Here is a 95794-nt window from a genome sequence, read left to right on the forward strand (position 1 = left end):
ACAGCGGATTGGCATGAGCGAGAGGCCTTCGATTTGATGGGTATATTTTTTAGAAATCATCCGGATTTGCGACGAATTTTGTTACCGGATGATTGGGATGGCTATCCGCTGCGCAAAGATTATGTAGATGCAGAATCTTATCATGGTATCACGACAAAGTAGATGAACTGATGGATTACACCCAAGGATTAGAAAAATATAAAGAAAAAATAGCGGCAATCAGTTCCCAGGAAATGGTCATCAATATGGGGCCTCAGCATCCCTCTACACATGGGGTACTGCGTTTAGAACTGATCACAGATGGTGAAATTGTAAAAGAGATTATTCCCCATTTAGGGTATTTGCATCGCTGCTTTGACAAGCATGCGGAGTCGATGAATTACGGGAAATCCATACCTTTTACGGATCGACTGGATTATTTGGCATCTATGAACAACAGCCATGCTTTTGTAATGGGTGTTGAGCGTATGTTAGGTCTTCATGAGCAAATCCCCAAACGTGTAGAATACATTCGTGTACTGGTTTGTGAGCTTAACAGAATTGCATCACATCTTATCGCCATTGGTACGTACGGTATCGATATTGGTGCCTTTACGCCCTTTATGTGGTGTTTTCGTGACCGTGAGCATATCATGAATATGCTCGAGTGGGCATCAGGCTCGCGTATGCTGTATAATTACATTTGGATCGGTGGCTTATTCTATGATCTTCCCGTTGGTTTTGAAGACCGCTGTACAGACTTCGTGGAATATTTTAAGCCGAAATTGGTAGAACTCGATGAGCTTCTGTCCGGCAACCAGATTTTTATTTCCCGAACGGCAAATATAGGCGCTCTTCCTGCCGATGTGGCCATTAACTACGGCTGTAGCGGGCCTATGTTGCGCGCGTCGGGTGTAAAGTGGGATCTCCGCCGTATCGATGGCTATTCTGTCTACCCGGAGCTGGAATTCGAGATTCCAGTCGGGCGCGGAGAAATGGGAACGCTTGGAGATTGCTGGGATCGCTATAAAGTGCGCGTAGATGAAGTAAAGGAATCGATACGTATTATTGAGCAGTGCTTGCACCGCCTACACGGAGATTTCAAGCGCACGCCGGAGTTCGATCCTCGCGCAATGGTGCCAAAGAAAGTAAACTTGAAATCACAAGAATATTACATTCGTGCAGAAAACCCAAAAGGCGAACTCGGTTTTCACTTTGTCACACAAGAAAAAAGCGATATCCCCCGGCGTGTAAAAGCAAGAGGTCCAAGCTTTAATAATTTATCTGTGTTACCTGAATTAGGGAAAGGGCAGCTTATTGCTGATTTGATCGCTATATTAGGGTCAATAGATATTGTATTGGGAGAGGTTGACCGGTAGCTAAAAATAGCTATCACACCTTGCAAATTTGCTGGGGAAAGGTTAATTTTGCAATCTCATAATTTAAGTTTATAATTGGTTAATAGGAAAGCTTGCAATCGCCTGATTGCAGGCTTTTTCTTTTTGTTAACCTCACTTTTCTCGCTGCCGATTCGTAAATTCGTCGCCAAGAGTGTCGTTTGATCAGGTTCGTACAGCACTTTTTTTTTATTTTTACCGGTACAAACATCTTTATACATACCATGTCTTCTATTCTTATAAAGTCCGCACAAATAGTTAACGAGGGGAAAATTACGCTTGCCGATGTATTTACCAATCACGGTCGTATTGAAATGATTGCTGAAACCATCGATCATCCGGCAGATGAAGTGATCGATGCGAAAGGTCTACATTTGCTTCCAGGTTTGATCGATGACCAAGTTCATTTTCGTGAGCCCGGCTTGACCTACAAGGCTGATATATGGCACGAAAGCCGCGCAGCGGTGGCTGGAGGTACAACATCCTTTATGGAAATGCCCAATACGGTGCCCAATACGCTCACGCAAAAATTGTTGCAGGACAAATACGATATCGCAGCCGAGAAATCACTGGCCAATTATTCCTTTTTTATGGGCGCCGGTAACGATAATTTATCAGAAGTATTAAAAACAAATCCTCGCGATGTATGTGGCATCAAGATTTTTATGGGTTCCTCTACAGGCAATATGTTGGTGGATAATGAGGAAACCTTGGAAAATATTTTTAAAGAAGCACCTACATTAATTGCTGTACATTGTGAAGATGAAGCGACGATAAGGCAAAACTTAGCGGATTTCAAACAGCGTTATGGTGATGATGGTCTAACGGCGAGCATGCACCCGCTAATCCGCTCGGCAGAGGCTTGCTACCTTTCTTCATCGAAAGCGGTCGCTTTAGCGAAAAAACATCATACGCGTCTGCATATCCTGCATATATCAACGGAACGGGAAACCCATTTGTTCGATAATACGGTTCCGTTAGCAGATAAAAGAATCACTGCCGAAGCTTGTATACACCACCTTTGGTTTTCTGATGCAGATTATGGAAGTAAAGGCAACTTCATCAAATGGAATCCGGCAGTAAAAACAGCCGCTGATCGCGATGGCATTTTAGCCGCTGTCTTGGATGGGCATATTGACGTTATTGCCACGGATCACGCTCCTCATACCTTGGAAGAAAAAAATCAGCCCTATTCTCAAGCGCCATCTGGTGGACCCCTGGTGCAACATGCCTTGCAAGCACTACTGGATTTGGTTAAGCAGGGCAAGCTTAGCTTAGAACAGTTGGTACAGAAATCTGCACATAATACCGCAACGCTTTTTCAAGTCGAAAACCGCGGCTTCATACGGGAAGGTTATTGGGCTGATTTGGTATTGGTTGATCTTAATAAACCATACACCGTTCGTAAAGAAAATATTCTCTCGAAATGCGGATGGTCTCCATTTGAAGGGCATACGTTCACTTCGAGCATTACGCATACATTGGTTTCTGGGAATATAGCATTTCGGGATGGGAAGATCGTCGAAGCAGGCTCTGGACACCGCTTGCTATTTAACCGCTAAGATTATGGTTTGGAGTTTGTAGGATTTTATCAATTTCACTTTGCTAAGCACGCGTGCTGGTTTTGAAACAATTAGCTCATGAACGCTGTTATTTTATTATGATGAAAAGAACCTTCTTTATCGTGGGCATGGTAGCTATGCTTCAGGCTTGTACAACGGTGTCGCCAGAGGCCAAATCAGACTATTCAAATGCTATGAAACTGGATTCAACGCAATTTAATTCATTACACGATACCTATAAGGAAAAGGCGATCAAGCACCGTCGTTTTAAACATGATGAGATAGACTCCTTGGTGAAGAAGCATCAGTCTCACGCTGTGTTCTCGGTTCAAGAAATTGGAAAATCTTTCGAAAAGAGAGCAATTTATAAATTGCGGTACGGTAAAGGAGGGAAGAAGGTGATGTTGTGGTCGCAGATGCACGGCGACGAACCGACGGCAACAATGGCGCTGTTTGATATCTTCAATTTTTTGGAGGGCAAGGAAGATGGTTATGATTCGGTACGGCAGTTATTGAATGATAATTTAGATATCCATTTTATCCCGATGCTTAACCCCGATGGGGCTGAACGCTACACCCGCCGTAACGCGCAATACATCGATCTAAACCGTGATGCCCGCGTGGGGCAAACGGTAGAAGGCGCTTTGCTTCGGAAGATAGCGAAAGAGGTGAAACCGCGTTATGGCTTTAACCTACATGATCAAAGCATTTATTATAACGTGCCGAATACTAAAAATCCGGTCACGATATCCATGCTGGCTCCTGCTTACAATGAAGCTCGGGAAGTAAATGATGTGCGAAAGGGCGCGATGCAGCTCATCGTTGGGATGAATAACTTGTTGCAGCAATATGTCCCGGATGCGGTGGCCAAATATGACGATACATACAGCCCGCGTGGCTTTGGTGATAATTTCCAGAGCTGGGGTGCAAGTACCGTGTTGATCGAGTCTGGTGGAAAAAAAGGCGATCCCGAAAAGCAGGAAATCAGGCGACTGAATTTTGCGATTATCCTCAATGCGTTGATGGAGATAGCACAAGGATCTTATGCGCAATATGATGCAGATGATTACGATAAGATCCCGTTTAATGCGTCGCAGTTGCATGATGTCGTGCTTCGAGGCGTAGATCTCAGTAGCGATAGCGTATCGTTAAAAACAGATATTGCGCTGCGTAGAACCGAGATTACCGTTGGTCGAGACTATTTTGTACGTGGCCATGTGGAAGATATTGGCGATCTGGATATTGCTTACGGATACGACGAACTGGAAGAGCAAGGACTAACATTTGTCCAAGGCAAGACCTATCCCCAGGCTTTTGAGAGCGTGGATGATATTTCTATAGATCGCGCTTGGAGCCTGCTGAAAGATGGCTTTGTAGCTGTTAAGGTAAATAGCAGGGGTGCGGATAGATTACACAACTTGCCGCTTGTTGTATTTACACAGCCTTCGTTTACACCTACAGGGCAGATCAGCCTTTTGGGAACAAGTAACTTTTTGTTAGGGAGTGGTGGTCAGCTTAAATATGCCGTGATCAACGGCTACTTAATAGATCTTTCACAAAAGCCAAGCAAGGGCAAGGTCTTTAAGAATAGAGTGATTTAAGATAGCGTAGTGCGTAGTGCGAATAGATGGTAGTAGGTAGTACTGAGTATCTAGACATGCGTGCTGGGTAATGCGTAGTGAGGTGTCAAATGTGATAGAAGTTCGCGTTCTTGCGATGAAGAGGAACGATGGCGCGGCAATCTGTTAGTATTGAGTAGTGGGTAATGCGTAGTGCGAAAGACTGGGCGTCATTGCGAGCCAGAGGAACGATGGCGCGGCAATTTGTTAGTATTGAGTAGTGGGTAGTGCGTAGTGCGAATAGATGGTAGTAGGTAGTACTGAGTATCTAGACATGCGTGGTAGGTAATGCGTAGTGAGGTGTCAAATGTGATAGAAGTGGACGTCCCTGCGATGAAGAGGAACGACGACGCGGCAATCTGTTAGTATTGAGTAGTGGGTAATGCGTAGTGCGAATAGATGGTAGTAGGTAGTACTGATTATCTAGACATGCGTGGTAGGTAATGCGTAGTGAGGTGTCAAATGTGATAGACGTTCGCGTTCTTGCGATGAAGAGGAACGACGACGCGGCAATCTGTTAGTATTGAGTATTGAGTAGTGGGTAATGCGTAGTGCGAAAGTCTGCGCGTCATCGAGCGGAGGAGCTACGACGACGCGGCAATCTTTAGCGTTTCAAATGCAGAGCTACCCTTAATAGCGTAAATTTTAGCACTTTTAACTTTTTAATTATCACTTTTAACTTTTTAATTTTGAATTTTCATTTTTTAATTTTTAATTTTGAATTATCACTTTTTTACTTTTGAATTTTTACTTTTGAATTTACTTGCTAACCGCTGTAACCGTATAGCCCTTACCCTTTAACAATTGAATAACGCCATGGTTACCGATCAGGTGCGCTGCACCTACGGCGAATACATATGATTTTTCGTTCATCATGCTTGGCATTTTCAGAATCCAAGCTCGGTTACGGGTATCTAAAAGTTTCTCTTGCTTTGGTCCTGATAAAAAGGCCGTATTCATCGTGATCTTTTCAATCTCATCCAAATTCTCACTAAAATATGCCTTTACCAAATTTTTAGTAACCGTCTTTGTATCCATCGCTGATGTAAGGTAGCTATACAGATCTTCCGCAGAGAATAAGCTATCAAGCAAATCTATTTGAAAGGTAGCACTTTCCAATTCGGCAATAGGCTTATTTTTTGCCTCTGGAAGGTTTTTTAATTCATGCTCCATCATTTTGATGTCTTGCATGCTTGGACAATCAAAACCTTTTATGGCAAGTAGGGAAATGGCTACCGTTGGCGACACTTGATCGAAAATTGCCGGAGGAATCTCATTAGCAATCAGTGCGCTGTCTATTGCTTTCTTTTTTTCGGCAGATAGGTTGTCGAAAAATGTTGGTTTTGGTGCAATCTTGCTTTGCAGCAATGCCGCATTTTTCGGATCAGTGACATCCACTTCCACAGCAAGCGCATCAGTAGTGCCCAAGGCAGTCTTAACCTTTTCTGGAATGCGGAAGTCTTCGCCGCAGGCCATGTGCAACGTGCCAAACAGATAGGAGTCTTTCTTCAATCCATTCCCGGAAATTTTCCATAGTAAAGAGTTTTCTTGCGCGTTCGCAAACACATAAAAGAAGAGTACGGCAAAAGTAAATACGATTTTTTTCATCTTGATAATAGGTGTTAAGTTGTTTCTTGGTTAGTCGCTAGCTTTGGATTTTTGTTACATTTTTTTGCATTTTTATTCAACTTGCTAATAATTAAACTGCATCGATGTCTGGATCACCCATTTTTTTTGTAGCTCCGCTACGGCCATAGTAAGCCAATAGAAAAGTAACACGCATACGCCTTTTTCCCTCCATTTTTTGGTTGCTTTTCACGTTCGGCCAGACATCAGCAAAACGAAATAAAGGCTTCGCTGGTATCTTCTTTTAAAAGATTTTCGGCCAAGTGATAGGACGCTGATAGGGTCTGCTCATTTTGACCCAATTATGAGATCAAATTCCATAATGCGCTCTGAGTAAGCATCAAAAATCCAAGAATAAAGCGTATCTTTGCCGCATGATTAATGTTTCAAATCTAAGCCTTCGTTTCGGCAAGCGTGTGCTGTTCGAAGATGTCAATTTAAAATTTACCCCTGGAAACTGTTACGGAATTATTGGTGCTAACGGCGCCGGGAAATCCACCTTCCTCAAAATTATATCGGGCGAAGTCGATCAAACGACGGGTTCCGTATCTTTTACGCCGGGCGAGCGTATGTCCGTGCTAAACCAAAATCACTATCAGTTTGATGAATTTACCGTTTTGGAAACGGTGATGATGGGTAACCAAGAGCTGTATAAGGTTATGAAAGAAAAAGACGCTATCTATATGAAAGAGGATTTTTCTGACGCTGACGGTGAGCGCGCTGGCGAATTGGAAAGCCTATTTGCAGAGATGGACGGCTGGAATGCGGAAAGTAATGCCGCCACACTGCTAAGTAACCTCGGAATTAAAGAGGAATTGCATTACAAATTGGTCAAAGAGCTCGATGGTAATGAGAAGGTGCGTGTGCTTTTAGCGCAAGCCTTGTTTGGTAATCCAGACGTGTTGATTTTGGATGAGCCTACCAACGATTTGGATATCAATACAATTGCTTGGTTGGAAGATTTCTTGGCAGGTTATGAGGCGACAGTATTGGTGGTTTCCCACGACCGTCACTTTCTAGACCATGTCTGTACACACATTGTCGATATTGACTTTGGTAAAATGACCATATACAGCGGTAACTACTCGTTTTGGTATGAATCGTCACAATTGGCATTGAAACAACGTTCTGACCAGAACAAGAAAATGGAAGATAAGGTAAAGGAACTACAGGAATTTATCCGTCGTTTCTCGGCCAACGCTTCTAAGTCAAAACAAGCTACGTCGCGTAAAAAAGCGCTCGATAAATTGAATATTGAGGATATTAAACCGTCTAATAGGAAATATCCAGCGATTATGTTCAACCAAATGGATCGTGAGCCAGGCGACCAGATTCTAAGCGTCGAAGGGTTAAGTAAAACGGTAAATGGTGAGACCTACTTCAAGGATATCACCTTTATGATGAACAAAGGAGATAAAATTGCAGTTTTGTCTGAGAACTCTTTAGTGACCTCGGCATTTTACGAAATTTTGGCCGGACGTGATAGCGACTATTCGGGCGATTTTAAATGGGGCATTACCATTACGCCAACCGATATGCCTATCGAAAACGCTGAATATTTTGACGGGGTGAGCGACAACTTGGTAGACTGGTTGCGCAACTACACAACAAAGCCGGATGCAGATGAGCAATTTATACGTGGCTTTTTGGGCAAGATGTTGTTTTCCGGTGAGGAAGTAATGAAAAAGGTTTCCGTATTATCAGGGGGTGAGAAAATGCGTTGTATGTTCTCGAAAATGATGCTACAAGGCGCCAATTTTTTGATCTTTGATGAACCAACCAATCACTTGGACTTAGAGTCTATCACGGCCCTCAACAACGGAATGCAAGATTTCAGAGGTTCCATGCTCTTTACATCCCGTGACCACGAATTGACAGAGACAGTAGCCAATCGTATTATCGAGCTTACGCCAAACGGTATTATCGATAAATTGATGACTTACGATGAATACATCAATTCAGATGTGGTAAAGGCGCAACGCGAAGAACTTTACGCAAAGAAAAAGTAAAACGTTGATAAAAGTAACGAAGGACGCTAGCAAAACTAGCGTCTTTTTTTGTCTCCGATCTTTATAGCAGGCGCTCGCTTTTGCTTTTTCCGGCTTGCGGCTACGCAATCCCTGACCGATAATATTGACATGCTATTGAATGCAGATAGAGCAATCGTTTGCGTCGTTGCAGAATTTGCACGGCCTAGCTATTTTGCTTAGTTTGCTACAGCTAAGTATTTATGATATACACCTATGCGTACATTTTCTTTTAAAAACAGTTCTCTTTTGCTTTTTGCATTGCTTTGTTGGACACAGCTTTCAGCGCAGCATGTCAGCGTGCTGGCAAATGATTTTCGGGAACTGCCAGATCCGACGTCGGATACCCTTGCAGATTGGTCGGCGGTTTCGACAGGCTTGCATAGCTCCTTTGTCACGATTGACAAGCGATTTCCGAAATCGGTAGCCCCGGTCATCGCTGAAACCAAGGAGCAAACTATTCGCGGTTGGCGTGGGGAACGCTTGTCTGCACAAATCTTGCTATGGACTACTGAGGAGGAGAGTGACGTGCGCATCACACTGGCGGATTTCAAAAGCCAGGCTGGCGACATCCTTCCGGCATCGGCTATGCAAGCCCGATTTGTGCGTTATGTGATGACGGACGAATTCGCGGAAGGCTGTGGTCATCGAAAGCCGCAAGACTTTGCCTCTTCGCTAGTGCCCGATATGTTGGACCACCTTGCTTCCTATACTATGGAAGGTAAAACCGCAAGACCTGTGTGGATAAGCGTCGATATCCCTGCAGATGCAGCACCAGGGAGTTATAAGGGGACGATAAGCGTACAAAGCATGTCAGCCGCCAAACAAGAGCTGCAACTCCATATTGAAGTTATTGATCAGCTTTTACCGCCGCCGACGAGCTGGACATACCATCTGGATCAGTGGCAGCACCCTGCTGCCGTAGCTCGGGTATCTGGCACGGCAATGTGGTCTGATGCACACTTTGAAGCATTAAAGCCGGTAATGCAACTGTTGGCAAATGCTGGGCAGAAAGTGATCACCACCACACTTAATAAAGACCCTTGGAATGTGCAGACCTATGATCCATATGCGGACATGATAAAGTGGGTGAAAAATGCAGATTCTGGTTGGAGCTACGATTATACCGTGTTTGACCGCTGGGTGCAGTTGATGATGGATTTGGGTATCGATAAAATGATCAACTGCTATTCTATTGTCCCCTGGAATAACGAAATCCATTACTATGATCAAAAAAGCGACAAAACTGTCAACGTAGCTGCAAAACCGGGTACCGCTATCTTCGAGGAACTATGGACACCGTTTTTGAAAGATTTCGTCAAACATTTACAAACAAAAGGTTGGTTGGAGATTGCAAATATAGCGACGGATGAGCGTTCGCGAGAAGAAATGGATGCTGCTTTTACTTTTTTAAATAAGGTGTGCCCCGAGTTGGGCGTATCTTACGCTGACAACCAAAAGACCTATCAACGCTATCCAGATAGTGATGATATCAGTATTTCTATCGGTCATCCGTTCTCTGCTGAAGATCTCGAGAACCGCAAATCACGTGGGCTCAATACCACGTTCTATATCTGTTGCAGTGATGCATTCCCCAATCAGTTCACCTTCTCTGATCCGGCTGAATCCACCTACCTAGCGTGGTATGCTGAGGCCGCCGGTTTTGATGGTATGTTGCGTTGGGCTTTCAATTCATGGGTGCAAAATCCACTGCAAGATTCCCGCTTCCGAACCTGGCCTGCTGGCGATACCTATATTGTGTATCCAGGTGGTAGAAGCTCAATCCGCTACGAGCGTATGCTGGAGGGCATTCAGGATTATGAGAAAGTGCAAATCGTGAAAAATCAATTGCAAAACGCCGGCGAAACGGAAAAGCTAAAGCAATTGAAGGGAGCAATAGCGAAAATGAATACCGGAGAACGCGGTGGGAACTGGAATGCGGATCTCAATCAGGCGAAGGCGTTGCTGCATGATTTATCGGTCAAACTCAGCAATTAAGAGCACAACGAGGTTCGCTTTTGGTACATGATTTGATTGATAAGCTACTTAAACAAACGAATATGAAAACAATAGCCTATATTTTCGCCGGGGCAGTTTTATGCACAGCGTGCGGACCGTCGTCAACTAAAACAACAACCGAGGAAATGACAACTGCCGACAGCAGCGCTTCTGCTAAAGAAAATGATATAGCGGGCTCCTATACTTACCAACAAGATGGCGACACCGTCGCTTTGCATCTTACCATTCAAGGTACTAAGGCGATGGGGCACCTAACTTATGCTTGGAAAGAGAAAGACCATAACAGCGGAAGCTTTGAGGGCGAGGTGAAAGATGGCCTACTGATAGCCGATTACACATTTGAATCAGAAGGGATGTCATCCGTCAGGGAGGTGGCGTTTAAGCTGAATGGGAAGACAGCGAAGGAAGGCTATGGTGATGTAGAGGAGAAGGAAGGCAAGTTTGTCTTTAAAGATTTCAACAGTCTTAATTTCGATTCTGGCCTGGTATTGACAAAAGAACAATAAAATTGATCAGATTGGTTCGTTTAATTTAAAAGATCGAGCCAATCTTTTTTACTGAATTTAGCCGTAAAATCAGCGTCAGTCTTGACCAGATCAACCGCCAAATCTTTCTTTTTATCTTGCAACTTCATTATTTTATCCTCCACTGTATCCGGACAGATAAGCCGCACCGCAATAACAGGCTTATCTTGGCCTAGTCGGTGGCTGCGGTCTATCGCTTGCGTTTCTATAGCAGGATTCCACCAAGGATCGAGAAGAAAAACATAGTCAGCTGCCGTCAGGTTCAAGCCAACACCGCCTGCCTTCAAACTCATTAAAAAAATTCGCTTCTCTTCGTTATCCTGAAAATCCTTCACCACCTCGCCTCGCCGCTTTGTCTGGCCAGTCAAATATGAGTAAGGTATCTTTTGTTGCTCCAATTCCTCTCGCACGAGATCAAGCATTTCCACGAATTGTGAAAACACCAATACTTTGTGGTTGCCGGTAAGCTGTGAAAGCTGTTCTTTTAAGACCTCCATCTTGGCAGATATCGTGCTGGCGTATCCTTCCTTCAGTAGCGCTGGGGCATTACAGATCTGTCGGAGCCTCGTCAAGCCAGCAAGTACATGCATATTGATCTGGCTAACTTCATCATCACGAATGCCTTGTAGGTAGTCGCGCAGCTCTGCTTCGTAGTTGTTGTAAATCTCCCGCTGTGCATCGCCCATCTCACAATATATCGTGATTTCTGTTTTTTCCGGAAGTTCTTTTGCTACCTGTTTTTTTGTGCGCCTTAAAATAAACGGCGCTATGGTTTGTTGAAGGCTTTTTGCTCGCTTTCGATCTCCAAATCTATCAATAGGACCGGCAAAGGTATCTTTAAAGTATTGACTGCTTCCGAGCAAGCCGGGGCACGCAAAGGATAGTTGGCCGTAGATATCATAAGTGCTATTTTCCAACGGGGTTCCTGTCACGGCGAAGCGCGTCTGCGCCTGCAACATGCAGGCGGCCTTGTATCGCGCTGATGTCGGGTTTTTAATAGCTTGCGATTCATCCAGTATAGCAGCGTGAAATGAGCGTTTTTTTAGTTTGCCGATATCAGCCAAGAGCGTACCATAGCTAATCAACAAAACATCATATTCCTGCAGGTGCTCATAGTCAGGCTCCCGCTGGCCGCCGTGTAGGCAGAGCACGCGCAGGGCAGGCGCTAACTTCTTAAATTCCGCCAGCCAATTAAAAAGCAAGGAAGTAGGTGCTACCACTAAACTTTGCTTTGGCGGGCTGCCGCCGTGCTGTGATAATAGAAATGCGATGACTTGTATAGTCTTTCCCAATCCCATATCATCGGCTAGGCAACCGCCCAGATCCATGGCAGCCAGTTGCTTCATCCATTGTAATCCAGCTTGTTGGTAGGGGTGAAGGGAGGTCTGCAAAGTCTCCGGAATTTCAACCTGCCTCGGGGCGTTTGAAGCTGCTATGTTTTTTCGGTAACTGTCGATCTCTTGATGCAATGCTGCTCGAAAGTCGTGCTCAGCAAAAAGAGATTCCACTTCGGAGAGTGCTATCTGTGGTATTTTTAGCGTGCTATCATCAAAAACTACCAGCTGAAAAAGCCGGGATATCTTTTTGATCCATTCTTCAGGAAGGATGCCATAGGTGCCATCATCAAGCTGTACATACTTACTCTTGTGCCTTATGGCCCGGTGCACTTGTTTAATCGTGGCCTGCTGCTCGCCGAAGCTTACTTCCAATTTGCTGTTAAACCAATCCGTCCCGCTCAACACTTTGATGTCTATCTTCGCGCGGTTGGGATTCAGCCGCGTTAGCCCTAGCTCTTGGAAGCCCAACAACGTGATGCCTTCATTTTTCCAAACCTCGAAGGCCGTGAGAAACCAGTCATTATCCAAAAATTGCTGTTGGTGCAAATAGAAAAAATTACGCTCAGATTCCTGTTCGTAAAAGTCTTCATGTTGTAGGGAAACAATTTTTTTGAAGACAGATTCGGCTGTCAGGTTGCGCTCTACTTCATAGAGGTTGCCATTAGCATCCTGCGCCCTAATTTGCTTTTGTGATGCGATTGGGATTTCTATGTCTCCATAACGTGTTACTGGCGTGATATTTACGTAACTCCCATCTTGGCTGAAGTAGATAATCCGCTCCGTATCTTCGCGCTGGATCGCTGTTTCATCTGGAGAAGCTTTGCGAATATAGGCGTAGTTTATCTTTACCAGCTCTTCCAGCGGCTCGAGGGTTTGGCGCAAGAACTCATCATATTTTGACTGATGAACTAACATCAATGCAGGGCGCTTTTTAAAATATTGGATAAGGCTCAACACCGGAAAGCTTGGCAATAAGAAGAATACATCTTGCCGTTTGAGGAAGTAGCCATGCGTCAAGGTCATCTCTTTTAGCGGAATGCGTTCCTCCTCCCAGAGCAAATAAGCGCTTACTTCATAAAAAGGTTCCTTCTTAAAGACGAAGAGTTCTATGGTGGCATCAAGCCGATTGACAGTCAGAGGACAGAGGGATTTACTGTTAAGTTTTTCAGTTATTTCCCGATCGTGGTAATAAAGTGGGAATTTCAAAGGATTTGCGGCGATAATCTGCAGCGCCTCGAAGGTACTTTCATCCTCCGATTCATTGTAATCCTGCTCAAAGCTTGTTACGGCCGCATAAAATTTTGCTTCATGAGCCTCCTTGGCCTTCCACAGCAATTGCTTTGGGTCTATCCAATCGAAACCTGCCTTTGGCTTTCCAGCGCTGCTTAGTGCTACATCAAGCAATTCAAATCGAAGATGATCGTAAAAGCGGTGCCGGCTAAAAACAAGTATTCGTCTTTTACTACCGTCCACTCCGCCTTTTCGTTTTGGTTTGGTCGTAATAGTTTTTAGGACGTTGTCGTTCTCGAGTTGATCGACCATGAGGATTGCATCGTTTTTTGCTGACACATGTAGGCTTCCTTTGTCGTAGTGCAGCTGGAAATAATTATCAAGATCTGCCTCCTGCTCCAGCCCATAGCGATGGGCATAGTCTTCAAAAATCTTGCGCCTGCTTCCTATATCAAAAAAAGGTCGTAATGCTGGTAGCGTGATCAATGCCAGCAACGTAAACAACTCATGCTCACACAAAAAGTTTTCCTGCAGGCGGCAAGAACAGTGTACGACAAGTATGTCTTCAGCTAGGGACACACTTGTTTGCGCGTTAGAAGCGGTATACTCTTCTAACCGAAATACACCTTCACCTACGGTCAGCGCATCCACCCGCAGGCGGTTTAGGACGGCGCGAGACGGTATTGCCGTGCCTTGATAGTGCGTCAGCAAATCCACCTCTCTTAATGTGGTGAAAGATATATTGTCGAGAATGTATTCACCGGATGGCAGTCGCATAGCATGGGAGATATTTAGAGCAGCAACCTATACAAACGTTTAGGAAGCCAGTGCATACTTACTGTTCCAAATTGGAGATTGCATCTTTAAACCGAACTAACCGAATATAAGCAGGACATTTTTCGATGTCTTTTTTCCAAGCATCAACCATTATAAACTGCGTTCGCAAAAAGAGCTCCGGATCAAAAACTATTTGATCCGGGGATATCATCACTTCCTGCGGGAATGATTTACCTGACAGCTCCTGCTTCAATTCATCTATCGTCATGAAAGCAAAAATAGGAAATTAAGCTGCTCTATTTACATCGGCATGGCTAATAATCGGGAGATTTCCGCTAAATTGCTTTTAGGTACTTGTGTAGTAAACTGTATCCTCTAAAAACATAGAAGACTTAGTATGCAATATAAACAATTGAATGACGGCTTTACGATCCCGCTTTTGGGATTTGGCACGTATAAAGCGACAAATGAAGAAGGTATTGCAGCCGTTCTGCACGCCTTGGCGCTTGGATACCGTTTGTTTGACACGGCCGCAAAATATGGCAACGAAGAACAGGTAGGAACGGCTATTCGGCGGAGCAATATCCCGCGGGAAGAGATTATCATCACAACGAAACTTTGGCGCGAAAATTTAGGCTATCAAGAAACACGTCAGGCTTTCCAGTTATCACTCGAAAAGTTGGGTATGGACTATATCGACATTTACCTTATCCATTGGCCTGCCAATGCTAAAAATTACCCAAATTGGCAGCAGGCGAATGCAGACGCTTGGCGAGCTATGGAGGAGCTGCAGTCGGAGGGTAAGATAAAGTCGATTGGAGTTAGTAATTTTTGGCCCGAACATCTGGAGGCACTTTTGGAAACTGCGCGCGTTGTGCCTGCCTTGAATCAAATAGAGTTTCATCCGGGCTATTGGCAACAGGAAGTAGTGTCGTACTGCCAGCGGAAAGGCATTTCGGTAGAATCGTGGTCGCCATTGGCGCGAGGGAAAGTTTTTGGAAACCCGCTTCTGGAGTCACTTGCGGAGCGGTATGGTAAATCTGTATCGCAAATCTGTCTACGCTGGGTGATACAACATGATGTAGTCGTGATACCTAAATCTACTTCAGCGGATCGTATCGCCGAAAATCTAGCTATCTTTGATTTCGAATTGTCTGCGGACGAAATGCGTGAGATTGACAATTTACCTGAAATGGGTTTCAGTGGAGAGCTACCAAACAATTGGCCCGACAGGGTTTAATAAGTTATCAGGATACTATAACGAGGAGAACGATGAATAAGGAAAAAATAGGTTTTATAGGCCTGGGGAATATGGGCCATCCGATGGCAAAAAATTTAGAGTCGGCAGGCTTTCCGCTAACGATCTACAATAGGACGTCTGCACGCACGGCGGGCTTTAAGCCATCAACGCGCGTAGCGGAAAATATTACCGATGTTTTAGCGCATAGCGATATTGTATTTACTATGCTAACAGACGATGCAGCGGCGAAGGCAGTGTATGAGCAGGTGTTAATACATACGGTTGCTGGTAAATTATTTGTGGATATGAGTACGATATCGCAAGACTGCTCTATACACATTGGTCAAGCGCTACAAGTGAAGCAGGCTTCTTTTTTAGATGCTCCCGTGGCAGGGAGTACGACACCTGCTAAAGAAGGCACATTGCTCTTTATGGTGGGCGGTAATGCGCAGGATGTAGATCGGGCCCGCGTCTGTTTTGAAGTGATGGGCAAAACCATAAAGCATCTTGGTGAAAATGGAAAGGGACTGGCCGCGAAAATTGCGCTAAACTATTTTCTATCTATCCTGTACCAAGGCTTGGCGGAGATGACGCTATTTGCCGACACTTTGGGACTATCCCGTACGGATATGCTGGATATTGTAAACTCCAGCGCGAGCGGAAGTGGAGCTACAAAAGTAAAAACACCGCTTCTGATTGATAACGACTTCTCTCCAGCATTCGCCCTGGATCTGATGTTGAAAGATGCTTCGTTAGCTGCAGATCTTGGTGCGGATTTCCCAGCTGGAGCCGCCGTCATACAAACATTGAAGGCAGCTAGTAGGGCTGGACACGGGGAAGAAGATGTTATTGCGTTGCTGAAGTATCTGAAGCTAAAGTAACGCTGAAGGGCGGCTTAGCGTTGAGCTGCAATCTATTCGCCGCATTTTTGCGGCGATTATGTTTGCTATTCTCCGCATAGAAACCGGCAATAGTTCGGGCGTCGCCAAACAAGGATGCTAACATTGCAGCATTACATAAAGTAAAGTAGGGGGGAGAATTCCCCCCTGACTTTACCTGCTGGTTAATATCGGTATGAAATCCTTCTAAGGCTCATCATCCCTCATATGTAACCTTATTTTCTGCTAGGAAATGATTAATATCATTCCTTACCTCTTCAGCGACATGATGTGAACCTACCCGCGCATTGAAGTTGCCATCGTCAAACAGCGTTACTTCAGCCAAAACTGTTACACCGTCTTGATCATTTACTTCCAATGTTAGATCATTACCCTTTCTTTCTATAAGCTGTATATCATGCATATCCATCTTTTAAATAGGAACAACGTATGCCGCAAAAGGGTTTAATGATTTTAATAGTGAGTTTTCCAATTATATTGAAAATGTATAGGTAGCGTATAGATATTGTTGTATTTTTGATAATCAACTTATACTTCTGCCGTAACAAATGAATTTAAGATTTACAATTTGGAGTTTCACTGCGCTCTTGCTACTGTTCACATCCTGCAGTGACCGGGTGAAGGATAATTTAGGTGATGCTACCAACTTTTTAAAGGTTACTGTAGATGATAAGGTGGAAATTTACAATAACGTATCGGCCCGATGGATAGCCGGTGGGAATAGTTTGGAAATCAGGGGAACACGAGATGGCTCGTCTTGGATGACGATCAGTATTTTGGCAAAAGACAACAGCGTTTCTGTAGGCAGATACACGCTGGACGATAGTTCACCCTACGATATGCTGGCCACGTATTCGCGCTTAGAAAATAATCAACAGTTTAACTTCACTGCCACACGAGGAACGATCGCCTTGTCAGATGACTTCACTTTGGAAATTGAAGACATGAATGAACACACTGTTGAGGGATCATTTTCAGGTACTTTAATTGCCGTACAAGGCTTAAATGTTATTGATTCCGTCGTGCTGAAAGATGGATCCTTTACCACTTCGATAAATGCAGAGTAAAAAAATAATTCCCTATCTCACGACCGGGAATTTTCTACTAGATATACTCCACAAGTCTGTGGATAGTTTTGACGCACCTAAATGTAGAACTATTTTTTTAAATTCACAATTATTTGAATATAATATTTTTTTGTTTTTGAAACTACATTTATTTAGGCTGCAATGCTTTGCCCTCAAATGTTATCCCATCCCAACCATGTTCGCGAAATTGGCGAATGTTTTGATGGTCTGTTCCCTCCGGGTTTCCCAACACAGCGTCGTAATGTTCTGCAAATAATGATAATGTTTGTTCTTTGGAAAGGTTATTTAAGCCTGCAAAGGCAAACACTTTGGCGCTGCCTTGATTTTGATCGGCTGTATTTGTAGTCTGGCCATTTTTGAAAGCAGTAGCGGTGTGAAGGTAGCTTTCTTCAATAAAAGCAATAACATCCGCGAATTGGATTTTTTTTGCCTGTAAATTCTCCAGTAGTATGTTGATTTTTTCCGACATATTGATAATGAATGATTCTTTACTTTACCTGTTGCAAAAATATTATTTTTTTGGAGAATAAGCGCGTGTACTTGCTGCAGTATGTATCTTTGAAAAATGGGTACATTGAGCATTATACAAACCATTATCCACTACGGCTTGCATTTCGTCGCGCCGGGCGCCATTGCCTATCTTTTTTATCGAGAGCGTTGGAGGTTTGCGTGGCTGATTTTGCTTAGCACCATGCTGGTTGATCTAGATCATCTTTTAGCCGATCCTATATTTGATCCCAATCGCTGCAGCGTCGGTTTTCATTTATTGCACTCTTACCCGGCTATCATCATATACGCGGTCGCGTTTCTTTTCTCCCAAAGGAGCTCCCTTTTGCAGCTCATTACGCTCGGTCTGTTGTTTCATATGCTAACTGATGTTATCGACTGCCAATTGGGCGAGTGGCTCTAGCTTTTGTCCTTTTTTATTTCTCAGCTCGGTGGAGTTGTTATGGGTTTTGCCCACCTATGGATTAGGTAAATGGCGTCCTAGTTGCTCTTGATGTATACTATGGCCGTTAGGCAAGAAAAATTCTCATCTACTTGTCTATCTATCTCAACTACGCCGTGTTAGCGCAATTAATCAGGAATCTTCGTACATTGCATATGATAATATTTTGCCCAATAAAAACCGAAACTCAATATGAAAGATATACGTTATTTTAGCTCGCCTATTATTGCGACTTTGCTTTTTTTCTGTGCATGTGGCACGAATAAAAATGATCTTATCACAAAATCGGGACTAGAAGTCCGCAATTTCGAACGTGCATTGAATGGCGATTCGACACGTCTTTTTGTACTGCGAAATATGCAGGGGGCAGAGATTTGTATAACCAATTATGGCGGGCGGATTGTATCGCTTTGGGTTCCTGACAGATCTGGGAAATTTAGCGATGTAGTCTTGGGATTTGATAATATCAATGAGTATACCGCAAAGCCGTCCTCATTCGGCGCAACGATCGGTCGGGTAGCCAATCGTATAGACCATGGAAAGTTTGTTTTGGATGGCGACACGGTGCGCTTGGATATCAATAGCGGCGAGCATAGTATACACGGTGGCGCTGCGGGCTGGCAAAATCAGGTTTTTAAAGGCTCAAAGCTCACGGATAGTACCTTATCACTACGTTATACATCGGCAGATGGCGAAGGTGGTTTTCCTGGAAAAGTTGATGTGGAGGTTGCTTACACATTGAGGGCAGATAACAGTCTCTCCATTCGATATACATGCACGACGGATAAGCAAACACCGATTAACCTGACGAATCATAGCTTCTTCAACTTGTCGGGCGATCCCACGAACAGCATATTGGGAGATAGTCTGTATGTCAATGCGGATAGCTTTACGCCATTACGTCCTGATTTGATCACCACCGGCAACTATCAATCGGTTACGAATACAGCATTTGATTTCAGGAAGAGTACTGCAATTGCTGATGCATTAGGCAGCCAGGGAAACGGTTCCGACCAATTGGCCATTGTAGGCGGTATAGATCACAATTTTATATTAAATACCGACGGCGATTCCAGCAAACTTGCGGCAAGCCTATATTCCTCTCGAAGTGGTATCTTGATGGACGTCTACACAGATCAACCCGGTTTGCAGGTATACACGGGCAATATGCTCGACGGATCACGCACCGGAAAAAAAGATATTGTATACAATAAACAAGCTGGTATTTGTTTGGAATCCCAATACTTCCCAGATTCCCCGAATAAGCCTGATTGGCCATCGATTATGCTGCAACCGGGCAATACCTATAAGCATGTTTGCGTCTACCGTTTTTCAACGAGATAATTGCATTGGTTTTTGCCTGCCAATCAATATCTTCCGGGCTATGATCGTGGAATTGGATAACAACGAAATCTAGTTTTTCATTTCGTATTTCATCCACACTACGGACGCTATACTTTGTGTTATTGTTTAATACCAAGTCTATCATTATCTTCCACTTTAAGCGACAAAAGTACACGTAGCTAATCTTTTTCCGAACATTTTCAAAAATCCGAAGAAGGGCTCTTGGTTATTCGATTTTTTTAAGAAAATATGCAGGCCGCCATGTGGTAAGAGGACATTTTAAACAAACATCGGCCTCTGCGACTTATTACCGCAGAGGGCCGATGAGCAATTTAGCATACTTTTAATCTAAAGTAGGATTAAAACTCCCGCCCCAATTGCTGTTTTGTTCCACTTTAGGGCTTCTGTCCATCACAGATTGTTGGATAGGAAAAAAGTAGAACGTTTCGGGAACGCGATTAACCTTTTCGCCCACATTAGGAACCTGTAAAATACTGTAACGAAATTGACTTTCTACAAGCTGATAATTATCCGCCAACTGCTTAGCCATGGTCAGCCCCATGTCTGTTCCGTTCGGATTCACAGCTATCGCTTCAACACCATGCTTTATCATACCATCAAGGAGATCCAATTTGCGTAGCCTGCGGAGATCCCAGAAGCGATGACCTTCAAAGCAAAATTCGATATTTCTTTCTGCTAACAATTCCTCTCGGAGTTGCTCCCTCGTGCTGGCGCTGATGCCATACATGCCATCGTCACCCGGCTCAATGCCAGCACGTTGGCGGATCTGCTGTAGCAATGCCATGGCCGTTGCAAAGTCACCCATTTCGTTTGCCGTCTCCGCATAATTCAATAAGACTTCAGAGAATCGCATCAGGACAAAATCGATGTCGTATTGCGTCTGTACCTCTGTTTGAAGCAAAGAAAGACGGCTATTTTTAAGAATAAAGAATCCGCTATACCGGCTAAGGTTGGTCGAGCTTACACCGGCATTTGGATTAATGCCGAAATCATCCAAAGCGTCTGCTAAGCCAAGTGATGTGTACTGGCGCTTGCCTACTTTTCGCGATACTTCATACAGTTTACCGTTCCAGACGATGGACTTCTCAAACCGAGGGTCGCGATTTTCCCAATAGCGCTGCAGAAACTCGTCATCTGTACGGTAATATTTCCCGGTTGGATCGTTGTACATTTTACCATCAGCCATGGGAAATGCCTGTACAAACTCCCAGCTGGGAACGGCATTGGCCGGTCCTCTGCTTTCTGATCCTGGTCGAACGCCATTATCCCAGCTTGCCGTTTTGTTCGGATACGCATTGATGACTGCAAAAACAACTTCCGGACCTTTTTCCTGCAGCGTTATATTCGCATAGTCAGCCGTCAGGCTATAGCCTTCTGTGAGCAACTGCTCATAAGCCGCCTTGTTGGCTGTATGGGCGGCCGCCCAATATGCATTGCTATAGGGATTTGTTGGATTAAATTGCGGGGAGGCCATATAAAGTAAAACCTTAGCTTTAAACGCCGTAGCGAAATTCCCGTCGATACGACCGTAATCTGCAGAACCTTTCTGTATGGTTTTAGGCAGATAGGCTATTGCCTCATCTAAATCTTTAACCATAAGGTCGAAGCACTCTTTCGTACTGTTTCGGGGCACTTGCAAATCGTCCGTGGATAGGTCTTGCGCCACTGTTACGTAGGGCACGCCGCCATGATGCTTGACCATATCAAAATAGACATAAGCACGCATGAATAAGGCTTGGCCGATCACATTTCTCTTTAGGTCATCGCTCAAACCTGTACTTGCCGCCACTCTTTCAATGGCGGTGTTGATCTTACGGATTTCTTCGTAATCCCAAGACTTAAATGTTGCGTTTTGAATGGTCACGAGGTTAGTTGTGAAGCTCACGTTCACAAGTTGGTCGCTGTATATATCAGCCTGTGTATTCCAATTGCCAAATAACGTGTATAGATTCGATAGGTAGGCATTGACCAAATTAGGGTCATTCCATACCTTTTCTTCATCCAAAGATTGTAGATCTTCAATAGAAAGGGTGTTGCTGCAGGATGCGAACAATAAGGAAGCTAGTAGTATTTGAAATATTTTTTTCATGATTTGTCCTTTAAAATTTAACATCTAATCCCAGTGTAAAAGTCTTCATGACGGGATAAGAATCATAGTTTAATTGCTCAGGATCTTGAAACTCTGTCATAGGGGATAATACGAACAGGTTTGATCCATTAAAGAAAATACTGACGCTTTTTAGCTTGATCGCGTTTGCCCAATCGGAAGGCATGGCGTATGCGATATTTAGGTCGCGCAGCCTCATATAAGCACCATTTCGGATCCAGAATGTTGACGCCATGCTTCCCGATTCAGCCCAATTGCTGCCTACCGGTCTTGGATATTTTGCATCTGTGTTATCCGCTGTCCAAACATCATCCGCCCAAAGGGGGTAGTAAGGTCTAAAGGTTCCTCCATGTTGGCGTACGCCACCCCCTTCCTGGTTGCTAATCATCCTGTCGTATTTGAGTACGCCCTGAAACAACGCGGATATGGAAATGTTTTTCCAAGCAGCGTTAAGCCCGACTCCATAATTGTAGCGAGGGGAATTATTTGTGGAAAGTAGGTCTTCATCATTTTCATCAATCTTACCATCGCCACCGTTACTGTAGTTTGCTCCGCGTATATCGTCGAACAAGATCATACCTAGATAAGGTGCTCTACCATAGGTGGTGAAGCCCGATGCAAGCAATTCATCAAGTTGTGCTTGTGTCCGCACCAGGTCGACGGCTCGTAAACCAGTGATGCGATTGTGAGGTCTTCCAACCCGTGAAAGAAAATGCATATTTCCGTTGGGACCATAAGCCGGTTCTTCGTCATAAATATCCCAGCGGTCAATAGCATAGCCAATATTCGCCGAAATACCGTATGACACCTCCCCGAGGTTATCGTTCCAATTCATCGTAATTTCCCCACCGCGATAACTCCGAGCTGCGTAATTTTCCTTAGCCAGCGTTCTTCCGTATGTGTCGGGCAGGCGGATTGTCCTGCTTGCCAGGATGTCGGTTTCTTTTCTTACGAAGGCATCCACGCTACCACTTAATTTATGCTTTAGAAAGGCAAAGTCGATACCCGCGTTGAAGCTCTGCGATCGTGTCCAAGTGACAAATGGATTCGGCGTATTACCGTACGCTAGTCCGTTATAATACCGATCACCAAAGATGGATCCTGTCGTGGTGTTGTATTTTTCCGCGTATGTAAACTGACTGATGGGATTTGCATTTTCGTCGAGATAGTTGCCCGTCGTACCATAGGAAGCCCGGAGCTTAAGATCGTTTACTGCGTTTTTGATTCCGGAAAAAAAGTTCTCTTCGGATAGACGCCAAGCGGCTGACATGGATGGGAAAAATCCCCATCGTTTTTCTTCGGGGAATAGCACTGCACCATCATACCGAAAGGAGAATTCTGCAATGTATCGATCCGCGAAATTATAATTAACCCGACCAATGGCTGCTTGACGGGCGTTTATGTTTTCAAAAGCGTTGGTATAACGAAACGTACGGTCTGTTGGATAGACAAACATCTGATCTAACGCTGTAATTGGATTTTCGGCAAGTGAGTTAATATTTGTCAATCCGAACTCCCATTGCTCAAGCGAGAGCATAGCGTCGATGTTATGCCTGCCGAAAGTGCGAGTGTAGTTTACAAACCAGTTCAGTTGATATTCCCACTTCCGCTGTGAAACGTAATCTACAAAAGGCTGCGGTTGGCTAAACGTAAATATGTTGATTCTATTTTCATCGGGTGGAGCAGGTATAAACCTATTTCCCGAAGGGTCTAGCGATTGAAAGGTGTAGTTTTTTTGAAAACTCATGTAGCGCTTGCGCAGATAGTCTTCCGCCAGATAGCTTCCTACCACTCTGGTCGATAAGCCGGGTAATAATTTATCTAGTTTTAGATTAAGCGAAAGGATAGGGTTTACCTGTCGTACTTTCCGATCGATATACCGATCGCCTAACACTTGATCAATAACATTCCAGGCTTGCCAGCTTCCCATAGGCGTTTGCACTGGGAAGGGTGTCGCAGAGGAAGACGGCGTGCCATCTTCATTTAAATAAAACGGATACATCTTGGGCCAGTTAAAGGTCACGCGATAGAAATCGGACACATCGAAATCATCATCGTTTGACGATGTGCTGAAAGGCCAAAAGAAGCGGTTGGAGTTCGTTTGGTTAGCTGAGATATTAAGATCTATACTAAACGCATCGGAAATTTTTGCAGAAACGTTACTTCGTAGGTTAAACTTCTCATGATCCAATGATTGATACGACCCATTTTCTCCCCGATAGTTGACCAGTGCAAAATAGGTGATCCGATCACCGCCCCCGTTTACGCTCACAGACTGCCGGTGGCTGAAAGGGTTTCGCCAGATCAAATCATTGGCATTGTAACTTCTGTTGGCAAAGTAGGCAAATTCTTCCTCCCCATTAGGTATAGGAAGTCCTTGAAATTCTGCTACTCTATTTTGATAGGTAAGTTCGTCTGTGGCAGTGGTCAGATCAGCTAACAATGTTTGGGTAGGGGTATTAAAAGTATAATTGCTCTGTACATTGAATACCGGCGTTTGACTTACACCTTTTTTTGTAGTCACGACGACAACACCGTTTCCAGCCCGCGTTCCGTACACGGCTGCGGTGGCGGCGTCTTTTAAAAAGCTCATTTGATCCACTTCATTGGCTTCCAAAACATCGAAAGCCGCTTTATCCCGCACTATTCCGTCAATTACGTAAAGTGGCTCCGCAAAGCTGCCGCGGATCCGAAGCCGTGATGAGGCACCAGCCATACCAGAGGTGTTAGTGACGTTCACGCCTGGAGCACGGCCCGCCAGTGTATTCGAAAGGTTTGAGGGTGATACACGAACAAGGTCATCTGCTTTAATATTGCTGATGGCACCGGTGATGTTCGCCTTTTTTTGGGTGCCATAGCCTACAACGACAACCTCTTCCAACGAACTTTGATCGGGCTGTAACGTAATGGAAAGGCTGGATTGGTTATCGATTGTTAGTTCTTGTGTGGTGTAGCCGATGTATTTTATAACAAGTACATCGCCGCGCTGTGCAGCGATGCTGAATTTTCCGTCTAAGTCTGATGATACGGCGTTCGTGCTGTTCTTTACCGAAATGGTGGCTCCGGTGATCGGTTGACCGGTTTCATCCAACACGGTTCCGATAAGTGATTGTTGCGTTACCGAAATAAGCAAATTATATTCCGGCAATAGGGTCGCTTTCGCCTCTTGCCTCATCAGGAAAAGGGAAAAGAGCAGCAGACAGGAGGCGTTCGAGCGTTCGAATAATGTCTTTTTTCTCATAAAAGTAGTTTTATTAGTGAAGTTCTTCCCGAGGGGGAGAAGAGCCTTCAGGCATGTTGTTAGTTAGTAATCGTCCCTAAAAAGAGCGAATTCAAAAAGTGGTTTAAGGAAGAGCGTGTTGCACAACTTTTGCTTACATTATCTTGCTGGTGGAGATCGGTCTCGTAGATTCATTATACAATGTTAGATTTATCTTTTTCCTCAACTAGTCTTTTTCAATCTTATTGGAAAGGGAATAGTTGTTAGAACAAGTTTGTTTAGGTAGATGTTAGTGTTATCCTAGCCGAATTAAAACCAGCATATAATTCTAATTTTGGTCACTTATATAACATCTTAAAGCTAGTTAAAATTTGCGATAAACGGGATCACTTTTGTAAAATTTTTAAAAAACTAATGTTAAACGATGTAATATTTGATATTTCCAATAATAGATTATTATAGCTAACTTGAGCAAATAAGCCAATCTACTAATCGTATAAAATGGGAACCATAGGCAAGCTGCAGCTAACCGCGGAAACAGTTTCTGCGAAAATCCGCAAAGTAAACAATTTGAAATTAACGATCTTAAAAACCATTTTTGAGCATAGAGCATTATCAGTAAGTGAAATAGCAAGCCTTGTTAACCTCAGCCTACCCACCTTAAATAATATCCTAGCGGAACTAGTAAATGATGGTTTGATAGAGCAGAAGGAGAAGGGCGAATCTTTAGGCGGAAGGAAACCTAACCTGTATCAGCTATGTGATGGAGTATTCCATATTTTGTGTTTAGAAGTGGAACGCTTCGCGGTTCGTTTAGTCGTCTTAGATAATAATAATATCGTTATTCATGAAGGACGATCCTATTCCTTATCATTGAGTAAAGATGCTTCGGAAGTCAGTCAATTAACTGCTGTCATACAGCAATTTGTAGATGAGCTAAACGTAGACTGGAACAACATAAACGGGATCGGCATATTGATGCCTGGCCTAGTCAATTCCGCGCAAGGGGAGAACCAAACATTTTTTATAGCTCCGGGTTTTAACTTGCAGGCTCATCTCGAAGACGTGTTTAAGAAAAAGGTCTTTCTGTTAAATGATGTCAAGGCGGCTGCTTTAAGCGAACTAAATTTTGGTGCTGCACGGGGCTTGAAGGACGTATTGATCATTCAGATGGATTGGGGTATTGGATTGGGAATCCTGATTAATGGTGAAGTGTATATGGGACATGAGGGCTTTTCAGGAGAGGTAGGGCATATGGTGTTTGTAGAAGATGGACAGCTCTGTTATTGCGGGAAGCGCGGGTGTTTAGAAACAGTGGCTTCGGGCGTTGCCCTGGTAAATAGAGCCCGTGAAGATATCAATCAACAAATGCCTACATTATTAAGCGAGCGCTACGATGTAGAAACCCTACTTCCGCAAGATATTATTGAAGCTGCACACGCGGGAGATCAATATGCGATCGGTCTTATTTATAATTTGGGTAAAAATTTAGGAAAAGCTATTTCCTATTTAATACAATTATTCAATCCGGAGCTTATTGTTATGAGCGGCAAATTCGCCGCTGCCGGTACATTAATCACCTTACCTATTCAGCAGGGTATCCAAACCTATGCCATGAACGCCCTGGAAAATAGCTGTCGGCTTGAAGTTTCAACGCTTGGAAAAAATGGTTCGATAAAAGGTATTGTGTTATTTTCCATTAACCAATATCTAGACATGCTTATCAGTAATAACGAACGTTCGTATTGAGCATATCCCACTAAAAAAGCCCCGTATCTCTCGACAGGGGACTTTTATTTGCTTTAAATATAGAAGCTATCCAAACTAAATCATCCTACGAACAACGTTACTATTGAAATAGTTCAAACAAATTTTAGCAAGTACATATTTTCTAAAATATTTTTGTGCTGTAGTTTGAGCCTGATACTTCCGGTTCGCTCAGTCATAACTTTGTGGACTTGAGCATTTGGAAATGCCGGAGGTATTTTTAGGTAAATTACAAAAGGATACCGCGAATAAGTGATGTATTAAGTTTTCAAGGGATATAAAGAAGGGTGCCTCCTAAACTTTATCGTTGCGGGAGGCCACCCTCTAACCACCATGAATAATACATTATGAATTACTAAAATGTAGTCACTTATTTTAATATAAAGTTATGCGCAAAATATTAAAACCTAATAAAAACTAGATTAGAATTAAATTAGAACATTCGGATCAAAAACGGCGATATTCGTTTTCTTCCACTAGGAGGTGATTTACATAATTATGTAGGTTTTAGGAGATGAGTGACCGGAATCCGTTCCGTTAAAAAATAAGGCGATGAGCTATAGAGATCCGTTCGGAAAAAATATGCTAAAGTAATAAGGCTGCTACTTATTAGATTTAAACAGCAACTAGACGTTAGTTTAGGGTTGTGATTAATTAGAATGTTGATAAGCCTAGTACAAAAACTGTTCTTTTCATAATCTGACATTGTTTATCTATAGTTATTACTCTTTCGAGATTATATCAAGGAATTTGTAGGTTTTAGGATTTCCATCTATAGGCGGATTCGCCAAAATAGTGATTTGAACCTCTATATTGTAACGGTACCCTTCCTCAAAGATAAAACCATCAATCTCATGTAATCCCAAATAATATTCCTGATCATTATTTTCCCTTACACGCAATGCCGGTATATCTTTCGGCAAGTCTGGGCGAGCGGGAGGGTGGGGTGCGATGTACTCGATAGTTGGTTCTATTTGAAGCTGTGTAACATAGGTGCGATCGGAATCCTCCTTACTGCAGGAGGCTGATAAAATTAAAACGAAAAGAGCAAAATTTATAATAGGTCTTGTTTTCATAAGATAAAAATTAGTTACTTCAAGTGTAGATGCTTCGAGACAATATTGGTGAATAAGGTGAGTTATGTTAGCTATTTATGCTTTAAACATTATTTTATATAAAAATATAAAAATATTTCTTTATTGTATTTTAAAAATGGTAAAATTTATGTTACGTTTTCTTTTTTAAAAAATAAAAGAATTATTGCCTGTTTTGGTGAGTTTAAGGAGATATAAAATTATATCATTAACTACACTGGCTAGAATATTCCTATACATTTTATACTAGGGGATACTTGATCCACATTCCAGCATTGACGACATTATCTAGCTAGCTTGACAATATAATTGTTTGTCTCGTGGTTCACGTGTTTTCATTATAAATTGACTGATTTTATTCGATCAATATACTTGGTTTGTGGATAAACCAGAAACTGACTGCAGCAATGCACGCTGCTTCGCGGTATGCATAATTAAATCAGAATTTTCGAAGGGTATGCTGGGAGGTGCGTCCGTATTTTTAGCAATAAGTGTTTTGTATAAATTTGCAGTCGAAATATCTAGAAGACGATCAGCCCATTACGCTGAATTTTTATGGTTTGCAGCTTCGGTTGCGCGTTGTTTGGCTTGCTTTGCTTCGCGAAGTACTTGCATAATGTGTTTCGCTACGCTGATTTGAGAGATATTGGGGTTCTTGTCTTTCTCCACAGTAGCGACGGCTGCCGATAAATCTGTCGGGGAAGCCGACGGGAGATATATTGTTCGTAATTCGGTGGGATACGCATCTTTACGAGCCGGTACGACATTCAGTGGAATCCCATGTTTGCTCGATGAGCTGATTGGCCGTATATTACCTACATCTTTACCGTCACGATGCACGCTATCGTTTGAACTATTATGTTGTGCAACGTAAGCACTCACTATCTTGCCAACTACAGACACGGACCATACGAAGAAGGTTTCGTTTTGTAGGAGAAATTGATTGATATTTTCCCATATCGCACACAGTGCCTCGCGAAAAAGCTCTTTCGCAATCGGCTCAGAGCCCACACAGTTATGTATTAGGTTATAAATTCCTGATCCATACTGGTCATAGAGCAGCTCAAAACCTTTACGATCTTTCGCTTTCAGTAATGCGCAAAACTCGCTGCTAAGTGTTTGGTTGAGTATCCCCATCTTGTTCTATAGTCTTCCACCGCGCTGTCTTTCCAAACGAAGTAGTTTACTACTGAACCATTATATTTTTAAAAGGTTTGTAACAAAGTGTAATACATGCAACATATGTACGAATGCTATTCATGCATATCGTAGAAATAGCAGTGGCCGTCTCTGATGAAATTCTAGAACGGCCACTGTTTTGCTGAAATAAAGGCAACGTTATACGCCTTTAGCTGTGTTATCCGTTTTTTGTTTCCGTTCTGATAGTTTTTGCTCTACGTCATCTAGCAATAGGCTGGCATAGTCGCAATTATTAAGTTTTCCGGCATGCCCTAAGGCGCCGGGACTAAACACATTAATTTCCATAATTTTATCACCGACGATGTCAAGGCCGACAAAGTACATCCCGTCGTCATGAAGTTTTTTGGACACCTTATCTACCGTTTGGAGAATTTTATCGTCAATTACTGCCACTTGTGCGGTTCCGCCTTGGTGTATATTGCTTCTGATGTCTCCTTTTTGCTGAACACGGTTCACGCTGGCGTACTTCCCATCGATAGCAAGCGGCTTTCCATCGACAAGGAAAAAGCGTATATCGCCCTTGGTTGCAGCCGGCAGATATTCCTGTGCAAGCAAATAGCCATCGCGAGCGATGACTTCTACAGTCTGCTTAAGGTTATGACGCTCATCCTTTTTAAGTAAGAATACATTTTTCCCGCCCGAGCCTTTTAAAGGCTTTAAGATAAGCTGATCTTCCTGCTGATCTAAGAATTGAATGACATCATCGTAACTGCGTGTGATTACGGTTTTCGGTCGTATCTCTTTCGGAAAATGTTCCAAATACAGTTTGTCCGATGCTTCCACCAATTTATCGGGGTCATTAATCACCCAGGTGCCTTGCCGTTTGATTAACTGGGCAAACTGGAGTGCCGTGGCAGCCGCCCAAGGTCTACTGATCATGTCTAGCACGGGATCAAATCGAATCCATAGCAGATCCATCTGTTTGGAATCTACATAAACTTTTTCCGTCTCTCTTAAATGCTCAAGCAACGCTTCCTCATCCGCAATTTGATCTGAAGGTTCCACTATTCGACAGTGTGCACCTACACTTTGATCTCCTTGATAAGAAAAATCGGCTAATCCGATATACAGGATTCTATGGCCACGCTTATGTGCTTTAAAAGCCAGTAAGGTGGTTGTAAAGATGACTTCTTCTTTGTGGGTTTGGTTGATTAAAAATGCTATATTCATATATACTTATTCGTAGTTTATCATTTTAAAAATGCTTGCGAAATGGTGCACATCCTTTATTTTATTGACGTAAGGATCCTGCAGGTAACGTGGCTTCAGTAGCGGTTGTTTCAAAATGCCACGCTGCATCAAATCTGCTATAATGGGTAGGTAATCTTCCCGTATCTTTCCTATGGTCAGGATATCAATATCCTTTCCTTCCTGTATGTAATGAATGAGCTCAGTAAAACCTTGTAGGTAGAGCGCGTCCTTCGTGAGTCCGCCTGATCTATAGACGCGCATCGTCATGGTAAACGCTGTTTCCTGGTCAAATCGATACTCTTCATGCAGCATATCAAAGGTTTCGACAAAGCTGTGTCCCATCAGCATATGTTGCACCGCCAATACGCGCCCCGCGAGAATACGGAGTCGGTCGTTCGTCAATCCATCCACCAGGTATTCGGCCAAAACAGCAAGACCCTCTTGCAATTGTTCATAGCCAGGCACACCTTGACTAAACAGACTAAAGGTTTGCTCTTTTCCGTTGAAGTACGTGATAATATGGGTGCCTACCTCATGTTGGATAAGGGCGGTAGCTCTTCGCCGACTTATTTTGTATTGCTTGCTGATGTTTAATACACCCCGATTCACCATCACGCCTGATATATCTTCACGAACCCGAACACTCGTGCTAAACGTGGGCGCCTGCTGCTGCAGGAAAGAGATTTCTTCTTTTGCAAGCTGGGCAAACTGGTTTGCGTCGAGGTAATCCTCGTCGTGCAGTTCCGGCTGCGGAATGCTATCAATAGCTATCAACAACGCTTTCGCCAGCTCATAAAGATTATCACTCACATTTCCGAATACCATTAAACTGCCATATTTGAAATCCGGCGTACCTCTAGAGCCTAGCATCGTCATCATGTCATCCAGCTCACGCCGTTTATCACGAAATAAATAGGCTATCGTCGGGTCGTAAATATCTTCAATGCGAAGATTGTAGAGATTTCGCTTCACTACGTCCGGATCAATGGGCATTGGACGGTAGTGAAATACAGGCGCCTGCCGAAATTTATCTTTCTTAAATTGCAGCCAGGCATCATGTGCATTGATCGGTGTTGTTAAGAGCAGAAAATCAAATTTTTGACTTTCCTTTGCTAGCACGGCGTCAATTTCGTAAATCTCTTCATTCAAGCGTTCGTGCACTTTCATTTTGAAATCTGCAGCACGCACATTAGTGTGCACCCGTACAAACTCGAAGAAGAGCCGTGAAAGGCTTTTTGCCAAGCTCTCTCGCATGTTCCGTAAGATCAACGGCAAATGTTTGCCCTCGCGATCCTCATAGCGCTTGCGGATGGAGAGGCCTAAAGAAAATACAAGGTTATCCTTGGCATCTTGTGCATCGGCTAAAGCTGGACTATTGGGTGGGCTGGGCAGCTTGGTACCCTTCTTTAACTCAACGACGAGGTCTGGAGATTCTGTACGGACATTTTTCGTTAGGTATTCTGCCAAACCCAGTGCATTTTTTTGCGACAAATGTATGGCCACGTCCGATGCTTGTTCTTCATCCTCGGCATTCCAAACCTCCACCAGTAGACATGTGCCAAATTCCTCTGCCAGTGCCTTAGCCATCTTGGTTATCCACCGGTCAATCTCACCATTTGATTTTTCCGGAACATAAATAACACTGGCTAATTCTGACTTTGCCAATTCTGCAAGCAACCTGTCTTTTCCGTCCACAGGTATCCTGTAGATGAAAATGTAGGGCACTATTTTGTTAAAGACAATTTTTCCAGTGTTGGGTATTTGTTTGTGAATAGGATTCTTGTCTCTAATAGCTCGTAATACCTGTGGTAATACTTTATCCAGCGCTTCCATAACCGGGCATATTTTGTAAGCTCTTTAGCACATGTAACAAAAGTTGTTTATAAGATTGAACCATCGGCATAAACGGAATTCCGGTCCATTCATCCATAAAATCTTTCCTGAATTCAATAGAGAGAACACAACCTTTGTCGCCAAATTTTTGCAGAATATGTTGCGCTAAATTGCCGCCTTTAAATTTTACATTTTCTCGAATGTCAATAGCTTGATCAATAATTTGCTGATTTTTGACACTTTCCATCACACGGTCTATCACAGGGCGCCAGCGTTCCTGGTTGTAATGTGTACCTAAATTGATCTGCGGATTTGCCTCGGTGTCGACAAGCTCTTCAGGGTTCAATCGCTTCGCATTATAGCTATGCAGGTCAAAAATAATGAAGTAGCCATGTCTTGCTATAGTCTCTTCTATCCAAGAATCAACTTGCTTGTACATGTTGCTGTGATCTTCCTGTAGGGTGGCCACTAGGGTTGCGGGCGGCTGTTCTCGCCAAACTTCTAAGCCCCAAGCCAAAGCCGGCGTCAAGTAGATCGCCTCTTCGATCTTCCTGTTAATGTCGAGTTGAAATCGCGATGTTCGCACGATAAACTGGTTGACGGGCAGTTCTGCCATGCTACCTGTATAGGGATCTTCTTCACGGAGCTGTTCTGTATCTTCCAGCTGATAATAGGGAAGTAGGGCAGGATCTATATGGTGACCGTCATGGATAGCAAAAGCCCAAAACGGACTGTCTGTTTTTTTTATGTTATACTGAAAAAGTGTTGGCATAAAGTATGAGATTGCTTTCAGTATGTATAACGTGGGAGTAGATAAATAGTTTGCCAGCTTTGCGGAAGGAACAGGCCTCGCGGCCTTCTGCAACAAAGGTTCAGGTTGCCAATACGTGTCATTTAAAAAGGCTTATCGCGCATAGCGGTAAGCCTTTTTAAATGTTTTATATAAACCTCAGCGGTAGGCTTAAAACTTGTTGACAAAGGCCGTATAGGCCGTCAACACGTCGCTTAAAAATTTAGCGCTGTCCTCCTTTATTAGTTTGCCATCCTCGTCAAAAAGGTTTTGCACATTAGCAATGTAAACCTCTGGTTGCTGCAGTGTTGGCATGTTTAAGAAGACAAGAGATTGGCGAAGGTGATGATTGGCACCAAAGCCACTTACGTTGCTAATAGACGACGAAACGACGAGGGCGGGCTTGCCATCCCAGCTGCTTTGACCGTAAGGCCGTGAGGCAACATCAAGTGCGTTCTTGAGCACACCGGGAACAGAGCGGTTGTACTCCGGAGTAATGAAAATAACGCCGTCAAAAGATTTGATTTTTTCCCGAAAAGGCTGGTAGCTTGCTGGGCTTCCATCTTCATCAAAGTCTTGATTGTAATGTTCGAGCTGACCAATTTCGACTAGCTCCAAGCTGTAGCCCTCTGGAGCATTTTCAATGAAGTGATGCGCTATCTTTTTGCTAAAAGATCCGCGTCTTAGCGATCCGACGAGGATACCTATTTTTTTGTCTGCCATAATATTTTCGTTTTTTGGATATTAGAAAAACAACGGTAGGCAAATTAAGTTTTTTGACGGGTGGCAATAAAAATGAGGAACGGCTTTTGGCTATTCCTCATTTTTAGATTGCTGTTATCTTACTTCGATAACCTTTCGTTCCGAATTGCCTTCGCTATCGGATGGCGGTGGCGTATCGTCTTTCTTTTTCTCTACTGTGATTTTACATTCTGTCAATAGTGCGGCGAGGGCACCTACGGCAGCAAATATCGGGGCGAAAACCACGCCGACGACACCTAAAGTGACGGGAAAGCTCATTATTTCTTTTCCAGATTTATCTGAAATACTAATTTTGGTAACATTCCCTTCGGCAATAATCTCCTTAATCTTCTTCAGAAGGTTCTCACCATTTACGAAAAAAGTTTCTTTGATTGACATAGTATTTTGTTTTTAAGGGTTTTAATAATACAACAATTTGATAGGATCCTTGTTTAGGGTAAGCGCAGTTTTTCGAGCATTTGCATACGAATGTTTGTCTGATGCTGGAGAAGTTTATCATAGTCTGATTCCTTATCCGTAAGCTTCATAACCAGAACAAAGAGCTCGATAGCCAAGAAAAACAGCATAAACAGTAAATATACGAATATTCCTATTTTTGAGGAAGTTACCACATCATGCAAAAGCGTTAGCTCATCTAAAAAGCCGGTCGATGCTTTCAATTCCTTCTCTTTCCTTTCCTTGATTGTGGTAATGGATGCTGCAAGCTCAAATTTCTTGGTTTGCAGGGTTTCTATCTGCTTATGCAGCTGTTCCATCTCCAACTTTTTTGGATTTTCCATGACCGATCTATTGGTGGACCGCGTGCTATTAAGCTCTTTCCCTGTATTATCTTTGGTTACACTGTTGTTGGTGTATGTCGTGACAATGACGGGGTTCTTTTTAAGATCCAAACTGACAGCATCATATTTTTTGGTTGCAGCCGCTATCATGGTATCCAAGTCCGCAATTTGCTTTTGCAAGTCGTCTTCAGATTGCTTGACGGCCAGTTTAACGCGCTGATCCATGACTTGCGCTTTGCGTAGCTCGATGTCGTCCTTAAACGTGATCTGATCCATGATAAAGGCGCCCAGAATAGACATCACCACAGCGAGCAAGATGCGGAAGCCACTAGACCAAGCACTGACCTTTGTCGAAAGAATGATGATCCGTTCGATCTGGATAATGACAAAAGCCATTAGTAATCCGCCGATTATTCCACCAATGAGCGACAAGTGTAAGTAGCGGGTAGCAAAACTAAAACCAATAAAAATCCACACCAGTACAATTAGTAACATGGCAGAAGTATATTTTTTGACATTCTTCGCGGATTGTTCGCTGGAGTTTCTAACTAAGTTATAGTTAAAACCGGTCAGGAAGCATCCGAATTTAAGCCACCAATCTTTCATTTTCTAGAATTTTTTTGATAGTAAATAGGTTTGTGTAATCGAAGCCATGCCTTTCATAAAACCGCGTTTGTACGCCAAAATAGCGCGTTCGCAAAATCCTGAATCGCTTTGTAATGAATGCTCAAATTCCTGCACCTTGTCCATATGGGCTTTTAAATCTGTTTGCTTAATTTTCAGTTCGTCCACCAAGTCTATCAGTCCTGCCCGCCCACGTGAATGTATATGAAATTCAATGTCTTTCATCAGCGACTCGTGGTATGTTTTTATTTGATGCACCAAGATTTCCAAGTCATATTTTATAAGCCGGATGTTATCGTTTTTATAACCCTCATCCGGACTGACCAACGCATCGTCGAATCCCCGCTTTTCAAAATCCTGTTGTAGGTAGGCGTAGATCAGAAATATTCCTTGCTGATCGTGTATGGAGGCCCCGTTCAGCTGGCTATTGTCAACGCTTATCTGCTTTGAGCTTTCAGGTAGTGCTACCGTCTTCGCATCTACCTGCGTGGTAGGCTCATTTTTCTTAAATCGTGTAAACCAACCCATTTTCCCTATTTTTTTCAAATGTACCAGCCTACCGCGCGACGCGCTAGTGCTTTTAGGCGAGCATTGCCAAATAGTAGGCGAAAGCCCGAAGATCGTCGGTAAAAAAAATACATCACCTGTAACAAAACGAAGCAAATGTCTACTTATAAAAAAAAACTACAGACCATGAGTTTACAGATAACCGGATTAACGAAGACATACAAGAATGGCGTTAAGGCGCTGGATAACATTAACCTCGAGATAGGCAAGGGAATGTTCGGACTATTGGGACCCAATGGCGCTGGAAAATCGTCCTTGATGCGTACCATCGCGACCTTACAACAGCCAGATAGCGGCAGTATTATATTTCGGGATATTGACATCTTAAAAGATAAGATGAGCTTGCGCAAGGTGCTTGGGTACTTACCACAGGAGTTCGGCGTGTATCCCAATATATCGGCGCAGGAACTGCTCGATTACTTTGCCCAGCTCAAAGGAATTACAAGTAAGCTAGACCGGAAAAAAATTATTCAGGAAGTGCTTGAAATCACCAATCTATTTGATGTACGGGATAAAAGTGTGAGCGGTTATTCCGGCGGAATGAAGCAACGTTTTGGTATTGCGCAATTATTGCTCAATCGGCCACAGTTGATTATTGTCGACGAACCAACAGCTGGATTGGATCCGGCGGAGCGACAACGTTTCCTCAACGTATTGCGTGAGACTGGTACGGACAATACAGTGCTTTTCTCCACCCACATTGTGGATGATGTACGTGAGCTGTGCCATGAGCTGGCCATATTAAATGGGGGCAAAGTGTTGTATCGTGGTACCGCGCAGCATGGCGAAGATAGCCTTGCTGGCAAAATCTGGACAAAAACCATAGCACGTGGAGACTTCGAAGTGGAAAGCAAGCTGTACAATATCATTTCATCCAATTATAACCCTGATAATTCTTTAAATATCCGGATGTATAGCGAGCAGCGTCCAGATGAATCCGTGCGCGAAGTGAAGCCAATATTAGAAGATGTATATTTTGTAAACCTGAAGAAAGAAGCGCAGCATGTTTAGTTCGATTTTTTTGTTTGAGCTGAAGCGGTGGATTAAGAATCCAGCGTTTTACATCTACGGTGCGCTATTTTTCGCTTTCGCGCTATTTAGCATGAGTGCTAGCCTGGGTGTGTTTGATCAGGCTACAGCTACCACCTCCAATCCGGTCTACGCAAACTCGCCACAAAGTGTGAGCGGTATGCTTAATGCTTTGTCTATTTTCGTATACTTTGTGCTTCCCACGATCGTCGGCGGCTCGATCTACCGGGATTTTAGATACAATGTACATCATGTCCTTTTTTCGTATTCACTGGATAAGGCGTCTTACCTTTCTGCGAAATTCCTGAGCTCACTCTGCGTCACGATTCTTATTGTCTGCACGACGACCTTCGGTTTTCTGGGTGCGCAGTTTCTGCCCAATGTCAACCCCGATCTATTGGGGCCTAACCACCTTTGGTCTTATCTGCAGGCTTATTTTTATTTTGTTATTCCCAATTTGATCCTATTCGGAGCCATTGTTTTTGCGCTCGTTACATATACGCGCAATATCTACATCGGCTTTATTTTTATCATTTTCCTATTCGTACTTGATGCTTTTCTGGGCCAGCTGCGAAGCAATATGGACAATGAGTTTTTAGCATCATTAATCGATCCATTTGGTTTTGAAGCTATGCGTTTCGAAACGAAATATTGGACGGTGGACGAGCAAAACTTTCGAAATATTCCTTTTAAGGGAGCCGTTTTATACAATCGTCTTATTTGGTTAGGGTTGGGGCTGTTCGTCCTTGCGATGGTTTACCTGAATTTTAACTTCTCGCAGTCGGGTGTACAAATAGGGAAAACAAAGCCAGGTAAACGCGTGACCAAAAATAATTTCGGTAGCATTATGCGCGTCGACTTACCTAAGGTGAATCTCGATTTCTCCTTCTTATCCTACCTTAAGACTGCCTGGCGTCTATCGCATTACGATTTTCGGTATATTGTGCGGAACTGGATATTCATTATCATGATGATCTTCGCGATATTGCTCGTTGCTTTTATGGCATCTTCGGCGGGGCAGCTCTACGGAACGGAGACCTATCCCGTCACCTGGAAGATGCTTAAAGACACCAGCAGCATTTACAGTTTCTTCCTGACCTTGATCATCTACCTCTTTTCCGGGCTATTGGTGCAGCGTGCTAGCCTGGCGAATATGCACCTGGTCGTGGATGCAACGGCGGTGCCTAACTGGACGTTGTTCCTCTCCAAATTTATTGCCATGATCAAGATTGCGTGCTTGGTGCAGCTAATTAGTATGTTGACCGGGATTGGCTATCAGCTAGCACAAGGTTATTTCAATTTGGAACTAGGGCATTATATCTATGAGCTTTTCGTGCTCGACTTCCTGAATTACATCATCCTTATTCTATTTGCGCTCTTTATTCATTCGTTCTTCAAAAATTACTACGTTGGTTTTTTTGTAGCCTTAGTTCTCGTGATCGCCGTTCCCCTTTTGAGCAAAGTGGGCATCGAGCAAGATGTTTTTAAATTTAATCAGGGGCCTAGTTATAGTTTTTCGGATATGAACGGCTACGGTGATGTACGGCATTACATCTGGTACAAGGTTTATTGGCTACTCTTTGTGCTGTTCCTTAGTGGTATTACGTTGCTGTTTTGGCGGCGAGGCATTATCTCCGATGTGAAAGACCGTCTGCGTACAGCTAAAACGCGGTTGACGACCGCTATTTATATCCCGAGTGCTGTGGCTTTAATTGCTTTCGCTGTATTGGGTTTTGCCATCTACAGGCAAAATAACGTTGTTGAACGCTATGTATCCGCCAAAGAAAAAGAGCAGGAACAGGTAGACTACGAGAAGAAATATAAGATCTACGATGGGCGTCCGCAGCCACGTATTGTGGGGGTAAAGGTAAACTTGGATATTTATGCGGCAGACCGTAATTTCTTGGCGCAGGTCAATTATGTATTGAAGAACAAAACGGATGTACAGATCGATTCTATCTTTATCAACTATAATGATATGGTGGATTCTGTGCACATCGGCGGGGCAAAACGCGTGCTGAAAGACAGCCTAGCTGGTTTCGATATTTATGCTTTACATGCACCTTTGTTGCCCGGAGATAGCATTGCGATGTTTGCTCAAGTGAAAAACATGCCGAATAACTTTTTATATGATCGGTCACCAATTTTAAGTAACGGCACGTTTATCAATAATGGCTATTTTCCGAACATCGGTTATCAAGATCGCGTTGAGCTGGTCGACAATGATGTGCGGAAGAAATATGGCCTTCCTAATCGCGACAGGATGGCCGAGCCGACTGATAGTAGGGCGCGGCAGAATACCTATATCGCAAATGATTCCGATTGGATTCGATTTGAAGCCACCTTGAGTACAGACGCTGACCAAACTGCGATTGCGCCGGGTATATTGCAAAGAGAATGGGAAGACAAGGGGCGTCGCTACTTTCATTACAAGATGGATCAGAAAATGCTAAATTTCTATTCGTTTATTTCTGCGCGGTATGCGGTCAAGAAAGAGCGTTGGCAAAATATCAATCTAGAGATTTATTACCACGATGGGCATACCTATAATCTTGATCGCATGATGGCTTCCATGAAGAAATCGCTGGATTACTATGGCCGTTCGTTTAGTCCCTACCAGTTTACCCAAATGCGTGTTATTGAGTTCCCGGTTACGCACGGCACGTTCGCGCAGGCTTTTGCAAATACAGTGCCTTTTTCAGAAGGCATTGGCTTCATTGCCAAAGTGGATGACGAGAACCCAGATGCGGTGGACTATCCATACAACGTGATCTCGCATGAGCTCGCGCACCAGTGGTGGGCGCATCAAGTGATCGGTGCAAATGTGAAAGGCTCTACCATGCTTTCTGAATCGATGGCGGAATACAGCTCCCTTAAAGTGTTAGAAAAAACCTATGGCCACACCCAGATGCGCAAGTTTCTCAAAGAGTCGTTGGATAGCTATTTAAAGGGCCGGGGCGGCGAGCAGTTTAAGGAAAATCCGCTGATACGAAATGAAAATCAGCAATATATACATTACAACAAAGGGGCTGTGGTTATGTACGCCATGAGCGACTTTATGGGTGAGACGGCGTTCAATAACTTTCTAAAAGAATATGTTGGCCGTGTTGCTTTTCAAGAAGCACCATACACCAACTCCTTAGAATTTGTATCCCTGCTTAAACAGCATACGCCAGATTCGTTGCAATACCTAATTAAAGATATGTACGAGACAATTACACTCTATGATAATGATGTGCAGGAGGCCTCTTACAAGAAATTGGCCGACGGCAAGTATCAGGTGGATATCAGGTTCAAAGTGCAAAAATATAGAACCAATGAAAAGGGTAAGCGCACCTATGCAAACGAGCAAGGACAATTGCTTAAGGAAAAAGTAGCGGGTAAAGAAATATCCTCGCTGCCGCTTCAGGATTATGTGGAGATTGGCGTATTCGGGAAGCGCAAAAAGCAAGGAGCACACGAGGTCGATCATGAGCTCTATCTTGCCAAACATAAAGTGTCTAATGTCGATAATAAAGTTTCCATCATCGTGTCCGAGATACCTACTGAGGTAGGTGTGGATCCGTATAATAAGTTGATTGATACAAATTCTGACGATAATAGGAAGAGTCTATAACAAAGAAAGCGGAGCTTAAGCTCCGCTTTCTTTGTTAACGTTTTGTCCATTGATACCTAAGCCCTAACGTATACCACCTTCCGGGCATGGGGACGGCACCGCTTTCGAGGTACGTCACATCAAATATATTCTGCGCATCTGCATAAACCGAAACAAAAGGAAAATTATAAGCTAGGCGTAAGTCAGAAAGAAAATAAGAGTCGTCCGAGACGCGCTGGTTAAAGCGATTTGCTACGGATGCATTCCATTTCTGGTGCGAGGCTGCTACAACAAGTTTTGCTTGATGTTTAAGGTTCTCGAGGCGGTAGCGGGAGATTGCGTTATTCTGCGAGCGAAACGTTGGATCTAGGTAATTGTAACCTACATTCACTCTGAATTTTAACGTGGAACTAGACGGTATTTGATAGTCCACATTTGTGTTTAATCCACGTACCGTGTTTTCACCGAGATTTTCTGCTTGATAGGCCCCCCCTTCTGGATTGTAACGTACCCAATCTACGAAGTTGTTGATCTTGCGGTAAAAATATCCAGCGTGCGCGATAATTTGGTCGTTCGCAAATTTTACAGCACCCTCAGCCTGCCAGGCGTCTTCCGGACGTAGCGCACTATTTCCAGTGCTTGTCGGTTGTTTTATATAGAGGTCGGTAAACGTGGGGATTCGTTGGCTCGACCCCGCATTTAAAACTACTTTCCAGTGGGCGTCGAGCTTGTAACCAAAATCAAAACCGGGGTACACCTGCCATCCATATTGCGTATTGTAATTTACATAAGCCCCTACATTGAGGATAATGTTTTTCAAGTTTTCCGTTCTGAACTCCGCGTAGGCGCCATGGTTGTTTCTGTCATGATTACCCATATTATTGCTGTTGATGCGCTCCATGCGGGATTCCAGTCCGAAGCCAAAGTCGCCGACTAGCGTGCTGTAGCGGCTATTAAGTTCTGCTGAAAAGCTGTTGTTGTAATGCTTACTTACCGCGCTAGGCGTATAGGCATAAAAATCTTCATTGTAGCGGTTGCTTATGCGCGGGCTTAGGTAAAACCGATCGCTTAGCTGATGCTTTGAGCTCACGCTTGCAAAGACGGTTTCCACGGTTTCATGTGCGTCGCGATCGCCGGGCGCTGCATAGTAAGCATTTGCGCCGAAGTCATTATAGATATAGCTCCCCAACCATTCCACTTGGTTCACGGCATCGATTTTTGCCTTTCCTTGATAAAATACCTTTTGATTGTCTGATGCGGTGTTATACCGTTGCCCGTTGGATTTGTCTTTGCTGTAAAAGAGTTGATGCTGATGCCTTTCTTTAAAAAGGCTAGCGCCAAGCTGTGTTCCGGCCACATAGTATATGCCAGGTTTCTGTTCCTCATCCCTGTTTTTAAACGAGCTCCCCGTGTATACATTTGCCTGTATAGCGGTATTTTCTATTGCTTTGGTGATGATGTTTACCGCACCCGTAAGTGCATTAACGCCATAAATGCGCGCTGCAGCGCCACGCAGCACTTCGATGCGTTCGATGGCATCTAGTGGGATCGGTAGGTTTAAACTATGGTGACCCGTTTGCGGATCAGACACCTTTGCGCCATTAAGCAGCACCAAGGTTTGGTCGAAACTGCCACCGTCAATACTGATGTCTGCCTGTGTGCCGAAGGGTCCACGCTGACGGAGGTCTACACCGTTTAAAAGGCCAAGCACTTCGTTCAAGCTTCGTGCCGGCAGCTGACGGATTTGCTCCGCCGTTAGTATTTCTACATTCCTATTGTCTTTGTTAAATGGAATCTGCAACCTGTTTTGGTTGATAATGACTTCCCGGATATTGGTGGTATCCTGTCCAGTGGCCAATAGCGGAGCAAAAGCCAATAAAGGTATCGCGTATTTTAACATGCGTTATCTAGTAAAGCGGCAAAAGTAATCATTTAATACAATAAAAACATTTAGTGCCATTCCTCCCGACCTATTATTTTGCCGTTTGCTTTTGGCTCCTCATTATCGGGCTTCGCCTCCTGTTTTAGATTTAATTCGGGTTGCCCGGCGTCTACCCAGGCAGAGAGCCAGTAGCAACCTACACGCCATATGGATTTGCGCATGCGGCTTTCTACCATACCGTTCATGCGGTCATGGTATGCTTTTGTGTAGGCATCAGAATAGCTCCATATCAGGGTATTGTTACGTGTAATATAGCTTCGTTGCCGGTGTTTGGGAAATTCCTTGGACAACTCTTTTTCGATCTTTAGCACATCCTTTACCAAGGCGTGGCTTTCCCTGATAATCGCCCATGCGGTGTCGAGGGAACTGTCGATGTATACCGCTTTACCAACGAGAAGATTATAGTCTCGCGCAAACATTTCGGGAATGCGACTTTCCCAAAAGGCATGGATACCAATCTGCCCAGAATACTGCCCGTTATAGTTATTGGTTGTGTGCAAGGGCACATGAGCATCTCCAATATAGTGGCCTATATCGGCGGAATACCGAATAATAGCCTGCACATCCTTTTTTGTGAAAGCTGTAACAAGCTTCTGATAGGTGAAATGGATTTGCCAGGGGATAATGCCCTGCGCCAGGAGCGTTCTTTCCTGATATTTTTCTTTGGCTGCTGACCAATGGATTGGAATAGAGTCTATAACACCGGCATCGTAGTCGTCAATATCAATGAAATGTCGGGGTGATTCCGCGGAATCAATGTAGCAGCGTTTGTCGGGGTCTACCGCCTTTTCGGTGATCAGATCGATATGTTTTTTGTAAAAAGGCGCTAGCTTAGCAGGCAACGTAAAAACAGCGCGCTGGTTTATGTGTTTGTGCGCAAAGAATCCCCAAGAGCAACAAAGCAACGCCAATGGGACACCTATACAGATGAGCATCTTCTTTTTCATAATTGGTGAGCATAAATTCATATAAAGTTAACAAAAAATCAACCTCTTTAAATATATTAATACAGTAGTTTTTTCGATAAAATTTGTACTTTGGGTTCGGAAAAAATGCAGATATGAAAATACTATATGCTGTCCAAGGTACAGGAAATGGGCATTTATGCCGAGCGCTCGATATTATCCCTATTTTGCAAGATCTGGGAGAAGTAGATGTGCTGGTAAGTGGAATCCAAGCTGATATTCAGTTGCCGTTTCCTGTGAAATATCGTTTACATGGGTTAAGCTTTATATTCGGTAAATCTGGTGGCGTGGATCTTTGGCGCACTTTTCTAAGTTCGACCGTACGGAAATTTGTTCAGGAAATAAATACGTTGCCGGTGGAGCAGTATGATTTGGTGATCAATGATTTCGAGCCTATCTCTGCATGGGCATGTCAAACGCGGGATGTTCCCTGTATCGGTTTGAGCCACCAAATTGGCGCGCTTGATGCAGCAAGTCCGAAGCCTGATGAAAAAGATATGCTCGGTAAATTTATTCTTAAAAATTATGCGCCCGCAAGTATATCGTATGGCTTTCATTTTAAGGCCTACAGCAAAAATATTTTCACGCCCGTTATCCGGCAGTCGATCCGCGAGTTAGAACCAAAAGATTTGGGGCACTATACAGTTTATCTACCGGCTTATGATGATGCACATTTGCTGAAAAACCTTTCGAAGTTTTCTGATGTGCAGTGGGATGTTTATTCCAAGCACAATAAGAAGAAATTTTCGCTTAAGAACGTAACGATAAACCCTATACAGAGCGATAGTTTTATCCAAAGTATGGCAAATTCGTCTGGCGTATTGTGTGGTGCGGGGTTTGAAACGCCTGCCGAGGCGCTTTATCTCAACAAGAAGTTGCTGGTCGTGCCGATGAAAAACCAATACGAGCAACATCTTAATGCAGCAGCGCTCGAGCAAATGGGAGTTCCGGTGATCAACAGTTTGAAGCGGAAGTACGACTTTGCCATCGAGGCTTGGTTAAATGGCAAGAATAAAGTAAAGGTAGATTATCCCGATGTTACACGGGAAATCGTGACCAATATCATAGAAAAACACAAGTAAAAATAAAGAATGAAGAAGATTGGATATTGTCTAATGGCGCTGGCCATTACGCAGGTGGTTGAAGGTAAAGCGCAGACACTGAAATCGACCAGTGATTCGGTGTCCTATGCATTAGGTATTGATGTAGGCTCGTCGCTAGCAAATAACGGTGTGGTGATACAGTCAGCGAGCTTTTTGAAAGGCCTAAATGACGGCATACAGGGAGCAAATAGATTGATTGGTCAGGAAGAAGGAATACGCATCATCAAAGCGGCATTTGCTAAGGCGGCAGATGAGAAAGCGGCTTTGATGAAAAAAGAGGAAACTGCTTTTTTCGCTGGGCTAAAAGGCAAGGCCGGTATTAAAAGCGTGGACAGCACGCTCTATTACGAAGTGATACAGGAAGGAACTGGTGCGAAACCTACCGCTGAAGACGAGGTTACCGTACATTATAAAGGCTCCTTGGCTAATGGAAAAGTTTTCGATAGCTCTTATGATCGTGGCGCACCGATAGACTTGGGTTTAGACCGGGTGATAAAAGGCTGGCAAGTTGGGATTCCTTTGATGACGGTGGGCTCAAAATACAAGTTCTATATTCCTTCCGATTTAGGCTACGGAGAGCGTGGCGCGGGAGCGGATATTCCGCCCTATAGTGCATTGGTGTTTGAGATTGAATTAATAGGGATAAAAGAAAATAATGCAGTTAATTAAATTAGGAAAATCTTCTTTATCGGTATCGCCCATAGGCATTGGTTGCATGTCGATGAAAGGCGGTTCTACAAAACTAAATACGGGTATTATCCAAGAAGCAGTTGCTTCAGGAATTAACTATTTCGATACCGCAGATCTATATGAGCGGGGAATGAACGAGGAGCTTGTTGGTCAGGCATTACGCAGTGTCCGTGACCAAGTCATCATAGCAACGAAAGTAGGTAACCAATGGCGTTCGGATGGGACCACTTGGGACTGGAAAGCATCAAAGCCCTATATCATTAAAGCCGTTGAAGCCTCCTTATCTCGTTTGAACAGCAGTTATATTGATCTTTATCAGCTTCATGGCGGCACGATAGAAGATCCTATCGATGAAATTATCGAAGCCTTTGAATTGCTCGTGCAGCAAGGCAAGATTCGCTATTATGGCATATCGTCCATTCGCCCAAACGTAATCAGGGCATATGCGGAGAAATCTAACATCGTAAGCGTTATGATGCAATACAATTTGTTAGATAGGCGCCCAGAAGACGTTTTCCCTTTGTTGCGCTCTAAAGAAATTGCTGTTATCAGCCGCGGCGCATTAACGCAAGGTCTTCTGGTTGATAAAGCAATGGATAAGTACTTGCAACTGACGTCTGGCGAAGTGGGGCATGCAAAACGCAATGTGGAAAAAGTAGCGGAGGAGTTGAAAGTCACCAAGTCGCAGGTACTGCTGGCTTATGCACTCTCGCAAGACGTGGTGGATATAGCGGCGATAGGCGTACGGACCTTGGCGCAATTGCGGGACCTGAAAGAAACGATAGCAAAGTTCCAATTGTTGTCGTCGGAAACAAGATCGGAATTAGAGCGGGGCGTGCGGAAGATTTCCTATACCGATCATTTATAAGCGCATTTCTTACCCTACATCAATGTTGACGCACGGCGTTTATTGGATCTTTGTGTAAGAAATAAAAACGAAAGGTTTTACTTATGGCAAATTATCAATTTCACGCGGCAGATTCTAGAGGAGATGCTAATCATGGTTGGCTTCGCTCTCGGCACACATTTAGTTTTTCAAATTACTACGAACCTGACCGGATGAATTTTGGAACGTTACGTGTTTTGAATGACGATCATGTGGCGGCGGGTATGGGCTTCGGAACGCACGCGCACGATAATATGGAGATTATATCCATTCCTTTATCTGGCGATCTTGAACATCGCGACAGCATGGGTAATGTTGAGATTATTCGTAATGGCGATATTCAGGTGATGAGCGCCGGCACGGGTATCAAGCATAGCGAGTATAACAAGAGTAAAGAGGAACCTGTCAAATTTTTGCAGATCTGGGTGGTGCCTAACCAGCGGGATGTAGAACCTCGGTATGATCAATTGACACTGAATCCGCAGGATCGGTTGAATACGTTTCAACAAGTCCTTTCTCCCTTTCCGGATGATGAGGGTGTTTGGCTACACCAAGATGCTTGGTTCAGTCTTTCCAAATTTGAATTAGGGGTGGAAAAAACCTATCGTTTGAAAGGCGAAGGGACAGGCCTCTATGTTTTTAATTTAAGTGGCGCTATCGAGGTGGATGGGCAGCGCCTGAGTGCTAGGGACGGTTTAGCCATAACAGATGTGAAAGACGTTGCGGTGAAAGCTGTCAGCGAAGCTGAATTTTTATTGATGGAAGTCGCTATGCGATAATGGATGAAAGGGGCTGATGAATTCGGCCCTCTTCATTTTATTTAGCTGCATACTACGCAAAGCTTCAGCTTTTGATCTTTATACGATCACTCCCGTTTTAGACCGGGCCTCTCGAGGTCTGCACCGATAGTGTTGAAAAAATAGCTGGCTAAAATGGTGCGGATATTTAAATCCGCATATGTAGGATACCTCTTTGATATCCATATCGGTATCCACCAGCAGATGCAATGCATGCTTTAATCTCGCTTTGCGGATGTAACCGAATACGGTATCCCCATAACATTCCTTAAAGGCCTTTTTAAGTTTAAATTCGTTGATACCAAATGTTCTACAGATGGTTTTAAACTGCAGATCCTTCGCGAAATTTTGATCCAAATAGGATCTTATTTGCTGTAATATATGCAAATCTTGACTTTTCCAACTGATTCGTGATACGGTATCCACTTTTTCGGAAAACACAGATAACATGATTTCCATGGCTTTGCAGCGGATGTAGTCTTTTGCAAAAGCCCCCTCAAAGGAGTGTGCCAGCAGTTCGCGAATCAGCGTCTGCTGTTCGAAAGTGATAGGGATGGCCTCCCGAAAGAATGTCCAACTATTAACCAAAAAATGTTCCTTTAGCTGCGTGCGCGAAAAACCCTGTTCGCGTAGGAACGCTAATAGGAAATCAAATTCGATGTGAATGTCTAATACCTTACGTGATAGGGGGTAGTACAAACTACCTTTTGTCGTCGGCAGATAAATAAATTGTTGGTGACCACTAGGGATAGGAATCTGCTTCCCCTCTTCGTCGGTAAACAGTGAGGATCCTTCCAGTTCAAACTGAAATTTGACCATGTGCTCCGGATGCTCTACCAGAAGGCTAAAAGGCTTTTTGATGCTCCATTCCTGATAGCATACAACAAATTGATCGCAGTGGCAGTGCTGCATTATCCCATCTACCACAGCATTGGAAATTGATTTATGCTGAAACCCTTTCTGCGATTCCTGATCGGGAAGGCTAAAGAATAATGCTTTTAAAAGCATTGTATCATAAAACTGCTTTAAAGTCAACCTTTCCATTTTATCCTTTTTTTGATCTTCTTAATCCGCTATTTGTTATCCGCAATGTAACAAAGCTACTACTTTTGCTTCATTATTTATACTTATTCTAAATAAAACACAATGTTATATAAACTATTAACCTCAAGTCGCTTCTTCATAGCGAATGTGCTTCTTTTTATTATCCCTATCGTAGGGTTGGCCCAAAACCGTGGCAAAATAGTCGGCGAAGTCTATACCGTCGATGGGAAACCGCTGGCATATGCCAGCATCAAACTAAAGGGGACGAATTACGGGGCACGTGTGGATGAAAATGGGCATTTCGATATGCAAGCGCCCGATGGGCAATATGTGTTGATTGTGAGCTTTGCGAATTATACAATTGCCGAACAATCGGTGCAGGTAAAAGCGACAGAAGTCTTGAAGGTACCCCGTATAATCGTGCAGTCTGCATCAAACCAACTGCGCGAGGTTGTCGTGTCTGATATACAGAAAAACAAGTTTGCACGTAGAGAAACAGATGATATTGCCCGGATGCCGCTGTCCAACATGGAGAATCCACAGGCTTATTCCGTCGTCACAAAAGACTTTATGCAAGAGATTGCTGCAACGGATTATATCAGTGCGCTATCGCAAGTGCCGGGAGCCATTGTTACGAATGGCGTCAACGACAATGGTAATGGTATTAGCCTTCGGGAATTTTCAAATTCTGGAACTGGTAATTCCAATATGGTGCGTAATGGATTGCCAATTGATTCTAGAGCGGTCTCTGAAATCTTTAATCTGGAGAAGGTAGAAGTTATCAAAGGGCCGTCTGCAACGCTGTTTGGAGCGCAAGTTGCATCCTATGGTGGGGTTATCAACAATGTAACAAAAAGGCCGTTCGAATCTTTTAGGGGCGAGGTGAATTACACAACAGGTAGCTTTGGAATGAATAGGTTAACGGCCGATATCAATGCGCCATTAAACGAAGATCGGACTGCATTGGGCCGGTTTAATATCTTAGGAATGACCAATGATGGGTTTCAAAATGAAGGTAAAGTCACCGCTATGGGCTTTGCTACAAGTTTGGCTTTTAAAGCCGGTGAGAAGACTACCGTACGGTTTGATGCTGATGTGTATAACACCTCAAAACCATTGGTAGCCCTTCTTCGGAATACATACAACCTAAGCTTTAAAGATTTTAAAGAATACGGTATGCCGCACGATCGTTCGTTGACGTCTAACGACGTCGCAACCAATAGAACTACGATTAATATTGGTGCGGAGATCGAACATCGCCTGTCTGAAAATTGGACATCCCGTACTTCATATCTTTATAATAATAGTGGCGATCAAGGATCTGTTTTTATGGTGCCCATGGTGGTAGACGATGAGCGTATCGAAAGACGCTATCGCATATTTGATGATTACAATCTAAACTTTTCGGTAATCCAGCAAAACTTTAATGGTACGTATACAGTGGGTGGCCTTGAAAATAAGGTGTTGCTGGGACTGGATGCGACGATGTATACGGATAAAAACCTGTATATGGTGCCCTATTTCGCGATTTACGATACGGTGAGTGTAAAAGATCCATTTTGGAAACCATTGACACGGTCTGAAATTGAGAATTCTAGAGGTGAACGAAGCTTCGGTGACGGGGTTGACAATAGCAAGTACAGCGTTGTGAGTGCGTATTTCTCAAATGTTACGAATATATCAGATCGCTTATTTGTTATGTTGAGCGGACGTCTTAATCGTTTCCAACAAGGGAACCGTACGTCCTACTCTCCCGGGCAGCCCATTGTCTTAAACGAACAAGGTGATATTGAGCAGAACGCGCAAGAACCTTCCTATAGTGAGCTAGAGGGTTCTAGTCAGGTTAATTTTTCGCCTAAGATTGGGTTGGTGTTCCAACCGATAAAAGATCAGGTTGCTGTATTCGCCAACTACATGAACGCATTTACAAATGTAGCCGCTTCGCAAGGACTTAGCGATCCCGGAAATTTGGATTCGGATGTCATTACTAAGCGCTGGAAGCCCGAGCAAGCCAATCAATTTGAGGTAGGCGCCAAATTTGATCTTTTCAACGGATTGTTAAGTTCTACGCTATCCTTTTATGACATCCGCGTCAAGGATCGGCTTCGGGAGGTCATCGATTTCGTATACACACAGGATGGAGCCTTTAGCTCTAAAGGTCTAGAAGTGGATATTATAGCTAATCCAGCTCGCGGCTGGAATCTAATGGTTGGTTACGGGTACAACGACAACAAATTCGTTAAGAGTGAAGCATACTCCCAAGGCCTACGTGAAGCCTGGTCGCCTAAGCACGTTGCCAATTTTTGGACATCTTATAAATTCCTGGACAATGTCGTCAAAGGGTTGGGCTTCGGCGCGGGGATGAATTATACGAGCAGTGCACTAATGGACTTTGAAGACGATTTTACGATCCCTTCGTATACGGTATTCCATGCTACTGCCTTCTATGACCAGCCTAAATACAGGGTTGGTTTGAAACTCAACAATATTGGCAACCTGCAGTATTGGGATGTATTCGGTAGGCCACAGAAACCCTTTGAATGTTTAGCAAATCTTTCTTTTAAGTTTTAGTTGTGCTTACTCATATGCCCTATTGATAATTGCGCTATACCTAGGAGGTTGTAGACAATAGATATAGGGCTTTTGCAAAGAATTACATTATTTATGGCTTATCAACCTAAGAATATTCCTAAAGCAGCTTCTCCACAGGGTAGCCCTATAAAGAAGCGCGAAAAGAGTTGTTTTTCCCGATTTAATGCTTGGCTTCATCTTTGGCCAAGTATTATCTCGGGAGTTATTATAGTGTTCGTCTGTTTTACTGGGACGCTGATCGTTTATTGTGACGAAATTCTGGAGTGGAGTGCTGGTGATGCCCGCTATGTAGCGGAGAATGGAAAAATGCTGCCTGCGGATGAATTAATTGCTGCTATAAAAAAAGTGGATTCTCATTTGCAGCTTTCCGAATTCGTCTATTTTAACGATCCGCATCGTAGTCTAAGAGTTCGGGCCTTTCACGATCAGACGGACCAGCTCACCTTTGTCTATGTAAACCCTTACACCGCAGACGTATTAAAGATCGATCCTTCGGCGCATTTTTTCTATGTTTCTGCACACCTGCATGCCGCTTTGCTGGGTGGGCCTGCGGGCGGTTGGATTGTACTTATCTCTACACTTATTTTTTTTGTGAGTTGCGTTACAGGATTAGTTCTTTGGTGGCCTAAACGTTGGACCAAAAAAACAATTCAAGATAGTTTCACCGTCAAATGGAAAGCTCGATTCAAACGTGTGAACTATGATTTGCACAATGTATATGGTTTCTATTCCTTACTGCTGTGCTTCATCTTGAGTCTCACGGGTATTGTACTATTCTTCCATTCGTTGGGCGATATGATTAATACCGCATTTGGTGGTGGGCATGAACATATCGAAGAGGTTGTTGGAAAAGTGAAATCGGATGCCGTTTCTGTAGACATAAGCCAGCTGGCACAGCAGGCTTTAAGAGAACATCCTGAACAAGAGAGTGCGTCAATCTGGCTTTACAATTTGGAGGAGACTGGCGTTTACGTATTTCGTTTGGGTGTTAACGGACTGAAAAGTACGGAGCACCTGCAGTTGGTTGTATATGATCGGTATACTAGGCAGTCTCAAATAGTACCACAAGCGCAAGTGATCCATGAACAAGTGGAAAACACGATTTGGCAACTCCATATGGGGCAGTGGTGGGGGCAATTTGGTAAACTTTCGACTTTCCTCGCCGGGCTGGTTGCCACATCACTGCCCATTACCGGTTTTTTGATCTGGTGGGGGCGCCGTAAAAAGAGCAAAAAAAAGAAAACAAAACTTACGATAGTAAAAACTTAATATTTATGCTAATTGAAAGACCCGGGCTTTGCTCGATATGCATTACTTTTTTGATACTAATTTTTTCCACAGCTGCTGGCCATGCACAAACAAAAATACGAGGTTCGGTAGTCAATGCTGCCGACCATCAAGGCATTCCTCAAGCCAACGTTACCCTAACCTCGTCATCGGGCCACTATACTACTTACACGAATGATGAGGGTGTCTTTCAGCAGGTGCTTCCAGCAGGAAGCTACCAGCTGGAGGTGCATCATGTGGGATATCAGCTATATGCTGGAAACCTTGATGTCAAGGCTGGAGAGGGCATGCTCGTGGATACGATCATGCTGCAGGGGGTACCGCAGCAACTGGATGAAGTTACCGTGGAGGGCAAGCGCCGCCTCATCGAGCAAAAGAGCGACCGTATGGTTATTCACGTGGAAAATAGCATATTGGCCAGTGGCATGACGGCATTGGAATTGTTACAGCGGGCACCATCAGTAAAAGTGGATGAGGATGGGAATATTAACATGCGCGGGAAATCGGATATTGGTGTTCTGCTCAACGGTAAGCTCTCGTATTTGTCACCCAAAGAGTTAGCCAATGTTTTGAAAGGCACTTCATCTGAATCCATAAAAAGTATTGAGCTTATCACGAACCCGTCAGCAAAGTTTGATGCACGTGGCGTAGGTGGGTTAATCAATATTGTTATGAAAGATCCGGCATCTACTCCATTTTCTGGAAGTGCACAGATTTTTGGCGGTGGCGGGAGGAAAGCCCGTTATGGCGCCGGTGCAAATTTCCAAGGTCAGGTCGGTCAGTGGCGCTGGCAGGGGAGTTTCGAACATGCTTCCCGAGACGAAGAAGAATACCGCAACTTTGATCGATTTTATATGGATGAAAATAACAGTTATGCTGGAAAATCCCTTCAATATTCCAAGACCGATGAGCCACTTACAACCCAGCAGGGTAGCGTAGGACTTGAATACGCGCCCAGCGCTTCTATGAATTTAGGACTGCTGTATACCGGAAACTTTGGGAATTATCGAAGCTTCAGCAATGGTTACAATGATTTGTACCGGACCGAAAACGAAAGGTTGACACATACTTTAACAGAAAACAGCAACGATAGTCGGTGGCAAGCACACAATGTGGGGTTTAGCTACATGCAGAAGATCGATGAAAAGAAGCAATTGACGGCTGATTGGGATATCCTGTATTCTCGGTTTGACGCTGATCAGGTACTTCGATCTACCATACAGCAGATTGGTCAATCAGCTGCTTATCTTTCTGCCCGACAAATTGCAACGCCTTCCACGACTCGCTTGCAAGTCGCTAAAATAGACTATCAGCAGCAGGTAAGCGATGCGCTGACCGCCGAACTTGGCTGGAAAAGCAGTTGGATGCAGTCTGACAACAGCAGCTTATCGGATACCTTACGCAGTGAGGTATGGATTTATGATCCGCAAAATAGCAATCATTTTATGTATAAGGAGCAAATTCACGCGGCTTATATGAATGTTAACTTTAATCTTGATAAATGGGGACTTATTGCAGGTTTGCGAGCAGAACGCACGCAGTCTAGTGGAGAGCTGATAAATGAAAGTACTGCATTCGACAGGCAGTATACCCAGCTTTTTCCGAGTGTTTCCGTGCGGTACCAACCCAGCAACAATCACCAATTGCAGCTTTCTTACAGCCGTAGGATTAATCGGCCTGATTACGAAGATCTCAATCCTTTCCGGTATTATATTGATGCATACGTTTTTTGGGAGGGGAATCCTTATTTACAACCGGAGTTAGCCAATGCATACGAATTGAATTACACGTTTTATAAAAACTTACATCTTTCGTTCTACTATACTGCGGTAAGTAACGTGATGACATCCGTCTTGATCCAATCTCCTGATCAAAACAGAACGATTCGTAGTATACACAATATCGCAGGCTTTCAAAACTATGGCCTTAATGCAAACTATTCCTTTTCGCCATTTACATTTTGGTCATCACAATGGAATGTCAATACGTTTGAGAACCGGTTCTTTGGCAGTTTCCGCGACGAACGCATCTACAATAAGCTTTGGTCTTATAGCCTACAAACCACAAACACCTATCGGCTGCCAAAAAAATGGTCGGCGGAATGGACAGCCGCCTATCAAAGTCCGCAAAGCGATGGCGTTTTCCGACAAAAAGCGACTGGCTATGTCTCTCTGGGATTGATGAAAAAAATGTTTGAAGAGAAATTAAACTTTAAGCTTGCTGTGGATGATCTTTTTAAAACTAATCGGTATTATACGACATCTAACGCAGGTAATGTATTTATGGACCAACGAATTAATTTAGACAGTCGGATTTGGCGAGTCAGCCTAGGCTACAGCTTCGGGAAATCCGCCGAAGCGAATAGTAAAAAGCAATCCAACCAAGAGCAGGAGCGCGTGAGAGGTTTGTAGTGTGGCTGCTGTTGGTGGCCATGGGCCGCTATTTGAGGAATTTGCCCGACACACATCCCTTCCGCCGCATGCCGCGGCAAGGCACTACTTTTGAAGACCAAAAGTAGCAAAAGTCCGTCGCTTATTTTTGTTGCATCCCTGTTGGATAGTGCGAAGACAAAAGTGTACAGTCGCAACAAAACCGAGGCGACATTTCGTTTAATTAAGGGGTCGTGCGAATCATTTGTTTATTCTATTATCTCCATACGCAAAATTGCCGCGTCGTCGTTCCTCCTGCTTCTCGGAATGGTGGGTATACTTACTATCTCATTACGCACTACGCAAATCTCAATACGCAAGATTGACCCTTGCCGCTACTAGCGGTAAGGGTCAATCTTGCTTCTAGAAAGCTTTTTTAATTACATCATGCCAGTACAAACTGAACATCCGCGTGAAATTTTACCTCCTCACTCACCATCACGCCACCAGTTTCTAGTGCCGCATTCCAGGTAAGTCCGAAATCCTGGCGATTAATTTTGCCTGAAACCGTGTATCCCGCTTTTTGATTACCCCAAGGGTCTTTCGCTAATCCACCAAATTCAGCGGTGAAAACCGCTGGTTTCGTAACGCCTTTTATAGTCAAATCTCCCAGTAGGGTAAACTCATCCTGATCGATTTTTGTAATTTCCGTAGAGATGAACGTAATCTCCGGATAGGTTGAAGAATTAAAGAATTCGTCACTTTTTAAATGCTGATCACGCGGCTCGTTTTTCGTTGTTATCGAACTTGTTTTTATCTCGACAGTCACCTGCGCCTGCGTCAAATCTGCTGAATCAGCCTCCACCGTAACATTAAAGTCTTGAAACTGACCCTTCACATTGGAAATCATCAAATGTTTTACTTTAAATTCGAGTTCGCTATGTTCCTTGTCTAAATTCCACGTTGCCATATGTTGTAATCTTTTTTGCTTATTTAAATGATTAAAAAATGAATTGATACGATGATGTATAATAGTATAACAATCATATCATGCACCTTTGTTTTAGCTAATATAATATTCTGCTTAGTAAATAAACGTTATACCTTGTATTTTTTACGAGACATGACTTGTAGAAGACTGTCCATCAAGCAATGACGCTGATTGTTGATCTCGTTTTATTTTTTTTTTCGAAAAGTGGATACATTACGCGATTTACAGGCTAGGTTTGTTGGCTATTTGGAGTTTTGCATTCATCAAGTCAAATGCATTGAGCGCTTGGTCAAGCTGTTCGATACTGTGTGTCGCCATCATAGACATGCGGATGCGGGCATCTTTCTTTGCTACCGCCGGATACATGATGCAGTTGGTATAGATTCCCTTGTCGAATAAGATTCGGGTAGCTTTTGCGGTCAATGTAGGGTCTCCGATTTTTACCGGTATAACACCAGATTCGGTGTTTCCAATATTGAACCCCATACTTTTTAAACCCTGCTTATAATACGCTATATTTTTCCATAATTGGGCTTGCCACTGGGGTTCTTCATCGAGCAATGCCATTGCCTGAACGGCCGCCATAGCTTGCGAGGGCGGCATGCTGACAGAAAATAGGTGTTGGCGCGACTGAAATTTTAATAGCCTAATCAACTTCGGTTCCGCGACCACATATCCCCCCAGACTTCCGAATGTTTTGCTGAATACACCCGTAATGATGATGTCATCGTCTTTTAGTAACCCTTCTTTTTCCAATATTCCGCGACCGGTATCACCATGCACGCCCACACCGTGCGCGTCATCAATCAATAGGTAAGCACCATAACGTTTAACGAGTTGTAGGATGTCTTTAATCTTGGCTATGTCTCCATCTTGAGAATAAACGCCATCTATAATTACTAATTTCGTGCGGTATTGATCTTGACAATGCTTAAGTATTTGCTCTAAATGCTCCATGTTGTTGTGCAGAAATGTTTTCACATTTGTCGTTAAGCAACCCTCGTAAATGCTTGCGTGCACAGCCATGTCTAATATAGCAATATCCTCTTTTTTTAACAGCGCTTGTATGGTGGCGCTATTGGCGGTATAGCCTGTCGTGTATAGGATGGCATCTGTCTTCCCGAAGAATTGTGCGATTTTATTTTCCAAGAGCTGATGGTAACTGTAGTGTCCGCCAATAGCAGGAGAAGCGCCGGCGCCGGTTCCATACATAGACACTGCGTCTATAGCAGCTTGTTTCACTCGCGGATGTTGCGTAAAGCCGAGGTAATCATTAGAAACGAAATTTACATAGTTGCCGTCACTAACGCTGTTATTACCGTGTATAGTGAGCTCGTTTGCACATCCCGTTTGGTTTACCAAGCGGTAATTCAATCGTCCATTGTCGTCGAGATAATTTAAGAAATCATCAAAGGCTGTCGCCCGTTCGTGTATCGCTACATTCGGAATGTTTTCAAAGTCCTTGAAAGTCAATTTTGGATAGGTGTTTTTGTCAATCATGATTTATTGTTTTTAAAGGCGATGCGGTAAAATTGTACAACAATTTAGAGTTATTTTTTTGATTTGCCAATCTGTCTCGGCAATATTACATGCCTGAAGATGTTGGACGAAGATGGCAAATGGAGCCAAACGAAGGCTGGTTTTTACTTCCGCACATTTTTTACGATTGCATAGCTTCTTGTCTTGGGCCAAAAAGCTTAAGTACACCGTTAAAGCTAACCATAAAAGATGATGATATGGAAATATATTCCTGTCAAATATTTTGTGTGTATTCTAAAATATCCTATCATTGTATAGCTAAACCACGCTGCTTTATGAAACTTCAAATTCTTTTAACCACAATCTTTGTGCTATTGGTGCTCACTTGGAATGCAAACACAAACAGTGTACCTATACTTGGCACAGCTACCGCCTTATTAGGCGTCTCGTTGCTTTACGTTGTTCGTATCTTACGCAAGATGCAGACGCAAGCTAAGAACCAATCTTTCAAATAACAGACCGACTATTAAAAATATCTCTTTTACGTTGCAATGCACGCAGGAGGTCGCCTATCAGTACTCAGCCTTCGCACCTGATGCAAAATAACACCCATCTCTAAAAAACTGTATACGAACAGATAGCCAGGGGCGCATATTAGTTAAAAAAAGTAAATTTATAATAAGAACGATTTAGCAAGTTACTCTATGAAGATAGCTTGCTTTTTTATTGTTTAAACAACTGAAAATCAGTGCTTATGGTATAATAAGTTGATAATATAATACAATGTTGTTTGAAATGTGTTTGATATTTTTGGCTATAGGCCTAAAAAATAGATTCCCCCAGGGGGACGCTAACGAGTAAAATAGTCTCATCACTGCAGGATGAAGCTAGCATGCTTTTAATAACAATTATAAACGAAACTTAAATGAGAACTTTTTTAAAACGGAGAGGGTATATCCCTTTCGTCCTTATGCTGCTGTGGTTTACAGCCTGCAATAAAACAACTGATCCCATTAGCGATCTCTCTGGTCCCGTGGAGAATTTACGGCACGTCGTCCAGGGCGAGCATGTCAAAATAGCCTGGGACTTGTCCGGTCAATCCTTTACCCACTATGAAGTACAACTTTCGAGACTTCCTGACTTCGCTTTGCTTAACCAAAGTGTAACGTTAAATAGCGATGTTAGCGAGCACGTTTTTTGGAAGCTGGGGCGCGGCGAGGATTACTATTGCCGCATCAGAAAAGTTGCTGAAAGCAATGAGACCGAATGGTCTTCCGTAGAATTTAATACCAGTGAGAGCAATATACTGCTTCCATTGGGCGAGAATGATCTCGCTGGACGCAGTGTCACGCTGCGTTGGGATCCTATTTCAACAGATATCAAGCTATCCAAGATCACGTTCGAGCCGGCTTTCGGGCCCGTGAAAGAACATATGTTAACGGCAACGCATATAACTGACAAAAGTCTGTCTGTGGCAGATCTTGCGGTTGATATGGCGTATGAAGCCCGTCTGTACGACGGCGACTTTATGGTCGGTCGTTTGTCGTTCACCACATTGGCAGTTCCGGTAAATGGTGTTTGGACGCTTTCGCCGCACAGTAATCTGTTAATGGCTATCCAAGCCGCAGCGCATCAGGACCGGATAGTTTTGCGTCCAGGCGTCTACGATTTGAGTACGGCAGTGCCTCGACTTGAAGACAAGTCTATCCGTATCGAAGGGGCAGAGGAAGCAAACCGTTCCAAACTTTACGTACGCAATTTCTTTTTGATCGGACCCCAATCTGGTATCGCTTTCAAAAATCTGGATATCTCCGGATCACGTATTGATGAATACAACCGCGAGCTTTCCAATACGCAGGATCACTTGTGGAACGATTGGCTGATTTCCGTTGATGTGGCCTCGCCGGGGCTAGATGCGGTGGATATTGATAATTGTATTGTACGAAATTACTGGGCCGGTATTTTTCAAATGAATGATACCAACAGGCCGCCACACAAAGTAGGCAATAGCATTCGTATACATAACACGATCGTCCATCATGTAGGTGGTAATAACGAAGCGCCAACCTTAGCGATTAACGCCGCCCAAGTGAAGGTGATATCGGTTTCTAACTCAACTATTTACCAAAGTAATCGGCTTTTTGTCAAGATTGACGCAGAGCGCAATGCGGCGAATGTAGTAGACTTTACATTTAAAAATAACACGGTAGACGCCAGTTGGGCGGGCGGATCCTTTGACTTTTTGGCGGTCAAGGCACCATCGAGATTTTCTTCGGAAAATAACAACTTCACAAACATGACTTCCGCCGGAAACTTCTTTCCGAATTTCGCCTACACACAAAATACGTTTCACAAACGGCTGATCAACACAAATTTCTTTAAGGTGCTTTCAAAATCTACGATTTACGGCAGTAACTCTTCCAATATGCCTGTGCATACCTGGGAGATTAGGCATCCCAATACACGTTGGAATGAAGTGCTGCCAGCATTTATCATGAACGATGCACAGCATCAAAATCCAAACTCCATTCAAGCTTATACTGTTTCGCATGATCCAGGATATCTCGATGCGGCGAATGGCGATTTCACGGTATCGGCTTCGAGTCCGCTGCGGAGCGTGGGGCAGGGTAGTCCAATCGGTGATCCACGCTGGTGGTAAGCTTTGCGGATTTTTATAACATTATTAAAGAAAGAAATATGAAAACATACATCATTTATATTATCGCTATGGTGTTCACAGGCACCGCGATGTTATCATCGTGCAAGAAGGATCCGGTATTTGTGGAAGCATTGAAAGAGACGCCTTCTAATGTGCAGTATATGGTCCAAAGTTCCAATGTAAAAGTGAGCTGGAAAAAGCCTGCAGAATCTTTCGACGATTATATCATTGAGGTTTCCAGGCTGGAAGATTTTTCGATTATCGATCGGACGGAAGTTGTGGATGCTGAGGATGAATTTGTGATCTTGAGAGGCTTAGACCTAGCGGAGAATCATTATCTCCGCATCCGCACACAACGAGAAAGCCCGAAGTCGCAATCCGAATGGGCGCAATTGCGGATCACGACCAACCCCTCGGATATCCTATTGCCCATTCTACGCGAGCATGTATCGGGCAACAAGGTTACGGTGTCTTGGGATTTTCCGCATACTGACGAGTCTACCTCAGCGCGTGTAAGTCACTTATTGTTGGTGCCCGAGCTTGGTACGGCGCGAGAGATCCCGATTAACGAATCGGATATTGCGGGCAAAACAGCAACTATAGATGGGCTGGAAAAGGATATGGCCTACGAGGTACGGATTTACAACAATGCTTTTTTGCGTGGTCGCCAAGCCTTTATTACGGGCGCTGAGTCGGTGAATGGTATTTGGACATTGAGCCCACATAGCGATTTAAAAGACGCGATCGAACGTAGCGTAGAGGGTGACCAAATTGTGCTGAGAGCAGGTGTGTATGATTTTTGGAACGAAGAGATTATCGTCGATGACAAGCGCATCAGCATTAAATCCACGGCTGATGTTATTAATGCGAAAGTTTATGTGAAAAGCTTTGTGCTCAAAGGATCTGGCAAGGCTGGCATTAGCTTCTCTGGCCTAGACTTGTCTGGTACGCGGGTGGATAGCTATAAAAAAGAGATCCCCAATACTGCGGATACGCGTTGGAACAGTTGGTTGATTACCGTTGATGCGCAGGCTACGGGATTTGATGCGGTAGCCTTTGATAACTGTAAAATCCGTAGCTACTACACCGGCCTGCTCACGATGAATGAAAAGCAGGTGGGTAATTCGGTACGCATTCATAACGCGGTGGTGGGTATGATGGGAGAGGATGGGCAACACGCTTTCATTAATGTAGGTGCAGCGCGCATTAAGGAAGGGGCATTTAGCAACTCCACTTTTTATAAGAATAACAAGATGTTTATCAATGTAGACCGCGAGAAAAATCTACAGAATGATATCAATTTCCTCTTCAAGAACAATACGGTAGACAATAGTTGGAGTGCCATGGCATTTGATTTTAAAGCATCGAAACTGCCTACGGTGGTAAGGCTGGAAAACAATTTGTTTTCTAACATCACGACGGCAGCCAATTTCTTCAACAACTTCGCCCATGTGGCCAATGATTTTGATAAGCGCTTGATCAATTGTAATTTTTGGAATGTGCGCTCTAAATCTACGGTCTATGGCAGTAACTCATCCAATATGCCGGTGCATAGCTGGGAACTGCGCCACCCGAATAACCGGTGGAATGAAGTAGTGCCCGCTTTTGTGATGAATGATGCCAGCCATGCCAATCCAAATTCCATCAAAGAATATCCGATGGCTCTTGACCCGCAGTATGAAAATGCGGAAGCGGGCAATTTCAAAATTGGCGCAGGCAGTCCGCTTCGTAACGCAACTCCGGGCGTTATCATCGGAGATCCCCGCTGGTGGTAGTACGCGGGCTTAAAACGATATTACTAGGCTATCTCTATGCGGAGGTAGCCTTTTTTGGCTACCTTATCAGCATCCTGCACTTTAGGATGGTGATTACTTGTCTTACGGACGCATAGATCGCCTTATTTTTCCAAAGGTCACGCGACTTACATCAATAGGCTAGCAGGCTGCTACTTTAGCCCTCCCGTCTACTCTCAATGGTGTATACAAAGCTATCGGCGCGGTAATAGCCCAAGTTGTATTCCACAGGACGATCGGCTTGATCAAAAACAAAACGCTTTCTTAACAATATGGGGCTGCCTACTTCCAAGTCCAATTTGTCGGCAACAAACTTATCGGCCATACGGGCGCTGATTTCCTCTTTGGATAGATTGACACGCACGGAATGTTCTTGTTCCAAGATCTCGTATAGCGGGCGCTTAAAATCCTCTTCGCCGGTCATGCCCACGCGCGGATGGAAGTAAGAGATAAAGTAGACGAAAGGACCCTCCGTGCGGCCACGGAGACGTTCTAGTTTCAATACTTTTTTTTGCTGATCAATATCAAAAAAGTGAGCTAGCTTCTCATCAGGAAGTTCCCAGCTTATATGCAGTTCGAAATTTTTAATAGGAATGTTGCGCGCCTCCATCTCTTGCGAGAAACTAAGCCAATTATTGGATTTTGAGCTCACCGAAGCTTCCGCAACCCGCGTGCCCACACCTTTTTTACGGATAAGCAAGCCTTCATACACCAATTTGTTAAGCGCCTGCCGCAACGTAGTACGTGAGATAGCGAGTTGCTTAGCCATCTCTACTTCATTGGGTAAGAATTTCGTGGCATATGCAGGATCTTTGATCATCTCGCGGATAAGTTGCTCAGCCTGTATATGCAGAGGTATCGGGCTCTTGTGGTCTATAGAAAGTTTCATTTTCGACGTAATCTGTTTCCTTATTTCAGCGTAGCTACAAATGTATGTAAAAAGGTCAAGATTGTTCGAAAGTCTATACATTAACCATTCATGCATGCACATTATATAATTATCATCGCTGAACTATGCGGTGGCAAACTTCGAAGGTATAAATCGAACAATGTGTTGTTTATATGTTCATATGTATGTACATTTGTTTTTGATAATCATTTATAGACAATGGAACTAAAAACGAAAGTTGGCTCAACACAGCATAAAACCACATGGCGAAAAAGTGGAGAACGATTGCTACCAAATAATTTGCAACAGGTTAATCGTCAAAAAACAAGTTATGATATTTATCCTTTTCATAGTTTAGGTGCGAACAAAATTGCAAATCATCAAGGACTTGTGGATTGGATCATTGAAAAAGGCACGGTGCTGTTGGATGGCTATGTGGGTGTGTTCTGGAATGAGGTCGAGACTTTACTGCAACAAGAGTTTGATCAACGCGGGATTGCCGTTGAATGGATGCGTACCGAAGATTTTATAAAAGGTAAGGATGAGGTCGAGGATATGGTAAGCCCATTTTTGGGTACAGCAGATAGTGTGTGGGGAAAAAAAACGACATTAAAGCTGAGCGATTTTTTTGAAGAGTCTTATTTCGATCAAGTACCCGAGCGTAGCGGTACGGTTAACATCGTAATTGGGATCGGAGCAGCTCTTCTTTCTTGGGACGCGCCAGTAATTTATCTGGATATCCCCAAAAATGAAATACAATACCGCATGCGTGCAGGTACAACAAGCAATATTGGTAATCCCGATATTTTGTCGTCTACCGCCATGTACAAACGGTTCTATTTCGTTGATTGGGTTGTTTTAAATGCATACAAAGCGCAAATAAGTAGTAAAATAGCCGTTGTTGCGGATGCGCAACGAGCTGATAGTTTGCATTGGCTTTATGCAGCAGACCTGAAAGATGCTATGCAAATGATGGGGCGTTCCTTTTTTCGAGTTCGCCCTTGGTTTGAAGCAGGTGCCTGGGGCGGCCACTGGATGCAAGAACATATTGAAGGCCTAAATAAGGATGAAGTAAACTACGCTTGGTCATTTGAGATGATTGTTCCGGAGAATGGTTTGCTGTTTGAAAGTAGCGGTAAGCTCCTAGAGGTAGCCTTCGATTGGCTTATGCTGTTTGAGCAGGAGGCGGTATTGGGAAAGCACGCCCGCATTTTTAAAACAGAATTTCCCATACGTTTTGATTTTCTAGATACTTTTGATGGCGGAAATCTTTCCATTCAATGCCATCCCAGTTTACGCTACATACGGGAACATTTCGGTGAGTTTATTACCCAGGACGAGACCTACTATATACTTGACTGCAAACCGGACGCACAAGTTTATCTAGGGTTCCAAGATGATATCGATCCAGCCGCATTTCGTAAGGCATTGCAGCATAGTCAGGATCAAAATGAGCCAATGGTTATCGAAAAATATGTGCAAGTGCTCCCGGCAAATAAACATGATTTGTTTTTAATACCCAACGGAACGGTACATAGCGCGGGCACTAATAACATGGTATTGGAGATTAGCGCAACACCCTACATTTTTACGTTTAAGATGTATGATTGGATGCGTTTGGGATTGGATGGGCAGCCGCGCCCGATCAATATCACCCATGCTTTTCAAAACTTAAATTTCGATAGAAAAGGAAAGAAGGTCGAAGAAGAGCTATTGTCCAAGCCCTATGCGCTTGAACAAGGAGCGGATTGGCAGCTTGTGCATTTGCCGACCCACGAGGGTCACTTTTATGATGTGGAGCGATTGGAATTTGATAGCGTGATCGGGTCGGAAACTAATGATCGCTGTCATGTGCTGATGTTGGTAGAGGGCAGCGCAATTATTCTGGAATCGCAAGATGGTCGTAAAACAACCTTTCATTACGCCGAAACTTTTGCTGTACCTGCGGCTGCTGGGCATTATCGTTTGCACAACGCTGGCGAAGGTCGCGCAAAAGTCATCAGGGCTTTTGTCAAAGATGATGTAGACTATTTGTTGGAGGATAAAGTAGAGGTTAAATCGTCTACGCTAAGTTCCAGCAATCAAAAAAAATGATTTAACCCATAATAATCGATCTTATGATAGCGCAGAAACCTGTTGGTTTACTTTTTATTACGCTTGTAGCATCCTTAGGAGGGCTTCTGTTTGGGTTTGATATGGCTGTTGTTTCGGGTGTGTTGCCGCTCGTAACGCAGCAATTCTCCCTGACCGCGGGTCAGGAGGGGTGGTTTGTATCCTCTGCATTGGTCGGCTGTATTATCGGCGTGCTATGTTCTGGGGAAATGAGTGACAGATGGGGGCGAAAAAAGCCACTTTTCCTTGCTGCGGGCTTTTTTATACTATCAGCACTCGGATGCGCACTGGCGCCCAATTTGTCCGGGGTTATTGCCTTCCGTATAGTGGGCGGCATTGGCATTGGCATTGCATCCAGTGTAGTGCCACTCTATATTTCCGAGATTGCGCCTGCTGATCGGCGTGGCCGAATGGTGACCTATTACCAATTTGCGGTAACACTTGGCATTTTGTTGGCCTACCTTAGCAATGCAGCCTTGCTAGGTGATAATAGCGTTATCCAAAGCTCGTTTTGGTTAGGAACCCTACTCACGAGCGAGCTTTGGCGGCTCATGTTAGGAATCGGTGTGCTTCCGGCGCTTCTTTTCTTTGTCGGATTGCTGTTCGTTCCCGAAAGTCCGCGCTGGCTCGCGCAACGTAGCACGAAGAAGCACGTGAAACCCATTATGCAGGAAGGCACGCCGGATTCATCCATGGCTATTGAGTTGGATCGACAAGCAGCGCCGCATTCCAGATCGAGTGCCCACTATAAAGAACTTTTTGCTCCTCCGATGCGCAGAGCACTGCTGATCGGTATTCTACTTCCCGTGTTTTCCCAATTTAGCGGGATCAATGCCATCATCTATTACGGTCCTACTATCTTGGGTAATGCCGGCATCTCTTTAAGCAATTCCTTACTCAGTCAGATCATCTTCGGTGCCGCAAATATGTTGTTCACGTTGTTCGCTATTTGGAAAGTTGATCAATGGGGCCGAAGGCCCTTATATTTATTGGGCACTGCAGGTGCCGCAATTTCGCTGTTGGCTACTGGCTTTTGTTTTTATGTAGGAGCAGGATCCAGCATGTGGCTTTTATTGCCCGTACTTCTTTTCTTGGCTTGCTTTGCCTGTTCTATCGGTCCTTTAAAGTTTGTCGTGGCCTCCGAGATTTTTCCAAGTGCGATTCGTGGACGAGCTTTGGCGCTTAGTGTTACCATCATGTGGATTGCGGATACAGCGGTTGGGCAAATTACGCCACTCTTGTTGCACCACTTGGGTAATGCCGGTACATTTTGGATTTTTGCCCTCTTTTGCATGGCTGCATTTGTGATGGTGTATCGTTTACTGCCCGAAACTAAAGGTAAATCCTTGGAAGAGATTGAGGCCGATTGGAATACGAAGGCCACGGAAACGTAAATGCATCTCATCCTGTCAAGGCAAGATGAAAAAACAAGAACAATAAACCTATAATCGATGAAATACCTAATGAAAAGAAAACAACTAAAAATAATACTCTTCGGCTGCTATACGTTCCTGCTGTCCACGCTACTTTACGGCCAAAACAACCATGATTTGCTAGCCTACGTCGACCCTCGTATCGGCACGGCGCATTGCCGTTGGTTTTATTTTACGCCCGGTGCCAGCCCCTTCGGGATGGCAAAGCCTGCACCATCCACAGATGCTTCTTACGGAAACAAATCAGGTTGGGAAGCGGTAGGCTATGACGCACGACATAGGTCTATAGAGGGGTTTGCAAACTTTCACGAATTTCAGGTGGGCGGCGTGGTATTTGCGCCGCTCGTAGGAACACTTCAAACAATACCGGGAACCTTGGAAAACCCAAAATCCGGTTACCGTATGGTTTTTGACAAGCGCGATGAAATCGCAGCTCCAGGCTATTATTCCGTTGATTTCCGCGACGAGCAGATTCGCGCCGAACTTACCTCGACGAAACGTGTGGCCTTTCACCGCTATACCTTTCCGAAAACAGAGGAAGCACACATCCTTTTCGATATCGGAAATCAGCAGGGCGAAAGCGGTCCAGTGGACGATGCCCAAGTATACCTCACAACAGATGGGCGCATTGAAGGCTATGTAGCCACTTTGCCCGCCTATGTGCAAAAATACCAGCCCGGCGCCGTCGTGAAGATGTTTTTCTCTGTAGAACTCAGTAAGCAACCGAAGGCCTATGGAGCATTCCATGGCGCGCACATAGCAAAGGGCGAAAAGTCCAGCCAAGGGAAAGGAGCGGGCCTGTATCTTACGTTTTCAACAAACGAGCAGGAAAGTATCACGCTTAAAGCCGGACTGTCTTACACATCCATCGCTAACGCGCGGCACAATCTGCAAACCGAAGCAAAAGAACTTTCTTTCGACCGAGCGCGGACACAGGCGGAAAATGATTGGGCAGAGCACTTGGATAGGATTCGCGTGCATTCGAACCGCAAAACAGATATGACCAAATTTTATACTGGCTTGTATCATGCCCTTTGTGGCCGCGGGCTAGCGAGTGATGTCAATGGTGCTTATCCCAAAAATGACGGTTCCGTCGGACAGATTCCGCTAGATGCTAACAAAAAACCGTTGCACCAGCACTATAATACGGATGCCATCTGGGGAGCTTTCTGGAACTTGACCCAACTGTGGACGTTAGCTTATCCAGAGTACTATTCCGACTGGGTGAAAAGCCAGTTATTGGTTTACAAAGATGCCGGGTGGCTTGGCGATGGTATTGCCAATAGCAGGTATGTTTCCGGTGTTGGGACGAATTTTGTTAGCCTTGCTTTGGCATCTGCCTATGCTTCTGGAATTCGGGATTTCGATATAGAGCAAGGTTATGCTGCTGCTTTGAAAAATGAGTTACAGCATGAAGGTCGACCGTTTGGTGCGGGAAAGTCAGATGTAGATAGATTTGTAAAATATGGTTATGTCAATCATTTGGACAGCGGTTCCGGACCGGATGAAGGCTGGCGATTTTCTGCATCACATACCTTGGAATACGCGTTTAGCAGTTACGCCGTTGGCCAGTGGGCGAAGTTGTTGGGTAAGAAAAATGACCAACATCAATTAGCCGGTCTGGCCGATGCTTGGGAGCATATTTTCGACAAACAATCACACTTCATGCGACCCAAAGATGCAAACGGCAAATTTATCCGCGATTTTAAGCCAGAGGAGGCATGGCGCGGCTTTCAAGAGGGCAATGCTTGGCAATACAGCTTTTACGTGCCGCATGCACCACATCAATTGGTAAAAGCTATAGGTCAAGATCGCTTCAACGCGCGTCTAGACAGCATTTTTTTGGTATCACAACAAAATAAATTTGGTGGCGGAACCACGCTCGATGCGTTTTCTGGACTTGAAGGCCTTTACAATCATGGAAACCAACCGAGCTTGCATATAGCTTGGCTATTTAATTACTCGGGTAAACCGTCGCTCACGCAAAAATGGGTGCGACAAATTACGGAAGAATTTTATGGCGCCGATGAGATTCATGGATATGGCTATGGGCAGGATGAAGATCAAGGCCAGTTAGGCGCTTGGTTCGTACTTGCGTCGATGGGTTTGTTTGATGTAAAAGGCTTTACTGACCCGCAAACGGAGCTGGGTATTGCCGCGCCTATCTTTGATTCCATTCGGATCAAAGGTAATCCAGCGTACTTCAGTGGACGGGATTTTGAAATTGAGGTTCGTGACAATACAACGGAGAAAAGGTATGCACACTCGTTCGAGCTAAACGGGAAAAGATTAAAAAAACCGTTTATAAAGCTTCGCGATATCCAGCAAGGGGGAAAATTGGTTATCCAGATGGGAAGCGAACCGAAAGACAAGTACAAGTAGGTAGGTGATCGTGTTTCCTTTGGCCAGCTGCTGCTGTGTCCAAAGGAAACACGATTTTTAATAGGGTTATTATTTGCTGCCTCGTGCAGCTTTTTTAGTTTCTAGTTCCTGTAAGGCAGACCATAGCACGCCAGCTTCACCGCGAAAGCTTGATGATCCCTTTGGTTCGTTGGCAGGTGTGTACCATTCGTAAAAACCATTGTTCTTGATCACCCGATCCAGCATGGGGTAAAGCGCCTCTTCGGCTTCCTTTATAAAACCATAGCGGATCAGTTGGCTAATCATTCTTCCGCCGAACCAGGTCCAGTCGCCACCATTTTGGTAAGAGTAAGGACCCATGCCTTTGTTTTGGAACGATCCTTCGGGATAGGTGGGGTAGAGTGTTAAACCGATGGTTGCTGCATTGGCCATTTTCACGTTTTCCTGCATCCGGTTGTAGGCGTGCAATACTTGATCTTTATCGAGCAAGCCGGCTTCTATAGCCACTGCGGTACCTCCGTGGTAATATACGGCAGATTCATCGAAATTCTCCGGGAAGGGCGAGCCATCTAAATAAATATGTGGAATGTATTTATTAGCTTTTTCATCCCAAAGGTGTTTTTGTGTATTCTTTTTAATACCGTCCAGTACGCTCTCCCAACGAGCTTTTTGTTTAGTATCTAGCGTAGCTATTTCTAGAAAGTCCTGTATGGCTATAATAAACATGGCGTTATCGTAAATATCGATGGCTAAATGCGAGTTTTCATCCAATACCACGCCCCATCCATGCTCGGGTTGTACATCTCCCCAATCTGCTGTGGTAGCCCCCCATAATAATCCATATTGTTCATTGAATCGTTCATTCAGCAAGAACTCTAGGGATTTTTCCAACAGTTTCTCTATCGTTTTTCCGGCTACTTTTTCTTGTAAAATTTCCTTGTCGCCTGTGGCGCGGATATATTTTGCGACGGCTTGAACAAGGGATGTTTCCTGATCGGTTTCTACTGTGTTTTTATGTCCCAAATAATCGGGTGCTAAAGCCGAACGGTAGAAGACGGATTCGCCACTGGCTTTCGAAGCGGGCAAATAGCCGTCGAGGATGCCGCCATCGGCTTGCTGAAATTGTAGAAAGCGAATCAAGTGATTTCGAATTTGTTCCTTATCGTTGACTTTACAGCTCAATGTGATAAAGGTATTAAGATCTCTGATCCACACTTCTCCGTAGCCATCGCCAGCTGTAAAACCTGATCTTACCAGGTCTTCGGCCATGCGCGTTACTTTGTCGCTCATGCTTGCAGAAATGCTGATCGCAGGTTTTGTCGGTTTAACTTCCTGCGCCATCAGGCAACAAGGGATAATGAATGCAGCAAGTAGGCTGCGCAATTTTGATTTGTACATGTAACTAAGGTTTATTGTTCATCCTGCTCTTCTGTTTAACAGAAGTGTAAAGCTTGGTGTTTTATATGTACAAACATACTAACAAAATAGATGGTTTCCCAAGGTTTTATTTTTTTTAGCGGATAACTTAGCTTCGATATCCGTTAAACGGTGCAGTGTACGTTTAACATGTTGCTTTTCCTGTATTTGTAATATTTTCGTTAATTCAGTAGTTATCGCGTGGCGGCACCATTAAGAACGTTCGAAATAGATATAATATTTGAAAGGCATACTTCACATACCAATTTTTGTTTATATGTTTGTACATATTGATGATGCACATTCTCGATTTAACCTTGGTCGTTACCTGTAATTGTGGTACCGCATAGCACGCGAGGCCCATTTTGCGACTGTCATTTACTAAGGCTTTAAAGTGGGATAAAATCGTCTTTTTTGGTCATACAAAGCTAAATCAATAAGAACATAGCCACGGCCAAAAGATAGAAAATAGCGGTTTTCATGGATAGTTTAACGCTATGGTTTTTAAGACATTTGTATAAAGATTAAATTAAATAGGAACGCATCCTTTTTGTGAAATCGATAATTATGCACCTAAACTAGTAACTATGCAACATCTAGAATCAACCTTTCACTATATAGCTTCCAAGAAAAAGCGAATCATCTGTAAGCTCCTGGAGGAGCAGATCGTCTTTCAGATTCGTAAAAATGGTTCCGATGATGAGCACAGATTTCGTTACACGGATATTCAGAAAATTCATCTGGGCCTATCGGATGTCTCTTGGCATACCATCGATATCTATTTCACCAATAAATTACATCTTCATTTGCAGAGCGTCACGCACTATATTGAAAGAGAAGATCAAAAATTTACTCGATCAAAGATAAATGAAGCTGACATCACGAAGGCCAAGGCCAATCAAAAGGCTTATTATGATTTTGTGATTGGCTTACATGAACGAATTATTTTACAAAACGCTGCAGAGGCTATAAAGTTTACTCATGGAAATCCATGGAAGAAAGCACTGATCTGGATATTCCTTGTAGTATTAATCATTTGGACGCATGCGATGTTAAAATCGGGTTACTACATGCTGAGCCTATTCTTTGGTGCCGGCTTTTTGTTGTTGTTTTTGTTTAGCATGAAAATAGATTTTCGAAAGAAATACCAGCCGAATTTGATACCCTCAAAATATCTGCCTTAGTACGTCAAGGAATTATGGCGAGCACGAAATGGTATCCAAATTATTCGACGCTTGTTCGTCGGTAAACCAAGTTGTTAAACAACATATTGATATAATGGGTAAGCGCTTTTTACAAACGGCGTCACCGCTAAACTATAAACCATGATAAAAATAAATTCTTTCCCCCTGTTTTTGTGCAGCCTCTATTGTTTCCTCTTGGAGTGCAATCTAGGGATCGCTCAGAAGCATGTTATATGGCAGATTGGTGATCAAGGAGGCAAAACAACCAATTTTGCTTTAGCTCCCGGCGGCTATCAAGACTTTCTTGCGCAGGATTTTGGTTGGGAAGATCGGTTCTACTTGGTAGGTAAGTCCAATCCAAAATCGGACTGGCCGTATGTGTTGCCGGGACCCGCAGATCATTGGGGGGGTACCGGCCCTACATCAGGTATTCGATCACATCAGCTTAACATTCTTTTCGAGCCGACATTTCCACTGCAAGATAACGCTTATACATTCGTAACGGATCTTTCTGCCTTTAATGGTAAAGATCCGGCATTGGTGAAGATTACGGTCAATGGGCAAGATTTTAAGTTTCGGCTCCCACACACGGGGAATGACCGCGGGCTTTCCGGTGAATTATCGGGCACGGTGGTGAAAACGCTGGAAGTTCCTATTCCTGCTGCAATGCTTCGTGACGGAGGTAATAGTATACAGTTGACTATTTTGGAAGGTAGTTGGATTGTTTTTAACAACCTACGATTGGAAGGGGCGGGTATGATCCATCCTTTGGCTTCTGATGAAGCCTTTCTACGCGCGGTGAGACCGGCTAATTACAATACGCGGCAGGGCAAGGCTCGTGTGCAGCCGCTACTTGTGGATGTGGAGCATCTTTCTGGAAGCCCTATGCTCAGCGTTAAGATTGCGGGTAAGACTGTAATCAATAAGCAATTGGACACGGGTCGATATATTCTGGAAGCACCGATGCCTGTAGGCAATAAGAGCAAACAACTCGACTGGCAAATATACCTATCTGGTAAACTATTGCGGGAAGGTGTGGCTACCACTTCCATGCAGCCCCTACATGAACAAGCGGAGTACGTAGACACCCGAATTGGAACGGCGCATTCGCGATGGATGATAGCGCCCGGACCGTGGATGCCTTTCAGCATGGTAAAACTTAGTCCCGATAATCAAAATGCAGGTTGGATGGCAGGTTACGATCCGACGATAGAAAGTATCGGAACATTTAGCCATATCCATGAATGGACCATGGCAGGCTTGGGGATGATGCCTGTCAGCGGCGAAATGAAGTATACCGTCGGCAGTCAGCATGATCCCAAGAGCGGCTACCGATCTGAAATCGATAAAAGCAGCGAGGAAGCACCGATTGGCTACTATAAGGTTTTGCTTAAGAAGTACAATATCCAAGCAGAATTAACATCCACAACGCGTTGTGGATTTCAGCGTTATACCTTTCCTGAAGGCAAACCGGGGCGCGTGATGATCGACTTACAGATACCGGCTGAATATGATTACACCGTCAAACAATTTCAGATCAAAAAAGTCGGTACTCGACGACTTGAAGGCTTTAGTGTGCAGCAAACCAAGGATGCCTGGGCAGGCGGTGTCGATCAGGATTATACCTTGCACTTTGTGATTGAGTTTGACCAAGATATTAAAGACTTTGCTGGTTGGATTGATGGAAAAGAACGCCCTGCAGATCAGCTAACGGGCAAGGATGTACAGAATGCCGGTGCTTATGCCGAGTTTGATACCGACAAACATCCTGTAGTGCAGGCGCGTTCTGGTATTTCTTTGGTTAGTATTGAGGGTGCATCAATGAATCTAAAAACAGAAATAGAAAAGCCCTTTGGTTGGGATTTCGATGCGGTACGCCATGCCCATGTTGCAAGCTGGAACAGCCTTATGGGGCGTTTAAAGGTCTCTTCGGCAGATAGTCGGGAAAAATCACGTTTCTACAATAATATGTACCGCGCATTGTGTAGTCGCAATACCTGGAGCGATAGTGATGGTTCTTGGGTTGATGCGACAGAGCAGGTACAACGCTTTGCAGATCCAAAAGATGTGGCGTTGGGTTGCGATGCTTTTTGGAATACCTTTTGGAACCTCAATCAATTCTGGAATTTGGTGACGCCGGAATGGTCTTCGAAATGGGTGAAGTCGCAGTTAGCGATGTATGATGCCAACGGTTTCCTGGCGAAAGGACCGGCTGGTATGGAATACATCCCGGTGATGGTTGCCGAGCATGAGATTCCGCTGTTGGTGGGAGCCTACCAAATGGGTATTCGTGATTATGATGTGAGTAAAGCGTTTGAAGCAGTGCACAAGATGCAGACGACACCGGCTACGCAAGTCGGGAAAGGACGAGCAGGTAATGAAGATCTAGAGCCGTACCTGCAATACGGCTATGTTCCTTATGATAAAGGTCGATTTAGCAATAGCTTGGAATATGCCTATGACGACTGGACGGTGAGCCAGTTCGCTAAAGCATTGGGCAAGGAAGATATATACAAGATATTCGAAAAGCGTGCGGCTTCCTGGAGGAATGTTATCGATACGGCATCTGGTTTCGCGCGAATGCGTAACTCGGCAGGCGAATGGCTGCCTGATTTTGATGCATTCAAATCAGGAGCCAACAAACATTATGTGGAAGGTAACAGCTGGCAACTGACCTATTTTGTGCCGCAGGATGTGCGCGGACTGGCCGATTTGATCGGTAAGCAACGCTTTATTGACCGTTTGGAATGGGGCTTTAAGGAAAGCTACAAATGGCGTTTTAATGCGCCGAATGATGCTTATTGGGATTATCCGGTGATACAGGGTAACCAACAATCGATGCATTTTGCCTTTCTCTTTAATTTCGTGGGCAAGCCTTGGTTGACGCAACAATGGAGCCGTGCCATCATAGATCGGTACTATGGTTTTGACCAAGCTAATGCATATCTAGGAGATGAAGACCAAGGGCAGATGAGCGCATGGTTTATGATGGCCTCGCTAGGCTTATTTCAAACAGATGGCGGCTGTAGTGTCGAACCACAGTATGAAATTGCAAGTCCGATTTTTGAAAAGGTAGTCATCGATCTTGGAGGGCGCTATGGACGAGGGAAGACTTTTGTCATTGAGGCTAAAAATGCATCAAGAAAAAACAAATTTGTGCAAAGCGCGTTGCTCAACGGTAAGCCGCTGAACAGTTTCCAGTTTCCGGCAGCGGCACTGCTACAGGGCGGAAGCCTGCAAATTGAAATGGGAAGCGAGCCGAATAGGCAATGGGGTATTGAAAGCAATCAGAAATAGCTTCCCGTTCCGTATCAAAACCCTGGCAAGATTCCTTTTTGCAAAGTTTTGGAAATTGCCAGGGTTTTGATTTTCTTAATCTTTGCGTTTGCTGCGGTGGAGGTAAACGTGTAGAAATCGGCGAAGTAAATTGTCTGCTTATCCAACTGCACTGTTCCTCGCGCTGAGCCTAACCTTCCATGCGACAGGATATCTTCTACCTCCCACGACACAACTTGGAGATTAGCATGCTCTTTAATAAAGGCTGCTATTGCCTCATGTCCGGTGATAATTTGATCGCCTAACATTTCCCATTGGATGTCGTCATGCACGTAACTTAGTACTTTCTGGATATCGCCCGCTGCAAATGCTAGGTTGAAGTCAGCAATCAGCTGCATTTTCGGTGAATTTCCGCAATAGGTTGGTACGGTAGGTTTCATAGTTTAAAAGTTTTCAGCAAGCTCAAGTAGTTTTTGATAGGTGTTTAAATTTCGTCCGGTAGCAATCACGTGCAGCTTTTTTTCAAAGTAGTTGTTGCTCATTTTTGCGCGAGCGGCACCGTTTGGGAGATAAAAGTAGAGGATATTCTCCACTATATCGAAAGTTTCATCAGCATGATCAATAGCTTTGACTTTCTCTAAAAGCGCTTTATCTGGTTCTTTGTTAAGTACGGTGATAAACAGATGGTTTGGCGCGAGTTTGCCTTTTATGGGAATTTTATCAAGCGCCTTTTGCAGGAAAGACCTGTCCAGTACAAACACCTCTAAGGTCAGACCAAATTTATCTTCGATGAGTACTTTGACTTTACCTGCGACGATATCGGCTGGCTCCAAGGACTTTAGCAGGATATTGCCACTTTGAATATAGGTTATTACGTTTGAAAACCCGGCTACCTGTAACTCCTGCCGTAGTTCAGCCATCTTAATCATGTTTTTGCCCGATACATTCACAGCCCGCAGCAAAACGATGTAAGTAGTTTGTTTTTGCTCTTTCACCTGCTTGTTATCGTTCCGATTGTTTCATATAGTCAAAAGCTCCTATGCGCAGATTGATACCATACTCTAAATAGGCCTTCAAACAGGCCAGGAAATTCGCCCAGCCACCTGTTTGTCTTTTCATTTGTTCGACGCCATCCGGAGTGTTCTCCATTTCGTGCTCCACGATCCGCACAACGGTGGAGTTGTTATCACCCTCGCTCAAGAAAATTTCTACCAGCTGATTTGCCTCGCCGCCACTCCAGTCAAAAGAAATGTATGTATCCGCAACAATTTCTTTACCCGTCACAGGAAAAGATTCTGGAAATTCAGGGAAAGACCATTGTACGGTTTTATCTGTTTCCAGTGTGCCGCTGGATTCGCCAATAAAATAGTTGCTCATTTTTGAGGGTTCGATGATCGCCTGAAACACGTCGTTCATCGATTTCTGAATTTGGATCTGTGCATTTGCTGTTAATTTCTGCATCATTATCTATTTAAATCATCAAATCTGCAATGGTTATTTTATTCATCCGCATTAATGTCTTATTTGCCGCAGGGTTGTTCCGCAGAAGTTCATCAATATTATGCGGAACGATTTGCCAGCTCACGCCATAGGGATCCTTACACCAGCCACATCGACTTTCCTCGCCATTTTTAGTCATAGCCGCCCAATAATAGTCAATTTCTGTTTGATCTTGACACGGAATGACTAAAGACAAAGCTTCATTGAATGAGAAAGGTTGGTCATGCACACTGTCTGCTGCCATTAGCGTCATGCCATTCACCATAAATTGCGCTTGCAAGATTTGTCCTTCTCGATCCCCATCTGGATAGGACATACTGCCCTGATCTGTAAACTCACGAAAGACCGATTTGTAAAAGGCGAGCGCTTCCTTGCACTTGCCCTGCTGCGGGCCGCAAAATAGGAGGGTGGGCATTATTGGCTGATAGTTTACGTCTTCAAGCGAGCCTAAAAATAATTGCCAGGATACTTTGTTTTTATCACTCATCCATCCATAGTACGGACTCCAGGCGTAACTGTCGAGCGGCATAATTACTTCCCCATCATCCATAAGCATCTCCCAGAGACGATCTATCTCTTCCTGTGTCTCACAAATCACCATGAAAGAGATAGCAGGATTGGGCTTGAAATACGGCCCGCCATTTATAGCTATAAAGGGTACTCCATTCAATTTAGCAGAAACTACGATGGCATTGCTCTCTATAATTTGGCTGTCGGGAAATATCTCTACGTAGTCTTTAAATGCTTCTTTGGCAGCCTCGCTAAACCAAATTGCAGGGTAAATAGTTCCTTTCATTATTGATTATTAGGTTAACAAAACTCGATAACGTCCGCGACTTGACCGCTCCAACGTTCTCATATTATTGTGTCTCTAATATAGTCTTTAAGTTTTGAAGTCCCACCTCAAAATCCTTATTCATATCATAAAAAACATTCATGATATTGAAAGGGTAGGGCATGGTGCCACTAATTTCCCATGTCACTTGACTTTGGTTTGGGCCGAGATCTTCTACAGCTATAAAAGATGGATTTGCAATGCCCGTTCCCTGAAAGTAAAGATTCATGTCGATTCGCTTACCCGGCTCGATATGCGTCACTACTTGTTTCCCGTCGCCTACTTTTTTGCTCTTCCACTCATACGTAAAACCTACAGTGCCATCAGTGCCCGAATACTTTTTTTCGATGTTCGGATCCTGTTTGGACCAGGCATCATAATTCCCTTGATTTTTTATTGCAGACACATAATCGAATACTTCTGCACTTGGACGATCAATAGTAATTTGACTACCTGCATGAAATTTTCTGGGTAAAATTAGCGCGATGATCAGCACGAGGACTACCAGCGCTACAACGGTTAAGAGGATATACTTTAAAATTTTCATAATGTCTAGTTGTTAGCTGTTTAAATATTGAAGATTAGCTGCAGCACCCCTAGATTGATCTCTGGCAGATCCTTTAGTGGGACGAATGACTGTATACCCGCTTTTCACATTTTTTGGCGTTACCAGTACGTCTACGGCTAATTGCATTTGCGAAAATGGCAATAGCAGAATATATGCAATTGATAACGAGGTTATTGTCTATCTTCTGCTATTTTGCCAATTTACCCCATTTTCTTGTTTCCTTCGTAATGGATCATCCAGCTGATTCCAAATTTATCTGTGAAAGAAGAGAAACGCTCTGCAAAAAATGTTTCTTCGAGATCCATCTCCATGTTTCGCGCATCTATGCTTAGCTTATCATGGAGCTGGCGTGCTTCTTCCGCAGTGTCTGTATCAAGCATAATATATGTTCCAGTACCGAACACCGCCTTTTGGCCAAAACTTTCGACACAATCCGACCCCATAAGCATAACATCCTCATTGATTTTTATTGCAGTGTGCATTATCTTATGCGCATCTTCTTCTGGAATGCTAAAGTTAGGGTCTGCTGGCATATCACCAAAACGGTGCGTGCCTAAAAGTGGTTTTTCGAATACGGTCTGGTAGAAATTAAAAGCTTCTTCGCAGTTGCCGTTGAAGTTAAGGTAAGCATGTAGTTTTGCCATGATTATTAAATTTTTATGTTTATTGTATGAAGCCTGTTATCTGATAGTAAATAAGCTACTTGTTGTTCGCTAACCAATCTCCTAGGTTGTTCTGTCCCATCTCAAAGCCTTCTCTAAAACCCATATCTACCAATTGTGATAGATCTTCCGCAGATTTTGCACGGAGGTGATTTTCAACGCGTGTCCCCATTTCGTTTTCGCTAAATTCGGTACGCCAGTGCATGGATGGCATGTCAGCATTCGGTTGTCCATGCTCGTCACAGAAGTTGTCTTTTCCTTCGAAATAAGAAAGTAGTTCTATCTCGCCATATGAGCAACGGCTCCAAGCTACCTCACCATCGGGTCCATTCATGCTGTAAAGCCATTCACCTCCCTCGCGGAAATCCATGTGCTTGGTATGGCATTTCCAAGGCTCTGGTGCCCACCATTGGTCTAAAATGGAAGCCTCTGTCCAAGCCTTCCAAACCTGCTCCAAGGGAGCTGCATATTGCCGTGAAATGTGGACAGACCTACCATCTGCCGCTATCTCGAATTGCATAGTGTTTGTTCTTTCCATGATGCTATTATTTTCAGTTTACTAATAGGTGCTTTAAGGTCTTGTCTACTTCTTGACTATAACAAAGTTAATAGGTTTGTACATAGCCGGGCTTGGCATAGGACAAGATTTCTGAACGGCTAATGGCATTGTTGATATCATGCTCGTTTCAAAATGCGCCTGTCTTAGTCGTTGGACTCCTTAGCCTTTCGTCTTCTTCTTGCTCCCTGCTTCAGCCTTTTCTTTCATTTTTTGCATATTGAAGTGTACAATCTTTTCAAGCAGCTGTTGTGGTAGCTCTTCGTTAAGCGGTAACTGAATAGCTCCTTTGGAAGTTTTGTATTTGGCTAATTCCGCCTGATAGTGGACGATAGCATCCGGGCCTGGATAAATGCCCAAATGATTTTTAAACCGTGCGAAATGGATCAAGTTACCATGATAACGGAACGTAGGCATTTGATAGCTGATTGCCTCCGTCGCTTCTGGAGCAGCCTTGCGTATGACCTCTCTGGTGGCTTGTAACAGCTGCTGCTGATCAGCCGGAAACTGTGCGATGTATTCGTCGATCGTGTTGCATGTGTTCTTCATAACCTTTATCTTTTTGATCTCATCGCCGATATCTTCTTTATGCTGTCATCAGCAAGCAGTTCCTGATAAGACGGCGAGGCGCTATCCACTAGTTTAACTTTCCCTTCATCGTTTGATAATATTCCCCAGCCGTAGGTCTTTGCTAAGGGCGAGGTGCGCAGGCATGGTTGTCCCTTAGAAAAAAAACGTTCGCGTGCTTCTGGAACTTCCGAATTATGTAGGTCATTTTTCTGCGCATAAATTAAGAACAGGACTTCGTCTGATGTGTAATGAAAGGGGGAATTGCCGATTAGATCAAACTGCAGTTGCGCAATGGTTTTATTTTCGGTTTTCTCCGGCGGCTTACTTCCCTGATCAGCTTTGCTATCTTCCGCCGTCGTTATTAAGCTATTGTAATAGTTTGTGGAATGCTTTTTCATAGAATTATTGCATGTAGGATTGGTGGTTAGCTATTATCCATCTTTTGGCTTTACACGCGTGTAAGTGTTGCTTAGAAATTTTATACTTTCTTGCATTAACGCTTCCAACGATGGTATATCGATATCTGCAAGTCGCTTTACGTATATACAAGCTTTACCTATCTTGAATTTACCAAGGTTGGCCAGCAAGTAGCGGTGTTGTTCGTTGCCGGTATACACATAGAGCGAGAATGCGCTTTTACGCGGAGAGAAAGCAACTAAGGGAGCTTCGCCGGAATGCCCACTGGCATATGTGTATGCATACCGCCCAAAACCAATAATGTTGGGGCCAAACATCTGAGCGCTTTCACCGGTAGCAGCTTCCATTAGTCTGATTAGCGCCTCACTATCTGCTTGTTTTTGGTCATCCAGTAAGGTTTGCAGGAATAGCGATACAGATTCCGTTGTGTAAGCTGTTTTGTTTGTTGCCATTTGTTATTTGTGCGTTTAGCGTCTTGTTAATATAAAGGTATTTTCACTAGCCTCCGGGTTCTCAGGACGTTGTGCCTCCGTAAACTCGCTCTACGTAGCTTTTGAAATTATCTAAAATAGCTTGCCAACCATCGCGTTGCATGTCGATGGGGTTTTCGCTTTCTGCATCGAAAGTAATTTCAACAGCCGTTCCATCACGATGTTCATCAAAGTTGATGTCCACCTGCCGTCCATCTGGCATAGCATATGCAATACGTTTAAAAGGTTCAATAGCTGTATATTGACCTTCGAAATCGAAACCAAAACTTCCATCCTTCGCTTCCATTCTGTTGCTGAATTTTCCGCCAACCCGTAAGTCGTTCTTTGCGTTTGTACACTGCCAATCTGCAGACGCTTGATTCCATTGCATGATATCTTCCGCCGAGTTGTATGCATTCCAAATCGTTGCCACATTGTTCGCTATACGCGATTTCACTGTTATCTTTTCCATATCATTATTCTACGTTTTCTTTCTGTTTTTTTAAGAGTAAGACGTTGCCCGATGGATCTTTGATCCAGTGCATGGACGGGCTTATTTCTTCGATTTCATCGCATGTGGTCACATCATTTGTCCGGAGGTAGGTGGTTGCGCGTTCCACATTATCGGTGTACAATTCAAGCCATACTTGCGGTTGTGTAGCATCCGCAACGCAATCTAACCACAATATGTTCGGACCAAAATGAAGCCTATGTGTCCGCAAGACCGTAGGATGCGTTATCGGGATTTCTTCGACATCAAACAAAAGTATGTCTCTGTAGAAAGCCACCGTCCGTTCGTAGTCAGCGGTCGAAATTTTCATTGCCATATTGAGCCCACCTTTGAAATTAATCTCCATAACGCCTCTTGTTTTATCGGTTTACTATCCAAAAATAAGGGCTGAAGTGTTTGCAAATCTTACCCTAAGACAACTTTTTCCTTCGAGGTGCTACTTTCCTACCAATTCTTTCCGTATACGGCTTAATGAGGTATCCGTGATGCCCAAGAACGTTGCGATATGCTTCAATGGCGCTTGTTGTAGTATCTGTGGCTTTTCTTCGAGTAACTGTTGGTAGCGATCAATCGCCGAAAGACTGATCATATCGAGCGCTCTTTTTTTTGTTAAAAAAAGCTGGTGTGATAGCCATGCTCGTCCCCATTCCGTAACAGCCGGAATTTTTGCGAAAAGATCTTGAAAAGCATCAAATTGAATGCGCCAAAGCGTACAATCTGTTAAGCATACTATATTTTCCTGTGTAGGAATGTGATGAAATATGGAGGCGACTTCGATAACGATCTCGTCTTCGCAGAAAAAGTTTGTACTGATATCATTTCCATCATAGTCATAAACGAAGGACCGAACGATTCCTTTTTCCAAAATATAATAGCAATCGCTTATCTGACCTTCACGCAGTAATAAATCACCTTTTTTGAACGTCATCTTTTCGTGCTTTTCTACAACTTGATCTAAATCAGTATAGGTCATGGATGGATATTGATAAATTAACCGAAGTTTATCTGGGTACATAAGCATTGGTTATAGAAATTGTTTCACTTTATTAAGATCATAAACACATCACAATTATTATTAAAATTATAAAAATATTTGGAATGTGATAGCGATATTATGATTTTATAAAAGGTCGCTCAAAAAGAATGACTTCTTTTGGCGTATTGTGTATTGCGTAGGGAGAATTGAATAAAAGTAGGCGCCATTGCGGAAGGAGGACGAGGACGAAGCAATCTTACGCTTGTAAAAATGCAGATTGCCGCGTCATACTTCCTCGCAAGGACGCATTTTTGGACTTAAACGCCATTGCGGAAGGAGGAACAGCGTGTTGTGTATTAAGTAGTGCGTAATGGGAATTGAGATGTCACGTGTGATAAAAGTGAGTGTTATCACGATGGGAGGTATGACGAGGTGCTATCTTTACAGAAAAAAGCTGCCTTTATCAAAAAGCAGCTTTTCTAAGTAAACCATAGCAGTTTTAGAAATCAAATTTCACCCGCACCCGAATGCCGTGCTTGGGTGCTTCCGGTTGATCAAGATAGTTTAACCGCCGAACATAATCCACCCGAATAAATTTAAAAATATTCGTTAGTCCTACGCTGGCCTCCACGTAGGGCTTGTTGCCAAAACCATATGTGATAGCTTCTCCATCATTGTTCTTTTGAAATTGAAAGACGTTGTTGGTGTAAGCTGGATTATTTTCGTTGCGCAATCCTCCATAAATCGCTTTCAGGCTAAACACTTCGCGCCACTTCAGCTTTTTGATTAGCGGTACTTTGTTTAATATGAAGCCATTCATATAATATTGTATGTTTGCCGAAACCGAATGGTCGCTCACAAATTCTAAGAAATTCATTAAGTTGTACGAACGCAATTGGTAGGCATATGTTTGGTTTGCCCGATGGATATTTAAGAAAGGGAATGGTATCTCGTTGCCTAAAATATAGTTTCCTTCCACATTGACATCCGCATAGCCCAATTGAGAAAAATAGAAGCGTTTGTCGGCACCCAAAGTAAAGTTGTGGTAGTTATATTCACCCTCCAACACATTCTTCAGCCCAGCAACGTAGTTGAGGTAGAAGATCGGATATTTGTTAAAAATCGGTGTGCGGTATAACTTTCCCTGGTAAAATTCCTCGTGCGGCGCATAGCGTAAGCTTAATGAAAGCTCTGTGGTATTCAAATCGTTAAACAATTTATTATCGCCGTTTTCATCCATCATCTGGTAGGTTAGAATACCGGCAGGCTGTTGCCTCCATTTGGAGAAGCCGAGCACGTACGAGAAATTGTTCTTAAATTCGCGTTTATATTCTAACCGGTAGATATCGTTGTATAGGTACCGCTCATTTTCGCCGCGTTTAAACGAGAGCAAAAAGTTATCTTCCTGTACAAACTCCAGATTTTGCCCTGGTATCTTCGTATCACGCATCACGGAGGCGCGCAAGTAGTGTTGCGGAAAGGTATACACCGATTTATTATTCAAGGCGTAGGTTGCGCTTAGGAAATACTTCCATTTTTCGTCTTTAAAGCCATACGCTGTATAGCCTTCGGCGTAAAAACGCTTACTAAGCCGGTCAGTAGTTCGGCCACCCAACCTTAGCCGAAATCCTTCCACCGGATTAAAGCTATAGAATGTATTCACCGGACCTACTTCCACTGGGCCCAATTGCTTGTAACCGGATAAAACCAACGAGCTGATGTCCAGAAAGCGCTGGAAGGATGGCATGAGTTGCAGGGTATCTATATTGTGGTAGATGTTTTCTTCGTTGCTTTCCAGTGGCACAGGTCTATGCGTCAACCAATAGTCGTCAGCAATAGGCTTTTTCTCTTGCTCAAATACTTTCACCACCGAAGCACCATCATAGATACTATCCGGCTGTGCAACGCCCGTTCTAAAATCTTCAAAGATGACGGTGCGATTCCCTTTGATGCCGGTTCCCTTATCTGTAAGGGAGAAATCTAATCCCAAAGAGCTCGTTTTTAGATAGTATCGATTGTTGGTATCGCGCTCGTAATCGAGCTTAGCATCCAAGTCGCGAACAAAGTTGAGGTTGATGTCGTTGGCTACGCTTAGCTCTGCATGTTTAACGGCATAACGGCCATCAAGTGTGATGTATAGCTTACCTTGAAAGAGTAGATCAGCCTTGTTTCGAGGGAAAAAACTTAGTTCTACCAAGTAGGGCGTTTCGGTCTTTATCGTATCGGTGATGTAAAACTTATAGAACGTAGGCGACGATCCTGCTATAGGACTTAAGAACTGATTAGTCACCAGCTCGATGTTACTATCGTAAATGTCAATATCCTGATACAGTTTATTGAAGTAAGCACTCATGCCGTTATTATCGATAAACTTCGGGTCAAATTGGGCACGCTGCTCGGCAAGAATCAGCTGTTTACTGCTGCTTGGTTTTTTACGCGTATAAAACTGTGAAAGGCGTTCTTCAATAAACGCGGGTAAGGTATAGCCCTTTGTTGCGCCGTTCTCAGCATCTTCTTGCTCGAATAAAAACTGGTAATTTTTAAATACTTTGCGGTTTTTAAACTTTTCGGATAAGTTGCTCAATCCTAGGGATATCTTTTCGTATTGTTGGTATTCAGCATATTCGTAGGCTTCTAGTCTGTTCTCATCCTTATGAGCAATAACTTGCCGGATGAGTTCCACGGCGGGGTTGTTTTTGTTGGAGTATTTCGAACGCCGCGGAGCCCTTATCTCGACAGCTTCAAGCGTATTCTCTTCTGGAACCAAGTAAATTGTGAGCTCCTGATAGCTATCGCCACTGATGCTTATGTCCTGCGATTCGTAACCAACGTAAGATATTCGCACCTTGCTAAAACCATGTTCAACCTTTAAAGCAAAACTTCCATTATCATCTGTTGATGTGGCGCTTGTAGAGCCAATTGCTGCCACCGTAGCGTAACCGATAGGTTGCTTATTCGTGACATCCATCACGCGTCCTTTGATGTGCAAATCTTGCGCAATCGATATTGTTGAAAAGATAAATAGCACCAATAGCGTTGTAGCTACCCTTTGGGCTACATGTATGAGAGTCGTAAACATAACAATACTTGTTGAAACTATCGAATTGACTTTTGAACTGCCAAGGTCAACTCTTTAGGAATTCCGACAAAAGTAATGATTGTTTAAATGATTTGAAAAGGGATTATTGCGTTCAAAAACGAATGTGACTTTCTTTTGATTATTGTGTAAATATCGGCCTACCTAAAATGGATCGGGGACTTCAAAAGTAACTATTTTACGCGTTGATGGATGCTGAAACTGGATAAGACCAGCATGCAGATGCAAACGTTTATCGCGCTTACCATATAGATCGTCTCCGACGATTGGTGTGTTTAGTCCGAGGCTGTGCGCCGCGTGAACGCGAAGTTGATGGGTGCGCCCAGTCAGCGGAAAAAAATGGACACGTGTCCTACCATTTTCGCTTCTTAATAGGGTAAATTTTGTTTGCGCTGGTTTACCGTATTCATAGCATACGACTTGGCGAGGCCGATCATCAAGATCAACGCGAAGGGGAAGATCGATTATGCCCGCAGCAATTGAAAGCTGCCCCTCGAGGAGAGCTGTGTAACGTTTCAAAACGGTGTGCTTTATAAACTGGTCTTGGATAAATTTATGCGCATCCTTGTTTTTCGCGAGTATGAGGATACCTGACGTGGACATGTCTAAGCGGTGAATAATGACGGGACCAGATATATCAGGGATCATCGCTAGTATGCGCGTATACACCGAATCTTGTATGTGTATGCCCGGTACGGAAAGAAATTCTGCAGGTTTGTTTACAACGACAATATCATCATCTTGAAAAATAATATCAAATTGTTGTCCAGCTGCTGGATTTTCTAACAGCGGATTATCGTCTACATGTAGACCGCGGAGCATATGGGCGAGGATAGGCTCACATTTGCTTTTACAGGCCGGGTAGTAATTTTTATGCTTACGCACCTCAGATGCCGGCGATATTCCCCACCAAAATTCAGCCATGCATACTGGTTTCAGCTTATGTTTAAAAGCATGTTGCAACAGTTTTGGCGCTGCACATTCACCTGCGCCGGCTGGCGGAGTGAGTTGTTTCCTTTCGGAGAATATGGAAAGTACGCTGCGCTCTTCGCCAGCAGCATTCAGGAATTGATATTGATCGAAAAGCCGGCGTTGTAGCGTAGCAGAGCGAATTTTGCGTTCGTCTTTCAGCTCGTTGATGGCATGCTGCCGCTGTTGATGATCCTGCTGTATCGTATCCACGGTACTTTTCCATTGTGCTTTCAGTACATCGTATTCATGTTGGTCGCGGTAACTTTGTTTGATAAGATCTTCTACCAATAGCTGATAAGCCTCATCCGACAGCGAGAGTCTGCTTTGCGTTCGTTTTTCTTTCCGACCCGCCTTTTCTTTCTTCATATGTTGACGGAAGGCGGCCAGTTCAGATTGTGCTTGCTGTTGTAGTTCGTCAAGTTTTCTTTGCAATTCGGCCAAAGTAACATCGCTTTCCAAGGTTTCTATCCGCCTGTTTATTGCGTTAATCTTTTCCTCTTCCATTAAAAAAAAACTGTCGTCGGTCAACATATCGAATACCGGCGGCACGAAGTGTTTATGCTGGTTGCTATTGCCAAGCTTGCCCGACACAGCCGCGAGGTAAGCCAAATTACCCTGCTCGGTTTCTACAACGAGCACCCCGAACATTTTACCGATAGCAGGGCCTTCCTTATCGTGCAAACCAAAATTGTGCTGAAAATCTTGCTGCTGTTCCAGATACGCTTGTAGTTCACTTGCTGCTAGTTCACTGAGCGGGTGTGGGTCATAGCTAAAAGGAAAAGTAAAGCGCGAAGGCTTCTCCAGATGTGAAACATCAACTTTAAAAGAATGAAGAAAAGGGGTGTTATTAACAAACATACAGGGGCATTATTGCCGCACAAAAGTAGAAATTTATTCGGATTTATGACAATAATATGGACGTGCCATTTCCTGCTAAAACAGTAAAAAGCGTACATTGTGTTGTTTAATTTGGATATTTACATATGGAAAAAAAGATCTTGAATAATACGGAATTGCATATCGCACCAATCATATTTGGTGGAAACGTTTTTGGATGGACGTTAGACGAAAAAAGCTCTTTTGAAATTTTAGATGCTTTTGTAGATCTTGGTTTTAACGCTATAGACACGGCGAACCAATATTCCTATTGGGTTCCGGGAAATACAGGCGGCGAGTCCGAAACGATATTGGGGAAATGGATGAAGGAGCGCGGCAATCGCGATCGCGTTGTAATGATGACAAAGGTTGGCGGTGCTTTCGCTGATAGTCCAAAACCTAATACGACAAGGCAGCATATTATTGAGCAAGTCGAGCTCTCCCTGAATCGCTTGCAAACGGATTATATTGATGTATATCAGACTCATTTCGATCAAGAAGAAACACCTGTTGAAGAGACGCTTCGTGCGTATGAAGAATTGATCAAAGCCGGCAAGGTGCGCTATATCGGGGCTTCCAACCTATCGCCTGATAGACTTCGTGAGTCACTGGAAACCAGTCTCAGCTTTGAGTTACCGAAGTACGTCACCTTACAGCCGGAATATAACCTCTACTCACGAGAAAAATTTGAAACGCAATATAAGGATATTGCATCGGTGTATGAGCTATCGGTGATTCCTTATTTTTCGTTAGCAAGTGGTTTTCTTACGGGCAAGTACCAAAGTGAAGACGATTTTGCAAAGTCTGCTCGGGGCAATGGTGTTAAGGAACAGTATTGGAATCCGCGCGGCGAAAAGATTGTGAAGGCTTTGCAATATGTTGCAGAACAGCACAGTACGACGCCTGCCGCCGTCGCACTTGCCTGGCTTTTACAGCAACCCACGGTAGCGGCACCTATTGCGAGTGCCACAAAAGCTTTACATCTCCAACCTTTTGTGGATGCAGTAGGGCTTACTTTTGCAAAAGAAGAATTAACGTTGTTGGACGAAGCAAGCGCTTATTAGTATGAAGAAGTTTTTTCTTACGGTGCCCAAAGGGACAGCAGCATCAAATTTCGCTTCACTGCTCCTTCGGGTCGGCTTTGGAGCGCTGATGATTCCTCAACATGGCTACGCTAAACTTGTGGAATTTGCAGAGCGCAAAGGGCAATTTATGAGTTTTATGGGATTAGGTAGTACATTTTCATTAAGCTTAGCCATCTTTGCAGAATTCTTTTGTTCTATATTTTTGATTTTTGGACTGTTTACAAGGTTGGCCACCATTCCTTTGCTTATCACGGTATTGGTTATCATGTCCGTGCATAATTGGCAATTTTTTGGTAAGCATGAGTTGGCCAGCGCTTTTTTCGTTGGCTATTTAGCTATTTTTCTGCTCGGGCCCGGTAAATTCAGTTTAGACTATTTGTTGTTTAAACGGGGTCGTTAAGAGATATGGTTATTTTTAGGGCAAAGATTTGACTTTTTGTTCAACGCTTTGTCCTACTCACCATCTATCCGCCGCATGCCGCGGCAAGGCATTACTTTTGTGGGGCAAAAGTAGCAAAAGCCTGTCGCTTATTTTTGTTGCATCCCTGTTGGGTTAGTGCTGAGGCAGATGACTACAGACGCAACAAAACTGATGCGACATTTCGTTTAATAATGTTAAGTGCAATTGCAGTAATTTTCGAAATTTCTCACTACGCAATTCTACATACTAAGTACTACATACTAAAATCTACCTTCGCAATACGCTGTACGCAATACCCTGTTCTAAAATATTGCAAAGCTTTCGATGCGACAGTTCGCATAAATGAAGGTAGGTGCAATTGCAGTAATTTTTCAAAATTCTTACTACCCACTGCGCAGTTCTACATACTAAGTACTACATGCTACAATCTATATCCGCACTACGCATTACACAATACTTAAAAAAAACTGTATGATTATTTTAAAAAGTATTTAAAAAATAAATTCGTACAGTTTTTTATTTAATAGCTCCATCGCAGGTTGTGCTATTATCGATAGAGTAGCACGCCCGAAACATTCCAAAAGCTAAAACTGCTCCCTTCAGGTTCACCCTGCGGTATATGTACTCGAATGCTGTGTTTACCAGCTTTTAAATCGCCCAAGTGGATATAGTTTGGTGTTGTAATAGTTCCTGGGCACCAGTTGGAGCGGCTTAAGTCCGAAGACGAGAGCCCATTTTGGAAGTTTCCAGATATTGGGTTGTATAATCTGTAAGATCCGCAATCCGTGCGCCAGGGGGTGAACTGGAATGCCAGCTTATCATCCAAATATATACTGTTTTCTTTCGGGACGAACTCATCGCCCTCACCCCAACCTCCGTGGCCAGTGGTGATATAACGAAGTTGTACATCTTGGGCGTCATTAGCTAGCTCGAAAGATACCTCGAGTCCCTTTTCCTGACTAAAAAAGCGAGCGTATGTTTGTCCACCCATCTCCATTACGTTTGTGCTATTGAATACGGATAATACATGTGGATATTCCATTTTCGAGCTACCGGGATGTATGGTAAGCTCTAAGCTTACACGATGACCGCCTTTATCATAGTTGCCAATATAAGTGCCGATGTAAACTTCTCTACCGCTCACCACACTTAAAAATTCAGAAACATCTTGCCGGTAAAGCACGGAATCTTGCCAAGTTTTGCCCTTTAATGTCAACCGATCATTAAAGTGCGATACGCCGAACGGTGTGAAAAATCGCATCAGTTCGTAAATGGGAGAGTAGCCAACCGTGCGCACCATTCCGGGATAGTTTTCGCCATCGCCATTACTGTACATGGGTAACGTATTCATCCCATTCTTCATGCCGTCTAAAAAGCTTTGTGCTTGGTCGTCTGCAATCAGAAAAACTGAGCCTGTACGGTCATAAGCATCTCCATTCGATTTTTCAATAAGCTGTACAAAAGCTTGGCTGCCGGCTTTGACCTCTGGAACCTTTACCTTCTTAACGATGACCGTTCCATTTGCAAAACGCATAACGCTGTCTGATTTGGCTTCTTCCGAAAAATTTATCTGCTCATCTTGAAAAATAGGAATCTGAATGAACCTGCTTTTCCATACCTCATCTTGATAGGTTAGCGCATCTACCTGTAAACTAAATTTGCGTAACGCTACATGCTGAGATACACGGTCTATTTTCTCAACATTAGTTGCGGTAATTTTAGAATTGCCATTCCGAACGTATTCTAGCACTAAACCAAGATTTTGACCGAGCTCTGTTGGTGACCCTTTGACCGGTAGATCGTTTGTGTACCATATTTCGATGCTATTGGAGTTAACGGCGGTTATCGCCTTTTTACAATGGTAGCCCAATATTTTCTTTGTATCTTTCGTAAGCGTTAGCGTATTACGACTTAAAATAGATGTATCTAAAGTTGCAAGTTCTTTATCAGCGGAAAAGGTCGTCAGCCGATAATAATGCGATGGATTGCTGCGATCTACATAAAAGGTTTCGTAAGGGTATGGCGCCAAAGACTGTGTTGCTTTTTCACTGGTAATCACAGTTTGCTCCTTCGAAGTAAATACCGTCAGAGGGTCATCATTTTGCGATATCTTGTCGTTGTAGCTACGTTGATAGCTGATTTTGTAAGCTTGTCCGAATAGCTGGATAGATATCAGCATCACTGCAATAAACAAGAGGTAGTTCTTCATGATATTCAAAATTGAGGTCTAATAAAAAGAGATCAAAATTTTTTAAAAACATGTATAAAAAAAAGGCAGTAGTGATCTCCGCTACTGCCTTTATATATTTTTTTATGATACTAGCCTTTAATGCTTGGTACTTCGACGACTTCGTTTGTATCGGCCTCGTAATCTACGTTGCTGAAATTAAAACCAAATAGGTGGAAGAATTCGTTTCGGTAGCCAGCAATATCAGATATCTCTTCCAAGTTTTCTGTTGTAGCTTGTTCCCAGAGTTTAGCGACTTCTGCCTGTACATCTTCACGCATTTCAAGATCGTCTACACGGATTCTTCCTTTATCATCTAAAGCGGGTGCTGCGCCAGTGTACAATCGTTCTGCAAACAAACGTTGAATTTGCTCAATCGTACCTTCGTGAATTCCTTTCTCTTTCATCACTTTGTACAACAAAGAGATGTAAAGAGGTACCACCGGAATAGCGGAGCTTGATTGCGTAACGAGCGCCTTATTTACCGATACATAGCTTATTCCGTTAAGGTCTGCCAATAGATCATTAAGTACAGGTACGGTCGCTTCCAAATCATCTTTCGCCTTACCAATTGTTCCGTTTCTGTAGATCGGGTATGTTAGTTCAGGCCCAATGTAAGAATACGCTACGGTTTTTAAACCGTCAGCCAATACGTTTGCTGCTTTTAATTCTTCGATCCAGAATTTCCAATCTTCGCCACCCATTACAGCGATCGTATTTTCGATGTCGTCATCACTTTCTACAGGTTGAATAGATATATCTGATATAACACCTGCATGGAAATCGACAGTTTTATTTGTGAAGGGCTGATTTATTGGTTTAAGCACCGACGAATGGGCTACGCCAGTTTTCGGATGTGTACGACGCGGCGACGCTAGGGAGTAAACGACAAGGTCAACTTGCCCAAGGTCTTGTTTGATCAACTCAATAGCTTGCTTTTTTACTTCATCGGAAAAGGCATCACCATTGATACTTTTCGCATATAGACCAGCCTGATTAGCCTCTTGTTCAAATGCTGCACTATTGTACCAGCCTGCTGTTCCCGGCTTGCCCGGAGCTGCCGGTTTTTCGAAAAAGACACCTATCGTAGATGCATCAGATCCAAACGCAGCTGTGATACGTGAGGCCAGACCAAAGCCTGTAGAGGCACCGATTACCAATACTTTTTTCGGACCGTTTTCAATTTTGCCTTTCGATTTTACGTAAGCTATCTGTTGTTTAACATGTTCCGCAGTACCTTCTGGGTGCGATGTCAAACAAATAAAGCCTCTTACACGTGGTTGTATGATCATATTATTTTTCTATCTATTGAAATTGAAGATGCAAATTAACTAAATTTAATAGAATTATGAGCAACTTATCGTGTTATTTCAGTTCTACGGTCACCGTGTATGCTCCTGAGTAGCGGTTTTCCTGCATTTGGCTTTCGCCAATGATCAATTGGTAAGTTCCGGTTTTGGTAAGACTGTCAGTCATACTGTCTCCGAAAGGGCCGTCTGTAGTTCCATCGGGAAAGACAATTTGGTTTATGCGGATGCTGCCGGAACCGTCCAAGGTTTTGATAGCGGCGGTAAAGGTGGCGGCGTGCTTCACATCGAAGGTTAGCGTATCCTTCACACCTTCGACCTTTTGGCGTTCGAAAATAATAGGCTTCTTGCTCTCTTCTGTAAGCTGCTCCTTCGCTGGTTGGTCTTTCTCACCAACATTTTCCGTTTTTGTTGTTTCGTTCTGGCATGCAGCGAGCGACAGGGCTAGCAGCAAAGCAACATAGAAATTTCGCTGTATCATAAAAATGCCTTTCGCTAAGAACGAAAGGCATGTGAATTTGTTTGAACGAACGCCCTGAATTAAAGAAGATTGATATCTTGCTCCAAAAGGAAGATCCGTTGTTCTTCGTTCCATATGCTTACCTGCACCTCGCCAATGTGGGCTTTCTTCAACATAAACATACACACTCGCGATTGTCCTATCCCCCCACCAATAGATTCTGGAAGCTTATCACCCAAAAGCATACTGTGAAAAGAAAGTTGTGCACGCTCGCTATTGTTACGCACTTCGAGCTGGTGTGCGAGGGCCGTTTTGTTTACTCGAATGCCCATGGAGGAAAGCTCAAATGCAGTATGGAGCACGGGGTTCCATACGAGTATATCACCGTTTAGACCTTTATAGCCATTTTCATTATCCGAACTCCAATCGTCGTAATCAGCCGCGCGGCCGTCATGCGGGAAGCCATTGCTAAGCACGCCCCCAATACCATAGATAAATACGGCGCCGTGCGTTTTTGTTATAGCATTTTCACGTTCTTTAGGTGTAAGGTCCGGATAAGCAAGCAGCAGTTCTTCGGCAGAAATAAAGTGGATACTTGAAGGGAGTGCGGCTTTTATATCAGGATATTTCGCTTCCACCTCGCGCTCTGTATCGTAAAGTGATTGATAAATCTGCAATACAGTTTGTTTGAGGTAGGAAAATGTACGGTCGCTTGCATCGATGTGTTTTTCCCAGTCCCATTGATCAACATATATAGAATGTATCGGGGTGTAATCCTCATCCGGACGTAACGCGCGCATATCTGTTATTATTCCTTCGTTTTTTTCGATTTCCAGTTCCTTGAGTCGCACCCGTTTCCATTTTGCTAGGGAATGGACGACGACCGCTCGCTGCTCATTTAATGACTTTATCGGAAAACTAACCGGCCGTTCGATACCATTCAAATCGTCGTTAATCCCCGTGCCGTCAAGCACGACCAGTGGAGATGAAACAGGTATCAGATTTAAAGCTTGAATAAGTTTACGTGAAAAGGATTCCTTAACAAACGTGATAGCCTGCTCGGTTTTTAATAAATTACGTCCCATAAAAAAATGTTGTTTCCCCAAACTATCGCTTGAAAAATAGATTTACGATTGATATATTTTTAATGTATAGGCGTAAAAGTAATGAAATTATTAAATAATGGGTATTTATATTTGGTTTTTTACATAAAAAAGGGAGCTAACTTTTATCTAACTCCCTTTCATGATTATTTCGAGTCTATCCTTTACACGGAAAAGCTCTCGCCACATGCGCATGTACGGCTGGCATTAGGGTTGTGAAACTCAAAACCTTTACCACCCAGACCATCAGAATAGTCGAGTTCAGTTCCGGCAAGGTAGAGGTATGATTTTATATCCAGACATATTTTTACGCCCTTATCCTCGCAAAACTGATCACCTTTCTTTTCTTCGTTATCGAAGTTCAACTTGTATGACAAGCCAGAGCATCCACCGCTTTCCACGGCTACACGCACGAAGTAGTTAGCATCATAGCTTTCTTCCTGCATAATTTGCTCTATACGGTGTTTTGCTTTATCTGTAATCGTTACCATGGTTATATCGCATTAATCGTCTATACATTGCAAATAACGTTAATCTTGCCTATACATGCAATACAAATACGTTATCCAATTGTCAAAATAATCAGTCTATCAGCCCGTCCTGAAAAAGTTTCCAAATAGGGGAGAGCGACCTTACTTGTTCTACCGTTGCCACCAATTCTTCCACTGTTTGCAAGATCTCTTCACGTTCGGTGTACTTACTTAAACTGAAGCGTAAACTGCTGAAGGAATCTTCATCGGAAACCTGCATAGACTTTAAAACATGGGAAGGATCAAGCAGTCCTGATGCGCATGCAGAACCCGAAGAAAGTGCTATCTGTGGCATGCTGGTCATCAGCTCTGCAGATTTAATATGCCGGAAGGCAATGAAGCTCGTGTTGTCCAACCGGGAAGTTGCAGGTGCATGCACGAAGCACTGCGGTATTCTGGAAGTTAATTGTTCTTCCAATAAGTCTCGATATACTTTTATATACGCATGGTTTTTGGAAATTTCCATTGCTTTGCCACACCCAATAATGTTTGGGACGTTGTAGGTGCCGCCTCGTAAACCCTGCTCTTGTTTGCCGCCGCTAATGAGTGCAGGAATTTGAATCGGCTTGCTTTTACGGCGAATAAAAAGTGCGCCGACACCCTTCGGGCCGTGAATCTTATGAGCGCTAAATGTCAGGATGTCAATAGGAATATTCGCCAGATTTAGTTCTTTTTTTCCTATGTATTGGGTAGCATCGCAAAAGTAAAGCACATCCCGTCGTTGACAGATATCAGCTATTTCTTTGATCGGGTGAATCACACCCGTTTCGTTGTTGGCCGCCATAATACTGACCAATACAGTATCGTCACGAATGCTGTCTTCGAGAAGCTGAAGGTCTAGCTGCCCCTGTTGATTTACGGGTAGATAGGTTACTTCCATACCGCGTTTTTCCAGCAAGGCACAGGTGGTCAGGACTGCCTTATGCTCGCTAAGGCAGGTTATGATGTGTTTTCCTTTTCGCTGATAAGCATCCGCTATGCCGCGCAGAACAGTGTTTACAGCTTCGGTAGCTCCTGATGTGAAGAATATCTCATTGTCTTTGCATCCTAATTTAAAGGCTACCTGATGCCTTGCCAATGCTATAGCTTCATTAGCTTCTCGGCCCATCCGATGTTGTACGCTTGATGCGTTTCCATAAGATTCTTGCAGGAAAGGAAGCATATCTTCCAAGACAGCGGGATCAATTTTAGTGGTTGCGTTGTTGTCCAAATATATCCAAGACATACCTTAAAGATAGGCTTAAATTGACAAATGTCTTCAATAAAACAGATAAAATTTTAAATTTGTTAGATGGAAAAATTTGAAAACAGTATCGAAAGATTAATTGATGTCGTTATTCTAAAACTGCCTGCCATAGCGATAGCGTTGATTATTTTGGTGGTCGGCCGTTACCTCATCGGCTTAGCACTGCGGATCATTGAACGGAGGTTTGAACGTAGAAATGTAGACCGTTCTATCCGTAGCTTTCTAAGCAGCTTGATCAAATTTTCACTCTATTGCTTGCTGCTTTTGACTGTTGCCAGTACAATGGGGATACAGACAACCTCGTTCATTGCAGCACTTTCAGCTTTTGGTTTGGCGGTAGGTTTGGCGCTGCAGGGAAGTTTGTCAAATTTTGCAGGCGGCGTCTTAATTTTGCTTTTCCGTCCATTTGAGGTGGGCGATTATATATCGAGTAATAATGGATCCGAAGGATCAGTTGATCGCATTGATATTTTATACACGACATTGATAAGTGGTGAAGGGATCAGGGTTTTTAGTCCAAATGGTACCTTAGCGAATTCCGTAATCAAAAATTTCACAAAAATTATTTCGCGGAGATTCCAGTTTATCGTTGGCATATCTTACGATGATAACATCAAAGAAGCAAAAGAGACGATAGAGAAGTTGATAAATGCTGATGAGCGTATCCTCAAAACGCCTACCCCAGAAATCTTTGTTAGCGAATTAGCGGATAGCGCAGTGAACCTCACTATTCGTGGCTGGGTAAACAAGGATCAGTTTTGGACGACGCATAATGAGATGCAGGAGCGTATCAAGTTAGCCTTAGACGAAAAAGGGATCTCCATTCCTTATCCGCAGACAGAAATGCATATCAAGTCTGATGGCACTATCTTGGCAAGTATTCCAAAGAAAAATCAATCCAATGATTGAGTAAGCACATAATAGCGGTAGGCCAGTATGGCCTGCTGCCATTTATTTAGTGTAGCCGGGTCCTTCTGGCTTAACTTTGGTAAGGCAACTTGGTTGATCTTGTTTAATAATCTAAAAATTGATTTTTTCATTGATCTAAAATTTCTTTTCAACGTTTTAATTTATTCGATTGGGTTGGATATGCTATCCTAGACTTGTCGCATGTTTGATTCAACACTCCGAATCCAAGTCAATTTCTTTACTAACAAAAAGGTAATCGTGATGGTTTTATCTTTGTCCGATGTTGTCATTCTCGGTGTATCGGAATCTCAACATGACAATTCGTAAGTCAATAAATCGGGGAGAGTATATTTCGTCGTGATTTTTTTTGCTAAAATAATTAGTTTTCATTTTCTTTTTCCCTTATATTTGGTCTAGTAACCATTTATAATTGAATTGTATGAGCTCAACGAAACGATCCGATCGTCGTATAGATGATCCGTTATGGAAGTCCGTTATCGAGGATACCTTCGCACATTTCCTGACCTTTATGTTTCCAGCCGCTGCGCAAATTTTTGACTTGGAACGCGGCTTTGAGTATTTGGATAAGGAGTTTGAAAGCCTTTTTCCACCAGAACCTAATAATCGGGGTATACGCTATGTTGACAAGTTGGTTAAAGTCTATTTGCTAGACGGCAGCGAGAAATATGTACTTTGCCATATTGAGGTGCAATCCAGTAAGGGCAAAGGAGATCTTCCTGCACGCATGTTTCAGTATTTCTATCGGATTACCGATAAATACAAGGTTCCGGTCACAGCAATCGCCATCTTGGCGGATAATCATCATGCTTACCGTCCGAGTGTGTATGTGCAGGAATTTATGGGTACTCGTTTGCACTACACATTTAATAGTTACAAAATTTTGGATCAGGACGGGACTGCACTTCGTGCTAATAAGAATCCCTTTGCCGTAGTAGTTCTTACTGCATTGCAAGCTATTTTGCAGCGAGATGTGAGCGATGAGCAGCTGATGACGATCAAGCATGATCTCTA

The 95794-nt window shown here is 43.5% G+C and carries 78 protein-coding genes (1 of these 78 only partly in view); 34 read left to right on the forward strand and 44 right to left on the reverse strand.

The window, feature by feature from the left end:
- The 4 genes from DI53_RS14140 to DI53_RS14160 all read left to right on the forward strand — a co-directional run.
- Window positions 1–162: the 3' portion of an NADH-quinone oxidoreductase subunit C gene (locus DI53_RS14140; protein WP_037500910.1), read on the forward strand. The gene continues 330 nt to the left of window position 1, outside the view; the window shows 162 of its 492 coding nt (coding positions 331–492); the start codon falls outside the window, past its left edge; its stop codon occupies window positions 160–162.
- Between the two features lie 8 nt (window positions 163–170).
- Window positions 171–1358, forward strand: a complete 1188-nt coding sequence (locus DI53_RS14145; RefSeq protein ID WP_037500912.1) for an NADH-quinone oxidoreductase subunit D — start codon at window positions 171–173, stop codon at window positions 1356–1358.
- Window positions 1359–1600: 242 nt separating this feature from the next.
- Window positions 1601–2938 (forward strand): dihydroorotase, encoded by a 1338-nt coding sequence (locus tag DI53_RS14155; RefSeq protein WP_037500918.1) that lies wholly within the window; start codon window positions 1601–1603, stop codon window positions 2936–2938.
- 98 nt (window positions 2939–3036) lie between these two features.
- Window positions 3037–4539, forward strand: coding sequence for a M14 family zinc carboxypeptidase (locus tag DI53_RS14160; RefSeq protein WP_037500922.1), 1503 nt, complete (start codon window positions 3037–3039; stop codon window positions 4537–4539).
- A 777-nt stretch (window positions 4540–5316) separates the two neighbouring features.
- Here the strand turns inward: DI53_RS14160 and DI53_RS14165 are convergent.
- Window positions 5317–6165 carry a TraB/GumN family protein gene (locus DI53_RS14165; protein WP_037500925.1) on the reverse strand — a complete coding sequence of 283 codons (849 nt, stop codon included), beginning with the start codon at window positions 6163–6165 and terminating at the stop codon, window positions 5317–5319.
- Between the two features lie 392 nt (window positions 6166–6557).
- Between DI53_RS14165 and DI53_RS14170 the strand changes: the two genes are divergently transcribed.
- The 3 genes from DI53_RS14170 (at window position 6558) to DI53_RS14180 (ending at window position 10735) form a co-directional block, all read left to right on the forward strand.
- On the forward strand, window positions 6558–8192 hold the full coding sequence (locus tag DI53_RS14170; protein ID WP_037500928.1) for an ABC-F family ATP-binding cassette domain-containing protein: 1635 nt from the start codon (window positions 6558–6560) through the stop codon (window positions 8190–8192).
- 234 nt (window positions 8193–8426) lie between these two features.
- A complete protein-coding gene (locus tag DI53_RS14175; protein ID WP_037500931.1) occupies window positions 8427–10208 on the forward strand; it encodes a DUF4091 domain-containing protein in 1782 nt (593 codons plus the stop codon).
- A gap of 62 nt (window positions 10209–10270) precedes the next feature.
- Window positions 10271–10735: a hypothetical protein gene (locus tag DI53_RS14180; protein WP_052072415.1), complete on the forward strand. Its 465-nt coding sequence runs from the start codon at window positions 10271–10273 to the stop codon at window positions 10733–10735.
- Between the two features lie 20 nt (window positions 10736–10755).
- Here DI53_RS14180 and DI53_RS14185 read toward each other — a convergent pair whose 3' ends face one another.
- Together DI53_RS14185 and DI53_RS14190 are read right to left on the reverse strand one after the other, a co-directional pair.
- Window positions 10756–14097 carry a DEAD/DEAH box helicase gene (locus DI53_RS14185; protein ID WP_037500937.1) on the reverse strand — a complete coding sequence of 1114 codons (3342 nt, stop codon included), beginning with the start codon at window positions 14095–14097 and terminating at the stop codon, window positions 10756–10758.
- 58 nt (window positions 14098–14155) lie between these two features.
- A complete protein-coding gene (locus DI53_RS14190; RefSeq protein ID WP_037500940.1) occupies window positions 14156–14365 on the reverse strand; it encodes a DUF6965 family protein in 210 nt (69 codons plus the stop codon).
- Window positions 14366–14494: 129 nt separating this feature from the next.
- Between DI53_RS14190 and DI53_RS14195 the strand changes: the two genes are divergently transcribed.
- A complete protein-coding gene (locus DI53_RS14195) occupies window positions 14495–15337 on the forward strand; it encodes an aldo/keto reductase (RefSeq protein ID WP_037500942.1) in 843 nt (280 codons plus the stop codon).
- Window positions 15338–15369: 32 nt separating this feature from the next.
- On the forward strand, window positions 15370–16218 hold the full coding sequence (locus DI53_RS14200) for an NAD(P)-dependent oxidoreductase (protein WP_037500945.1): 849 nt from the start codon (window positions 15370–15372) through the stop codon (window positions 16216–16218).
- Between the two features lie 214 nt (window positions 16219–16432).
- On the opposite strand, the gene DI53_RS14205 is transcribed toward DI53_RS14200, so the two are convergent.
- Entirely contained in the window at window positions 16433–16639 is a 207-nt protein-coding gene (locus tag DI53_RS14205; RefSeq protein ID WP_131555289.1) for a hypothetical protein, read from the reverse strand.
- 145 nt (window positions 16640–16784) lie between these two features.
- On the opposite strand from DI53_RS14205, the gene DI53_RS14210 reads away from it, so the two are divergent.
- Entirely contained in the window at window positions 16785–17303 is a 519-nt protein-coding gene (locus tag DI53_RS14210; RefSeq protein ID WP_037500951.1) for a hypothetical protein, read from the forward strand.
- A gap of 148 nt (window positions 17304–17451) precedes the next feature.
- Here the strand turns inward: DI53_RS14210 and DI53_RS14215 are convergent, their stop codons facing one another.
- Window positions 17452–17793, reverse strand: coding sequence for a HopJ type III effector protein (locus DI53_RS14215; RefSeq protein WP_037500955.1), 342 nt, complete (start codon window positions 17791–17793; stop codon window positions 17452–17454).
- Between the two features lie 96 nt (window positions 17794–17889).
- Between DI53_RS14215 and DI53_RS14220 the strand changes: the two genes are divergently transcribed.
- Entirely contained in the window at window positions 17890–18234 is a 345-nt protein-coding gene (locus DI53_RS14220) for a DUF6122 family protein (RefSeq protein WP_037500958.1), read from the forward strand.
- 231 nt (window positions 18235–18465) lie between these two features.
- Window positions 18466–19617 (forward strand): aldose epimerase family protein, encoded by a 1152-nt coding sequence (locus DI53_RS14225; protein WP_037500961.1) that lies wholly within the window; start codon window positions 18466–18468, stop codon window positions 19615–19617.
- Window positions 19618–19960: 343 nt separating this feature from the next.
- Here DI53_RS14225 and DI53_RS14230 read toward each other — a convergent pair whose 3' ends face one another.
- Both DI53_RS14230 and DI53_RS14235 read right to left on the reverse strand, forming a co-directional pair.
- Window positions 19961–21727, reverse strand: a complete 1767-nt coding sequence (locus DI53_RS14230; protein ID WP_037501125.1) for a RagB/SusD family nutrient uptake outer membrane protein — start codon at window positions 21725–21727, stop codon at window positions 19961–19963.
- 10 nt (window positions 21728–21737) lie between these two features.
- Entirely contained in the window at window positions 21738–24986 is a 3249-nt protein-coding gene (locus DI53_RS14235; RefSeq protein WP_081939467.1) for a SusC/RagA family TonB-linked outer membrane protein, read from the reverse strand.
- Window positions 24987–25466: 480 nt separating this feature from the next.
- Between DI53_RS14235 and DI53_RS14240 the strand changes: the two genes are divergently transcribed.
- A complete protein-coding gene (locus DI53_RS14240; RefSeq protein WP_037500967.1) occupies window positions 25467–26714 on the forward strand; it encodes an ROK family protein in 1248 nt (415 codons plus the stop codon).
- A gap of 740 nt (window positions 26715–27454) precedes the next feature.
- Here DI53_RS14240 and DI53_RS14245 read toward each other — a convergent pair.
- The 9 genes from DI53_RS14245 to DI53_RS14285 form a co-directional block, all read right to left on the reverse strand.
- A complete protein-coding gene (locus DI53_RS14245; protein WP_037500970.1) occupies window positions 27455–27808 on the reverse strand; it encodes a DUF4377 domain-containing protein in 354 nt (117 codons plus the stop codon).
- Between the two features lie 558 nt (window positions 27809–28366).
- Entirely contained in the window at window positions 28367–28963 is a 597-nt protein-coding gene (locus DI53_RS14250; RefSeq protein ID WP_037500973.1) for an RNA polymerase sigma factor, read from the reverse strand.
- A gap of 201 nt (window positions 28964–29164) precedes the next feature.
- On the reverse strand, window positions 29165–30196 hold the full coding sequence (locus DI53_RS14255; protein WP_037500976.1) for an ATP-grasp domain-containing protein: 1032 nt from the start codon (window positions 30194–30196) through the stop codon (window positions 29165–29167).
- A gap of 6 nt (window positions 30197–30202) precedes the next feature.
- Window positions 30203–32050, reverse strand: coding sequence for a peptidase MATCAP family protein (locus DI53_RS14260; protein WP_037500979.1), 1848 nt, complete (start codon window positions 32048–32050; stop codon window positions 30203–30205).
- Window positions 32034–32822 carry an N-formylglutamate amidohydrolase gene (locus tag DI53_RS14265; protein WP_052072429.1) on the reverse strand — a complete coding sequence of 263 codons (789 nt, stop codon included), beginning with the start codon at window positions 32820–32822 and terminating at the stop codon, window positions 32034–32036. The genes DI53_RS14260 and DI53_RS14265 overlap by 17 nt, the downstream gene beginning before the upstream one ends.
- Window positions 32823–33011: 189 nt before the next feature.
- On the reverse strand, window positions 33012–33563 hold the full coding sequence (locus DI53_RS14270) for an NADPH-dependent FMN reductase (RefSeq protein WP_037500982.1): 552 nt from the start codon (window positions 33561–33563) through the stop codon (window positions 33012–33014).
- A gap of 114 nt (window positions 33564–33677) precedes the next feature.
- The gene (locus tag DI53_RS14275; RefSeq protein WP_052072416.1) at window positions 33678–33980 is read right to left on the reverse strand and encodes a DUF4342 domain-containing protein; all 303 of its coding nucleotides are present in this window, start codon (window positions 33978–33980) and stop codon (window positions 33678–33680) included.
- A 53-nt stretch (window positions 33981–34033) separates the two neighbouring features.
- Window positions 34034–34987 carry a DUF4407 domain-containing protein gene (locus tag DI53_RS14280; protein ID WP_037500985.1) on the reverse strand — a complete coding sequence of 318 codons (954 nt, stop codon included), beginning with the start codon at window positions 34985–34987 and terminating at the stop codon, window positions 34034–34036.
- Between the two features lie 3 nt (window positions 34988–34990).
- Entirely contained in the window at window positions 34991–35533 is a 543-nt protein-coding gene (locus DI53_RS14285) for a hypothetical protein (RefSeq protein ID WP_131555291.1), read from the reverse strand.
- Between the two features lie 165 nt (window positions 35534–35698).
- On the opposite strand from DI53_RS14285, the gene DI53_RS14290 reads away from it, so the two are divergent.
- The gene (locus DI53_RS14290) at window positions 35699–36583 is read left to right on the forward strand and encodes an ABC transporter ATP-binding protein (RefSeq protein WP_037500989.1); all 885 of its coding nucleotides are present in this window, start codon (window positions 35699–35701) and stop codon (window positions 36581–36583) included.
- The gene (locus DI53_RS14295) at window positions 36576–40217 is read left to right on the forward strand and encodes an ABC transporter permease/M1 family aminopeptidase (protein ID WP_037500992.1); all 3642 of its coding nucleotides are present in this window, start codon (window positions 36576–36578) and stop codon (window positions 40215–40217) included. Before DI53_RS14290 ends, DI53_RS14295 begins: the two co-directional genes overlap by 8 nt.
- Window positions 40218–40251: 34 nt before the next feature.
- Here DI53_RS14295 and DI53_RS14300 read toward each other — a convergent pair whose 3' ends face one another.
- Together DI53_RS14300 and DI53_RS14305 are read right to left on the reverse strand one after the other, a co-directional pair.
- Complete coding sequence (locus tag DI53_RS14300) at window positions 40252–42096, reverse strand: TonB-dependent receptor plug domain-containing protein (protein WP_037500994.1); 1845 nt, start codon at window positions 42094–42096, stop codon at window positions 40252–40254.
- A 50-nt stretch (window positions 42097–42146) separates the two neighbouring features.
- On the reverse strand, window positions 42147–43085 hold the full coding sequence (locus DI53_RS14305) for a zinc dependent phospholipase C family protein (RefSeq protein WP_037500996.1): 939 nt from the start codon (window positions 43083–43085) through the stop codon (window positions 42147–42149).
- A 113-nt stretch (window positions 43086–43198) separates the two neighbouring features.
- Between DI53_RS14305 and DI53_RS14310 the strand changes: the two genes are divergently transcribed.
- The 4 genes from DI53_RS14310 to DI53_RS14325 all read left to right on the forward strand — a co-directional run bounded on the left by DI53_RS14310 (window position 43199) and on the right by DI53_RS14325 (window position 46561).
- A complete protein-coding gene (locus tag DI53_RS14310) occupies window positions 43199–44185 on the forward strand; it encodes a glycosyltransferase family protein (protein WP_037500998.1) in 987 nt (328 codons plus the stop codon).
- Window positions 44186–44194: 9 nt separating this feature from the next.
- Window positions 44195–44875 carry a BamJ family beta-barrel-assembly machinery protein gene (locus tag DI53_RS14315; RefSeq protein ID WP_071790502.1) on the forward strand — a complete coding sequence of 227 codons (681 nt, stop codon included), beginning with the start codon at window positions 44195–44197 and terminating at the stop codon, window positions 44873–44875.
- Window positions 44862–45764, forward strand: a complete 903-nt coding sequence (locus DI53_RS14320) for an aldo/keto reductase (protein ID WP_037501000.1) — start codon at window positions 44862–44864, stop codon at window positions 45762–45764. The genes DI53_RS14315 and DI53_RS14320 overlap by 14 nt, the downstream gene beginning before the upstream one ends.
- A gap of 83 nt (window positions 45765–45847) precedes the next feature.
- The gene (locus DI53_RS14325; protein ID WP_037501002.1) at window positions 45848–46561 is read left to right on the forward strand and encodes a pirin family protein; all 714 of its coding nucleotides are present in this window, start codon (window positions 45848–45850) and stop codon (window positions 46559–46561) included.
- A gap of 78 nt (window positions 46562–46639) precedes the next feature.
- Here the strand turns inward: DI53_RS14325 and DI53_RS14330 are convergent, their stop codons facing one another.
- The gene (locus DI53_RS14330) at window positions 46640–47623 is read right to left on the reverse strand and encodes an AraC family transcriptional regulator (RefSeq protein WP_081939468.1); all 984 of its coding nucleotides are present in this window, start codon (window positions 47621–47623) and stop codon (window positions 46640–46642) included.
- Between the two features lie 102 nt (window positions 47624–47725).
- Between DI53_RS14330 and DI53_RS14335 the strand changes: the two genes are divergently transcribed.
- The 3 genes from DI53_RS14335 to DI53_RS14345 all read left to right on the forward strand — a co-directional run bounded on the left by DI53_RS14335 (window position 47726) and on the right by DI53_RS14345 (window position 53913).
- On the forward strand, window positions 47726–50194 hold the full coding sequence (locus DI53_RS14335) for a TonB-dependent receptor (protein ID WP_052072418.1): 2469 nt from the start codon (window positions 47726–47728) through the stop codon (window positions 50192–50194).
- A 93-nt stretch (window positions 50195–50287) separates the two neighbouring features.
- A complete protein-coding gene (locus DI53_RS14340; protein ID WP_052072419.1) occupies window positions 50288–51484 on the forward strand; it encodes a PepSY-associated TM helix domain-containing protein in 1197 nt (398 codons plus the stop codon).
- A gap of 50 nt (window positions 51485–51534) precedes the next feature.
- Window positions 51535–53913, forward strand: coding sequence for a TonB-dependent receptor domain-containing protein (locus DI53_RS14345; RefSeq protein ID WP_037501005.1), 2379 nt, complete (start codon window positions 51535–51537; stop codon window positions 53911–53913).
- 403 nt (window positions 53914–54316) lie between these two features.
- Here the strand turns inward: DI53_RS14345 and DI53_RS14350 are convergent, their stop codons facing one another.
- Both DI53_RS14350 and DI53_RS14355 read right to left on the reverse strand, forming a co-directional pair.
- Window positions 54317–54841: a YceI family protein gene (locus DI53_RS14350; protein ID WP_037501007.1), complete on the reverse strand. Its 525-nt coding sequence runs from the start codon at window positions 54839–54841 to the stop codon at window positions 54317–54319.
- A gap of 243 nt (window positions 54842–55084) precedes the next feature.
- A complete protein-coding gene (locus DI53_RS14355) occupies window positions 55085–56362 on the reverse strand; it encodes an aminotransferase class I/II-fold pyridoxal phosphate-dependent enzyme (protein WP_117624895.1) in 1278 nt (425 codons plus the stop codon).
- 314 nt (window positions 56363–56676) lie between these two features.
- Between DI53_RS14355 and DI53_RS20195 the strand changes: the two genes are divergently transcribed.
- The 3 genes from DI53_RS20195 to DI53_RS14370 all read left to right on the forward strand — a co-directional run bounded on the left by DI53_RS20195 (window position 56677) and on the right by DI53_RS14370 (window position 60775).
- A complete protein-coding gene (locus DI53_RS20195) occupies window positions 56677–56856 on the forward strand; it encodes a hypothetical protein (protein WP_131555293.1) in 180 nt (59 codons plus the stop codon).
- 410 nt (window positions 56857–57266) lie between these two features.
- Window positions 57267–59000, forward strand: a complete 1734-nt coding sequence (locus tag DI53_RS14365) for a DUF5123 domain-containing protein (protein WP_081939470.1) — start codon at window positions 57267–57269, stop codon at window positions 58998–59000.
- Window positions 59001–59038: 38 nt separating this feature from the next.
- Window positions 59039–60775, forward strand: coding sequence for a DUF4957 domain-containing protein (locus DI53_RS14370; protein WP_037501014.1), 1737 nt, complete (start codon window positions 59039–59041; stop codon window positions 60773–60775).
- Between the two features lie 175 nt (window positions 60776–60950).
- Here the strand turns inward: DI53_RS14370 and DI53_RS14375 are convergent, their stop codons facing one another.
- Window positions 60951–61682 (reverse strand): GntR family transcriptional regulator, encoded by a 732-nt coding sequence (locus DI53_RS14375; RefSeq protein ID WP_037501143.1) that lies wholly within the window; start codon window positions 61680–61682, stop codon window positions 60951–60953.
- A gap of 219 nt (window positions 61683–61901) precedes the next feature.
- Here DI53_RS14375 and DI53_RS14380 point away from each other — a divergent pair, with 219 nt between their 5' ends.
- The 3 genes from DI53_RS14380 (at window position 61902) to DI53_RS14390 (ending at window position 67609) form a co-directional block, all read left to right on the forward strand.
- Window positions 61902–63776: a class I mannose-6-phosphate isomerase gene (locus DI53_RS14380; protein WP_052072420.1), complete on the forward strand. Its 1875-nt coding sequence runs from the start codon at window positions 61902–61904 to the stop codon at window positions 63774–63776.
- Between the two features lie 23 nt (window positions 63777–63799).
- The gene (locus tag DI53_RS14385; protein ID WP_037501016.1) at window positions 63800–65188 is read left to right on the forward strand and encodes a sugar porter family MFS transporter; all 1389 of its coding nucleotides are present in this window, start codon (window positions 63800–63802) and stop codon (window positions 65186–65188) included.
- Window positions 65189–65257: 69 nt separating this feature from the next.
- Complete coding sequence (locus DI53_RS14390; protein WP_071790503.1) at window positions 65258–67609, forward strand: GH92 family glycosyl hydrolase; 2352 nt, start codon at window positions 65258–65260, stop codon at window positions 67607–67609.
- A 69-nt stretch (window positions 67610–67678) separates the two neighbouring features.
- Here DI53_RS14390 and DI53_RS14395 read toward each other — a convergent pair whose 3' ends face one another.
- Entirely contained in the window at window positions 67679–68986 is a 1308-nt protein-coding gene (locus DI53_RS14395) for a GH36-type glycosyl hydrolase domain-containing protein (protein WP_206538043.1), read from the reverse strand.
- A gap of 605 nt (window positions 68987–69591) precedes the next feature.
- Between DI53_RS14395 and DI53_RS14400 the strand changes: the two genes are divergently transcribed.
- A complete protein-coding gene (locus tag DI53_RS14400) occupies window positions 69592–70188 on the forward strand; it encodes a hypothetical protein (protein WP_037501021.1) in 597 nt (198 codons plus the stop codon).
- A 141-nt stretch (window positions 70189–70329) separates the two neighbouring features.
- On the forward strand, window positions 70330–73485 hold the full coding sequence (locus DI53_RS14405; RefSeq protein ID WP_052072422.1) for a GH92 family glycosyl hydrolase: 3156 nt from the start codon (window positions 70330–70332) through the stop codon (window positions 73483–73485).
- A 14-nt stretch (window positions 73486–73499) separates the two neighbouring features.
- Here DI53_RS14405 and DI53_RS14410 read toward each other — a convergent pair whose 3' ends face one another.
- From DI53_RS14410 to DI53_RS14480, 15 genes are all read right to left on the reverse strand, one after another.
- Window positions 73500–73904, reverse strand: coding sequence for a nuclear transport factor 2 family protein (locus tag DI53_RS14410; protein ID WP_052072423.1), 405 nt, complete (start codon window positions 73902–73904; stop codon window positions 73500–73502).
- A gap of 3 nt (window positions 73905–73907) precedes the next feature.
- Window positions 73908–74459 carry a DUF1697 domain-containing protein gene (locus DI53_RS14415; protein WP_037501023.1) on the reverse strand — a complete coding sequence of 184 codons (552 nt, stop codon included), beginning with the start codon at window positions 74457–74459 and terminating at the stop codon, window positions 73908–73910.
- A 7-nt stretch (window positions 74460–74466) separates the two neighbouring features.
- Window positions 74467–74928, reverse strand: a complete 462-nt coding sequence (locus DI53_RS14420; protein ID WP_241462436.1) for an SRPBCC domain-containing protein — start codon at window positions 74926–74928, stop codon at window positions 74467–74469.
- A gap of 7 nt (window positions 74929–74935) precedes the next feature.
- Window positions 74936–75760 carry a VOC family protein gene (locus DI53_RS14425; protein WP_037501025.1) on the reverse strand — a complete coding sequence of 275 codons (825 nt, stop codon included), beginning with the start codon at window positions 75758–75760 and terminating at the stop codon, window positions 74936–74938.
- A gap of 64 nt (window positions 75761–75824) precedes the next feature.
- On the reverse strand, window positions 75825–76346 hold the full coding sequence (locus tag DI53_RS14430; RefSeq protein ID WP_037501027.1) for an SRPBCC family protein: 522 nt from the start codon (window positions 76344–76346) through the stop codon (window positions 75825–75827).
- Window positions 76347–76567: 221 nt separating this feature from the next.
- Window positions 76568–77011, reverse strand: a complete 444-nt coding sequence (locus DI53_RS14435; protein WP_037501029.1) for a VOC family protein — start codon at window positions 77009–77011, stop codon at window positions 76568–76570.
- A gap of 55 nt (window positions 77012–77066) precedes the next feature.
- The gene (locus DI53_RS14440; RefSeq protein WP_037501031.1) at window positions 77067–77567 is read right to left on the reverse strand and encodes an SRPBCC family protein; all 501 of its coding nucleotides are present in this window, start codon (window positions 77565–77567) and stop codon (window positions 77067–77069) included.
- Between the two features lie 180 nt (window positions 77568–77747).
- Window positions 77748–78134, reverse strand: a complete 387-nt coding sequence (locus tag DI53_RS14445) for an iron chaperone (protein WP_037501033.1) — start codon at window positions 78132–78134, stop codon at window positions 77748–77750.
- 5 nt (window positions 78135–78139) lie between these two features.
- Window positions 78140–78553 (reverse strand): DUF6157 family protein, encoded by a 414-nt coding sequence (locus DI53_RS14450; RefSeq protein ID WP_037501035.1) that lies wholly within the window; start codon window positions 78551–78553, stop codon window positions 78140–78142.
- Between the two features lie 33 nt (window positions 78554–78586).
- Window positions 78587–79024 (reverse strand): DUF1801 domain-containing protein, encoded by a 438-nt coding sequence (locus tag DI53_RS14455; protein WP_037501037.1) that lies wholly within the window; start codon window positions 79022–79024, stop codon window positions 78587–78589.
- Between the two features lie 61 nt (window positions 79025–79085).
- On the reverse strand, window positions 79086–79514 hold the full coding sequence (locus DI53_RS14460) for an SRPBCC family protein (protein ID WP_037501040.1): 429 nt from the start codon (window positions 79512–79514) through the stop codon (window positions 79086–79088).
- Window positions 79515–79518: 4 nt separating this feature from the next.
- Entirely contained in the window at window positions 79519–79899 is a 381-nt protein-coding gene (locus tag DI53_RS14465) for a VOC family protein (protein ID WP_037501042.1), read from the reverse strand.
- 90 nt (window positions 79900–79989) lie between these two features.
- Window positions 79990–80568, reverse strand: a complete 579-nt coding sequence (locus DI53_RS14470; RefSeq protein ID WP_037501159.1) for a Crp/Fnr family transcriptional regulator — start codon at window positions 80566–80568, stop codon at window positions 79990–79992.
- A gap of 460 nt (window positions 80569–81028) precedes the next feature.
- Complete coding sequence (locus DI53_RS14475) at window positions 81029–83608, reverse strand: DUF5686 and carboxypeptidase-like regulatory domain-containing protein (RefSeq protein ID WP_052072424.1); 2580 nt, start codon at window positions 83606–83608, stop codon at window positions 81029–81031.
- A gap of 162 nt (window positions 83609–83770) precedes the next feature.
- Window positions 83771–85456 (reverse strand): RluA family pseudouridine synthase, encoded by a 1686-nt coding sequence (locus DI53_RS14480; protein ID WP_037501045.1) that lies wholly within the window; start codon window positions 85454–85456, stop codon window positions 83771–83773.
- Window positions 85457–85581: 125 nt separating this feature from the next.
- Between DI53_RS14480 and DI53_RS14485 the strand changes: the two genes are divergently transcribed.
- Complete coding sequence (locus tag DI53_RS14485) at window positions 85582–86538, forward strand: aldo/keto reductase (RefSeq protein ID WP_037501047.1); 957 nt, start codon at window positions 85582–85584, stop codon at window positions 86536–86538.
- Window position 86539: 1 nt separating this feature from the next.
- The gene (locus DI53_RS14490; RefSeq protein ID WP_037501050.1) at window positions 86540–86959 is read left to right on the forward strand and encodes a DoxX family protein; all 420 of its coding nucleotides are present in this window, start codon (window positions 86540–86542) and stop codon (window positions 86957–86959) included.
- Between the two features lie 568 nt (window positions 86960–87527).
- On the opposite strand, the gene DI53_RS14495 is transcribed toward DI53_RS14490, so the two are convergent.
- The 6 genes from DI53_RS14495 to DI53_RS14520 form a co-directional block, all read right to left on the reverse strand.
- A complete protein-coding gene (locus tag DI53_RS14495; RefSeq protein WP_037501056.1) occupies window positions 87528–89189 on the reverse strand; it encodes a PNGase F N-terminal domain-containing protein in 1662 nt (553 codons plus the stop codon).
- Between the two features lie 110 nt (window positions 89190–89299).
- Window positions 89300–90499: an enoyl-ACP reductase FabV gene (fabV, locus tag DI53_RS14500; protein ID WP_037501059.1), complete on the reverse strand. Its 1200-nt coding sequence runs from the start codon at window positions 90497–90499 to the stop codon at window positions 89300–89302.
- A gap of 73 nt (window positions 90500–90572) precedes the next feature.
- Window positions 90573–91109, reverse strand: coding sequence for a hypothetical protein (locus tag DI53_RS19690; RefSeq protein WP_131555295.1), 537 nt, complete (start codon window positions 91107–91109; stop codon window positions 90573–90575).
- A complete protein-coding gene (gene asnA / locus DI53_RS14510) occupies window positions 91055–92059 on the reverse strand; it encodes an aspartate--ammonia ligase (RefSeq protein ID WP_037501062.1) in 1005 nt (334 codons plus the stop codon). The genes DI53_RS19690 and asnA overlap by 55 nt, the downstream gene beginning before the upstream one ends.
- 182 nt (window positions 92060–92241) lie before the next feature.
- Window positions 92242–92568 (reverse strand): HesB/IscA family protein, encoded by a 327-nt coding sequence (locus tag DI53_RS14515; protein ID WP_037501066.1) that lies wholly within the window; start codon window positions 92566–92568, stop codon window positions 92242–92244.
- A gap of 91 nt (window positions 92569–92659) precedes the next feature.
- The gene (locus DI53_RS14520) at window positions 92660–93832 is read right to left on the reverse strand and encodes a cysteine desulfurase family protein (protein WP_037501072.1); all 1173 of its coding nucleotides are present in this window, start codon (window positions 93830–93832) and stop codon (window positions 92660–92662) included.
- 66 nt (window positions 93833–93898) lie between these two features.
- Here DI53_RS14520 and DI53_RS14525 point away from each other — a divergent pair, with 66 nt between their 5' ends.
- Together DI53_RS14525 and DI53_RS14530 are read left to right on the forward strand one after the other, a co-directional pair.
- Entirely contained in the window at window positions 93899–94762 is an 864-nt protein-coding gene (locus DI53_RS14525) for a mechanosensitive ion channel family protein (protein WP_037501075.1), read from the forward strand.
- Between the two features lie 439 nt (window positions 94763–95201).
- Window positions 95202–95794: hypothetical protein (locus tag DI53_RS14530; protein ID WP_037501078.1), on the forward strand; the 593-nt coding region annotated here is incomplete at its 3' end.

The organism is Sphingobacterium deserti, from assembly GCF_000757725.1.
Classification (GTDB): Bacteria; Bacteroidota; Bacteroidia; order Sphingobacteriales; family Sphingobacteriaceae; genus Sphingobacterium; species Sphingobacterium deserti.

What these genes read in the sequence shown, in the direction of transcription:
- DI53_RS14300 (WP_037500994.1), bottom strand. Translation starts at nt 42,096, where the DNA reads ATGTTAAAATACGCGATACCTTTATTGGCTTTTGCTCCGCTATTGGCC.
- DI53_RS14255 (WP_037500976.1), bottom strand. Translation starts at nt 30,196, where the DNA reads ATGAATATAGCATTTTTAATCAACCAAACCCACAAAGAAGAAGTCATC.
- DI53_RS14185 (WP_037500937.1), bottom strand. Translation starts at nt 14,097, where the DNA reads ATGCGACTGCCATCCGGTGAATACATTCTCGACAATATATCTTTCACC.
- DI53_RS14405 (WP_052072422.1), top strand. Translation starts at nt 70,330, where the DNA reads ATGATAAAAATAAATTCTTTCCCCCTGTTTTTGTGCAGCCTCTATTGT.
- DI53_RS14475 (WP_052072424.1), bottom strand. Translation starts at nt 83,608, where the DNA reads ATGTTTACGACTCTCATACATGTAGCCCAAAGGGTAGCTACAACGCTA.
- DI53_RS14490 (WP_037501050.1), top strand. Translation starts at nt 86,540, where the DNA reads ATGAAGAAGTTTTTTCTTACGGTGCCCAAAGGGACAGCAGCATCAAAT.
- DI53_RS14270 (WP_037500982.1), bottom strand. Translation starts at nt 33,563, where the DNA reads ATGGCAGACAAAAAAATAGGTATCCTCGTCGGATCGCTAAGACGCGGA.
- DI53_RS14205 (WP_131555289.1), bottom strand. Translation starts at nt 16,639, where the DNA reads ATGCATGATATACAGCTTATAGAAAGAAAGGGTAATGATCTAACATTG.
- DI53_RS14175 (WP_037500931.1), top strand. Translation starts at nt 8,427, where the DNA reads ATGCGTACATTTTCTTTTAAAAACAGTTCTCTTTTGCTTTTTGCATTG.
- DI53_RS14220 (WP_037500958.1), top strand. Translation starts at nt 17,890, where the DNA reads ATGGGTACATTGAGCATTATACAAACCATTATCCACTACGGCTTGCAT.
- DI53_RS14190 (WP_037500940.1), bottom strand. Translation starts at nt 14,365, where the DNA reads ATGACGATAGATGAATTGAAGCAGGAGCTGTCAGGTAAATCATTCCCG.
- DI53_RS14245 (WP_037500970.1), bottom strand. Translation starts at nt 27,808, where the DNA reads ATGAAAACAAGACCTATTATAAATTTTGCTCTTTTCGTTTTAATTTTA.
- DI53_RS14520 (WP_037501072.1), bottom strand. Translation starts at nt 93,832, where the DNA reads ATGTCTTGGATATATTTGGACAACAACGCAACCACTAAAATTGATCCC.
- DI53_RS14380 (WP_052072420.1), top strand. Translation starts at nt 61,902, where the DNA reads ATGGAACTAAAAACGAAAGTTGGCTCAACACAGCATAAAACCACATGG.
- DI53_RS14420 (WP_241462436.1), bottom strand. Translation starts at nt 74,928, where the DNA reads ATGATGCAGAAATTAACAGCAAATGCACAGATCCAAATTCAGAAATCG.
- DI53_RS14480 (WP_037501045.1), bottom strand. Translation starts at nt 85,456, where the DNA reads ATGTTTGTTAATAACACCCCTTTTCTTCATTCTTTTAAAGTTGATGTT.
- DI53_RS14495 (WP_037501056.1), bottom strand. Translation starts at nt 89,189, where the DNA reads ATGAAGAACTACCTCTTGTTTATTGCAGTGATGCTGATATCTATCCAG.
- DI53_RS14460 (WP_037501040.1), bottom strand. Translation starts at nt 79,514, where the DNA reads ATGGAAAAGATAACAGTGAAATCGCGTATAGCGAACAATGTGGCAACG.
- DI53_RS14310 (WP_037500998.1), top strand. Translation starts at nt 43,199, where the DNA reads ATGAAAATACTATATGCTGTCCAAGGTACAGGAAATGGGCATTTATGC.
- DI53_RS20195 (WP_131555293.1), top strand. Translation starts at nt 56,677, where the DNA reads ATGAAACTTCAAATTCTTTTAACCACAATCTTTGTGCTATTGGTGCTC.
- DI53_RS14445 (WP_037501033.1), bottom strand. Translation starts at nt 78,134, where the DNA reads ATGAAGAACACATGCAACACGATCGACGAATACATCGCACAGTTTCCG.
- DI53_RS14330 (WP_081939468.1), bottom strand. Translation starts at nt 47,623, where the DNA reads ATGGAAAGGTTGACTTTAAAGCAGTTTTATGATACAATGCTTTTAAAA.
- DI53_RS14275 (WP_052072416.1), bottom strand. Translation starts at nt 33,980, where the DNA reads ATGTCAATCAAAGAAACTTTTTTCGTAAATGGTGAGAACCTTCTGAAG.
- DI53_RS14375 (WP_037501143.1), bottom strand. Translation starts at nt 61,682, where the DNA reads ATGAAACTTTCTATAGACCACAAGAGCCCGATACCTCTGCATATACAG.
- DI53_RS14470 (WP_037501159.1), bottom strand. Translation starts at nt 80,568, where the DNA reads ATGTACCCAGATAAACTTCGGTTAATTTATCAATATCCATCCATGACC.
- DI53_RS14200 (WP_037500945.1), top strand. Translation starts at nt 15,370, where the DNA reads ATGAATAAGGAAAAAATAGGTTTTATAGGCCTGGGGAATATGGGCCAT.
- DI53_RS14160 (WP_037500922.1), top strand. Translation starts at nt 3,037, where the DNA reads ATGATGAAAAGAACCTTCTTTATCGTGGGCATGGTAGCTATGCTTCAG.
- DI53_RS14240 (WP_037500967.1), top strand. Translation starts at nt 25,467, where the DNA reads ATGGGAACCATAGGCAAGCTGCAGCTAACCGCGGAAACAGTTTCTGCG.
- DI53_RS14155 (WP_037500918.1), top strand. Translation starts at nt 1,601, where the DNA reads ATGTCTTCTATTCTTATAAAGTCCGCACAAATAGTTAACGAGGGGAAA.
- DI53_RS14260 (WP_037500979.1), bottom strand. Translation starts at nt 32,050, where the DNA reads ATGGAAGCGCTGGATAAAGTATTACCACAGGTATTACGAGCTATTAGA.
- DI53_RS14410 (WP_052072423.1), bottom strand. Translation starts at nt 73,904, where the DNA reads ATGAAACCTACCGTACCAACCTATTGCGGAAATTCACCGAAAATGCAG.
- DI53_RS14290 (WP_037500989.1), top strand. Translation starts at nt 35,699, where the DNA reads ATGAGTTTACAGATAACCGGATTAACGAAGACATACAAGAATGGCGTT.
- DI53_RS14400 (WP_037501021.1), top strand. Translation starts at nt 69,592, where the DNA reads ATGCAACATCTAGAATCAACCTTTCACTATATAGCTTCCAAGAAAAAG.
- DI53_RS14515 (WP_037501066.1), bottom strand. Translation starts at nt 92,568, where the DNA reads ATGGTAACGATTACAGATAAAGCAAAACACCGTATAGAGCAAATTATG.
- DI53_RS14525 (WP_037501075.1), top strand. Translation starts at nt 93,899, where the DNA reads ATGGAAAAATTTGAAAACAGTATCGAAAGATTAATTGATGTCGTTATT.
- DI53_RS14315 (WP_071790502.1), top strand. Translation starts at nt 44,195, where the DNA reads ATGAAGAAGATTGGATATTGTCTAATGGCGCTGGCCATTACGCAGGTG.
- DI53_RS14210 (WP_037500951.1), top strand. Translation starts at nt 16,785, where the DNA reads ATGAATTTAAGATTTACAATTTGGAGTTTCACTGCGCTCTTGCTACTG.
- DI53_RS14280 (WP_037500985.1), bottom strand. Translation starts at nt 34,987, where the DNA reads ATGAAAGATTGGTGGCTTAAATTCGGATGCTTCCTGACCGGTTTTAAC.
- DI53_RS19690 (WP_131555295.1), bottom strand. Translation starts at nt 91,109, where the DNA reads ATGGAACGAAGAACAACGGATCTTCCTTTTGGAGCAAGATATCAATCT.
- DI53_RS14390 (WP_071790503.1), top strand. Translation starts at nt 65,258, where the DNA reads ATGAAAAGAAAACAACTAAAAATAATACTCTTCGGCTGCTATACGTTC.
- DI53_RS14170 (WP_037500928.1), top strand. Translation starts at nt 6,558, where the DNA reads ATGATTAATGTTTCAAATCTAAGCCTTCGTTTCGGCAAGCGTGTGCTG.
- DI53_RS14435 (WP_037501029.1), bottom strand. Translation starts at nt 77,011, where the DNA reads ATGGCAAAACTACATGCTTACCTTAACTTCAACGGCAACTGCGAAGAA.
- DI53_RS14230 (WP_037501125.1), bottom strand. Translation starts at nt 21,727, where the DNA reads ATGAAAAAAATATTTCAAATACTACTAGCTTCCTTATTGTTCGCATCC.
- DI53_RS14430 (WP_037501027.1), bottom strand. Translation starts at nt 76,346, where the DNA reads ATGAAAATTTTAAAGTATATCCTCTTAACCGTTGTAGCGCTGGTAGTC.
- DI53_RS14250 (WP_037500973.1), bottom strand. Translation starts at nt 28,963, where the DNA reads ATGGGGATACTCAACCAAACACTTAGCAGCGAGTTTTGCGCATTACTG.
- DI53_RS14455 (WP_037501037.1), bottom strand. Translation starts at nt 79,024, where the DNA reads ATGGCAACAAACAAAACAGCTTACACAACGGAATCTGTATCGCTATTC.
- DI53_RS14145 (WP_037500912.1), top strand. Translation starts at nt 171, where the DNA reads ATGGATTACACCCAAGGATTAGAAAAATATAAAGAAAAAATAGCGGCA.
- DI53_RS14425 (WP_037501025.1), bottom strand. Translation starts at nt 75,760, where the DNA reads ATGAAAGGAACTATTTACCCTGCAATTTGGTTTAGCGAGGCTGCCAAA.
- DI53_RS14305 (WP_037500996.1), bottom strand. Translation starts at nt 43,085, where the DNA reads ATGAAAAAGAAGATGCTCATCTGTATAGGTGTCCCATTGGCGTTGCTT.
- DI53_RS14320 (WP_037501000.1), top strand. Translation starts at nt 44,862, where the DNA reads ATGCAGTTAATTAAATTAGGAAAATCTTCTTTATCGGTATCGCCCATA.
- DI53_RS14235 (WP_081939467.1), bottom strand. Translation starts at nt 24,986, where the DNA reads ATGAGAAAAAAGACATTATTCGAACGCTCGAACGCCTCCTGTCTGCTG.
- DI53_RS14225 (WP_037500961.1), top strand. Translation starts at nt 18,466, where the DNA reads ATGAAAGATATACGTTATTTTAGCTCGCCTATTATTGCGACTTTGCTT.
- asnA (WP_037501062.1), bottom strand. Translation starts at nt 92,059, where the DNA reads ATGGGACGTAATTTATTAAAAACCGAGCAGGCTATCACGTTTGTTAAG.
- DI53_RS14385 (WP_037501016.1), top strand. Translation starts at nt 63,800, where the DNA reads ATGATAGCGCAGAAACCTGTTGGTTTACTTTTTATTACGCTTGTAGCA.
- DI53_RS14325 (WP_037501002.1), top strand. Translation starts at nt 45,848, where the DNA reads ATGGCAAATTATCAATTTCACGCGGCAGATTCTAGAGGAGATGCTAAT.
- DI53_RS14465 (WP_037501042.1), bottom strand. Translation starts at nt 79,899, where the DNA reads ATGGAGATTAATTTCAAAGGTGGGCTCAATATGGCAATGAAAATTTCG.
- DI53_RS14295 (WP_037500992.1), top strand. Translation starts at nt 36,576, where the DNA reads ATGTTTAGTTCGATTTTTTTGTTTGAGCTGAAGCGGTGGATTAAGAAT.
- DI53_RS14395 (WP_206538043.1), bottom strand. Translation starts at nt 68,986, where the DNA reads ATGTACAAATCAAAATTGCGCAGCCTACTTGCTGCATTCATTATCCCT.
- DI53_RS14450 (WP_037501035.1), bottom strand. Translation starts at nt 78,553, where the DNA reads ATGAAAAAGCATTCCACAAACTATTACAATAGCTTAATAACGACGGCG.
- DI53_RS14365 (WP_081939470.1), top strand. Translation starts at nt 57,267, where the DNA reads ATGAGAACTTTTTTAAAACGGAGAGGGTATATCCCTTTCGTCCTTATG.
- DI53_RS14355 (WP_117624895.1), bottom strand. Translation starts at nt 56,362, where the DNA reads ATGATTGACAAAAACACCTATCCAAAATTGACTTTCAAGGACTTTGAA.
- DI53_RS14335 (WP_052072418.1), top strand. Translation starts at nt 47,726, where the DNA reads ATGTTATATAAACTATTAACCTCAAGTCGCTTCTTCATAGCGAATGTG.
- DI53_RS14485 (WP_037501047.1), top strand. Translation starts at nt 85,582, where the DNA reads ATGGAAAAAAAGATCTTGAATAATACGGAATTGCATATCGCACCAATC.
- DI53_RS14370 (WP_037501014.1), top strand. Translation starts at nt 59,039, where the DNA reads ATGAAAACATACATCATTTATATTATCGCTATGGTGTTCACAGGCACC.
- DI53_RS14340 (WP_052072419.1), top strand. Translation starts at nt 50,288, where the DNA reads ATGGCTTATCAACCTAAGAATATTCCTAAAGCAGCTTCTCCACAGGGT.
- DI53_RS14180 (WP_052072415.1), top strand. Translation starts at nt 10,271, where the DNA reads ATGAAAACAATAGCCTATATTTTCGCCGGGGCAGTTTTATGCACAGCG.
- DI53_RS14195 (WP_037500942.1), top strand. Translation starts at nt 14,495, where the DNA reads ATGCAATATAAACAATTGAATGACGGCTTTACGATCCCGCTTTTGGGA.
- DI53_RS14165 (WP_037500925.1), bottom strand. Translation starts at nt 6,165, where the DNA reads ATGAAAAAAATCGTATTTACTTTTGCCGTACTCTTCTTTTATGTGTTT.
- fabV (WP_037501059.1), bottom strand. Translation starts at nt 90,499, where the DNA reads ATGATCATACAACCACGTGTAAGAGGCTTTATTTGTTTGACATCGCAC.
- DI53_RS14285 (WP_131555291.1), bottom strand. Translation starts at nt 35,533, where the DNA reads ATGGGTTGGTTTACACGATTTAAGAAAAATGAGCCTACCACGCAGGTA.
- DI53_RS14215 (WP_037500955.1), bottom strand. Translation starts at nt 17,793, where the DNA reads ATGTCGGAAAAAATCAACATACTACTGGAGAATTTACAGGCAAAAAAA.
- DI53_RS14440 (WP_037501031.1), bottom strand. Translation starts at nt 77,567, where the DNA reads ATGGAAAGAACAAACACTATGCAATTCGAGATAGCGGCAGATGGTAGG.
- DI53_RS14265 (WP_052072429.1), bottom strand. Translation starts at nt 32,822, where the DNA reads ATGCCAACACTTTTTCAGTATAACATAAAAAAAACAGACAGTCCGTTT.
- DI53_RS14350 (WP_037501007.1), bottom strand. Translation starts at nt 54,841, where the DNA reads ATGGCAACGTGGAATTTAGACAAGGAACATAGCGAACTCGAATTTAAA.